Source organism: Vibrio sp. 10N.247.311.51, assembly GCF_041467855.1.
GTDB lineage: Bacteria > Pseudomonadota > Gammaproteobacteria > Enterobacterales > Vibrionaceae > Vibrio > Vibrio coralliirubri.
The window spans coordinates 57,672-173,014 of record NZ_JBFSVK010000010.1; the positions used below are offsets into that span (position 1 = coordinate 57,672).

At 45.1% G+C, this 115,343-nt stretch carries 90 protein-coding genes, 1 pseudogene and 1 other annotated feature (2 of these 92 cut by a window edge); of the genes and pseudogenes, 59 read left to right on the plus strand and 32 right to left on the minus strand.

All coding sequences use genetic code 11. The features are described 5' to 3' along the window. The 15 genes from mraY to AB6E85_RS11465 form a co-directional block, all read left to right on the plus strand. Nucleotides 1-958, plus strand: partial view of a phospho-N-acetylmuramoyl-pentapeptide-transferase gene (mraY, locus tag AB6E85_RS11395; RefSeq protein WP_019824581.1) — the 3' portion only. Its footprint begins 125 nt before the window's first position; 958 of the gene's 1,083 nt are visible here — the last part of the coding sequence; its start codon lies beyond the left edge, outside the window; its stop codon occupies nucleotides 956-958. Between the two features lie 57 nt (nucleotides 959-1,015). Beyond that, nucleotides 1,016-2,332: a UDP-N-acetylmuramoyl-L-alanine--D-glutamate ligase gene (gene murD / locus AB6E85_RS11400; RefSeq protein ID WP_372142719.1), complete on the plus strand. Its 1,317-nt coding sequence runs from the start codon at nucleotides 1,016-1,018 to the stop codon at nucleotides 2,330-2,332. Nucleotides 2,333-2,354: 22 nt separating this feature from the next. Further along, the gene (gene ftsW, locus AB6E85_RS11405) at nucleotides 2,355-3,551 is read left to right on the plus strand and encodes a cell division protein FtsW (protein WP_048609688.1); all 1,197 of its coding nucleotides are present in this window, start codon (nucleotides 2,355-2,357) and stop codon (nucleotides 3,549-3,551) included. 12 nt (nucleotides 3,552-3,563) lie between these two features. Continuing rightward, nucleotides 3,564-4,625 carry an undecaprenyldiphospho-muramoylpentapeptide beta-N-acetylglucosaminyltransferase gene (murG, locus tag AB6E85_RS11410; RefSeq protein WP_372142765.1) on the plus strand — a complete coding sequence of 354 codons (1,062 nt, stop codon included), beginning with the start codon at nucleotides 3,564-3,566 and terminating at the stop codon, nucleotides 4,623-4,625. A gap of 13 nt (nucleotides 4,626-4,638) precedes the next feature. After that, nucleotides 4,639-6,099 (plus strand): UDP-N-acetylmuramate--L-alanine ligase, encoded by a 1,461-nt coding sequence (murC, locus tag AB6E85_RS11415; protein WP_172380459.1) that lies wholly within the window; start codon nucleotides 4,639-4,641, stop codon nucleotides 6,097-6,099. 278 nt (nucleotides 6,100-6,377) lie between these two features. Further along, nucleotides 6,378-7,070: a cell division protein FtsQ/DivIB gene (locus AB6E85_RS11420; RefSeq protein WP_017059290.1), complete on the plus strand. Its 693-nt coding sequence runs from the start codon at nucleotides 6,378-6,380 to the stop codon at nucleotides 7,068-7,070. Beyond that, complete coding sequence (ftsA, locus tag AB6E85_RS11425) at nucleotides 7,063-8,331, plus strand: cell division protein FtsA (RefSeq protein WP_010434747.1); 1,269 nt, start codon at nucleotides 7,063-7,065, stop codon at nucleotides 8,329-8,331. Before AB6E85_RS11420 ends, ftsA begins: the two co-directional genes overlap by 8 nt. A gap of 31 nt (nucleotides 8,332-8,362) precedes the next feature. Beyond that, nucleotides 8,363-9,592, plus strand: a complete 1,230-nt coding sequence (gene ftsZ, locus AB6E85_RS11430) for a cell division protein FtsZ (protein ID WP_017059291.1) — start codon at nucleotides 8,363-8,365, stop codon at nucleotides 9,590-9,592. 96 nt (nucleotides 9,593-9,688) lie between these two features. Continuing rightward, nucleotides 9,689-10,606, plus strand: a complete 918-nt coding sequence (lpxC, locus tag AB6E85_RS11435; protein ID WP_010434751.1) for a UDP-3-O-acyl-N-acetylglucosamine deacetylase — start codon at nucleotides 9,689-9,691, stop codon at nucleotides 10,604-10,606. A gap of 390 nt (nucleotides 10,607-10,996) precedes the next feature. Further along, nucleotides 10,997-13,723, plus strand: a complete 2,727-nt coding sequence (secA, locus tag AB6E85_RS11440; protein WP_048614961.1) for a preprotein translocase subunit SecA — start codon at nucleotides 10,997-10,999, stop codon at nucleotides 13,721-13,723. 333 nt (nucleotides 13,724-14,056) lie between these two features. Further along, nucleotides 14,057-14,455, plus strand: a complete 399-nt coding sequence (gene mutT / locus AB6E85_RS11445; protein ID WP_048618233.1) for an 8-oxo-dGTP diphosphatase MutT — start codon at nucleotides 14,057-14,059, stop codon at nucleotides 14,453-14,455. A gap of 92 nt (nucleotides 14,456-14,547) precedes the next feature. Further along, nucleotides 14,548-15,372, plus strand: a complete 825-nt coding sequence (gene dapB, locus AB6E85_RS11450; RefSeq protein WP_020628676.1) for a 4-hydroxy-tetrahydrodipicolinate reductase — start codon at nucleotides 14,548-14,550, stop codon at nucleotides 15,370-15,372. A 503-nt stretch (nucleotides 15,373-15,875) separates the two neighbouring features. Then, nucleotides 15,876-17,015 carry a glutamine-hydrolyzing carbamoyl-phosphate synthase small subunit gene (gene carA, locus AB6E85_RS11455; RefSeq protein ID WP_048609692.1) on the plus strand — a complete coding sequence of 380 codons (1,140 nt, stop codon included), beginning with the start codon at nucleotides 15,876-15,878 and terminating at the stop codon, nucleotides 17,013-17,015. A 16-nt stretch (nucleotides 17,016-17,031) separates the two neighbouring features. Beyond that, the gene (carB, locus tag AB6E85_RS11460) at nucleotides 17,032-20,262 is read left to right on the plus strand and encodes a carbamoyl-phosphate synthase large subunit (RefSeq protein WP_017059294.1); all 3,231 of its coding nucleotides are present in this window, start codon (nucleotides 17,032-17,034) and stop codon (nucleotides 20,260-20,262) included. Nucleotides 20,263-20,457: 195 nt separating this feature from the next. Next, complete coding sequence (locus AB6E85_RS11465) at nucleotides 20,458-21,237, plus strand: TSUP family transporter (RefSeq protein WP_012603222.1); 780 nt, start codon at nucleotides 20,458-20,460, stop codon at nucleotides 21,235-21,237. Here the strand turns inward: AB6E85_RS11465 and AB6E85_RS11470 are convergent. The 11 genes from AB6E85_RS11470 to gltB (AB6E85_RS11520) all read right to left on the minus strand — a co-directional run bounded on the left by AB6E85_RS11470 (nucleotide 21,188) and on the right by gltB (AB6E85_RS11520) (nucleotide 39,279). Beyond that, on the minus strand, nucleotides 21,188-22,033 hold the full coding sequence (locus AB6E85_RS11470) for a LysR family transcriptional regulator (RefSeq protein WP_372142720.1): 846 nt from the start codon (nucleotides 22,031-22,033) through the stop codon (nucleotides 21,188-21,190). The two genes, AB6E85_RS11465 and AB6E85_RS11470, sit on opposite strands and share 50 nt — an antisense overlap. A gap of 127 nt (nucleotides 22,034-22,160) precedes the next feature. After that, entirely contained in the window at nucleotides 22,161-22,742 is a 582-nt protein-coding gene (locus AB6E85_RS11475) for a flavodoxin family protein (RefSeq protein WP_372075961.1), read from the minus strand. Between the two features lie 242 nt (nucleotides 22,743-22,984). Further along, entirely contained in the window at nucleotides 22,985-23,602 is a 618-nt protein-coding gene (locus tag AB6E85_RS11480; RefSeq protein ID WP_050649519.1) for a TRIC cation channel family protein, read from the minus strand. A gap of 74 nt (nucleotides 23,603-23,676) precedes the next feature. Further along, entirely contained in the window at nucleotides 23,677-24,546 is an 870-nt protein-coding gene (btuF, locus tag AB6E85_RS11485; protein ID WP_372142722.1) for a vitamin B12 ABC transporter substrate-binding protein BtuF, read from the minus strand. A 1-nt stretch (nucleotide 24,547) separates the two neighbouring features. Further along, complete coding sequence (locus tag AB6E85_RS11490) at nucleotides 24,548-25,501, minus strand: cobalamin biosynthesis family protein (RefSeq protein ID WP_372075957.1); 954 nt, start codon at nucleotides 25,499-25,501, stop codon at nucleotides 24,548-24,550. A gap of 10 nt (nucleotides 25,502-25,511) precedes the next feature. After that, entirely contained in the window at nucleotides 25,512-26,207 is a 696-nt protein-coding gene (mtnN, locus tag AB6E85_RS11495) for a 5'-methylthioadenosine/S-adenosylhomocysteine nucleosidase (protein ID WP_012603226.1), read from the minus strand. 126 nt (nucleotides 26,208-26,333) lie between these two features. Continuing rightward, nucleotides 26,334-26,762, minus strand: a complete 429-nt coding sequence (locus tag AB6E85_RS11500; protein ID WP_017070085.1) for a DUF1499 domain-containing protein — start codon at nucleotides 26,760-26,762, stop codon at nucleotides 26,334-26,336. Nucleotides 26,763-26,941: 179 nt separating this feature from the next. After that, entirely contained in the window at nucleotides 26,942-28,354 is a 1,413-nt protein-coding gene (locus AB6E85_RS11505; protein WP_050651923.1) for an FAD-dependent oxidoreductase, read from the minus strand. Nucleotides 28,355-28,370: 16 nt separating this feature from the next. Beyond that, nucleotides 28,371-32,834, minus strand: coding sequence for a glutamate synthase large subunit (gene gltB, locus AB6E85_RS11510; protein ID WP_372142725.1), 4,464 nt, complete (start codon nucleotides 32,832-32,834; stop codon nucleotides 28,371-28,373). A gap of 428 nt (nucleotides 32,835-33,262) precedes the next feature. Further along, nucleotides 33,263-34,732, minus strand: coding sequence for a glutamate synthase subunit beta (locus tag AB6E85_RS11515; RefSeq protein ID WP_372142726.1), 1,470 nt, complete (start codon nucleotides 34,730-34,732; stop codon nucleotides 33,263-33,265). Continuing rightward, nucleotides 34,732-39,279 carry a glutamate synthase large subunit gene (gltB, locus tag AB6E85_RS11520; RefSeq protein WP_372142728.1) on the minus strand — a complete coding sequence of 1,516 codons (4,548 nt, stop codon included), beginning with the start codon at nucleotides 39,277-39,279 and terminating at the stop codon, nucleotides 34,732-34,734. The genes AB6E85_RS11515 and gltB (AB6E85_RS11520) overlap by 1 nt, the downstream gene beginning before the upstream one ends. A 530-nt stretch (nucleotides 39,280-39,809) precedes the next feature. Here gltB (AB6E85_RS11520) and AB6E85_RS11525 point away from each other — a divergent pair. The 4 genes from AB6E85_RS11525 to AB6E85_RS11540 all read left to right on the plus strand — a co-directional run bounded on the left by AB6E85_RS11525 (nucleotide 39,810) and on the right by AB6E85_RS11540 (nucleotide 45,601). Further along, nucleotides 39,810-40,763 carry a TIGR01212 family radical SAM protein gene (locus AB6E85_RS11525; protein ID WP_333913602.1) on the plus strand — a complete coding sequence of 318 codons (954 nt, stop codon included), beginning with the start codon at nucleotides 39,810-39,812 and terminating at the stop codon, nucleotides 40,761-40,763. A 91-nt stretch (nucleotides 40,764-40,854) separates the two neighbouring features. Further along, nucleotides 40,855-42,606, plus strand: a complete 1,752-nt coding sequence (locus AB6E85_RS11530; RefSeq protein ID WP_050622308.1) for a diguanylate cyclase domain-containing protein — start codon at nucleotides 40,855-40,857, stop codon at nucleotides 42,604-42,606. 174 nt (nucleotides 42,607-42,780) lie between these two features. Then, on the plus strand, nucleotides 42,781-45,150 hold the full coding sequence (arcB, locus tag AB6E85_RS11535) for an aerobic respiration two-component sensor histidine kinase ArcB (protein WP_268671671.1): 2,370 nt from the start codon (nucleotides 42,781-42,783) through the stop codon (nucleotides 45,148-45,150). A 7-nt stretch (nucleotides 45,151-45,157) separates the two neighbouring features. Continuing rightward, nucleotides 45,158-45,601 (plus strand): hypothetical protein, encoded by a 444-nt coding sequence (locus tag AB6E85_RS11540; protein WP_017062884.1) that lies wholly within the window; start codon nucleotides 45,158-45,160, stop codon nucleotides 45,599-45,601. A gap of 136 nt (nucleotides 45,602-45,737) precedes the next feature. Here AB6E85_RS11540 and arcA read toward each other — a convergent pair whose 3' ends face one another. Continuing rightward, on the minus strand, nucleotides 45,738-46,454 hold the full coding sequence (gene arcA / locus AB6E85_RS11545) for a two-component system response regulator ArcA (protein WP_004741534.1): 717 nt from the start codon (nucleotides 46,452-46,454) through the stop codon (nucleotides 45,738-45,740). Nucleotides 46,455-46,883: 429 nt separating this feature from the next. After that, a pseudogene (locus AB6E85_RS11550) lies at nucleotides 46,884-46,985 on the minus strand (ribonuclease activity regulator protein RraA); the annotation flags it as partial. 47 nt (nucleotides 46,986-47,032) lie between these two features. On the opposite strand from AB6E85_RS11550, the gene AB6E85_RS11555 reads away from it, so the two are divergent. Continuing rightward, a complete protein-coding gene (locus tag AB6E85_RS11555) occupies nucleotides 47,033-47,518 on the plus strand; it encodes a putative 4-hydroxy-4-methyl-2-oxoglutarate aldolase (protein ID WP_017059310.1) in 486 nt (161 codons plus the stop codon). A 112-nt stretch (nucleotides 47,519-47,630) separates the two neighbouring features. Here AB6E85_RS11555 and AB6E85_RS11560 read toward each other — a convergent pair whose 3' ends face one another. Further along, on the minus strand, nucleotides 47,631-48,089 hold the full coding sequence (locus AB6E85_RS11560; RefSeq protein WP_017070076.1) for a hypothetical protein: 459 nt from the start codon (nucleotides 48,087-48,089) through the stop codon (nucleotides 47,631-47,633). A gap of 317 nt (nucleotides 48,090-48,406) precedes the next feature. Next, nucleotides 48,407-48,525, plus strand: a sequence feature (Thr leader region). 29 nt (nucleotides 48,526-48,554) lie between these two features. Here AB6E85_RS11560 and thrA point away from each other — a divergent pair. The 4 genes from thrA to AB6E85_RS11580 all read left to right on the plus strand — a co-directional run bounded on the left by thrA (nucleotide 48,555) and on the right by AB6E85_RS11580 (nucleotide 54,107). Further along, entirely contained in the window at nucleotides 48,555-51,014 is a 2,460-nt protein-coding gene (thrA, locus tag AB6E85_RS11565; RefSeq protein ID WP_048606761.1) for a bifunctional aspartate kinase/homoserine dehydrogenase I, read from the plus strand. Between the two features lie 17 nt (nucleotides 51,015-51,031). Further along, nucleotides 51,032-51,988 (plus strand): homoserine kinase, encoded by a 957-nt coding sequence (gene thrB / locus AB6E85_RS11570; protein WP_032545653.1) that lies wholly within the window; start codon nucleotides 51,032-51,034, stop codon nucleotides 51,986-51,988. After that, nucleotides 51,985-53,271 (plus strand): threonine synthase, encoded by a 1,287-nt coding sequence (thrC, locus tag AB6E85_RS11575; RefSeq protein WP_372142730.1) that lies wholly within the window; start codon nucleotides 51,985-51,987, stop codon nucleotides 53,269-53,271. The genes thrB and thrC overlap by 4 nt, the downstream gene beginning before the upstream one ends. A gap of 176 nt (nucleotides 53,272-53,447) precedes the next feature. Next, nucleotides 53,448-54,107: an NADPH-dependent FMN reductase gene (locus tag AB6E85_RS11580; protein ID WP_372142731.1), complete on the plus strand. Its 660-nt coding sequence runs from the start codon at nucleotides 53,448-53,450 to the stop codon at nucleotides 54,105-54,107. Between the two features lie 152 nt (nucleotides 54,108-54,259). Here the strand turns inward: AB6E85_RS11580 and grcA are convergent, their stop codons facing one another. Further along, on the minus strand, nucleotides 54,260-54,637 hold the full coding sequence (grcA, locus tag AB6E85_RS11585) for an autonomous glycyl radical cofactor GrcA (RefSeq protein WP_017059315.1): 378 nt from the start codon (nucleotides 54,635-54,637) through the stop codon (nucleotides 54,260-54,262). Nucleotides 54,638-54,963: 326 nt separating this feature from the next. On the opposite strand from grcA, the gene nfo reads away from it, so the two are divergent. The 3 genes from nfo (at nucleotide 54,964) to AB6E85_RS11600 (ending at nucleotide 57,588) form a co-directional block, all read left to right on the plus strand. Then, complete coding sequence (gene nfo, locus AB6E85_RS11590; RefSeq protein ID WP_372142733.1) at nucleotides 54,964-55,872, plus strand: deoxyribonuclease IV; 909 nt, start codon at nucleotides 54,964-54,966, stop codon at nucleotides 55,870-55,872. A 397-nt stretch (nucleotides 55,873-56,269) separates the two neighbouring features. Then, nucleotides 56,270-56,950, plus strand: a complete 681-nt coding sequence (gene ung, locus AB6E85_RS11595) for a uracil-DNA glycosylase (protein WP_372142734.1) — start codon at nucleotides 56,270-56,272, stop codon at nucleotides 56,948-56,950. 86 nt (nucleotides 56,951-57,036) lie between these two features. Continuing rightward, nucleotides 57,037-57,588: a hemerythrin domain-containing protein gene (locus AB6E85_RS11600; protein ID WP_372142735.1), complete on the plus strand. Its 552-nt coding sequence runs from the start codon at nucleotides 57,037-57,039 to the stop codon at nucleotides 57,586-57,588. A gap of 152 nt (nucleotides 57,589-57,740) precedes the next feature. Here the strand turns inward: AB6E85_RS11600 and AB6E85_RS11605 are convergent, their stop codons facing one another. After that, nucleotides 57,741-57,929 (minus strand): DUF3545 family protein, encoded by a 189-nt coding sequence (locus AB6E85_RS11605; RefSeq protein ID WP_017059319.1) that lies wholly within the window; start codon nucleotides 57,927-57,929, stop codon nucleotides 57,741-57,743. A gap of 709 nt (nucleotides 57,930-58,638) precedes the next feature. Between AB6E85_RS11605 and AB6E85_RS11610 the strand changes: the two genes are divergently transcribed. Next, nucleotides 58,639-60,066, plus strand: coding sequence for a sodium:alanine symporter family protein (locus AB6E85_RS11610; RefSeq protein ID WP_032545312.1), 1,428 nt, complete (start codon nucleotides 58,639-58,641; stop codon nucleotides 60,064-60,066). A gap of 208 nt (nucleotides 60,067-60,274) precedes the next feature. Beyond that, nucleotides 60,275-61,051: a peroxide stress protein YaaA gene (gene yaaA, locus AB6E85_RS11615; protein ID WP_048606773.1), complete on the plus strand. Its 777-nt coding sequence runs from the start codon at nucleotides 60,275-60,277 to the stop codon at nucleotides 61,049-61,051. A 115-nt stretch (nucleotides 61,052-61,166) separates the two neighbouring features. Here yaaA and srmB read toward each other — a convergent pair whose 3' ends face one another. Both srmB and AB6E85_RS11625 read right to left on the minus strand, forming a co-directional pair. Next, the gene (srmB, locus tag AB6E85_RS11620; protein WP_050622314.1) at nucleotides 61,167-62,432 is read right to left on the minus strand and encodes an ATP-dependent RNA helicase SrmB; all 1,266 of its coding nucleotides are present in this window, start codon (nucleotides 62,430-62,432) and stop codon (nucleotides 61,167-61,169) included. A gap of 107 nt (nucleotides 62,433-62,539) precedes the next feature. Then, nucleotides 62,540-63,268 carry a tRNA1(Val) (adenine(37)-N6)-methyltransferase gene (locus AB6E85_RS11625; RefSeq protein WP_372142736.1) on the minus strand — a complete coding sequence of 243 codons (729 nt, stop codon included), beginning with the start codon at nucleotides 63,266-63,268 and terminating at the stop codon, nucleotides 62,540-62,542. Between the two features lie 314 nt (nucleotides 63,269-63,582). Between AB6E85_RS11625 and brnQ the strand changes: the two genes are divergently transcribed. Beyond that, a complete protein-coding gene (brnQ, locus tag AB6E85_RS11630) occupies nucleotides 63,583-64,896 on the plus strand; it encodes a branched-chain amino acid transport system II carrier protein (protein WP_019820574.1) in 1,314 nt (437 codons plus the stop codon). A 146-nt stretch (nucleotides 64,897-65,042) separates the two neighbouring features. Here brnQ and fldB read toward each other — a convergent pair whose 3' ends face one another. Beyond that, on the minus strand, nucleotides 65,043-65,564 hold the full coding sequence (fldB, locus tag AB6E85_RS11635; protein WP_048606779.1) for a flavodoxin FldB: 522 nt from the start codon (nucleotides 65,562-65,564) through the stop codon (nucleotides 65,043-65,045). Between the two features lie 150 nt (nucleotides 65,565-65,714). Here fldB and xerD point away from each other — a divergent pair, with 150 nt between their 5' ends. From xerD to AB6E85_RS11675, 8 genes are all read left to right on the plus strand, one after another. Next, a complete protein-coding gene (xerD, locus tag AB6E85_RS11640; RefSeq protein WP_372142738.1) occupies nucleotides 65,715-66,629 on the plus strand; it encodes a site-specific tyrosine recombinase XerD in 915 nt (304 codons plus the stop codon). Between the two features lie 26 nt (nucleotides 66,630-66,655). Further along, nucleotides 66,656-67,435, plus strand: a complete 780-nt coding sequence (locus AB6E85_RS11645) for a thioredoxin fold domain-containing protein (protein WP_061019032.1) — start codon at nucleotides 66,656-66,658, stop codon at nucleotides 67,433-67,435. Between the two features lie 79 nt (nucleotides 67,436-67,514). Next, nucleotides 67,515-69,251: a single-stranded-DNA-specific exonuclease RecJ gene (recJ, locus tag AB6E85_RS11650; RefSeq protein ID WP_050635059.1), complete on the plus strand. Its 1,737-nt coding sequence runs from the start codon at nucleotides 67,515-67,517 to the stop codon at nucleotides 69,249-69,251. A gap of 235 nt (nucleotides 69,252-69,486) precedes the next feature. Next, nucleotides 69,487-70,585 (plus strand): peptide chain release factor 2 gene (gene prfB / locus AB6E85_RS11655; RefSeq protein WP_100208942.1). Its coding sequence is split into 2 segments (ribosomal slippage): nucleotides 69,487-69,561 and nucleotides 69,563-70,585, totalling 1,098 coding nucleotides; the frame shifts between segments, so codons are not numbered across the junction. 98 nt (nucleotides 70,586-70,683) lie between these two features. Further along, nucleotides 70,684-72,216 carry a lysine--tRNA ligase gene (gene lysS / locus AB6E85_RS11660; RefSeq protein WP_372142740.1) on the plus strand — a complete coding sequence of 511 codons (1,533 nt, stop codon included), beginning with the start codon at nucleotides 70,684-70,686 and terminating at the stop codon, nucleotides 72,214-72,216. A 271-nt stretch (nucleotides 72,217-72,487) separates the two neighbouring features. After that, nucleotides 72,488-73,822 (plus strand): cyclic-di-GMP-binding transcriptional regulator VpsR, encoded by a 1,335-nt coding sequence (gene vpsR, locus AB6E85_RS11665; RefSeq protein ID WP_050053118.1) that lies wholly within the window; start codon nucleotides 72,488-72,490, stop codon nucleotides 73,820-73,822. Between the two features lie 568 nt (nucleotides 73,823-74,390). Continuing rightward, entirely contained in the window at nucleotides 74,391-74,642 is a 252-nt protein-coding gene (locus AB6E85_RS11670) for a hypothetical protein (RefSeq protein ID WP_004735015.1), read from the plus strand. A 214-nt stretch (nucleotides 74,643-74,856) separates the two neighbouring features. Continuing rightward, nucleotides 74,857-75,168, plus strand: coding sequence for a DUF6482 family protein (locus AB6E85_RS11675; RefSeq protein ID WP_004735016.1), 312 nt, complete (start codon nucleotides 74,857-74,859; stop codon nucleotides 75,166-75,168). Nucleotides 75,169-75,256: 88 nt separating this feature from the next. On the opposite strand, the gene mutH is transcribed toward AB6E85_RS11675, so the two are convergent. Next, the gene (gene mutH / locus AB6E85_RS11680) at nucleotides 75,257-75,922 is read right to left on the minus strand and encodes a DNA mismatch repair endonuclease MutH (RefSeq protein WP_048606845.1); all 666 of its coding nucleotides are present in this window, start codon (nucleotides 75,920-75,922) and stop codon (nucleotides 75,257-75,259) included. Nucleotides 75,923-76,538: 616 nt separating this feature from the next. Between mutH and rppH the strand changes: the two genes are divergently transcribed. The 7 genes from rppH to AB6E85_RS11715 all read left to right on the plus strand — a co-directional run bounded on the left by rppH (nucleotide 76,539) and on the right by AB6E85_RS11715 (nucleotide 84,068). Further along, nucleotides 76,539-77,057: an RNA pyrophosphohydrolase gene (rppH, locus tag AB6E85_RS11685; RefSeq protein ID WP_017059335.1), complete on the plus strand. Its 519-nt coding sequence runs from the start codon at nucleotides 76,539-76,541 to the stop codon at nucleotides 77,055-77,057. 2 nt (nucleotides 77,058-77,059) lie between these two features. Beyond that, nucleotides 77,060-79,309 carry a phosphoenolpyruvate--protein phosphotransferase gene (ptsP, locus tag AB6E85_RS11690; protein WP_050644343.1) on the plus strand — a complete coding sequence of 750 codons (2,250 nt, stop codon included), beginning with the start codon at nucleotides 77,060-77,062 and terminating at the stop codon, nucleotides 79,307-79,309. A gap of 8 nt (nucleotides 79,310-79,317) precedes the next feature. Continuing rightward, complete coding sequence (locus AB6E85_RS11695; protein ID WP_017059337.1) at nucleotides 79,318-80,109, plus strand: sulfite exporter TauE/SafE family protein; 792 nt, start codon at nucleotides 79,318-79,320, stop codon at nucleotides 80,107-80,109. A 57-nt stretch (nucleotides 80,110-80,166) separates the two neighbouring features. Beyond that, on the plus strand, nucleotides 80,167-80,988 hold the full coding sequence (gene lgt, locus AB6E85_RS11700; protein WP_017059338.1) for a prolipoprotein diacylglyceryl transferase: 822 nt from the start codon (nucleotides 80,167-80,169) through the stop codon (nucleotides 80,986-80,988). A gap of 9 nt (nucleotides 80,989-80,997) precedes the next feature. Continuing rightward, nucleotides 80,998-81,849 carry a thymidylate synthase gene (locus tag AB6E85_RS11705; protein ID WP_017056122.1) on the plus strand — a complete coding sequence of 284 codons (852 nt, stop codon included), beginning with the start codon at nucleotides 80,998-81,000 and terminating at the stop codon, nucleotides 81,847-81,849. A 124-nt stretch (nucleotides 81,850-81,973) separates the two neighbouring features. Next, a complete protein-coding gene (locus AB6E85_RS11710) occupies nucleotides 81,974-83,374 on the plus strand; it encodes a transcriptional regulator (RefSeq protein WP_372142742.1) in 1,401 nt (466 codons plus the stop codon). A gap of 217 nt (nucleotides 83,375-83,591) precedes the next feature. Further along, a complete protein-coding gene (locus AB6E85_RS11715) occupies nucleotides 83,592-84,068 on the plus strand; it encodes a hypothetical protein (protein ID WP_048615052.1) in 477 nt (158 codons plus the stop codon). A 398-nt stretch (nucleotides 84,069-84,466) separates the two neighbouring features. Here AB6E85_RS11715 and AB6E85_RS11720 read toward each other — a convergent pair whose 3' ends face one another. Continuing rightward, the gene (locus AB6E85_RS11720) at nucleotides 84,467-85,612 is read right to left on the minus strand and encodes a Na/Pi symporter (protein ID WP_048606795.1); all 1,146 of its coding nucleotides are present in this window, start codon (nucleotides 85,610-85,612) and stop codon (nucleotides 84,467-84,469) included. Between the two features lie 389 nt (nucleotides 85,613-86,001). Here AB6E85_RS11720 and nhaR point away from each other — a divergent pair, with 389 nt between their 5' ends. Then, nucleotides 86,002-86,892, plus strand: coding sequence for a transcriptional activator NhaR (gene nhaR / locus AB6E85_RS11725; protein ID WP_048615016.1), 891 nt, complete (start codon nucleotides 86,002-86,004; stop codon nucleotides 86,890-86,892). 100 nt (nucleotides 86,893-86,992) lie between these two features. Beyond that, the gene (locus AB6E85_RS11730) at nucleotides 86,993-87,286 is read left to right on the plus strand and encodes a metalloregulator ArsR/SmtB family transcription factor (RefSeq protein WP_004735028.1); all 294 of its coding nucleotides are present in this window, start codon (nucleotides 86,993-86,995) and stop codon (nucleotides 87,284-87,286) included. Nucleotides 87,287-87,561: 275 nt separating this feature from the next. On the opposite strand, the gene rpsT is transcribed toward AB6E85_RS11730, so the two are convergent. Beyond that, entirely contained in the window at nucleotides 87,562-87,822 is a 261-nt protein-coding gene (gene rpsT, locus AB6E85_RS11735) for a 30S ribosomal protein S20 (protein ID WP_004739529.1), read from the minus strand. Nucleotides 87,823-88,073: 251 nt separating this feature from the next. Here rpsT and murJ point away from each other — a divergent pair, with 251 nt between their 5' ends. The 6 genes from murJ to ispH all read left to right on the plus strand — a co-directional run bounded on the left by murJ (nucleotide 88,074) and on the right by ispH (nucleotide 95,921). Next, nucleotides 88,074-89,636: a murein biosynthesis integral membrane protein MurJ gene (murJ, locus tag AB6E85_RS11740; RefSeq protein WP_032545655.1), complete on the plus strand. Its 1,563-nt coding sequence runs from the start codon at nucleotides 88,074-88,076 to the stop codon at nucleotides 89,634-89,636. 70 nt (nucleotides 89,637-89,706) lie between these two features. Then, the gene (gene ribF, locus AB6E85_RS11745) at nucleotides 89,707-90,642 is read left to right on the plus strand and encodes a bifunctional riboflavin kinase/FAD synthetase (protein ID WP_017062867.1); all 936 of its coding nucleotides are present in this window, start codon (nucleotides 89,707-89,709) and stop codon (nucleotides 90,640-90,642) included. A 63-nt stretch (nucleotides 90,643-90,705) separates the two neighbouring features. Then, a complete protein-coding gene (gene ileS / locus AB6E85_RS11750; RefSeq protein WP_048606798.1) occupies nucleotides 90,706-93,564 on the plus strand; it encodes an isoleucine--tRNA ligase in 2,859 nt (952 codons plus the stop codon). Nucleotides 93,565-93,724: 160 nt separating this feature from the next. Beyond that, a complete protein-coding gene (gene lspA / locus AB6E85_RS11755; protein WP_004735054.1) occupies nucleotides 93,725-94,225 on the plus strand; it encodes a signal peptidase II in 501 nt (166 codons plus the stop codon). Between the two features lie 149 nt (nucleotides 94,226-94,374). Next, complete coding sequence (gene fkpB, locus AB6E85_RS11760; protein ID WP_372142744.1) at nucleotides 94,375-94,806, plus strand: FKBP-type peptidyl-prolyl cis-trans isomerase; 432 nt, start codon at nucleotides 94,375-94,377, stop codon at nucleotides 94,804-94,806. Between the two features lie 158 nt (nucleotides 94,807-94,964). Then, nucleotides 94,965-95,921 carry a 4-hydroxy-3-methylbut-2-enyl diphosphate reductase gene (gene ispH, locus AB6E85_RS11765; protein WP_086971441.1) on the plus strand — a complete coding sequence of 319 codons (957 nt, stop codon included), beginning with the start codon at nucleotides 94,965-94,967 and terminating at the stop codon, nucleotides 95,919-95,921. Nucleotides 95,922-96,078: 157 nt separating this feature from the next. Here ispH and btsR read toward each other — a convergent pair whose 3' ends face one another. From btsR to AB6E85_RS11780, 3 genes are all read right to left on the minus strand, one after another. Beyond that, nucleotides 96,079-96,810: a two-component system response regulator BtsR gene (gene btsR, locus AB6E85_RS11770; RefSeq protein WP_372142746.1), complete on the minus strand. Its 732-nt coding sequence runs from the start codon at nucleotides 96,808-96,810 to the stop codon at nucleotides 96,079-96,081. Between the two features lie 106 nt (nucleotides 96,811-96,916). After that, nucleotides 96,917-98,587, minus strand: coding sequence for a sensor histidine kinase (locus AB6E85_RS11775; protein ID WP_017080271.1), 1,671 nt, complete (start codon nucleotides 98,585-98,587; stop codon nucleotides 96,917-96,919). A 254-nt stretch (nucleotides 98,588-98,841) separates the two neighbouring features. After that, nucleotides 98,842-100,335 (minus strand): carbon starvation protein A, encoded by a 1,494-nt coding sequence (locus tag AB6E85_RS11780; RefSeq protein WP_048615024.1) that lies wholly within the window; start codon nucleotides 100,333-100,335, stop codon nucleotides 98,842-98,844. A gap of 332 nt (nucleotides 100,336-100,667) precedes the next feature. On the opposite strand from AB6E85_RS11780, the gene AB6E85_RS11785 reads away from it, so the two are divergent. Further along, nucleotides 100,668-101,018 (plus strand): DUF2799 domain-containing protein, encoded by a 351-nt coding sequence (locus AB6E85_RS11785; RefSeq protein WP_017098352.1) that lies wholly within the window; start codon nucleotides 100,668-100,670, stop codon nucleotides 101,016-101,018. Nucleotides 101,019-101,109: 91 nt separating this feature from the next. Here AB6E85_RS11785 and murQ read toward each other — a convergent pair whose 3' ends face one another. Further along, entirely contained in the window at nucleotides 101,110-102,030 is a 921-nt protein-coding gene (murQ, locus tag AB6E85_RS11790) for an N-acetylmuramic acid 6-phosphate etherase (RefSeq protein WP_050651903.1), read from the minus strand. 45 nt (nucleotides 102,031-102,075) lie between these two features. Beyond that, nucleotides 102,076-103,191, minus strand: a complete 1,116-nt coding sequence (locus AB6E85_RS11795; protein ID WP_372142748.1) for an anhydro-N-acetylmuramic acid kinase — start codon at nucleotides 103,189-103,191, stop codon at nucleotides 102,076-102,078. Between the two features lie 121 nt (nucleotides 103,192-103,312). Between AB6E85_RS11795 and nagZ the strand changes: the two genes are divergently transcribed. From nagZ to tyrA, 3 genes are all read left to right on the plus strand, one after another. Further along, nucleotides 103,313-104,302, plus strand: a complete 990-nt coding sequence (nagZ, locus tag AB6E85_RS11800) for a beta-N-acetylhexosaminidase (protein WP_050644335.1) — start codon at nucleotides 103,313-103,315, stop codon at nucleotides 104,300-104,302. A 246-nt stretch (nucleotides 104,303-104,548) separates the two neighbouring features. Next, complete coding sequence (locus AB6E85_RS11805) at nucleotides 104,549-105,622, plus strand: 3-deoxy-7-phosphoheptulonate synthase (RefSeq protein WP_017059354.1); 1,074 nt, start codon at nucleotides 104,549-104,551, stop codon at nucleotides 105,620-105,622. 118 nt (nucleotides 105,623-105,740) lie between these two features. Next, on the plus strand, nucleotides 105,741-106,868 hold the full coding sequence (tyrA, locus tag AB6E85_RS11810; protein WP_372142750.1) for a bifunctional chorismate mutase/prephenate dehydrogenase: 1,128 nt from the start codon (nucleotides 105,741-105,743) through the stop codon (nucleotides 106,866-106,868). A gap of 143 nt (nucleotides 106,869-107,011) precedes the next feature. On the opposite strand, the gene AB6E85_RS11815 is transcribed toward tyrA, so the two are convergent. From AB6E85_RS11815 to ettA, 3 genes are all read right to left on the minus strand, one after another. Continuing rightward, nucleotides 107,012-108,022, minus strand: a complete 1,011-nt coding sequence (locus tag AB6E85_RS11815) for a M23 family metallopeptidase (protein WP_248338860.1) — start codon at nucleotides 108,020-108,022, stop codon at nucleotides 107,012-107,014. Between the two features lie 49 nt (nucleotides 108,023-108,071). Then, nucleotides 108,072-108,440, minus strand: a complete 369-nt coding sequence (locus tag AB6E85_RS11820; protein WP_372142752.1) for a PilZ domain-containing protein — start codon at nucleotides 108,438-108,440, stop codon at nucleotides 108,072-108,074. A gap of 90 nt (nucleotides 108,441-108,530) precedes the next feature. Beyond that, nucleotides 108,531-110,198, minus strand: a complete 1,668-nt coding sequence (gene ettA, locus AB6E85_RS11825; protein WP_017071393.1) for an energy-dependent translational throttle protein EttA — start codon at nucleotides 110,196-110,198, stop codon at nucleotides 108,531-108,533. Between the two features lie 263 nt (nucleotides 110,199-110,461). Here ettA and sltY point away from each other — a divergent pair, with 263 nt between their 5' ends. Then, entirely contained in the window at nucleotides 110,462-112,411 is a 1,950-nt protein-coding gene (sltY, locus tag AB6E85_RS11830; protein ID WP_372142754.1) for a murein transglycosylase, read from the plus strand. Nucleotides 112,412-112,583: 172 nt separating this feature from the next. Beyond that, complete coding sequence (trpR, locus tag AB6E85_RS11835) at nucleotides 112,584-112,877, plus strand: trp operon repressor (protein ID WP_048615039.1); 294 nt, start codon at nucleotides 112,584-112,586, stop codon at nucleotides 112,875-112,877. Nucleotides 112,878-112,996: 119 nt separating this feature from the next. On the opposite strand, the gene yjjX is transcribed toward trpR, so the two are convergent. Both yjjX and AB6E85_RS11845 read right to left on the minus strand, forming a co-directional pair. After that, nucleotides 112,997-113,518, minus strand: a complete 522-nt coding sequence (gene yjjX, locus AB6E85_RS11840) for an inosine/xanthosine triphosphatase (protein WP_372142756.1) — start codon at nucleotides 113,516-113,518, stop codon at nucleotides 112,997-112,999. Next, nucleotides 113,481-115,343: the 3' portion of a putative bifunctional diguanylate cyclase/phosphodiesterase gene (locus AB6E85_RS11845; protein WP_372142758.1), read on the minus strand. Its footprint extends 516 nt past the window's final position; only the last 1,863 of its 2,379 coding nucleotides appear in the window; its start codon lies beyond the right edge, outside the window; it ends in the stop codon at nucleotides 113,481-113,483. Before AB6E85_RS11845 ends, yjjX begins: the two co-directional genes overlap by 38 nt.

The following is a 115,343-nucleotide window of genomic DNA, read 5'->3' on the forward strand; positions in this document are numbered from 1 at the left end:
TCGTTTAATTGAGCGTCTGCAAATGCTACAAATTGGCCAAGTTGTTCGTAATGACGGCCCTGAATCTCACTTTAGCAAACGTGGTACACCAACCATGGGCGGTGTGATGATCCTAGCTGCCATTATTATTACGGTATTAATGTGGGCTGATCTTTCTAACCCTTACGTTTGGGCGGTATTGGTTGTCCTTGGCGGTTACGGTGCGGTTGGCTTTGTTGATGACTACCGTAAAGTGGTTCGTAAAAACACAGATGGCTTGATCGCTCGTTGGAAGTACTTCTGGCAATCGGCTATTGCATTGGTTGTGGCGTTTGCTCTGTATGCTCACGGGCACGATACTGCGGCAACCCAACTGGTGGTGCCTTTCTTTAAAGATGTGATGCCACAATTAGGTTTATTGTACATCGTACTGACTTATTTTGTTATTGTGGGTACCAGTAACGCGGTGAACCTAACAGACGGCCTAGATGGTTTGGCGATTATGCCAACAGTGATGGTTGCTGCTGGTTTTGCTGTGATTGCATGGGCGACAGGTAACGTTAACTTCGCAGCATATCTACATATTCCATACATCCCATACACTTCTGAGCTTGTGGTTGTATGTACTGCTATCGTCGGTGCAGGCCTAGGTTTCCTATGGTTCAACACCTACCCAGCACAAGTATTCATGGGCGATGTTGGCTCGCTAGCACTGGGCGGTGCATTGGGTGTGATTGCTGTGTTAGTTCGCCAAGAGTTGGTACTGGTTATCATGGGCGGTGTGTTTGTAATGGAGACTCTGTCAGTGATTCTGCAGGTGGGCTCTTACAAATTGCGTGGTCAGCGTATTTTCCGCATGGCACCAATCCATCACCACTATGAACTTAAAGGTTGGCCAGAGCCGCGTGTAATCGTGCGTTTTTGGATCATCTCTATGGTATTAGTACTGGTTGGTCTAGCGACACTGAAAGTTCGTTAATCCTGTGTGAGCCTCTGAATAGGGGCTCTTTAAAACTATTAAGAGCATCTTGTTTAAATGGAACGTTGGCAAAATATTCAAAATGTAGTGGTTGTGGGGCTCGGTATTACCGGGCTCTCTGTCGTTAAACATCTCGTAAAATATCAGCCTCATACGCATGTGAAGGTGATTGATACGCGAGAGCTACCACCAGGAAAGGAATCTTTACCTGAATCGGTAGAGCTGCATTCTGGAAGTTGGAATAGCCAATGGTTAGCGGAAGCTGATTTGGTGGTTGCTAACCCAGGTATCGCACTCGCGACCCCTGAAATACAAGATGTTATTCGAACGGGTACTCCGGTTGTTGGCGATATTGAACTGTTTGGCTGGGCGGTAGACAAACCCGTTGTGGCTATCACAGGTTCTAACGGCAAGAGCACGGTGACTGACCTTACTGGTGTGCTTGCTAAGGCTGCTGGTCTTAACGTTGGTGTCGGTGGCAACATCGGTATTCCTGCCTTAGATCTTCTAGAGCTTGATGCCGATTTATATGTTCTTGAGCTTTCAAGTTTTCAGTTAGAAACAACATCAAGCCTAAACTTAGCAGCAGCAGCATTTCTGAATCTGTCAGAAGACCATATGGATCGCTACCAAGGTATGGCCGATTACCGCGATGCCAAACTAAGAATCTTCAACAATGCTCAATATGCGATTGTAAACCGCGACGACAAAGAGACGTATCCAGACCACAGCATGTCATTAGTCACATTCGGACTCGATGACCAAGAGTTTGGTGTCGCGACAGTTGATGGCATCGAATGGCTAATGGATAACGGTAAACCTGTACTTGCTACCCAAGATTTAACATTGGTTGGACGTCACAATGTGGCAAATGCGTTAGTCTCGCTAGCACTACTTAAACAAGTCAGTATGGATTACAGCAAAAGCCTTGAAGCCTTGAAGGCCTACAATGGTTTGACGCATCGCTGCCAAGTGGTGGCTGACAAACGCGAAATCAAATGGGTTAACGACTCGAAAGCGACCAACGTAGCCAGTACATTAGCGGCTCTGTCGGGCTTAGAGTGCCAAGGTACTTTGTATCTTCTGGTTGGTGGGGTTGGTAAAGGTGCCGACTTCAGTGAGCTTAAGCCTGTGTTGTCACAACTAGAGCGCGTTCAACTGTGTTGTTTTGGTGAAGATGCCGCGCAATTTATGCCGTTGCACCCATCGTCTAAGACGTTTGAAACTATGGGTGACATTATCGAGAGTATCTCGAAGCAGTTAGTTGCCGGTGATATGGTGATGTTGTCCCCGGCGTGTGCCAGCTTCGATCAATTCAATAACTTCATGGCAAGGGGTGATGCGTTCACTGAACTTGCTCATGAGTATGCCTAACGTGTTGAAGGACTAACATTCAGTGCAAAGAGTGAAAGAGATTAATCAATCCATTTGGCAATGGCTTAACCGTGCCACACCAGAGGCGCTTTACGATCGTCAATTGGTATGGATTGCTCTTGGACTGATGCTGACGGGCTTAGTGATGGTAACGTCGGCTTCGTTTCCTATCAGTGCTCGTTTAACCGATCAGCCATTTCACTTTATGTTCCGTCATGCCATCTTCCTTGTGTTGGCGTTAGGTGTCTCCAGCGTCATATTGCAAATCCCGATGCAGCGCTGGTTTCAATACAGTATGTATCTACTGGGCTTATCCTTCTTCTTGCTGATTGTGGTACTAGCCGTCGGTAAGTCGGTTAACGGCGCATCGCGTTGGATCCCATTAGGGCTATTTAACTTACAACCAGCTGAAGTCGCCAAGTTATCGCTGTTTATCTTTATGGCGGGCTACTTGGTTCGGAAGCAAGATGAAGTGAGAAAAACCTTCTTCGGTGGTTTTGGTAAACCGATCATGGTATTCGGCGCTTTTGCCGTGCTGCTGCTGGGCCAGCCCGATTTAGGTACTGTGGTCGTAATGCTAGTGACCCTGTTCGGCATGCTATTCATTGCCGGTGCCAAGCTTTCACAGTTTATCGCCTTGATGGTAGCAGGTATTGCCGCGGTCGTCGGTTTGATTGTTATAGAACCTTATCGTGTTCGGCGTGTTACCTCATTCTGGGAACCTTGGAACGACCCGTTCGGCAGTGGTTACCAGTTAACTCAGTCATTGATGGCGTTTGGCCGTGGTGATTGGATGGGGCAAGGGCTCGGTAACTCAATTCAGAAACTAGAATACCTACCCGAAGCGCACACCGATTTTGTATTTGCTGTGTTGGCAGAAGAATTGGGTTTTGTTGGCGTGACCTTGGTGTTGATACTTATCTTTAGCTTGGTTTTTAAAGCCATTTTTATTGGCAAAAAGGCCTTTGAAAATGACCAAGTATTCAGTGGTTACCTGGCATTTGGCATCGGTATTTGGTTTGCATTTCAGACGCTTGTTAACGTGGGTGCAGCTTCAGGTATCGTCCCAACCAAAGGTCTAACCTTGCCACTGATCAGTTATGGTGGTTCAAGTCTTATCGTGATGTCGGTGGCGGTGTCTATGCTGCTGCGTATCGATCACGAATGCCGAATGCAACAAAAAGAACAAGCCGATAATCAAAACGAATTAGTAGAATAAGAATCTAACGTGATGAAACAAAACAAAAAACTTTTAGTGATGGCTGGTGGTACTGGCGGTCACGTTTTCCCAGGGTTAGCGGTAGCTAAAAAGCTTCAGCAACAAGGCTGGGAAATTCGCTGGTTAGGAACGGCAGACAGAATGGAAGCGGATTTGGTACCAAAGCATGGTATTGAGATCGACTTCATCAAGGTGAAAGGCCTGCGTGGTCAAGGCATTAGCAAGTTAATTAAAGCGCCGTTCCAGATTATTAATGCCATACTTCAAGCAAGACAACACATTAAAGCATGGCAACCTGATGTGGTGCTTGGCATGGGTGGTTACGTGAGTGGCCCGGGTGGTATCGCGGCATGGTTGTCTGGCATTCCAGTGGTTCTGCATGAACAAAATGCAGTGGCAGGTTTAACCAACCAATGGCTGTCTAAGATTGCTAAAAAGGTTTTCCAAGCTTTCCCTGGTGCTTTCCCTACCGCAGAAGTGGTGGGTAACCCAGTACGCGAAGATGTGGTTGCCTTAGCTGAACCCGAGCAACGCATGGCTGAGCGAGATGGTGATATCCGCATCTTGGTTATGGGCGGTAGTCAGGGCGCCAGAATCCTGAACGATACCTTGCCAGTAACAATGGCGCAGCTTGGTGAAGGCTTCACTGTGATGCACCAAGCGGGTAAGAACAATCAACAGCAAGTCATTGAGCAATACAAATCACATTCTGTAGATAATGTTCAAGTGACTGAATTTATTGATGATGTGGCGCAAGCTTATGAGTGGGCAGATCTATTAGTGTGTCGCTCAGGTGCATTAACCGTATCAGAAGTGTCTGCGGCAGGTGTCGGATCTATCTTCGTTCCGTTTATGCACAAAGACAGACAACAAGCGTTGAATGCCGACCATTTAGTTGAATGTGGCGCAGCGTTAATGATTGAACAGCCTCAACTAACGGCTGATAAGCTAGCGAACACTATCGTGCAGCTTGATAGAAATGAATTAAAAATGATGGCAACAAAAGCTCGTCAAGCCGCCAAGCTTGATGCTGATGTGACCGTCGCTGAAGCGATTAAAGCTTTAGCAAAATAATGAGATTGAATTGATGACGATTGAACATACCCAAGACTTAGCGCAAATCCGTGCAATGGTGCCAGAGATGCGCCGTGTTAAATCTATCCACTTCATTGGTATCGGTGGTGCCGGAATGAGCGGGATTGCTGAAGTCTTGCTAAATGAAGGCTACCAGATCACGGGTTCTGATATTGCTCAAAACCCAGTGACTGATCGTTTAGTTAGCAAGGGTGCGACCGTTTATATCGGTCACCAAGCAAGTAACGTTGCCGACGCAAGTGTGGTGGTGGTTTCAACCGCTATCAATGAAGAAAACCCAGAAATTATTGCAGCTCGTGAAGCGCGCACACCGATCGTTCGTCGTGCAGAAATGCTGGCTGAGTTGATGCGTTTTCGTCACGGCATTGCTGTGGCAGGTACGCACGGTAAAACAACCACGACTGCGCTAGTGACACAGATTTACTCGGAAGCAGGCCTAGATCCAACCTTCGTAAACGGTGGTTTGGTGAAAAGTGCCGGCACTAACGCACGTTTAGGTTCAAGCCGTATTCTTATCGCTGAAGCTGATGAAAGTGATGCGTCATTCTTACATCTGCAACCAATGGTTAGTATCGTAACTAACATTGAAGCCGATCATATGGATACCTACGGCGGCGATTTTGAAACGCTAAAGCAGACGTTTATTGATTTTTTACACAACCTACCATTCTACGGTCAGGCTGTGATGTGTGTTGATGATCCAGTAGTGCGTGAGCTTATCCCTCAGGTAAGTCGCCAAGTGATTACTTACGGTTTCTCAGAAGATGCTGATATCCGTATTGAGAACTACGTACAACAAGGTCAACAAGGTAAGTTCACGGTAGTACGCGAAGGTAAAGCTAACCTTGATATTACGTTAAACATTCCGGGCCGTCACAATGCATTGAATGCATCCGCGGCGATTGCTGTTGCAACAGAAGATGACATCAGCGATGAAGCGATTCTCAAAGCGATGGCAGGAACGGAAGGCACGGGTCGTCGTTTCGATCACCTAGGTGAGTATGAAACAGGTAAAGGCGTGGCAATGTTGGTCGATGATTACGGTCATCACCCAACCGAAGTTGATGTGACGATTCAAGCAGCACGAAGTGGCTGGACTGATAAACGTCTTGTAATGATCTTCCAACCGCACCGTTATAGCCGTACTCGCGATCTGTATGATGATTTTGCGAACGTTCTTGAGCAGGTTGATGTCCTAATTCTGTTAGATGTTTATTCTGCAGGTGAGAAACCTATTGCAGGGGCGGACGGGCGTTCATTAAGTCGAACTATTCGCGGGCGTGGTAAGATAGATCCAATCTTTGTTGCCGATATCAACGCACTGCCATCGGCTTTAGCCAACGTAATTCAAGGTGGTGACCTTGTTTTAACGCAGGGTGCAGGCGATGTTGGTCGAGTAGCGAAGCAGTTGGAATCGTTACAGTTAGACATTAATAAAATGCAGAACGCGTAACAGAATACTGTCTACAGACTGTGGTCAATCGCTCACTTCTTGCGATTGACCTAAAATTGACCAAAAATCTTATTATCAACGTTTGATAGTTTGATTTTGCTCAGTATAATTCATAGGTTAAAGTAAGTGCTTTTACCTCTATTACGAAGATAGGGAATAGAATTGCGAACCAACGACAGGGAATGCGGGCTTTGGTAGAAAGTACTTTTAGCGAAAACCGCCACCTATTCAGTTTACCGTCGCTCAAGAAACACGCCTTAGGCGGGTCTTTTTTTGTCATGGTATTGCTATTCATTGGGTTTCTTTTCTATACCACACTGACTTGGATGTGGGACGATCAGCGATTGCCTCTCTCCAAAATAGTACTTCAAGGCGACTTAACTTACGTGACCGCTGGTGATGTTCAACATGCCTTTAGCGAGCTAGAGCATATTGGAACGTTCATGTCGCAAGACATCGGTGTGTTGCAAGACAGTTTAGAAGCGTTACCTTGGGTTTCAGTGGTCTCCATTCGTAAGCAGTGGCCAGACACAATAAAAGTATTTTTGACTGAGTACCATGCAGCAGCAATCTGGAACGGTAACATGCTGCTGAATGACGATGGTCAGGTGTTTAATGGTGATATCGGCCTGTTGAAGGGCGATAGAGTTAAGCTTTACGGCCCAGACGGCACCAGCCAAGAAGTGATAGAAAAGTGGCGACAGATAACCCCTTTGATTAACAGTCTAGGGTTAACCGTTACCTCTCTCGTTCTCAATGAGCGTCGCGCTTGGCAAATAATCCTAGATAACGGTATCCGTTTAGAACTAGGTAAAGATTCTTTAGATGAGCGTGTTGAACGCTTCATTTCGCTTTACAACGAACTTGGTAGTAAAGCGAATCAAGTGAGCTACATCGACCTCAGGTATGATACGGGAGCCGCTGTAGGCTGGTTTCCAGAGCAAGAGTTAGAAGAGAGCACAGATGACTAAGACCGCAGATGACAACATAATCGTTGGTCTTGATATAGGCACTGCGACCATATCAGCTCTGGTTGGTGAAATATTGCCTGATGGTCAAATCAATATCATTGGATCTGGGCAAAGCCCATCCAGAGGTATGGATAAAGGTGGTGTAAACGACCTAGAGTCGGTAGTGAAGTCGGTTCAGCGAGCTATTGATCAAGCAGAGTTGATGGCGGAATGCCAAATCAGCAATGTATTTATCTCGCTATCGGGTAAACATATCGCAAGCCGAATTGAAAAAGGCATGGGCACTATCTCTGATGAAGAGGTGTCTCAAGACGATATGGATCGAGCGATCCATACCGCGAAATCAATTAAAATAGGTGATGAGCAGAGAATTCTGCACGTGATCCCACAAGAATTTACCATTGATTATCAAGAAGGGATTAAGAACCCGCTTGGCTTATCTGGTGTTCGAATGGAAGTCAGTGTTCACCTAATTTCTTGCCATAGCGACATGGCGAGAAACATTATTAAAGCTGTTGAACGATGTGGTCTCACTGTAGAACAAATCGTGTTTTCAGGACTTGCCTCAAGCAATGCGGTAATTACTGAAGACGAGAGAGAGCTTGGAGTGTGTGTGGTAGATATCGGTGCGGGTACAATGGATATTTCCATTTGGACTGGCGGCGCACTTCGACATACAGAAGTCTTTTCCTACGCAGGAAATGCAGTAACCAGTGATATTGCCTTCGCTTTCGGCACGCCAGTGAGCGATGCTGAAGAGATAAAAGTAAACCATGGTTGCGCTCTGAGTGAACTCGTAAGCAAGGATGATTCTGTTAACGTCCCAAGTGTTGGTGGTCGCCCATCGAGAAGTTTGCAACGACAAACTTTGTCGGAAGTGATTGAACCACGTTACACTGAACTTATGGGTCTCGTTAACCAAACTATTGATACGGTTCAATTACAGCTACGAGATGAAGGTATTAAACACCACCTTGCAGCTGGCGTCGTTCTCACTGGTGGAGCGGCACAAATTGACGGATTGGTAGAGTGTGCGGAACGCGTTTTCCGCAATCAAGTTCGAGTTGGTAAGCCGTTAGAAGTTAGTGGCTTAACTGACTATGTTAAAGAGCCGTATCATTCTACGGCGGTTGGTTTACTTCATTACGCAAGAGATTGTCAGATCAGTGATGAAGGTGATTACAGCGAACCTAAGCGTTCAGCACCTTCTATGTCTGGTTTATTTGGCAAATTGCGTAATTGGATACAAAAAGAGTTTTAACCTGAGTTGCAGGAAAAAACGGAGATAACACATGTTTGAACCGATGATGGAAATGTCTGACGATGCAGTAATTAAAGTCGTTGGAGTTGGTGGCGGTGGCGGTAACGCTGTTGAGCACATGGTACGTGAATCAATCGAAGGCGTAGAATTCATCAGTGTTAACACTGATGCGCAAGCACTTCGTAAAACAAGCGTGAGCAGCGTGATCCAAATTGGTGGTGATATCACTAAAGGTTTGGGCGCTGGTGCAAACCCACAAGTAGGCCGTGATGCAGCTCTCGAAGATCGAGAAAGAATTAAAGAAGTTCTAACTGGCGCCGATATGGTATTTATCGCAGCTGGTATGGGCGGTGGTACTGGTACAGGTGCTGCTCCAGTTATTGCTGAAGTTGCGAAAGAGTTGGGTGTGCTGACGGTTGCTGTTGTAACTAAGCCATTTAGCTTTGAAGGCAAAAAGCGTTTAGCGTTTGCTGAGCAAGGTATTGAAGAGCTTTCTAAACATGTGGATTCATTAATTACGATTCCAAATGAGAAGCTACTTAAAGTACTTGGCCGCGGCGTAACTCTGCTAGAAGCTTTCGCAAGTGCTAATGATGTACTTAAAAACGCTGTACAAGGTATCGCTGAGCTAATTACTCGCCCTGGTATGATTAACGTCGATTTCGCGGATGTTCGCACCGTAATGTCTGAGATGGGTCATGCAATGATGGGTAGCGGTATCGCAAAAGGTGAAGACCGTGCTGAAGAAGCTGCTGAAACGGCAATTTCTAGCCCACTACTAGAAGACATCGACCTAGCTGGCGCACGTGGCGTTCTTGTGAACATCACAGCAGGCCTAGATATGCGTCTAGATGAGTTCGAAACAGTAGGTAATACAGTTAAGGCATTCGCATCTGATAACGCAACAGTTGTGATTGGTACTTCTCTAGACCCTGATATGACGGATGAAATCCGTGTAACTGTTGTAGCAACAGGTATCGGCACAGAGAAAAAACCAGACATTACATTAGTTGCTGGTGGTAAAGCTAAGGTTGCACCAACTCCTCAACCACAGGTAGCGGCTCAAACTGCACCAAAAGTGGAAGAGAAAGTGGCACAACCATTGCAAGAAAAAACTGAGGTTAAACCTCAAGTTAAGCCGCAGCCAACAACGTCACCTGTTTCTTCAGGTACAGGCGCTAGCCAAAGTGCAGCACCTAAGGCTGAGAAAGAGAGTGGATACTTAGATATTCCAGCATTCTTACGACGTCAGGCTGATTAACAAATACCCAAAATTTGACTATCGTCGAATTAATGGTAAAATTCGCGGTCGGTAAATACTGACCGTGATTTGTAGCACTGATAACGAGGCAAGCAGATGATCAGACAACGTACTCTGAAAGAAATTGTGAAAACAACTGGTGTGGGTCTCCACTCTGGTCGTAAAGTCACACTTACTCTTCGCCCGGCAGCTGCAAATACAGGTATTGTTTATCGTCGTACAGATGTAAATCCACCTGTAGATTTCCCAGCTGATCCAGCGTCAGTTCGTGACACTATGCTATGTACAGCTCTTGTTAATGACGAAGGCGTACGTATCTCTACAGTGGAACACCTTAACGCAGCTTTAGCGGGTATGGGCATCGACAACATTATTGTTGAAGTAGATGCTCCTGAGATCCCAATTATGGATGGTAGCGCAAGCCCATTCGTATACTTGCTACAGCAAGCGGGTGTAGAAACACTGAATGCAGCGAAGCGTTTTATTCGTATCAAAAAGCCTATCCGTTTTGAAGATGGCGATAAGTGGGCAGAGTTTGTTCCATTTAACGGCTTCCGTATGGACTTTGAGATCGACTTTAACCACCCAGCAATTGAATCTGATGAGCAACGTTTGTTGTTTGATTTCTCTTCACAAGGTTTTGTGAAAGAAATTTCTCGCGCTCGTACTTTCGGCTTCATGCGCGACATTGAGTATCTACAATCTCAAAACCTAGTACTTGGTGGTAGCTTTGATAATGCTATCGTACTTGACGAGTACCGAATTCTTAATGAAGAAGGTCTACGTTTTGACAATGAGTTCGTAACTCATAAAGTACTAGATGCGATTGGTGACTTGTACATGTGTGGACACGCTATTATTGGCGAGTTCCGTGCATACAAATCAGGTCACGGCCTAAACAACCAACTACTACGTGCAGTACTTGCTGACGCAGAAGCTTGGGAATGGGCAACATTCGAAGAAGAAGTAGGCTCTCCTGTTGCATTTGCTGAGCCAGGAATGGTTCTAGCGTAATTGTTGTTTACAACAATATAAGATTTCGAAAACCAGGTCATTGACCTGGTTTTTTTGTATCTATTTTCCAGATACAGTGTCGTCAACATCCGAAAGTTGTCTCCCAATGAGTTGCAGTCTGGCTAATCCATCAGCAATTAGAAAGAAAAGTTCCAAGCACATCAAACAAATGGGGTTATAAATGGTTGTTGGTGTGAAAATTACTTACACTAAAGGGCATTAATTTTAACTCAAGCCTTGAAAACTCTACTCTCAAGTACAATATCAAAGATACTAGATTTATCTCAGTATCCTTGGTTAGTAACTGAAGACTAGTTCATAGCTAGTAGAGACACTGACGGCATTTAAAATAGATCGCGGACGATCTGAGAACGAAGAGATTCCAAGCACATGATTACTAAGCTGCTGACAAAGGTAATTGGCAGTCGCAATGACAGAACACTGCGCCGCCTTAGAAAAATTGTAAAAGAAATTAATAACTTCGAACCATCGTTTGAAGCACTTTCAGACGAAGAGCTAAAAGCAAAAACGGTTGAGTTTCGTGAGCGCTTAGATAAAGGTGAATCGCTAGACCAACTTCTACCTGAAGCATTTGCTACGGTACGTGAAGCGTCTAAGCGTGTTTACGGCATGCGTCACTTTGACGTGCAAATGATTGGTGGCATGGTTCTAAATGCTGGCCAAATTGCAGAAATGCGTACTGGTGAAGGTAAGACTCTTACAGCAACCCTACCTGCTTATCTTAATGCCCTACCTAGCAAAGGTGTTCACGTAGTAACGGTGAACGACTACCTAGCGAAGCGTGATGCGGAAACAAACCGCCCATTATTTGAATTCCTTGGTATGACTGTTGGCGTGAACGTGCCAAACATGGCTCCACCAGAGAAGAAAGAAGCGTACCAAGCGGATATCCTATACGGAACAAACAACGAGTTTGGCTTCGATTACCTACGTGACAACATGGCTTTCCGTGCTGAAGATCGTGTTCAACGTGAGCGCTTCTTTGCTGTTGTCGATGAGGTTGACTCAATCTTAATCGATGAAGCTCGTACTCCACTTATTATCTCTGGCCCAGCTGAAGATAGTTCAGATCTTTACACGCGTATTAACACGTTGATCCCTAACCTTGAGCGCCAAGATAAAGAAGATTCTGAAGAGTACCGTGGTGAAGGTCACTACACCATGGACGAGAAATCGAAACAGGTTCACCTGACTGAAAACGGTCAAGAATTTGTAGAAGAGCTAATGGTCAAAAACGGCCTGATGGAAGAGGGTGACACGCTTTACTCTCCGACAAACATCAGCCTGTTGCACCATGTTAATGCAGCGCTGCGTGCACACGTACTGTTTGAGAAAGACGTCGACTACATCGTTACTGAAGAAGGCGAAGTGGTTATCGTTGATGAACATACTGGTCGTACTATGCCAGGTCGTCGTTGGTCTGAAGGTTTACACCAAGCTGTTGAAGCTAAAGAAGGTGTGAAGATTCAGAATGAAAACCAGACGCTAGCATCGATTACATTCCAGAATTTCTTCCGTCTATACGAAAAACTGTCAGGTATGACAGGTACAGCCGATACAGAAGCTTTCGAATTCCAGTCTATCTACGGCCTAGAAACGGTAGTTATCCCAACCAACAAGCCTATGGTTCGTAACGATATGCCAGATGTGGTTTATCGTACTGAAGAAGACAAGTTCAATGCGATCATTGAAGACATCAAAGACCGTGTAGCAGCTGGTCAGCCATCATTGGTTGGTACGGTTTCTATCGAGAAGTCTGAACTACTGTCTAACGCACTGAAAAAAGCAAAAATTAAGCACAGCGTTCTAAATGCTAAATTCCACGAAATGGAAGCAGAGATCGTTGCACAAGCTGGTATGCCGAGTGCGGTAACGATCGCAACTAACATGGCTGGTCGTGGTACCGATATCGTGTTAGGTGGTAGCTGGCAGGCACAAGTTGAGAAGCTAGATAATCCAACCAAAGAGCAGATTGATAAGATCAAAGCTGACTGGAGAGTAATCCACGATAAAGTGCTTGAGTCAGGTGGCCTGCACATCATTGGTACTGAGCGTCATGAATCTCGCCGTATCGATAACCAGCTACGTGGTCGTTCTGGTCGTCAAGGTGATGCGGGTTCTTCTCGTTTCTACTTATCAATGGAAGACTCTCTGCTACGTATCTTTACATCGGATCGTATGGCAGGTCTTATCCAAAGTGGTATGGACGAAGGCGAAGCGATCGAATCTAAGATGCTTTCTCGCTCAATTGAAAAAGCACAACGTAAAGTGGAAGGTCGTAACTTCGATATTCGTAAGCAGCTTCTTGAGTACGATGATGTAGCCAATGACCAACGTAAAGTGGTTTATGAGCTTCGTGACGAACTGATGAGCTCAGATGACATCAGCGAAATGATCGAACACAACCGTGAAGATGTACTGGCATCAGTGATTGATGAATACATCGCACCTCAGTCTCTTGAAGATATGTGGGATATCGCGGGTCTGCAAGATCGTCTGAAGAATGACTTCGATCTAGACTTTGATATTCAAGGTTGGTTAGACGAAGACGACAAGCTTTATGAAGAAGCATTGCGTGAGCGTATTCTTGCTATGGCGGTTGATTCGTACAAACAGAAAGAAGAAGTGGTTGGTGCTCAAGTACTGCGTAACTTCGAGAAATCTGTGATGCTACAAACGCTAGACGGTCTTTGGAAAGAGCACTTGGCAGCGATGGATCACCTTCGTCAAGGTATCCACTTACGTGGTTATGCTCAGAAGAACCCGAAACAAGAGTACAAGCGCGAGTCGTTTGAACTGTTTGAAGGCCTACTAGATGTACTAAAAACAGATGTTGTTACCATCCTTTCTAAAGTTCGCGTTCAGCAACAAGAAGAAGTAGAAAAGATGGAAGCTCAACGTCAAGCTCAAGCTGAAGAAGCGGCGCGTCGTGCACAAGCACAACATGCAACAGCTGAAAACCAGCTAGCTGACGATGAAGCTGAAGCGGCATCTCCACAAACGGTAGTACGTGATGAGCGTAAAGTGGGTCGTAATGAGCCATGTCCATGTGGAAGCGGCAAGAAGTACAAACAGTGTCACGGTAAAATTGACTAATGCTTTGCTGTAGTGGCTGATAACTTCGTAGGCGATGCTCATTTACACTTGTAAACTCCGCGTCGCCTCCTCGTTCTCAACCAATACAGCTTTGCCTTAATATAATTTTGATAAAAAGAGTCGCTTAGGCGGCTCTTTTTGTATGTAAATTTCATGGCTTACTTTGTTACGCAAGGAAGTCGTCATTCCCTATAGCGAGAACGAGCGTAGTAGGGAATCTCGTTTAGTTAGGCTCACGTTGTTTTAGCTCCCCAGCTCAGTCGTTCCTCCTTCTTGAGGATGACGTATTCAGGGACTGTGTGAGTTAAGCGCTTTATTAAGGAACACCAACACATGAAAAGGATCCACATTGTAGCGGGCATTATCTTCAACCAAGACAAGTCACAGGTATTTATTACTAAACGTCCGGACGACAAACACAAAGGCGGTTTCTGGGAATTTCCTGGTGGCAAGGTTGAAGAGGGTGAAACCATTGAGCAAGCGATGACTCGTGAGCTTGATGAAGAGATTGGCATCAAGGTGACAGAACAGTCTCTGTTTGAGCACCTTGAATTTGATTACACCGATAAGTCGCTTAAGTTCGACTTCATCCTTGTGACCGACTTTGAAGAGCAGCCTTATGGCAAAGAAGGTCAACAAGGTGAATGGGTAAGCCTAGAATCATTGAATCAATACGCCTTCCCAGAGGCAAATGTGCCAATTTTAGAGCGAGTAATAAAAGAGTTTTCGTAATTGCTAGCCTGAGTTTGAGATTGTTGTTAGTTTAAAGAGATTAATCGATTGAACGTTGCTGCAAGAGATAAGTGGCAACGGTAACCAAAACAATGGAGATATTCGCAGTGGTAAGAATTGCAATTGCAGGAGCAGCGGGCCGCATGGGTCGCAACTTGGTGAAAGCCGCTCATCATAATTCAGAAGCAAGTGTTGGAGCTGGTTCAGAGCGTCCAGAGTCATCTTTGGTCGGCGTAGATGTCGGCGAGTTATGCGGTGAAGGTCGTTTTGATGTTGCTTTAGTCGATGATTTGTCGAAAGCCATTGAAGAGTTTGATGTGATTGTCGATTTTACTGCCCCTGTTAGCACATTAGCGAATATTGAACTTTGTAAACGTCACGGTAAAAAACTGATTATCGGTACGACGGGTTTCTCTGAAGAAGAGAAGCAGGTGATTGATGCTGCTTCAAAAGAGATGGCTATCGTAATGGCACCTAACTACAGCGTTGGTGTAAACCTGGTCTTTAAGCTGCTAGAGAAGGCAGCTAAAGTGATGGGCGATTATTGTGATGTCGAGATCGTTGAGGCTCATCACCGTCATAAAGTCGATGCACCGTCAGGCACTGCGATTGGTATGGGCGAAGCTATTGCGGGTGCGATGGGCAACGAGCTGAACGATGTCGCAGTATGGTCGCGCGAAGGTATTACTGGTGAGCGTACTAAAGATGAGATTGGTTTCGCGACGATTCGTGCCGGTGACATTATTGGTGAACACACCGCTATGTTTGCTGATATCGGTGAACGAGTGGAAATTACCCATAAAGCCACTGATCGAATGACCTTTGCTAATGGCGCAATCAAGGCCGCGGTTTGGTTAAATGATAAACCAGCAGGCTTTTATACCATGACGGATGTCCTTGGTTTGAACGACCTGTAAATACATATTTATGCGCTGGCAATTGCCGGCGCTTTCTTTATTTGGTGCCTTTTTCTTAGTAATCTCTCTTCTACTATCTTCCTTCTACTTTCTTATTATCGTCATTTTTCCTCTATTTCTATGTTGTTTATGTGGTCTTTGGTGTGTTTTTTGTTTTAGATCTTTAAATTGTCATGTTTTCTCTTGGTATTTATCGATTGCGTTTTGTTGCTGATATTTTTGTCACTCTATGGTTGGTTAAAATGAGGGGTGAAAATTAGAAAATCGTAATGTTCGAGCTAAATGCGTATGAAAGTTGAACTTTTGGGGCTTTGAGGGGGTAAATTGAATTAGTCCTTACAAATGTTTAATTTCTTTTGAGTTAAATGTTGACACGTATCACGCAGATCACTAAAATACCGCCAATTTGTCTAATTTCCATAAACACGCAGTTTTTGGTGTTGCAGGAAGGTAGATTTGCAAATTAAATCAATTTTAATGCATTTTTATTTCTGGAGGTTGTCTTGAAGAAGTCAGCACTACTTGTCCTAGAAGATGGGACAGTATTTCACGGTGAAGCCATTGGCGCTGTAGGTTCTGCAGTTGGTGAAGTCGTTTTTAATACCTCGATGACGGGGTACCAAGAAATCCTCACTGATCCTTCCTATTCTCAACAAATCGTTACCCTTACTTACCCTCACATTGGCAATACCGGAACCAATTCCGAAGACGAAGAATCTTCTTCAATCCACGCTCAAGGCCTTGTGATTCGCGATCTCCCTCTAATCGCTTCTAACTTCCGTAATGAACAATCCCTTTCTGATTACCTTAAGTCGCAAAACGTTGTTGGTATCGCTGATATCGATACTCGTAAGCTGACGCGTATTCTTCGTGAAAAAGGCGCACAGAACGGTTGTATCGTAGCGGGTAACAACCTAGACGAAGCTTTGGCTCTAGCTAAAGCAAAAGAATTCCCTGGCCTGAAAGGTATGGACCTTGCGAAAGAAGTTACAACAAAAGAAGCGTATCAATGGAAACAAGGTTCGTGGACGCTTACGGGTGGACTTCCTGAAGCGAAAGCAGACTCAGAATTGCCATACCACGTTGTTGCTTATGACTTCGGTGCAAAACGAAACATCCTACGAATGCTTGTTGACCGCGGCTGCCGCCTAACGGTTGTTCCTGCTGAGACTTCAGCTGAAGAAGTACTTGCTCTGAACCCAGACGGTGTTTTCCTTTCAAATGGCCCTGGTGACCCAGAACCATGTACTTACGCAATTGAAGCGACAAAAGTGTTCCTAGAAAAAGGCTTACCAATCTTCGGTATCTGTCTAGGTCACCAGATTCTTGCTCTTGCGTCAGGCGCTAAGACAGTGAAGATGAAGTTTGGTCACCACGGTGCAAACCACCCGGTTAAAGATTTAGATCGTGATGTTGTGATGATTACTTCGCAAAACCACGGCTTTGCTGCTGACGAAGAAACCCTTCCAGAGACACTACGTGCAACGCACAAATCACTATTTGATGGTTCTCTACAAGGTATTCACCGTACAGACAAACCAGCATTCAGCTTCCAAGGTCACCCTGAAGCGAGCCCAGGTCCAGAAGACGCAGCGCCGTTATTCGACCACTTTATTGAACTAATCAAACAGCACACAGCGTAATTCGGAGTAGTAGACAATGCCAAAACGTACTGACATTAAAAGTATTCTTATTCTAGGTGCTGGCCCGATCGTTATCGGCCAAGCATGTGAGTTCGATTACTCTGGTGCTCAAGCTTGTAAAGCGCTTCGCGAAGAAGGTTACCGAGTTATTCTTGTAAACTCGAACCCAGCGACAATCATGACTGACCCAGACATGGCAGATGCAACTTACATCGAACCTATCCAATGGGAAGTTGTGCGTAACATCATCGCTAAAGAGAAGCCTGATGCAGTTCTACCTACTATGGGTGGCCAAACTGCATTGAACTGTGCGCTAGACCTAGAAAAGCACGGCGTTCTTGAAGAGTTCGGTGTTGAAATGATTGGTGCAACGGCTGACGCTATCGATAAAGCAGAAGACCGTTCACGCTTCGATAAAGCAATGAAAGCAATTGGCCTTGAGTGTCCAACTGCTGATACAGCGAAAACGATGGAAGAAGCTTACAAAGTTTTAGACATGGTTGGCTTCCCTTGTATCATTCGTCCATCGTTCACGATGGGTGGTACTGGTGGCGGTATCGCTTACAACAAAGAAGAATTTGAAGAAATCTGTCGTCGTGGTTTGGACTTATCTCCAACAAACGAACTTCTTATCGATGAATCACTTATCGGTTGGAAAGAGTACGAGATGGAAGTGGTTCGTGACAAAAACGACAACTGCATCATCGTATGTGCGATTGAAAACTTCGACCCAATGGGTATTCACACGGGTGACTCAATCACCGTGGCTCCAGCTCAAACGCTGACAGACAAAGAATACCAACTAATGCGTAACGCATCTCTAGCAGTACTGCGCGAGATTGGTGTTGAAACAGGTGGTTCAAACGTACAGTTTGGTATCAACCCGAAAGATGGCCGTATGGTTATCATCGAGATGAACCCACGTGTATCTCGCTCTTCTGCACTAGCATCTAAAGCAACAGGTTTCCCAATCGCTAAGATTGCAGCGAAACTGGCTGTTGGTTTCACGCTAGACGAGCTAATGAATGACATCACTGGCGGCGCAACGCCAGCATCATTCGAACCAACAATCGACTACGTAGTAACTAAGATTCCTCGTTTTAACTTCGAGAAATTTGCAGGTGCTAACGACCGTCTAACGACGCAAATGAAGTCGGTTGGTGAAGTTATGGCTATCGGCCGTAACCAACAAGAATCTCTACAAAAAGCACTTCGCGGCCTAGAAGTTGGCGCGACTGGTTTTGACGAAATGGTAGACCTAGACGCACCAGATGCTCTAACGACTATCCGTCACGAACTTAAAGAAGCTGGCGCAGAGCGTATTTGGTACATCGCTGACGCATTCCGTGCTGGTATGTCGGTAGATGGTGTATTCAACCTAACGCAAATCGACCGTTGGTTCCTAGTTCAAATCGAAGACATCGTTAAGCTAGAGCAAGAACTTAAAGCGAAAGGCTTTGCTGGTCTAAATAAAGACGAGCTAAACAAGCTTAAGCGTAAAGGTTTTGCTGATGCGCGCCTATCTAAGATTCTAGGTGTAGCAGAAAGTGAAATCCGTCGTCTACGTGACCAATACGATATCCACCCGGTATACAAGCGTGTAGATACGTGTGCGGCTGAGTTCTCTTCAGATACGGCTTACATGTACTCATCTTACGATGACGAGTGTGAAGCAAACCCAACAGACAAAGAAAAAATCATGATTCTAGGTGGCGGTCCAAACCGTATCGGCCAAGGTATTGAATTTGACTACTGTTGTGTACACGCATCACTAGCGCTACGTGAAGATGGCTACGAAACTATCATGGTTAACTGTAACCCTGAGACAGTTTCTACAGACTACGATACGTCTGACCGTCTGTACTTCGAACCAGTAACTCTGGAAGACGTACTGGCAATCGCTCGCGTTGAGAAGCCAAAAGGCGTTATCGTTCAGTACGGTGGTCAAACGCCACTTAAACTGGCTCGTGCTCTTGAAGCAGCTGGCGTACCAATCATCGGTACTAGCCCTGACGCAATCGACCGTGCAGAAGACCGTGAGCGTTTCCAAGTTGCTGTAGACCGTCTAGGCCTACTTCAGCCAGAAAATGCGACAGTAACAACAATGGAGCAAGCGGTAGAGAAATCTCGTGAAATTGGCTTCCCACTGGTTGTACGTCCTTCTTACGTACTTGGTGGTCGTGCGATGGAAATCGTATACGACGAACAAGACCTACGTCGCTACTTCAACGAAGCAGTAAGCGTATCAAACGAATCTCCAGTACTACTTGATAGCTTCTTAGATGACGCTGTTGAAGTTGACGTAGATGCGATTTGTGACGGTGAGCGCGTTGTAATCGGCGGTATCATGGAGCACATCGAGCAAGCGGGTGTTCACTCAGGTGACTCAGCATGTTCTCTTCCTGCATACACGCTAAGCCAAGAAATCCAAGACGTAATGCGCGAGCAAGTTGAAAAGCTAGCGTTCGAGTTGGGTGTTCGTGGTCTGATGAACACGCAGTTTGCTGTTAAGAACAATGAAGTGTACCTAATCGAGGTTAACCCTCGTGCAGCACGTACGGTTCCATTTGTATCTAAAGCAACTGGCGCGCCAATCGCTAAGATTGCTGCTCGTGTAATGGCGGGTCAATCTCTAGAGTCTCAAGGCTTTACGAAAGAAATCATCCCTCCTTACTACTCAGTGAAAGAAGTTGTACTTCCATTCAACAAGTTCCCTGGTGTTGACCCACTGTTAGGCCCTGAAATGCGCTCTACTGGTGAAGTTATGGGTGTTGGTGCGACGTTTGCTGAAGCATACTCTAAAGCTGAATTGGGTTGTGGCAACATCTACCCAGAAGGCGGTCGTGCACTTCTTTCTGTTCGCGAAGGCGACAAAGAGCGTGTTGTTGACCTAGCATCTAAGCTATCTAAGCTTGGTTACCAGCTAGACGCAACGCACGGTACTGCGGTTATCCTTGGCGAAGCGGGCATCAACCCACGTCTAGTAAACAAGGTACATGAAGGTCGTCCTCACATTCTTGACCGTATCAAGAACAACGAGTACACGTACATCGTGAACACTGCAGCTGGCCGTCAAGCGATTGAAGATTCTAAAGTTCTTCGTCGTGGTGCACTTGCTGAGAAAGTTAACTACACGACTACGCTAAACGCTGCATTCGCGACTTGTATGGCGCACACTGCAGACGCGAAAACGTCAGTAACTTCAGTTCAAGAGCTACACGCTCAGGTTAAAGCTTCTCAAGCTTAATCGCCTAAAGTGTATCGCTGATAAGCGGATATAAATGCTCAAAGCCCACTCTTCGGAGTGGGCTTTTTTATGTCTGTTATTCCGCGGTAACTTAATGATGAATATTTGGAATAGGTTAGAATCTTGTGTTTCGTTATTGCTCGTCTGCCGTGAGTGGTAACTTGTCGCTACACAGGACATTAAGGCGTTGGGTATATGGAAATCACTCTAGAAATATTGGCTATCTTGTTTGTTGTTGCAACGGCAGCAGGCTTTATTGATGCAATGGCTGGCGGCGGTGGGTTACTGACTCTACCTGCATTGCTAGCGGCTGGAGTTCCACCGACGCAGGCATTGGCAACTAACAAACTCCAAAGCTCATTTGGCAGCTTCTCCGCAAGTTGGTATTTCGTGCGCAACGGTATCGTCAGCATCAAAGAGATGCGCCTTGCTATCTTTTGTACCTTTATTGGCTCTGCAATTGGCGCTGAGTTAGTCCAGCACATTGATGCGAGCCTACTGACCAGTGTTATCCCACTGCTGCTTATCGCTATCTCTCTCTATTTCCTGTTGGCACCCCAAACTAGAGCGTCTGAAGGAAAACAGAAGATCTCTGAGGCCATGTTTGCTCTGTGTATTGGTGGCGGCGTGGGTTTCTATGATGGCTTTTTTGGCCCAGGAACAGGTTCTATCTTCACCGTCTGCTTTGTTGCTATTGGTCACTTCTCGTTAGTCGATGCTACGGCGCGTACTAAAGTACTTAACTTTACCTCGAATATCGCTGCCTTAATTTTCTTTATTTTGGCTGGTTTGCCTATTTGGGAGTTGGGATTAGTGATGGCGGTCGGTGGATTTATGGGCGCTCAGCTTGGCGCTAAAGTAGTGGTGACAAAAGGGCAGAAATGGATTCGCCCCCTTGTGATCGTGATGTCGATGCTAATGGCGTCTAAACTGCTTTGGGAACAGCATCAACAATGGATTCTATCAGTGTTTTAACTCGTGGAGACTGGTAACTATTTGGTCTGACACAGATATGAATCGGCCGAATCAAGCCTGCTAATTCGGTGAAGCTATACAGATATTGAAGCTCAATATTGAGTGTTTTTACGATAGAGAGCGGTATTAACGCTGGCCCAGTCCCGCCCAATGCAAGTTGAGCCGCTGCGGTGTAGGCATCCATCTCCATCAAGGGTTTGATACCAAACTTCTCTAATACAGAAAGTTGATAAGAATTGGCAGGGTTGGTCATGTCGTTAGTGATGACCATTGGAGGAAGCTCCGTTAGCGGTGACTTACTCACTATGTAAAACGGCTCATCAAATAGATGGAAGGTCATCAACCCATGATGTGGTGGCAGTAAGCCAGCACACAACCCCAAGGTCGCCTTGCCAGATTGCACTCGCTCTATGATTCTCGGCGTGTGGTTGGTGGTAATGGTGATGTACTTATCTTGCTGGATAAATTGGCCCATCATCTCACCTAAATAACCGGCTATCAGAGATTTAGAGCTGTCTAGGGTGATGAGAGTGGTATCTTCCAACTCTTGCTGTTCATAAATAAGCCCGCGAAGTTCATTGAATGTAGGGCCAATACTCTCTATTAATGCTATCGCATCTGGCGTGAGTTTTATCTGTCGGCCACTCGGTTCAATGAGCTTTTTACCTAGCTTCTTTTCTAAATTCGCAATCCGTTTGCTGACCGCTGATTGGCTGATATAAAGCAAACTGCCTGTGCGGCTCATGGTCTTTGCTTTACTCAATACCAGTAGAGTTTCGATTCCTTCGAGTAGCATTGGGTTATATTCATGAAAGTTGGGAATGATTGTTTCAACTTACCTTAAACAACGTTCATTCTCTAGTCTTGGGCTCATAGATATCAAACAAGCTAGGAGTTTTGAAGCTAGCCCGTCAGTTAATTAGTTAGGTTCTTTTTACTAGACTTGCGATGCGCTGACCAAAATAGAAAGCAGTCTGAAGATCGTTACTGTTGATGTGACTACTGGTGTTATCTGCCGTCTCATCTTCACTGGCGACCAAACCTATGCTTGATCCTGTGCGATTCAAACCTAAGTCATCAATGTGCTTCGAGATATCAAGCCCTGCCCAAATCATGCCATGCTGACAAGCCAGAGTGAAAAAGCTCAACAAGGTTTGTTGCTGCTCGCCGTTAAGGCTGCCACCTGTGGTAAAACCCGCTGCGAGTTTATTTCGCCATGCTTTCTTACAGTAGCTATCACTGCTTGCATCCATAAAACTCTTAAACTGAGCGGCTGGTGAACCCATGTAAGTCGGAGAGCCAAAGATAATGGCGTCACAGTTATCTAATGACTTGAGCTTATCATCGTTGTCATACCTTCCTTCGACCACTTCAGAAGATAGCACTTCGACAAGGAGTACTGAGTTAGGTTGTTGAGTGTTAATGCCTTCAGCGATTGTTTCAGCGACTTGCTTAGTTGCTCCATTCTTAGAGAAGAAAACAATGCCAACTTTACCAATACTCATCTTGAACTCCCTTTGACAATGTTAGTAAATATATTCATTTATAAAGCTATTTGTTTATTAATATAGCCTGTGAATTAGATAAGTAAACAAAAAACATTACTAACCTAATGAGCTAATGGACTAACTAAATTGAGTGTTAGGAAAAGAAGGGATCTTTGAAGAGTGGAAATCGAGGGTATCAGTGATTTGAAACCGGATTAAAAAAGGCCCCTTTGCGGAGCCTTTCTCTTTGTAAAGATAGCTTATTTGATGGCGAAGGTCGGCAATGATAAATGCCAACGAATAGCGCCAAGTCTGATCAATAGTGTTGAGAACACGCCGGCCAGAAATGCAGTTTCTGAGTCGTGCCCCATGCTGATCGCCATGGTATGGAAAGCGCCTCCAATGATACAAGCGGTCGCGTAGACTTCACTTCTTAGAATCATTGGCACTTCACGGGCAAGTACGTCACGGATAATACCGCCACCGCAACCGGTGATGACACCCATGATGATGGCCACTAATGCTGAATCTTGATAGATAAGCGCCTTTTCTACACCAATGCCAACAAACACCGCTAAGCCAATCGCATCACATACCGGCAATATCCACCAAGCCAGACGTTTCGGGCGTCTTACAATAATCATGGTCAGCAAACAGGTGATGATGATGACCCAAAGGTAGGTGGTATCGGTTATCCAAAATACGGGAGTCGCGCCCAATGCCATGTCACGAATTGTACCGCCACCAATTGCGGTAACACTGCCTAGAACGGCGACGCCAAAGGGATCCATCTTAAGACGGCCAGCGACAAATACGCCTGAGACGGCAAAGATGGCAGTGCCAAATAAATCGATAATATAAAGCAGCATGGAGTCCATGATACTGGTGCTCTTATAGTTAAAATTGTAGGGACAGGTCGGTGGCGAATTGTACGAAAAAACGCAGCAAATAGTTAGTGATTTTGCCTAGCTCTATCGAAGAAATCGCACACTTGTTGGATCGCTTTCAAAGTTCTCGTTGTCGGGCGATTAATCCAGTCAGAATTGAGGGACCAAATCTGATTTTGAGCGACAGCTGGGATCTCATCTTCCCATGTTTGCCACATGGTTCCATTCTCAATCGCGTGCTGAGAAGTGAAGATCACTTGCGGTTTTCTTAATACAACTTGTTCAATACCAACTTGCGGATATGGGGAGGCGCTGTCTTCAAAAATATTGTGACCACCACAAAACTCAAACACCTCACTTGGCCAGTGTCCTTGAGCAACAGTGATGATCGGCTTTTCACTGAGTTGGTAGAAGTAGTTTACTGGCTCGGCATCTTTGTATTTTAGTCTCAACGCGTTGAGCTGCTCTCTGTATTGCTGAGCGTTATTTTCGCCAATACTTGGATCGCTAGCGTATTGGCTGAGTTGTTCAATATTGGTTGCGATACTGTCTAGGCTTTTGGTTTTGGAGTAGTAAATATTAAAACCAAATTGTTCTAGCTTCGCGAGCTCTCTGGGCGGGTTTCCGGCTGGCCACGCAAGAATCAAATCAGGCTGAAGTGCGATGATCTTCTCAACCTTGATGCCTTGATAGTTTGCCACTTTTTCAAGCTTGTCGGCTTGCGGTGGGTAATCACTTCGTTCACTTACGGCTACAAGGTTGTTACCTAAACCTGCGCTGTACGCGATCTCAGTGGCATGAGGAGCAAGGCTGACCACGCGTTGAGCCGGCTGAACTTTTTCTGGAGTCAGTGGTGCTTCTTCTGCAAATGATAAAGGCAGCCATAAGCTGGAAGACAAAATAGTAAGGCTTGTAACAAGTGTTGAAGATTTCACTCTAAATCCCTTGGTGAATAAATAGTAAGGCTAGGCTTTGTAAAAAAATCCAGATAGCGATGCGACCAAAGAGTAGTTTCTGAACCTGAGATAGATGCAGAGCTGACGGTGCGATTCTTCCGCCTAATTTTGCGCGAATGGCTTTGGTGTTGTCGTAAATCGCAGGGCCACCCAATGATAGTTCCAGCTTGTTGCCAACGGCCGTGATCAACCAGGCAGGGCCGGGCAGTGGCCAAGAGCGACTTTGGACTAACATCATCTTAAATGTGTGCGTTGCTTTATCACCACATACGATCATCAAAGCAAAAAAACGTATCGGTATAAATTCGAGAATAGCGACTATCTTGATCGCCGTTGAGCCGAATGGAGAAAATTGCTTGCGACTTGGCGACCAAGCTCGAGCTAACTCAACCAAAAGGCGATACATTAACGCGGCCATTCCACCACCAATCGCGTACCAGAACAACACACAAACTACGTTACGAGCGTAACCCATGATGATGGTTTCTGTGGCGGCTTTGCCTAGGCCAAGTGACGAAAGTGATTCGGTTTGACGATTGACAATCGGAGCCAGTAACTGACGAGCTGCCGCTTTATCTTCTCGGCCAAGTGCTTTGATCAGTTGGTTAGCCAGCTTTTCATTATTGCGCCAATCAATCGCGAGTAATAACAGTGCCAATTCAAACAGTTGAGATTGCCAAACCAATGGTTGCAGTGCCAAGATAATAACCAGAGTTGGCAGTACCATTAACCCCCAGGCTAATGTGCCTGAGATTAAACTTTGGGAATAGTTGTGGTTGTTATTAACCTTGCTTGCTAAAAGCTCAGCAAACTTATGCCATAAGGTCGTGGGGTGTGCGGCATGGGGGATAGGTAAAATTAAATGAAAAAGCAGTGCTCCCCACATCACAAGGAGCACGCCATTTGCAAATACCTGATCAAACAGTGTTTGCATGTCTAGTCGCTTACTTTAGTAGGGCAACCATCTTAATAACCATTTCAGAAGAGCTTTGTGCTGCTAGTGGCAGGAACTCTTCGAAGCTCATTGGTGATTCTTTGTCTGCAACATCAGAGATTGCACGAACAACCACGAATGGTACTTGGAATTGGTGACAAGCTTGAGCGATAGCCGATGCTTCCATCTCTACAGCAACAACAGATGGGAAGTGCTTGCGGATGAACTCTTGGCGTTCTGCCGTGCAAACAAATGCGTCGCCAGTACAGATAAGACCGCGAACGGCATGCTTGTCTTCCATTTGTGCTAGTGCTTGCTCAGCAACAGCCATCAGTTTGTCGTCAGCTTTGAACGCTGCCGGTTGACCTGCCATTTGGCCGATTTCGTAACCGAAAGCTGTAACGTCTGCATCGTGGTGTCGAACTTCAGTTGAGATAACCACATCGCCAAGGTTCAGTGTTGAATCAAAACCGCCAGCAGAGCCCGTGTTAAGAACGACATCTGGTTGGTATTCGCTTAGTAGGATTGAAGTACCAACAGCCGCTGCTACTTTACCAATGCCAGATTGAAGCAAAACAACGTCAACACCATTTAGCTGACCAGAGAAAAAGGTACAACCGCCTTTATTAACTTCAGTAATGTCTGAAATTGCTGCTTTTAGGATCGCAACTTCTTGCTCCATTGCGCCAATGATGCCGATTTTCATGTGTAGTCTCTTATAAAAAATATTTAAACAGTAGAGCGAAATTGTAGCATGGATAAGAAGTGTCGAGCGACTGCCCTGAGGCACTTCTCATCCGAATAGCAGCGATTTATCTGCGTATTCTTCTATCTATTTGATTAGGCCTTCGCTTTTCAAGCTAGCACGAAGTTGTTCAGCTCGTTTTCGGTTTACGCCAAAATCAGAATGGCCAGTACGAGACTCTGAACGCACGATCAGTTTGCCATCCGTGATCTTAAGCTCTAAGTCATCGACAAAGCGCATGATGCGAGAGGTACATTCAACACGCAGATAATCTTCTGTTTTACTTGCGGTTTTCGATCCCGGTAAGGTTAGTGCAACCTGCTCAATCGCATCTAAGTTCGCTGAATCTGACAACTCAAACGCAGCCAATGCATGTTGCTCACGGTCATCTTGAGTTGATACGCAGTTTGGTTTGTCTCCACAAGGTGATGAAGTTCTGTCTTTCATGTCCGTGATTCCTTGGCTGCAAGCGGTTAAAGTCAAAAGAGATAGAGAGAGGAGAGCGGCTTTTTTCATAGTGTTTCCTATGGCGTTGTTTTAATTTTAATTGTAGTTCTCGGTATTCGTTAATTTGCGATTGTTTTACGTATTCTTTGTTATGCCGTTGGTAAAACGTATCGAACTTAAAAAAGGATCCATATACGGATCCTCTTTTTATAGTAACGGCTTGATTAATAGCGGAAACTTTAGATTAGTCACACTTCTAGGTAATCCAAGATCCCTTCTGCGGCTTTACGGCCTTCATCGATAGCGGTCACCACTAAGTCAGATCCTCGAACCGCATCACCACCTGCAAAGATCTTGCTGTTGGTGGTTTGGTATTGAAACTCTTGTTTGCCAGGAGCCTTGATGCGACCCCACTGATCGAGCTCCACACCGAAAGGTTCTAGCCATTCCATCGCATGAGGTTGGAAACCAAATGCCATGATAACGGCATCTGCCTCAAGAACATGCTCACTGCCTTCGACAGGTTCCGGGCGACGGCGACCTGCTTCATCAGGCTCACCTAAAGCGGTTTTCACGAATTTAACGCCAACCACATGACCAGCGCTGTTAAGCTCTAAGCCAATAGGTTGTAGGTTGAACTTGAACTTCACGCCCTCTTCACGCGCATTCTTCACCTCACGACGAGAGCCCGGCATATTGGCTTCATCTCGGCGATAAGCACAAACAACATTAGCTGCATGCTGACGAATCGAAGTTCGGACACAGTCCATCGCGGTATCACCACCACCGAGCACAACCACTTTTTTGCCTTTCATGTCGATGAATGGTGTTGGGTTATCCAGTTCCATGACCTTGTAGGTATTGGAAACAAGGAATGGTAGGGCATCATAAACGCCCGGTGCATCTTCGTTGTCTAAACCTGCACGCATGTTTTTATAGGTACCGACACCTAAGAAGACAGCATCGTAGTCATCGACCAGTTGTTGTAGTTGAACGTCTTTACCGACTTCGGTATTCATCTTAAATTCGACACCCATACCACTAAAGATACGGCGACGGTTTTCCATGATGCCTTTCTCTAGTTTGAACGATGGGATACCAAACGTGAGCAGGCCACCGATCTCCGGATAGCGGTCAAATACTACGGCCTTCACACCGTTTCGAACTAAGATATCAGCAGCAGCAAGACCTGCGGGGCCTGCACCGATGATTGCGACCTTTTTATCGGTCCATTCGACATGCGACATGTCTGGCTTCCAACCCATCTCAAACGCTTTGTCATTGATGTATTTTTCAATGTTGCCGATGGTTACTGCGCCGAAATCGTCGTTGAGGGTACAAGAGCCTTCACACAAACGGTCTTGAGGACAAACTCGTCCGCAAACCTCAGGCAAGCTGTTGGTTTGATGGGACAGTTCAGCCGCTTCGATAATGCGCCCCTCATTGGCAAGCTTGAGCCATTGAGGGATGTAGTTGTGGACTGGGCACTTCCATTCACAGTAAGGGTTACCGCAATCTAAGCAGCGGTCAGCTTGCGCCTTAGCTTGTTGCTTCGTGAAAGGTTCGTAGATCTCTACAAACTCAATCTTACGTATTTTGATTGGTTTCTTCGCTGGATCTACGCGATTCACATCAATAAATTGGTATACATTCTGGCTCATTATTGGCTCCTTCCAATTATTGCGCTTGAACACGAAGTTCAGCAGAACTGCGGCTTTGGTGGCCGAGCAAGGTGTTAAGATCCGCCGTCTTTGGCTTCACTAGGTAGAACTTCGGAATCCATTCATCAAAGTTCGCCAGAATCGCTTCAGCGTGTACTGAACCTGTCTCTTCTAAGTGCTCTGCAATCAAACCACGCAGATGTTCTTGGTGGATGTATAGGTCAGACAGAGAAAGTGCCTCAACCGATTCGTTGTTCACACGGCCTTGGAAGTCTTCATTCTTATCCATCACATAAGCAAAACCACCCGTCATACCAGCGCCGAAGTTGACGCCGGTTGCGCCAAGAATGGCAACAATACCGCCCGTCATATACTCACAAGCGTTATCACCTGCGCCTTCAATCACAGCGACGGTACCTGAGTTACGTACGCCAAATCGCTCGCCGGCAGTTCCTGCTGCAAATAGCTTGCCTCCTGTCGCACCATACAAACAGGTGTTACCTATGATGGTCGCTTCGTTACAAACAAATGCAGTGCCTTGGTGAGGCTTGATAACCACTTTGCCGCCCGCCATGCCTTTGCCAACATAGTCATTGGCATCGCCCGTTAGGTACAACTCGACGCCACCGGCGTTCCAAACCGCAAAGGATTGGCCTGCGGTACCATCGAGATACAACTTAATTGGTGAGCCTGCCATGCCTTGGTTACCGTAACGTTTGGCAATTTCACCTGAGATACGAGCACCAATCGAGCGATCGGTGTTGATTACGTTGTAGTAAAGGCTGGTGGATTGACGTTTCTCAATCGCATCAATTGCGTCATCAAGGATCTGTTGGTTGAGTTGAGCCTTATCAAATGGTGCATTTGGCTCGGTCCAAAACAGCGGGTGACCTTCTGGAGATACCGGAGCTTCGAGTATTGAAGATAGATCGAGCTTGCTCTGTTTCGCCGTGAGGCCTTGAACGGCTTCAAGTAAATCCGTGCGACCTATCAGGTCTGTGAGCTTTTCTACGCCAAGTTCTGCAAGGTACTGGCGAACTTCGTCGGCTAGGCCGGTAAAGTAGTTCACTACCATGTCTGGCAGGCCTTTGAAGTATTCACGGCGTAGTGTTTCATCTTGAGTCGCAACGCCCGTTGCACAGTTGTTTAGGTGACAAATTCGTAAGAACTTACAACCCATCGCGACCATTGGCGCAGTACCAAAACCAAAGCTTTCAGCACCGAGAATCGCGCCCTTAATAACATCGAGTCCGGTTTTTAAACCACCATCGACTTGCAAGCGGATTTTATGGCGTAGGCCATTGGCCACCAGTGCTTGTTGAGTTTCCGCTAAGCCAAGCTCCCAAGGGCAACCTGCGTATTTTACCGAGGTCAATGGACTTGCCGCGGTACCACCATCGTAGCCAGAAATGGTGATAAGGTCGGCATAGGCTTTTGCTACACCTGTTGCAATCGTGCCTACACCCGGTTCCGATACTAACTTCACTGAAACTAAGGCTTTAGGGTTCACTTGCTTAAGGTCGAAAATAAGCTGCGCCAGATCCTCGATAGAATAAATATCGTGATGTGGAGGAGGGGAGATCAGCGTGACCCCTTGAACTGAGTATCTCAGTTTGGCGATTTCTGCCGTGACTTTATGACCTGGCAGCTGACCACCTTCACCGGGTTTCGCACCTTGCGCGACCTTGATTTGCAGAACATCTGCATTGGTTAAGTAATGCGGCGTTACGCCAAATCGACCAGACGCAATCTGTTTGATGCGCGAGTTGCGGTCAGTCCCAAAGCGTCGTGGGTCTTCACCACCTTCACCAGAGTTGGAGTAGCCTCCTAATCGGTTCATCGCCATAGCCAGTGCTTCATGAGCTTCTGGGCTCAAAGCTCCAATCGACATCGCAGCCGAGTCAAAGCGCTTAAACAGATCGCTACTTGGCTCTACTTGCTCAAGTGTTAGTGGTTTATCGGCTTTTCTGAGGCTCATTAAGTCACGTAACATTGCCGCAGGGCGAGCATTTACCTGTTTAGCAAAAGAGAGGTAATCCGAAGTTTCGCCAGTTTTAACTGCGGTTTGCAGTGTGCCAACTACATCTGGGTTGTAGGCGTGATATTCACCGCCATGGACGTATTTCAGTAAACCGCCGTGTTCGATCGGTTTGCGCTTAGTCCACGCTTTACGAGATAAGTTATAGATATCTTGTTGGAAATCGCTAAAGCTTGCGCCTTGGATTCGTGTGGTAACTCCGCGGAAACAGAGCTTAACAACATCGGAATGTAGGCCAACGGCTTCGAAAAGTTGCGAACAACGATATGAAGCAATCGTAGAAATACCCATCTTCGACATGATCTTATACAGACCTTTGTTGATGCCGTTTTGGTAGTTCTGCATCGCGGTACGATAGTCTTTATCTAAAGAACCATCATCCAACATTTTACCTAACGCTTCATAAGCAAGGTATGGATAAACCGCGGTCGCACCGAAGCCAAGTAGAACTGCGAACTGATGTGGGTCACGAGCAGTGGCTGTCTCAACCACGATGTTGGCATCACAACGCAGGTTAGTATCAGCAAGCCTTGTTTGAACCGCGCCAACCACCATGGCTGCAGGGATCGGTAGTTTGCCTTTTTCTAAACCTTTGTCCGATAGCACAACTAAAACCGCACCCTCACGGACTTCTTGTTCCGCGCTATCACATACCGCTTTGATCGCTTGTTCGAGATCTTGATGATTCGGGTCGTAGTGCATGCTGAGAATGACATGACGGTAATGTTTCTGACTTAACTGCAGAAGCTGTTGCATGTCTGAGTAAAGCAGTACTGGTGAATCAAACGTCACACGATAGGCGTGACCGTCTGTTTCACAGAACACGTTCATCTCTTTACCGATACTGGTCGCCAAAGACATCACGTGTTTTTCACGCAATGGATCAATCGGAGGATTGGTGACCTGTGCAAACTTCTGACGGAAGTAATCAGTAACCAGGCGCTCTTTTGAAGAGAGAACAGCCATCGGCGTATCATCGCCCATTGAGCCTACTGCTTCTTGCCCCATATCACCAAGTACACGCAGTACTTGGTCGGACTCCTCGTTGCTCATCGCAAACTGTTTTTGGTAGGTCTTGAGCGTGTCATCGTCAAAGCTACGCTTACCGACTTGGTCATCTTGCAACGCAGAAAATGGCGTTAATTTGTGAACATTCTTTTCCATCCACTCTTTATATGGGTGGCGGCTTTTGAGGTCATTATCGATTTCATTAGATTGCCACAGTTTGCCGCGGCGAGTATCTATCACCAGTAACTCACCTGGACCAACACGACCTTTTTCTGCAACTTCATCCGGTGCGTAATTCCAGATACCGACCTCAGATGCTAGCGTGATTAGGTTGTCTTTGGTGATGACATAACGTGCTGGACGCAGGCCATTTCTATCGAGGTTACACGCGGCGTAACGACCATCTGAAAGTACGATACCAGCTGGGCCATCCCACGGTTCCATGTGCTTGGAGTTGAAGTCGTAAAAGGCACGCAGATCGGGGTCCATATCTGGGTGATTTTGCCAAGCGGGCGGCACAAGCATGCGCATCGCTCGGAACACATCCATACCACCGGCAAGGAACAGGTCGAGCATGTTATCTAGGCTTGATGAATCTGAGCCTGTCTCATTCACAAAGGGTGCTGCGGTTTGTAAGTCTGGCAGCAACGGCGAAGAGAATTTATAGGCACGAGCCTTAGCCCACTGACGGTTACCTTCAATAGTATTGATCTCACCATTGTGCGCTAAATATCGGAATGGTTGAGCCAGTGGCCAGCGTGGCTGAGTATTGGTTGAAAAGCGCTGGTGGAACAGACATATCGCCGATTCCATACGTAAGTCAGCAAGATCGAGGTAAAATCGCGGAAGATCGGCCGGCATACACAGACCTTTGTAAACCATGACTTGTGTCGAAAGGCTACAAATATAGAAATCTTTGTCTTCGCTGATCTGCTTTTCAATTCTACGACGAGCGATATAAAGGCGTCGTTCAATATCGCGTTCACGCCAACCAGCAGGGGCTGAGATAAAGACTTGCTGAATATTGGGAACGGAATCTTTGGCAATCGGACCTAATACGTCGGTGTTGGTCGGCACGACACGCCAACCTGCAACCGTTAAGGTCTCTTGAGCGAGCTCTTTATTGACGATGTCTTGCGCGGTTTGCGCTTTGGTTGGATCTTGGCTGAAGAAAATCATGCCAACAGCGTATTGCTTGCCGAGCTTGAAGTTATTCTCTTCTGCAATAATTCTGAGATAAGAGTCTGGCTTCTGTAGCAATAAGCCACAGCCATCTCCTGTTTTACCATCCGCAGCAATACCGCCACGGTGTGTCATACGATCGAGGGCTGAAATAGCAGTTCGTACCAACTTATGACTCGGTTGGCCTTCCATTTGCGCTATTAAACCAAATCCACAGTTGTCTTTTTCAAGACTAGGATCATATAGAGCCATTGCAATTCTCCCTTTTGCTTCTCTGTCATCCAGACAGTAAATGACTAACTATTCATATACTTGTTGTTTTTTATAAACTGATAGTTCGCTTTAGCCAGTTAAAACGTTATTGGTTGTGTTAACAAAACCGATTGATTTTATTTTCATCAGCTTTACAACGTATAGCTAATTGTGTTTAAGGTCAAGTTCATGGTTAATTATCATGCATAAACGCGATTAGCCACTTAATAATCTAAAATAGTCGATGGATATCAATGAGATATACAAGGTGGATGTTAACGGGATTTAACATATACAACAGGGTGATTTTGAAAACGACAAATGCCAGATAGAAAAAAGGCTAGCATCGAGTGCTAGCCAAATATAAAAGTTAGGAAGGGTGTTGCTTTTCCTCTAGGCTAACGTCATCGACGCTAGCCTGAGAAATATTATGCGGAAAGCATGAGTGAATCAGCTTTCGCTTCTAAGTTTGAGTTACCCATTAAGAAGTCATCAATGGCAATTGCACATTCACGACCTTCATTAATACAACGTACAACTAGAGATTGACCAGTACGCATATCGCCAGCAGCGAAAACACCTTTCTGGTTCGTTGCAAAACCTTCAGAAGCAACATTACCGCGCTCGTCCAGTTTAATGTCTAGTTGAGCAAGCACACCGGTTGGCTCTGGGTGTAAGAAGCCCATTGCTAGGAATGCCATGTCACAAGGAATAACACGTTCAGAGTTCGCGACTTCATCAAAACCTGGACGCTCACCTGGTTTCGCATCTTGCCAAACGATGTCAGCAATACGTAGACCCGTCACTTGACCTTGCTCGTTGCCGATGAACTCTTTGGTTAAGATGTTCCAGTGACGTTCACAACCTTCTTCGTGAGAAGTGGTAGTTTTCATGATCATTGGGTATTGAGGCCAAGGCATATTTGCAGGGCGCTTCTCTGGTGGGATCGGCATGATCTCAACCTGAGTAATGCTTGCTGCCTTATGGCGGTTTGATGTGCCCACGCAGTCAGAACCAGTATCACCACCACCGATAACCACAATGTGTTTATCTTTAGCGTGAATCTCTTCTGTCTTAAGATCTAAGTCGTTGGCACGGCGGTTGTTTTGACCAAGGAATTCCATGGCAAAGTGAACGCCTTCCAGCTCACGACCTGGGATTGGTAAGTCGCGTGGAACCGTAGAACCACCCGTTAGCAATACCACATCAAACTCTTGGCGTAGCTGTTGAGCATTAACATCAACACCGATGTGTTGGTTAACTTTAAACACAACGCCAGCTTCAGCCATTAGGTTGATCTTACGATCTATCACGTCCATACCCAGTTTGAAATCTGGGATACCGAAGCGAAGTAGACCACCGACTTTCTCGTCACGTTCAAATACCGTTACCGAGTGACCAGCGCTGTTTAGCTGCTCAGCTGCGGCTAGGCCAGCAGGACCTGAACCGATAACTGCGACAGTTTTACCTGTGCGAGAGCGTGGTGTTTTAGGTTTTGCGTACCCTTCACGGTACGCAGTTTCTACAATCGTTTTCTCGATATTACAGATAGTGATTGGGTCTTGGTTGATACCAAGAACACAGGCACTTTCACAAGGAGCAGGACAAACACGACCTGTAAACTCAGGGAAGTTGTTGGTAGAGCTTAGAATGTTCCAAGCCTCTTCCCAGCTGTCACGGTAAACCGCATCATTGAATTCTGGGATGATGTTACCAATCGGACAGCCGTTGTGACAGAAAGGTACGCCACAGTCCATACAACGAGAGGCTTGAGTATTGATCTTTTCACCAAACTCTTCGTTGAGTACGAACTCTTTGTTGTCTTCAATTCGAACTGACGGGTCAAGCTTCTTTGGAAGCTCACGACCGTGTTCTAAAAATCCAGTAGGCTTACCCATTATACTGCCTCCACTTCTTCCGTTTGTGCCTGTTGTGCTTCAGCTTTACGCTTTTCAAGAACCGCTTTGTAGTCGCGTGGCATTACTTTAACTAGCGATGCAACACTTGCTTCAAAGTTGTCTAAGAAAGACTGAGCAACTTCACTTCCTGTGAATTCAACATGCTTAGTTAGCATATCTAGTAGAAGAACTTTATCTTCTTGTTCAATTGGATCTAGGTCTACAAGTTCAGAGTTAAGCTTGGTTTCGAAGTCACCCGCTTTATCCCAAACATAAGCCACACCGCCACTCATACCAGCAGCAAAGTTACGACCTGTTGAGCCAAGGATAATTGCGACACCGCCAGTCATGTATTCACAACCGTGGTCACCAACGCCTTCAACAACAACCTTCGCACCAGAGTTACGAACACAGAAACGTTCACCAGCCATACCGCGAATGAAAGATTCACCTGAAGTCGCACCGTAGAAACATACGTTACCAACCACGATGTTGTCTTCAGCAACGATAGTTGATTTCGCATCTGGGTACAGAACCAAAGTACCGCCAGACAGACCTTTACCCCAGTAATCGTTCGCGTCGCCTTCTACTTCGAACTTAACGCCTTTCGCAAGGAACGCACCGAAAGATTGGCCAGCACTACCGTGGAACTTAACGTTCATTGGTTGTGGTAAACCTTGGTCTTTGTAAACCTTCGAGATTTCGTTCGACAGCATGGTACCCGCTGAGCGGTCCGTGTTGATGATAGGGAAGGTCGCATTTACAGCTTCACCTTTCTCAAGTGCAGGAATTGCCGCTTGAATCAACTTGCGGTCTAGAACGTCTTCTAGGTTGTGGTTTTGTTGTGTCTGGTTGTAGATACCATCTTCTTCACGAGCCTGCTCAATGTGCAGTACAGGTGTTAGATCTAGGTTCTTGTACTTCCAGTGGCCGATGTCGTCACGAACTTTAAGTTTGTGCGATTGACCTACCATCTCATCGATAGAGCGGAAGCCAAGTTCAGCCATTACTTCACGTAGACCTTCAGCCATGTATTGGAAGAAAGTCACTACGTCTTCTACGCGGCCGTCGAAACGTTCACGCAGAGTCTTGTTCTGTGTAGCGATACCAACAGGACATGTATTCTTGTGACACTTACGCATCATGATACAGCCTTCAACCACTAGAGCTGCTGTTGCTACGCCCCATTCTTCAGCGCCAAGTAACGTTGCGACTGCAAGGTCACGTGGTGTTTTCATCTGACCATCAGACTGAACAACGATACGGTTACGTAGGCCGTTTTTCAGCAGTGTCTGGTGTGTTTCCGCTAGACCCAGCTCCCAAGGCAGACCTGTGTGACGGATAGAAGACATCGGAGATGCACCCGTACCACCATCAAAACCTGCGATAAGTACTACGTCAGCTTTCGCTTTCGCTACACCAGATGCAATCGTACCTACGCCAGCTTCCGATACTAGCTTCACGTTGACACGGCCGTTACGGTTCGCGTTTTTCAGATCGTAGATCAGCTGAGCCAAATCTTCGATTGAGTAGATATCGTGGTGTGGCGGTGGAGAGATAAGACCTACGCCCGGAGTCGAGTGACGCGTTGCACCGATCCAATCATCAACCTTATCACCAGGTAGTTGACCACCTTCGCCCGGTTTCGCACCTTGAGCCATCTTGATTTGTAGCTCATCAGCATTAGATAGGTAGTAAGACGTTACACCAAAGCGACCTGAAGCCACCTGTTTGATTGCTGAACGTTCCCAGTCGCCGTTTTCTTTACGTTCGAACCGTGCTGGATCTTCACCACCTTCACCTGAGTTTGATTTCGCACCAATGCGGTTCATCGCAACAGCCAGTGTTGAGTGAGCCTCATGCGAGATTGAACCAAAGCTCATTGCGCCGGTTGCGAAACGCTTAAGGATGTTCTCGATTGGTTCTACTTCTGCTAGAGGAATAGAGCCTGCAGGGTTCTTGATGAAGTCCAGTTGGCTACGTAGCGTTGCTGCGTTGTCACCTTGGTCATCAACTGCTTTTGCGTACTTCTTGAACTGACCGTAATCTTTGTTACGCGTCGATTCTTGAAGTAGAGAAATCGTTTCTGGGTTGAATAGGTGTTTCTCACCACGTTGTTTCCACTGGTAAACACCACCAACATCAAGGATCTGAGCTGGGATTTCACGAGCTGGATAACCAACACGGTGACGAACCAATACTTCTCGCGCGATATCGTCGATCGTTAGACCTTGAATACGAGAAACAGTACCTGTGAAGTATTTTTCAACCACTGATTTGCTAACACCAAGTGCTTCAAAGATTTGTGCACCGTGGTAAGACTGCAGCGTAGAGATACCCATCTTAGAGAAGATCTTAAGTAGACCGCCGTTAACACCTTTACGGTAGTTATCGAATAACTCACGTGGGTGTACGTTTGGATCTAGCTTCTTCGTACGTTGCAGTTCAACAATCGTTTCAATAACTAGGTATGGGTTAACTGCGTTCGCACCGTAACCGATAAGCGTTGCAAAGTGGTGTGTCTCACGAGCGTCGCCCGTTTCAACAACGATGTCACACTTAGCACGTAGACCTTTACGGATTAGGTGGTGGTGAACTGCGCCAACAGCCAGCATTGCTGGAATAGCGGCATGGTTAGAGTTAACCGCACGGTCTGTCAGTAGGATGATAGAGTAGCCATCAATCACAGCGTCTTCTGCGTATTGGCAGATACGCTTAAGTGCGCGCTCTAACTTACCTTGGTCGCCATTTGCTTGGAATACGATATCCAGCGTCTTCGCTTGAAGGTGCTCGTTATCGATTGCACGCAGTTTTTCTAACTCTGAGTTAGACAGTACTGGTGACTCAAGTTCTACTTTTTGACAGTGCTCAGGTGTTTCAGCAAGTAGGTTCTGATCCTTACCTAGGTAAGTGTTCAGAGACATAACCATACGCTCACGAATCGGGTCGATCGGCGGGTTAGTTACTTGTGCAAACAACTGTTTGAAGTAGTTTGAAAGGTGCTGCGATTGGTGAGAAAGAATCGCTAGCGGCCAGTCAGCACCCATTGCAGAAAGTGGCTCGTAGCCTGTTTTCGCAAGAGGTAGAATAATTTCGTTTACTTCTTCAGAGCTCACGCCAAACGATTGTTGTTTGTGTAGGAGTTTCTCTGGAGAAGGTTGGCTAAATTCGTTGCTCGCATCTGGTAGCTTTTTCAAGCTCAGAAGGTTCTCTTCAACCCACTTTTCGTAAGGTTGTGCTTTAGCAATGCTATCTTTCACTTCTTCATCAGAAATGATGCGGCCTTGCTCAAGGTCAGCAACAAAGATACGACCTGGTTGTAGACGACCACGGTACTCAACGTTTTCAGGTGCAATCTCAACTACGCCAGATTCAGACGCCATTACTAGGAAGTCGTCTTTAGTTACTGTGTAGCGAGAAGGACGCAGACCGTTACGGTCAAGTGTTGCACCTACTTGAACACCATCGGTGAAACATACTGATGCTGGGCCATCCCATGGTTCCATTACGTTCGCGTGGTACTGGTAGAACGCACGACGAGTTGGATCCATGTTTTTGTTTTCTTGCCATGCTTCCGGGATCATCATCATCAACGCGTGTGGCAGAGTACGACCTGAAAGAACAAGTAGCTCAAGCGCCATATCGAAGTTTGATGAATCCGAACTACCTTCCTGACAGATAGGAAGCAGCATGTCGATTTCAGCTTGTGTAAACAGATCCGATTCTAGGATTGCTTCACGTGCTTTCATCCAGTTCAGGTTGCCGCGGACCGTATTGATTTCGCCATTGTGTGCGATGTAACGGAAAGGCTGAGCTAGACGCCAGCGTGGGAATGTATTGGTAGAGAAGCGAGAGTGTACAAGTGCTAGAGCTGTCACCATGGTTGGGTTTTGCAGATCTAGGAAGTACTGAGGAACTTGTTCAGTTGTTAGCTGACCTTTGTACACCAATGTCTTGTAAGACATAGAGTTGATGTAGAAGTCATCACCGATATTTGAAACGCTTTCTAGGCATACACGAACCGTGTAGTTACGAAGAACATACAGTTTACGCTCAAGCTCTTCTGGTGTGATACCAGGGCCGCCAGAAATAAATACGTGTTCAAATTGAGGTTCAGTGCTTAGTGGGTCAGCACCAATCATTGAATTATCAGTTGGAAGTTCACGGTAACCGATAACTTCTAACTCAAGGCGTTGTGCATTGCGTTCTAGAATGTCACGACACTGTGCACGTTTGTGTTCATCTTTAGGGAAAAGTACAACACCAACACCATATTTTTCAAAAGATGGCAGCTTAATTCCAAGCTTTACGGCTTCTTCTAGTAAGAATTCGTGCGGCTTCTGTAGCAGGATACCTGCACCATCACCAGAACACGGATCGCAGCCTTGGCCGCCACGGTGTTCCATACGTGCAAGCATATCGAGTGCTTGAGTTACTACATCATGAGATTTGCGATTCTTTAGATGCGCAACAAAACCGATACCACAAGCGTCATGCTCCAATTCAGGAGTATACAGACCCTGTGAGTTCTGCTCTTGATCTACCATAGATACATCCTTCCAGTTAAATCTAGGCGCAACTTATTTGTATAAAGTCAGCCTTGTCCTTTTATATTTATGGGTCTAAACCTGCCTATGCTGGCGGTTTGAATCCTTTCCGTATCTCGCAGGAAAAGTATTGCGAGAAAAACAATCCTTAGTGATACCTGTTTGTTTTTAACCACAAACTAGTGGTTTATATAGGTGGGAGTTAGATATCACCGACTTATTAGCAAGTTTTCGTTGTAAGTAAATACTCAAAAATAGCCAATATGTGTAAGTATCCTACAATTTTGTCTAGGCGAATTGCAATGAAAGTTGACCCATGTAGACCATTTTTTTCGTTTTATTTTGAATTTAATGCCTAACAAATGTGCAACATTAGGCAAATAGAGCCGATTTTTTGCATGTTTATTGATATTTGTTAGGTTGCTTGCAAAAAGCCTTGAGTAAACTAATTGGTCGAATTTTGCAGGGATGTAATTTTTTTTCAAAAAAAGACTGATATTCATTCTTATTTACTTGAGTGCTTTGAAAATATGCAATTACACGAGTTGGTCAATACTATCGGCCAAGACCTTCAACGCCGTTATGGCGAGAAGGTTCACAAGCTGACGCTTCATGGTGGTTTCAGCTGCCCAAACCGAGACGGGACAATTGGCCGTGGAGGTTGCACGTTTTGTAACGTGGCTTCCTTTGCTGATGAACAAACTCAAATTCAAAGTATTGCTGATCAGCTAAAAGATCGTGCGGGTGAGATTGCTCGTGCCAAGAAGTATCTGGCTTACTTTCAGGCGTACACCAGCACTTATGCTGAGGTGCAAGTGCTCAAGAATATGTATGAAGAGGCGCTAAAAGCACCCGGTGCAGAGATCGTCGGCCTTTGTGTTGGCACGCGACCAGACTGTGTGCCTGATGCGGTGTTGGATCTGTTAGCGGACTACGTTAAACAAGGCTATGAGATTTGGCTCGAGCTTGGCCTGCAAACCGCCAATGATAAAACCCTCAAGCGAATTAACCGCGGCCACGATTTTGCAGTGTATGAAACGATCACCCAACGCGCACGCGCTTTAGGTATCAAGGTGTGTACTCATCTGATTGTTGGCCTACCAAAAGAAACCAAAGCGGATAACCTTGAAACCTTAGACAAGGTATTAGCCGTTGGCACCGATGGTATTAAGCTGCACGGCCTTCATATAGTAGAGGGCAGTACCATGGCTAAGGCGTGGAAGGCAGGAAAGCTAGAAGCACCAAGCCTTGAAGAGTACATTGATATCGCGAGTGAGATCATTCAACGCACGCCTGCGGACGTGGTTTATCACCGTGTTTCTTCAGCGGCGAGACGCCCAACATTACTCTCTCCTTTATGGTGTGAGAACCGCTGGTTAGCGATGACTGAAATAGGTCGTTCGCTCGATAAAACCGGTGCTCAAGGCATCAAAACTGACTCCGCATTCGAGTACACGTTGCCTGTTTTAAACGCAGCCAATTAATAGAAATGGGTGACTGTAGGTAACAGCAGATAAAACCAACAAATAGTGGTAACATTTCCCTCACAGATTTTATGGTATAGATTGAGAGTAAATGGAACTGGTAATGACTTGGTTGTGGGACAGGGCGTATGGCTACGGTATTTATATCGTTGTTGTATTGCTGATTGCTCTCATCTGCTGGCATCTCTATTCTCGTTATCAGTCGCATATCGAAACGCTTCTACTTGCTACCCCGTCGCCCCTCTACTTTGTTGATGTTCGAAGTGGCGAAATACTCTATGCCAATCGCCAAGCCATGCAGTTGCTTGGTATCCGCCAAATCGGTGTTAATTTTCGCTTTCCTACTGTGGAAAGTGAGAACAGCTTTCGTCACTACTTAACCAATCACATTAACTCTCGAGCCTTCGAGCAGGTCTCCCTGTGGGCGCTTTCTGAATTTGAGTCGTTCAAGATCAACCTAGTCGGTCGTAAGATCCATTTTAGAAATAAGCAGGCTTGGATGATTCACGCCTCACCTTATAAAAACACCAACGAAGAACTGTCCCAAGAAGTTCGAGAACTGAATGTTGCTCGTACCGCGTTGGATTCTTTGTCTGAGCTGATCTACGTGAAAGATCAAAAGGGTGAGTTGGTCGCGAGCAATCGTTCGTTTAAAAAGTTTTGGCACGGTCGCCCAGAAGAGGGCACCTTGAGTGTTTCTGGTGGCGCATTGAAAGGCCGTGTTAGTGAGCGTTCGTGGACAACCGATCAGGACGGCAAAGGGTGTTTGCTTGAAACCTATCAAAGTGTGCTGCTTTCCCAAGATGGAGAAACCATAGGCACGCTCTCTATTAGTCATGATGTGACCGATTGGCATGACATGCAGCAGAAACTGCGTGGCGAAATGGAGAAGCGTAAAGATACCGAAGTGGCACTTGCGCAACGTGACACTATCTTGCAAAACATCTTGGAAGCGAGCCCAGACTCGATTGGTATCTTTAACGAAAACATGGTTTATCAAGCGTGTAATAAGCCGTTTGTGGCGGCGCTTGGTATCTCTGAGGTCAGTGACCTAGTAGGTAAGCGCCTGCAAGATGTCGTGCCTAATAGTATGTATATGCGTATCTCAGACACTGATCATCAAGTGCTTCATCATGGTAAATCGTTACGCTATATCGATAAGGTCGTTTCCAGTGATGGCGAATACACTTGGTATGATGTTGTGAAATCACCGTTTAGAGATCCAGCATCCAGTACTAATGGTGTGTTGATCATGGCGCGTGATATCACCGAGCGTTACCTTGCAGAGCAGAAGCTTGAAGAAGCCAACCTTGAGCTTGAACGTCTCAGCTTTATGGACAGCCTGACCCAGGTTTCTAACCGACGTCGTTTCGACGAACAGCTCTCTACACTGTGGCATTATCATGTGCGTGAGAAGTTGCCACTGACGATCATGCTGTGTGATATCGACTTCTTTAAAGGCTACAACGACTTTTACGGACACCAACAAGGCGATGATGCTTTGATTCAGGTTTCACAGGCATTTAAGCAGGTGTTGAATCGTTCATCTGATTGTGTGGCTCGTTATGGTGGTGAAGAGTTCGGCTTTATTCTGCCAAATACGACAACCGAAGGTGCTCAGCTGGTGGCACAGCGTATCCATGATGAAGTCCTTAAATTAGAGTTGGATCATGAGAAGTCGACGGTCTCTGAATTCATCACGGTGAGTATTGGTATTATCTCTTACATTCCTACACCTGATGATGAAATGGAATCGGCTGTTGCCTTGGCTGATAGTGCGCTGTATCAAGCGAAATCAGACGGTCGCAACCGTTCAATGGTGCATCCATACTCAATTCGCTAACGCTATAAAATTGGCAATTTGATTATCCCCGGCTATTTTTGCTTGGTTAGTATTTGTATTGGTTAATTAACCTTCGAAATTACCGCTGAACACTTGCTGCGTGTGATGTAGCTAGCTTACCTCCTATCTTCAAACAGGGTAGAATGTTGCTAGTCTTATCGCATGGAGCGCTAAATGAAACCCATGAAAAATCTTGCCCAGTATTACGTGGATCTACTCGTAAAACTGGGGATTGTCCGCTTTTCTATCTTACTCGCCCTAGCGCTTGTTGCCCTCGCTGTTGTTGTGCAAGTCGGTATCACCCTCGCACTCAAAGGGAATGTTGATGACATCGACATTGTCCGTTCAGTTTTCTTTGGTTTAGTGATTACGCCTTGGGCGGTTTATTTTCTGTCAGTGGTCGTGGACCAGTTGGAAGAATCACGTCAAAGGTTAGCGAAATTGGTCTCTAAACTTGGCGACATGCGTGAGCGAGACCAAGAACTCAACAATAAAATGCAGCTCAATATCGAGAAGCTTAATCAAGAAATTGAAGAGCGTGAAAAAGCGGAAGAAGCGCGCGCAGAAGCAATGCAAGATCTCGAAAACGAGGTGTTCCAGCGCGAGCGTACTCAGCTTGAACTCGCAGAACGTACCGCACTGTTACGCTCGTTTATCGATGCCTCGCCTGACCTTATTTACTACCGTAATGAAGATGGTGTGTTCTCTGGTTGTAACCGTGCGGTTGAAGAGCTCACTGGCAAAACAGAAAAAGAGCTAGTTGGTTTAACGCCTTGGGATGTCTACAGCAAAGAGGTCGCTCAGCAAGTTGTTGAAACCGATAAGAAAGTATTTGCTGACAACCAAGCTCTAACTTATGACCAATGGCTTGAATACCCTGACGGACGTAAGAGTTACTTCGAACTGCGTAAAGTCCCTTTCTACAGCAAAGATGGCCGTCACTTGGGTTTGGTTGGTTTTGGCCGCGATATCACTGAGCGCAAAGAGCATCAAGAGTCACTAGAAAAAGCCAGCCGTGATAAGACCACCTTTATCTCTACCATTAGCCACGAGTTAAGAACGCCGCTCAACGGTATCATTGGCTTGAGCCGCATGCTGCTTGATAGCCAACTGACCACCGAGCAGCGTAAACAGATGCAAACCATCAAGGTGAGCGCGGTGACACTGGGTAATATCTTTAACGATATTATCGACATGGATAAGTTCGACCGTCGTAAGCTTGAGCTATTCCCAACGCCTATCAACTTTGAAGATTTCGTTGTCGAGATCGAAAGTATCTCAGCATTGATGGCCGAGCAGAAAGGGTTAAGGTTCGATCTAGAAAGATTGTCTGATCTTCCTGCTGCTGTTGAAGTGGATGGTACTCGTCTTAGACAGGTACTGTGGAACCTTGTCAGTAACGCGATGAAGTTCACCAAAGATGGTGGAGTGGTGATGACAGTCAGCGCTGACATTGATGGTGACTTTGCCAACATTACGATGGAAGTGGAAGATACCGGCATTGGTATCCCTGAAAGTGAAATCGAGAAGATCTTCGCGATGTACTATCAGGTGAAATCGGGCACGGACAACTTGCACGCTGTCGGCACCGGAATTGGTCTTGCTGTCTCTCAACAGCTGATCAATATGATGGATGGCCACATTGAAGTCACCAGTGAAGAGGGCTTTGGTAGTACCTTTACAGTTTCGATTCGAGTTCCAGTGAATCACGATACTCAGGCACTGATCAAAACGCCAAGAAAGCAGTCGAATCTTAAGATCTTTATGGTCGAAGACATTGAACTCAATATCACAGTAGCTCGCTCTCTACTTGAAAGCCTTGGCCATGAAGTGACAGTCGTGATGACGGGTAAAGAGGCGCAAATTGCTTTCAACCCTGAAGACTATGATTTAGTGCTACTGGATATCCAACTGCCAGACATGACGGGTTTCGATATTGCTCAATACTACCGCGAGAAATACAGCCAGCTACCGCCTTTGGTGGCATTAACTGCGAACGTGCTAAACAACAAGCAAGAGTACTTCCAGAAAGGCATGGACGAAGCGATCAGTAAACCTTTGTCGGTTCGAGCTATCCAAGATGTCATCAGTGAACTTATCGAAGATGCACCAGAGGTAATTGAGAAGGTAGCGGGCACGGATAAGGTTGAGAGCATTGATAAAGTCGATGCGAGTAAGTCTGTTCTTTCAGCAATTGATACCACTTTGCTTGATATTGATATGCTAGAGTCTTATGTTGATATTGTTGGACCGAAACCGGTTTTGGATAGCATCGCGATGTTCGAAGATATGATGCCGGAGTATATGGAAATATTGAACTCCAACATGGTCGCGAAAGATAAAGCCAGTATCGTTTCTGAAGCACATAAGATTAAAGGTGCAGCAGGTTCTATTGGCCTGAAACGCATCCAACAAGTTGCTCAGAAAGCTCAATCTCCAGATTTGCCTGCGTGGTGGGAGAACATTTCAGATTGGGTTGATGAGATAAATAACGAATACCAGAATGACATTGAAGTCTTAAAGAGTTGGTTAAACCAAAGGTAGAAGAATAATGAAAAAATTAGCATTCGCCGCATGTGTAGTGGCATTAGCAGGTTGTTCTGCGCCACAAGTAGAATGGCAGCAAGATAATCAAGTCGAAGTATCTGCAGCAACAGTCACAATGAAAAGTAACCTTTGGCACAACAAGATGCCAACGATTGGCGAGACTCAAGATAAGACCCTACATGGTGCTATCTACCTAGAGTCAGACTCACAACTGCCAGCAACGCTTGCGGTTGAAAGTGTTACGGTTAAACAGGGTGCAGACACCTTGTTGGTAACGGCTGACGATCTTGATTTAAGAACACACAGTGAAACTCAATGGGAAGTCGCGTTTGTATGGCAGCTAGAGATCGACAGCGACAAGCCTGTTGATGTAGCGGTTGAACTTAAAGATGGCGAAACCGTGAAGTGGCTAGTAGAGAAAGACGTTAAGGTGGATACGGTTTACTAAAACCTTATTTAATTAAGAACAATAAAAAAGGGAGAATGCGCTGGCATTCTCCCTTTTTAATAACTATTGATGACGCTTCTAATATTCAAAACACTTACTGGTGAGCAGTGCTAAATGGTCAGAAGCGCGAATCGAATTAGTCTTCTAGGTCACCACAAAAGCGGTAGCCTTCACCGTGAATCGTTGCGATGATTTCTGGCGTACCAGAAACAGATTCAAAGTGCTTACGAATACGACGGATTGTTACGTCTACAGTACGATCGTGTGGCTTAAGCTCACGGCCAGTCATCTTCTTAAGAAGGTCAGCACGTGTTTGGATCTTACCTGGGTTCTCACAGAAGTGAAGTAGAGCACGGAACTCTGAGCGAGGTAGCTTGTAGCCTTCGCCATCTGGGCTAACCAGAGAACGACTGTTGATATCTAGTACCCAACCGTTGAACTCGTACTTCTCAACGCTACGCTTTTCTTCTTGAACAGAGCTTGTGCTCATGGAACGGTTCAGAAGGTTGCGTGCACGGATAGTCAGTTCACGAGGGTTGAAAGGCTTAGTGATGTAGTCATCAGCGCCGATCTCTAGGCCAAGGATCTTATCAACTTCATTATCACGACCAGTTAAGAACATAAGCGCTACGTTTGCTTGCTCACGTAATTCACGCGCAAGTAGTAGGCCATTCTTACCTGGAAGGTTGATGTCCATAATTACAAGGTTAACTTGGTTGTCAGATAGCACTTGGTGCATCTCTTCACCGTCGCTAGCCTCAAAAACAGCATATCCCTCTGCTTCAAAAATACTCTTTAGAGTGTTACGAGTTACTTGCTCATCTTCAACGATAAGAATCTGCGGGGTTTGCATTTGGCGGTACCTAAATTTGTGACGAAACTGTGCTAATAGAATAAATTCTAGGCAAAAACATAACATACAGGTAATGTATTTTTGATGATAACTTAAAGTTTTCAAAAAAACACTTACTTCCAGCTATCTGCCTTCCTTGAAGTATTGCCCAATAACGTAGATCCAGTACGCCTTTCAATCATTCTTTTAGTGATTGGAGTGGATTCTATAATGTTAACAGCATGCTAACAACGCGAGAATGTTAATTCCATTCACTTTGTTGATTTACATCAATTGCCGTATCGCAACAAACTTTAATAGTATGGCTACAACTTAACCAATGTTATGGTGACTATTTAGCACCAAAACAAGAATGATTATTCGAGATGCTTCGCACATCTTGCCTGCTAAAGAGCGGATTATGAACCAAGGAAGCTGAAAGCTGTCTTAAGAGTCTAGTAGATAAATATGCTCAATCAACTTTTATTGAGTAATAAATTGAGCATAGAACAATGAAAACAAAGGATTAATTTTAATAACATATAAAAGCATAGAGGCTAGCCTGACATAACCGGTAACGCCTTACTCACGGAGGATATATGCACGATATAACACCCGACTTGTGTGATGAGTTTGAAAGCGAAGTCACCCTACTGAACATGCCATTGCAGAACTTCGGCCAACGTGGTGCGTTCTTTGGAAAAATTGTAACAGTTCGTTGTTATCACGATAATTCCAAGGTTCGTGAGGTTTTAGAGACCGACGGCTGTGGCAAAGTGCTTGTCGTTGACGGAAATGGCTCATGCCAGAAGGCGCTGCTTGGCGATCAACTCGCTATTCTCGCGATAGAAAACGGTTGGGAAGGCGTGATTGTAAACGGTGCGGTGCGTGATGTTGGCATGATGTCGCAAATGGACCTTGGCGTTCAGGCGTTAGGTGCATCGCCATTCAAAACAGAGAAACGCGGTGTCGGCCAAGTGAATGTGACACTCTCTATACATAATCAACTGATTCAGCCTGGTGACTATATTTATGCCGATTGGAATGGTGTGTTAATTTCATCTGAGTTGTTAATTGAATCGTAACTGACTCCAATTTAATGCCGTTGATAGATTAGAACGGGGAATGGTTTGTGATGTACTGAAAGCTTGGATCTCAATCCGCACTAATCAGTTAATAAAGAACAAGCTAAAGAGACTAAAAGCGAAACCCTAATCCCACTTCAACACCTTGCTGCCACTCTTCATAATCAAGGGTGGCATGCAAATCTAGGTTATCTGTTAGTTGCACTCGGCTTGAAACCTCTGCGGCTACCGATTTCTCATTGTCTTCGGTCTCGTCTTTATAGGTGTGCAGAGAACTGTTGAAAGAGACTCTTTCTGAAAACTGATAACTGACACCGCTTAAGAATCCACTTTCCTGTTTCAATGCCGCACTATTGATACGTGTACCGACGTAAAGATCCACATCTGAAAACAAGCTATAAGAGTAGCCACTGTCTATCTTCCAAGTATCGAAGCTTTCACTCGACGCGTTTTGTGTGGAGATAAAAAATTTATGAGAAGAACTATCGATCTGGCTGGGTAGTAGAGGCAAGCTATTCGCTGAACAAACAACAGGCATAGCAAAAGCCAAAAGAATAAGTAATCTCTTCATTTCCCACTCCTGATGTCATTATTATTGTTCTTCGAACGTTATCGTTCAATTAAAGCACAGAACTTGTACGTTCGCTGCACAATCGATATAGCATTTTGTTATGACTATATATGCAATTGATCACTCTTGCCTGTTCAATGAGTAAATCCAGTATCTTAAGTGAAGGTTTATACAGGGTGTTTTATCCCTTAAATGACGGTTTGCTCTGAAAAACGGTGCGAATGTAAAAAAAACGCAACTTTTCATTGACGTCCAGTGGTAAAAATTGATACACGTAGAGTAAAGCACAAGCAGAGAATTTGATATGCAGCACGTAAGCCACCTAGTAATGACCACAACCATTATTATTACCGACATTAACATTGTTGGGGCAGGCTGCTAAGTAACGGATTTTAAAAAAAAGGCCTGTATCCAACAAGATACAGGCCTTTTTTTGTACCATTTTTATGACTTATGGAGAAAGGGATGCGCGTTTTAAAGTTTGGAGGTTCATCATTAGCTGATGCAGATCGTTTTTTACGAGCGGCTGATATCATCGCTAATAATGCCCAGCAAGAAGAGCTAGCCGTTGTACTATCGGCTCCAGGAAAAACAACCAATAAGTTGGTCGCTGTAATTGAAGCTGCACTTAAAAATGGTGAAGCAGACGCACAGATTACAGAGATCGAATCCTCATTCGCTGCACTGTTTGCAGATATTCAAGCCGTTGTTCCTTCTATTGATGGTTCTGCGTTCCAAGAGCAGGTTGATACTTCTCTTGCTCAGCTAAAACAGTTCGTAAACGGCATTAACCTACTGGGTATGTGCCCGAATCATGTTAATGCTCGCATCATCAGTAAAGGTGAGCGAATCTCAATCCAGTTGATGAAAGCGGTACTTGAAGCGAAAGGCCAACCAGCAAGCCTGATTGACCCAGTTCAATACCTATACGCTAAAGGTGATCACCTTGAAGCTATGGTCGATGTGGACGTTTCAACTCAGAACTTCCGTCAATCGCCACTGCCTAAAGGTCACGTAAATATCATGCCGGGCTTTACAGCTGGTAACGATAAAGGCGAGTTAGTCACACTTGGTCGTAACGGCTCTGATTATTCAGCTGCAGTTCTAGCGGCGTGTCTACGTGCTGATTGCTGTGAGATCTGGACAGATGTAGACGGCGTTTACAACTGTGACCCGCGTTTAGTCGATGATGCTCGTCTTCTTAAGTCATTAAGCTACCAAGAAGCGATGGAGCTTTCTTACTTTGGCGCTTCGGTTCTACACCCGAAAACTATCGCGCCTATCGCACAATTCCATATTCCTTGTCTGATCAAAAACAGCTTTAACCCACAGGGTGCAGGTACTTTGATTGGCCAAGACACTGGCGAAGATAACCTAGCAATCAAAGGTATTACGACGCTAAGCGACCTAACCATGGTTAACGTATCAGGCCCAGGTATGAAGGGCATGGTAGGTATGGCGAGTCGTGTATTCGGCGCGATGTCTTCTGCTGGCGTTTCTATTGTCCTTATTACTCAATCTTCTTCTGAGTACAGCATCAGCTTCTGTATTGAATCGGCTGATAAGGTGAAAGCGAAACAAGTGTTGTCAGACGCGTTTGAACTTGAACTTAAAGATGGCTTATTAGAGCCGGTTGAGTTCATGGATGACGTTGCGATTGTAACGCTGGTGGGTGACGGTATGCGCACTTCACGTGGCGTGGCATCTCAGTTCTTCTCTTCTTTAGCTGAAGTGAACGTCAACATTGTTGCTATCGCGCAAGGTTCTTCAGAGCGCGCTATCTCAGCGGTTATCCCTGAAGATAAAATTTCTGAAGCCATCAAAGCGTGTCACGAGAACCTATTCAACTCTAAGCACTTCCTAGATGTATTCGTTGTTGGTGTCGGCGGTGTTGGTGGCGAGCTTGTTGACCAGATCCAACGTCAGCAAGGCAAACTGGCTGAAAAAGGCATCGTGATTCGCGTATGTGGTTTAGCAAACAGTAAAGGTTTGTTGCTAGACAGCGATGGTTTACCGCTAGAGCAGTGGCGTGACCGTATGTCGAGTGCGACTGAAGAGTTCAGCCTAGCTCGCTTAGCGGCTTTGGTTCAACGTAACCACATCATCAACCCAGTATTGGTTGACTGTACGTCTAGCGAAGGTATTGCGGCGCAGTACGCTGATTTCCTAGCGGCTGGTTTCCACGTGGTAACACCAAACAAGAAAGCAAACACAGCAAGCATGGCTTACTACCATCAGCTTCGTGAAGTTGCACGTAACTCACGTCGTAAGCTGATGTACGAAACAACCGTAGGTGCTGGCCTACCGGTAATCGAAAACCTACAGAACCTCATCTCTGCAGGTGATGAACTTGAGAAGTTCAACGGCATTCTTTCAGGTTCACTGTCTTACATCTTCGGCAAGCTTGATGAAGGTATGACACTAAGCCAAGCAACCAATATTGCAAAAGATAACGGTTTCACTGAACCGGATCCTCGTGATGATCTATCTGGTATGGATGTGGCGCGTAAGCTGCTTATTCTTGCTCGTGAAGCAGGTATGGCGCTTGAACTTGAAGATGTTGAAGTAGACCAAGCTCTGCCACCGGGTTTTGATGATTCAGGTACGGTTGAAGAGTTCATGGCTCGCCTACCAGAAGCAGATGCTTACTTCAAAGAGCAGTCAGCTATCGCAGCAGAAGAAGGCAAAGTACTTCGTTATGTGGGTGAAATTGCTGAAGGTAAGTGTAAGGTTCGTATCGCTGCTGTTGATGGCGACGACCCAATGTTCAAGATTAAAGATGGCGAGAACGCATTAGCATTCTACAGCCGTTACTACCAACCAATCCCTCTAGTACTGCGTGGCTACGGCGCGGGTACTGAAGTAACAGCAGCTGGCGTATTCTCTGATGTGATGCGTACTCTTGGTTGGAAATTAGGAGTTTAGGAATGAGTTCAAGTGATATGGATGTTGTCGTTTATGCTCCTGCATCAATCGGTAATGTCAGTGTAGGGTTTGATGTGCTGGGGGCCGCTGTGTCTCCAGTGGATGGCACACTGCTGGGTGACCGAGTTATGGTTAAAGCCGGTGATGAACCATTCTCACTTAAAACTGCAGGCAGCTTTGTTTCTAAGCTGCCAACTGAAGCAAAAGAAAACATCGTTTACGACTGTTGGGTGGTGTTCTCTAGAGAGCTTGATAAAAAAGGCGTTACGCTAAAGCCTTTGGAAATGACGCTAGAAAAGAACATGCCTATCGGTTCAGGTTTGGGCTCTAGTGCATGTTCAATCGTCGCGGCACTAGATGCGCTAAACCGTTTTCACGGTCAGCCGCTGAATGAAACTGAACTGCTTGCTCTGATGGGTGAAATGGAAGGCAAGATTTCAGGCGGTATCCACTACGATAACGTTGCGCCATGTTACCTTGGTGGTGTGCAGCTCATGCTTGAAGAGCTAGGCATCATTAGCCAAGAAGTGCCGTGTTTTGACGACTGGTACTGGGTGATGGCTTATCCGGGTATTAAGGTTTCAACGGCGGAAGCGAGAGAGATCCTACCATCTCAATATCGTCGTCAGGATATCATTGCTCATGGTCGTCACTTAGCGGGCTTTATCCACGCGTGTCATTCAGGTCAACCTGAACTGGCTGCGAAGATGATCAAAGACGTGATCGCTGAACCATATCGTGAGAAACTGCTTCCAGGGTTTGCTGATGCTCGTAAATACGCGCTGTCAGCTGGGGCACTGGCTACTGGTATTTCTGGTAGTGGTCCAACTCTATTTAGCATTTGCAAAGAACAAGATGTCGCCGAGCGTGTTGCACGCTGGTTAGAACAAAATTACGTACAAAATGAAGAAGGATTCGTTCACGTTTGTCGCCTAGATAAGCAGGGTTCGATCGTTACAGGAAGTGAGTTATGAAACTGTACAACATCAAAGAAAATGATGAACAAGTCTCTTTTGGCCAAGCCGTTCGTCAAGGCTTAGGCCGTAATCAAGGTCTATTTTTCCCATCTGAACTGCCAAAGTTTGATGATATCGATGCGCTGCTAGCAGAGGACTTTGTCCCTCGTAGCTCAAAGATTCTGTCAGCATTGATTGGTGATGAATTACCAAAAGAACAGATCGACCAAATGGTGGATGCAGCGTTCCAATTCCCTGCACCAATCAACCAAGTAAAAGACGGCGTTTACGCGCTTGAGCTTTTCCACGGTCCAACACTGGCATTTAAAGATTTCGGTGGCCGCTTTATGGCTCAATCTTTAGCTGCTGTTTCTGATGGTGGCCAAATCACTATCTTAACGGCAACATCAGGTGATACCGGTGCGGCGGTTGCGCATGCTTTCTACGGCATGGAAGACATCAATGTTGTGATTCTTTACCCGAAAGGCAAGATCAGCCCACTGCAAGAGAAGCTGTTCTGTACGCTTGGTAAGAACATCCACACTGTGGCGATTGATGGCGACTTTGACGCGTGTCAGGCTCTAGTTAAAGACTCATTTGATGACGCTGAACTGCGTAAAGAGATTGGCTTGAACTCAGCAAACTCTATCAACATCAGCCGTTTAATGGCTCAGATCTGTTACTACTTTGAGGCAGCTTCTCAGCTGACTAAAGAGCAACGTGAAAACCTCGTTATCTCTGTACCAAGTGGTAACTTTGGTAACCTAACGGCTGGTCTATTGGCTAAAGCGCTAGGTCTACCTGTTAAGCGTTTCATCGCAGCAACCAATGAAAATGACACGGTTCCTCGTTACCTAGAAACAGGCCAATGGGATCCAAAACCGACCGTTGCGACAACATCGAACGCGATGGACGTAAGCCAACCAAACAACTGGCCTCGTATCGAAGAGCTTTGCCAACTGAAAGGTTGGGGCTTAGATACACTAGGCAAAGGTAAAGTGTCTGACGAGCAGAGCGCTGAGTCAGTTCGCGACCTTAAAGAACAAGGTTACCTATGTGAACCACATGGTGCGATTGCTTACCGTCTACTAGAAGAGCAACTGCAAGAGAACGAAACTGGCTTGTTCCTGTGTACAGCACACCCAGCGAAATTCAAAGAAGTGGTTGATGACATCCTAGGTTCTGATATCGAACTGCCTGGCCCGCTGGCAAAACACGCGGCGATGGAGTTGTTGTCTGAAGATCTTGATAACGATTTTGAAGCGCTAAAAGCAGTGCTTCGTCGAGTTCAACCTGCGTAATTTTTCAAAACGTAAAGTGTAGAACTTAGAGCGATAAGAAAAGGTGAATGAGCAATCATTCACCTTTTTTATTGTCTGAGTGTTTTTAAAGTAAGCTTTATTTAAGGGTTTTCTTACGCTTAAATGGCTTTAAGTAAGTGTATTGCTTTAACCCGATCAAAACGGAAAGGGATAGTATGAATTTTTTGATTTTTCTTGGCTCTGTACGTGAGAGCACACCACCAAGACCTGCTCGATTAGGGATGAGAGTCAGCAAGGCTTGTGAAAAACTGCTTGCGAATCAGCACTCAGAGCATACGGTTGAGATTATCGACCCATTGAATTATGACTATGGCGATGTGTTTAAGCCTGAGTTTTCGTATCATCGTTCAAAAGTACCTGCACATTTAGCGGAGTTAGCCGACAAGATCGCTAAAGCTGATGGCTATGTGATGGTTAGCCCGGAATACAATCATTCGATGAGCCCAGCGCTAGCTAATATTCTCAATCACTTTGGTAGCTCGCTATTTTCATATAAACCGAGTGCGATTGTGACTTATTCTGCTGGTCAGTGGGGCGGGGCAAGAGCATCCGTTTCAATGAGAACCTTCTTGTCAGAGCTCGGTTGCTTGCCTGTTTCTGCGATGATTCACTTGCCGAGAGCGCAAGAAGTGTTTGATGAAGAGGGCGGCGTTGTTCAAGAGTCTGAGCAAGCACAATGGGATGAATACATGAATCGAACATTCCATCAGTTGATGTGGTGGGCACAAGGTGCTGCGTTGCAAAGAGACAATGTTGATCCTACGGCTCTGGCGAAAGCCTTTACTAAAGATCCTTCTCAACGAAACGCGCCATAACCAAATTTGATTGGTGACAGTGCTGTTTGGTTTTAAGGGAACGGGTTCGAGTTGGAACAATAAGCGATAAGAAGTTGGTAGGACAAAAACTAAAAAAGCTTGGCCATTTCTGACCAAGCTTTTTAAATCTTTAACACTCTAGTTTACTGAGATTATAGAGACTCAGTGAACGTACGTGCGATAACGTCACGTTGCTGTTCAGTTGTTAGAGAGTTGAAACGTACAGCGTAACCCGATACACGGATCGTTAGCTGTGGGTAGTTCTCTGGGTGAGCAACTGCGTCTTCTAGCGTTTCACGCTTAAGAACGTTAACGTTTAGGTGTTGGCCACCTTCGATGCGTGGTGCTGCTTCGATTGCAACTTCACGGCTTTCGTACTCGCCTAGGTCTGCAGCTGAGATAACTTGGTCAGCTTCGAAACCTGCAGTAGCAACAACACAACGAGCTTCATTCTTCTCGCTATCTAGTAGCCAGATTGAGTTTAGTAGGTCATCGTTTGCTGCTTTAGTAATTTGAATACCTTGGATCATAACTATCTCCTAGTCCACTGAATGTGGTTTGATTATGGTGTTAACTTTCGATTTTTATTGAGCTGGGTAATATATACCTAATATTAGTAAGGTTAACATTGATTTAAGTCAAAAAACAACCAAAAACCATATTTTTACAAAGGTGATTATATTGAGGTAAATCAATAAAACCTTTGAAAATAAAGTAATTACAAAATATTTTAAAGTATAAAAAATATTTAACAGTCATATTTGTTGTAAGTTTACTACATTTGTTGTGTTTTTATTGAACTACAACCGATACGACCCTTTATTTATTAAGCATTCTGAAAGTGTAAAGTGATTTAATGACAAACAATAATTCATCCTCAAAACCGGAAACAAATATTAAGTTTATTGGCGCTCATGTGTCGGCTGCTGGTGGTGTTGATCAGGCGCCTATGCGTGCACGTGAAATTGGCGCCAATGCGTTTGCACTGTTTACCAAGAACCAGAGACAGTGGGCGGCAAAACCGCTAGAAGCGAAAACCATTAGTGCCTTTAAAGCCAATTGCAAAATGTTGGGCTTCGGTGCTGAGCACATTCTTCCTCATGACTCCTACCTGATTAACCTAGGAGCACCAGAAGAAGAGAAGCTAGAGAAATCACGCGCGGCTTTTATTGATGAAATGGAGCGTTGTAATCAACTTGGATTAACGCTTTTGAATTTTCACCCTGGCAGTCATTTGAAGAAAATCTCAGAAAGCGAATGTTTGGCGAAGATCGCTGAATCGATCAACCTAGCTCATCAAGCGGTACCTGACGTAATCGCAGTGATCGAGAATACGTCTGGGCAGGGCACTAACCTTGGTTGGAAGTTTGAACATCTAGCAGAGATTATCGATCAGGTAGAAGATAAGTCACGTGTTGGTGTGTGCTTAGACACCTGCCATACGTTTACTGCTGGCTATGACTTACGTACAAAAGAGGCGTGTGAGTATACTTTTGCTGAGTTCGACCGCATCGTGGGTATGCACTATCTAAGAGCAATGCACATCAATGATTCAAAAGCTGAGTTCGCGAGCCGAGTCGATCGACACCATTCTTTAGGAAAAGGCGAAATTGGCTGGGATTGTTTTGAGTATATTGCCTCTGATTCTCGCTTTAATGGTATCCCTCTTATCTTGGAAACCATTGATTCGACCATCTGGAAAGAGGAAATTCAACAACTTAGAATGTTTCATCGCTCAGCAACGCTAGCGAACGAAGAAGCGTAATAATAGAGGGGAAAATTTATTTCCGTCTATTTCTAAAAATTGGCACCTTTCTTTCATAGTATTAAAGTGAATATGTAGTTCACGATGTCTTAGAGGAGGTGCCTTTATGTATTCAATCACCCAAACTTCAACTATTGCAGTCGCACGCCGTTTACCTACACCAAACCGTCACGTGCATAACCACGGCCACCATCGTACACAGCAGAAAAGTGGTTAATCGAGATAAACACAACTTGAACTGATTATTATGATTCATCAACAAGTGAACCCTACACATCATGTTTATTGATAGCTGTATGAGGTATAACTAGAGCCTTATTTAGGACAGTTAGCCGATACAGCTATTTTTTTGTCTGGCGAAAGCCGCTAGAAACCTTGATGATTGGGAAGTAAAACGATGAGCGTACCAAAGACTTGGGAATCCATTATTAATGATGAACGTGATAAAGAGTACTTTCAGAGTGTCCTCGCGTTTGTTGAACAGCAACGTGATAGTGGCAAAACCGTCTACCCGCCACAAGAGCAGGTGTTCAGTGCCTTTGATATGACGCCTTTCGAGTCCGTGCGAGTGGTTATCTTAGGGCAAGATCCTTATCACGGTGCTAACCAAGCTCACGGCTTAGCATTCTCAGTGCTTCCTGGTGTGAAAATCCCACCTTCTCTACGCAATATGTACAAAGAGCTTGCACAAGATATAGAGGGCTTTGAGATTCCTAGTCACGGTTATCTCGATTCTTGGGCATCGCAAGGGGTGTTGATGTTGAACACAGTCCTTACCGTAGAAGAGGCAAAAGCACACTCACATGCTAAGTGTGGCTGGGAAACCTTTACCGATGCCATTATTGCTGAGCTCAATCAGCGCTCTGAACCGATCATCTTTTTGTTGTGGGGCGCACACGCCCAGAAGAAAGGCCAAGCGATTGATGAAGGCAAGCATCATGTGTTGGTTGCACCTCACCCATCGCCATTATCGGCACGCCGTGGATTCTTCGGTTGTCAGCACTTCTCTACAACTAACAAGCTGCTTTCTTCTATGGATCAACAACCTATTGACTGGCGTTTACCAACAGAAGTGTAGGTTGGTGGTTTTCTGAGCAGGGTCAAATCATAAATCAGCATATTCGTATACACTTATAAATAGTAGGTGTAATGGAGTGCAATACTATGATGATTGAAAGGATAAGACGAGAGCATGGCTATATGGCTCGTTTACTCGCGATACTCAACAGTAAGTTAGAGTTTCTGAAACAGGAGCGAGAAATAAACTATAGCCTGATCGCAGAGGTGGTTCATTACTTGATGAACCATTCAGACAAAGTGCATCACCCTAAAGAAGACGTCATTTATCGCTACTATCTTAAGCAATATGGCAGCGAGCAAGCGATTGAAGACTTGGAACTAGAGCATCAATTACTTTCTGAGAAAACGGCAGACTTTTTAGGTTTGCTTGATATGATTCTCCAAGATGCGGTGGTTCCTCAACAAGTTTTTATTGAGCAACTTGAAGCGTTTGTTAAGGCTCAGCGAAAACACATGGAATATGAAGAAAAGCATGTGTTACCCATGATTGTTGAGGCGTTCACGATCAAAGATTGGCAAGAAGTGGAGTCTCAATGGCTTCAACCGGAAGATGACCCTGTCTTTGGAGAGACCATCGCCGATCAATATCGCCAACTCGCGGCTCGGGTTCGACAAAATGAACAAGAGTGCGTTTAGCCTGTTTTAATGTTGAAACGCACCTATTTTTAGGTGTCCTCTATATTAGAGGGTTGGTTTCCAAATGGCGCTTTGAGCGGATTAACTACCTCAAAAAATAAAAAAGGCACCTATATAGGTGCCTTTTGCTATCTGATTTCTTATCGTGCTGATTAAAGCTTTATATCGTCAAGGCTAAAATCAAGACCTAGGTTCATCTCTCTCAGCTCTTTCTCAAGCTGCCTACGATCGTTGATGGCTTCGATTTCACGCCACTTACGCTTGAGTGGTTTCGAGCGTGATTTTTGAGTTACACGAGGCATTTCTAGTTCTGATACTTCATCGAATTGAAAGCTATCCATAAGCCATATCTCCTTCCGTGGGACTAGTTCTTACGAACCAATAAATATCATATTTAGGTTCACAATAACTTTGATTTGTTTCTCATTTGTTTCAAATCCATGAAGCTTTTGTTCTATTTTCTTATGCATGCTCACACATTATGAGAATTTTTATGTACAAAAAACAGGCAAACAAACCTAAGTAAACGATTAAATTGGGGGTTATTGAATGTTAATTCATTGTGCGAATGGAATAGCGTTTTGACTACAATGCATTGAAGTGCACATGGTGCCGTGCGGTATAGCGATCTCATTGGCCTAGAAAAAAACGAAGATCTTCACTATACCTTGTAAAACCTAGGCTGACGTCATTTTTATAGGATGATGTTCTTGTTAGGGTTGTGCCGTGGCTGTTGTTGATATTATGTCCCGATAATGTGACTTTTATTGGGCTGCATTGTTGAAAGTTGTGTTAACAAAAGGTGTGTTATTAGTGAAATGTCATTTTAATATAAGTGCATTTGCATATTGATTTTTAGGCCGTCTCGCTGCATTATCCGCCCGTCAAAAAATACACTGATACGTAAAATGGATGCATGAAGCGACATTTACAGTCTCAATCGCCGCAAGAATATAACAAGAGTGCCGACACAACATTGACAGAGGCATAGGCGATTAAGAGGAAGGCTAGGAAGCATGATCGGTGCTTAAACTCAATTACGAGGTTCACGTGACAGACTTAATCAATTTGATGAACGATCTCCTTTGGGGATCTATCTTAGTTTACTTACTGGTTGGTGTGGGTATCTACTTCACTGTACGACTAGGCTTCATTCAATTCCGCCATTTCGGCCACATGTTCTCTGTTCTTAGAAACAGCCGTAAAGCAGACAGTGCTGGTATCTCTTCTTTCCAAGCTCTTTGTACTAGTCTCGCTGCTCGTGTTGGTACGGGTAACATGGCAGGTGTTGCAGTAGCACTAACCGCTGGTGGCCCTGGTGCTATCTTCTGGATGTGGCTAATCGCAATGCTAGGTATGGCAACATCGTTTGCAGAAAGCACACTGGCACAGCTATACAAAACGCGTGATAACGACGGTAACTACCGCGGCGGCCCTGCATACTACATGGAGAAAGGCCTAGGCATGCGTTGGATGGGGGTTCTATTCTCTATCTTCCTAATCATTGCATTTGGTCTTGTATTTAACGCGGTTCAAGCGAACGCGATTGCAAGCGCAATGAACACAGCATTCGACCTTGAGCGTAGCTACGTTGGTGTTGGTATCGTAATCATCTCTGCATTCGTTATCTTCGGTGGTATCCGTAAGATTGCACGTACAGCAGAAATCATCGTTCCAATCATGGCATTGGCTTACCTAGCGATCGCTATGTACGTGATGTTCGCGAACATCGAGAAAGTGCCTGAAGTACTGGCTCTTATCTTCAAGAGTGCATTCGGTCTGCAAGAAGCAGCAGCGGGTGGTCTAGGTTACGCAATCGCACAAGCGATGATTAACGGTATCAAACGTGGTTTGTTCTCGAACGAAGCGGGTATGGGTTCTGCGCCAAACGCAGCAGCTTCTGCTACGCCTTACCCACCGCACCCAGCATCACAAGGTTACGTGCAAATGCTAGGCGTGTTCATGGATACCATTGTTATCTGTTCAGCAACAGTAGCAATCATCCTGATGTCTGGTGAGTATGTACCACACGGTGAAGTAACGGGTATCGAACTAACGCAACGTGCACTAACAGCACAAGTGGGCGAATGGGGCGGCATCTTTGTAGCGGTAGCGATTTTCTTCTTCGCTTTCACTTCAATCATTGCAAACTACTCGTACGCTGAAACGAACCTTATCTTCCTTGAGCACAACAACAAGAAAGGCCTAGTGCTGTTCCGTATCGTTGTTCTGGGTATGGTTATGTTCGGTTCTCTAGCGACATTGCCAACGGTATGGGCACTGGCTGACGTATCGATGGGCCTAATGGCGATTGTTAACTTGGTGGCGATTATCCTGCTATCAGGCATCGTGATTAAGCTAGCGAAAGACTACAACCGCCAACTAGACGCGGGTAAAGTACCAACATTCGATTCGAATGACTTCCCAGAGCTTAAGTCTCAGCTGGAAGACGGTATTTGGGACAACAACAAGAAGTAATCTTGTTGGAGCGATAAACGGCTCATCCTAAAGTGATTAGAAAGGCTAAGGTTTCGACCTTAGCCTTTTTCTTTGCCTGTCATTTGTCTCATTCTGTCTATCGAAGCTCATTCTCCCTATCGAAGTAATAGGAAGAGTCATAAAGACAAGTTGATGTTTTTTCTATACTCTAGCAGCATCCAGTTAGATAACCGATTAGGGTAAAGTTATGTTAGTTGTCGTTTCTCCAGCCAAAACACTTGATTACGAATCACCATTAGCGACGGAACGCTTTAGTCAGCCTGAGTTTGTTGAACACTCCGCTGAGCTGATTGAAGAGTGCCGCAAGCTGACGCCAGTAGATATTTCTGCACTGATGAAAGTCAGCGATAAAATCGCAGGGTTGAACGTAGCGCGCTTTGAGCAGTGGAGCGAGACCTTTACCCAAGACAACGCACGCCAAGCAATCCTAGCCTTTAAGGGCGATGTATACACTGGCCTAGACGCTGAAACGCTATCGGATGAAGATTTTGATTACGCACAAAACCACCTGCGCATGCTTTCTGGGTTATATGGCTTGCTTAAGCCGTTAGATTTGATGCAGCCATACCGCCTAGAGATGGGTACACGCTTAGCCAATGCTCGTGGTACTAACTTGTACCAGTTCTGGGGCAACATCATCACAGACAAGCTGAATGAAGCGCTGAATGCTCAAGGCGACAATGTGTTGATTAACCTAGCATCAAACGAATACTTTAAAGCCGTGAAGCCGAAGAACTTGGATGGCCAAGTGATTACCCCTGTCTTCAAAGACTGCAAGAACGGTCAGTACAAGGTGATCAGTTTCTACGCGAAGAAAGCGCGTGGCATGATGGCTCGCTACATCATCGAGAACAAGATCGACTCGGTTGAGGCGCTGACCCAGTTTGATACGGCGGGCTACTACTTCGTTGAAGAAGAGTCGAACGCGAAAGAGCTTGTCTTTAAGCGCGAAGAGCAAAACTAGTAGTCCTTGGCTAACGAGGAGCTCTCGGTTTTAGCCTGATAACAGACCAGATAGAGAAAAGCCCCATGCAGCGAACTGCATGGGGCTTTTTTATTGAATCGTTAAAGCTGGTAGATTACTTCTTCTTTGCTGCTTTCTTTTTCTTGGCGATTTTTTTCTTCTTGGCGATTTTTTGTTTCTCTACCGCTTTCTTATCTTCTTTCTTCGGCTTCTTCTTCTTAGTCACGGCCGCTTTCTTATGCGTAGGGCGCATGCCTTCGATGAAGCGTTCTTTGATTGGTTCTTCAGTGTAACGAGCCACACGCTCAATCATCAGTTGATCGTGCGCTTCAATGATAGAAACCGCGTTACCTTTTTTGCCAGCACGAGCCGTACGGCCAATGCGGTGTAGGTATACGTCAGCCGTACGTGGCATGTCGTAGTTGATTACGTGGCTTACGTCTGGAAGGTCGATACCACGAGCAGCAACATCAGTCGCTAGCAGTACGTTTACAGAACCGTCACGGAAACGAGCAATCGCGTTGTTACGACGATCTTGAGGCATTTCACCTTGGATCCATGCACATGGGATTTGCGCGCTTTCAAGTTGAGCTCGTAGATCTCCTAGACGATCACGCGTCTTCAAGAACACGATGCTGCGCTCAGCTTGCTCTGTGATAACGTGCTTTAGGATGTTCAGCTTGTGCTCTGCTGTATCTGCACGGTGGTACCACTGAGTGATCTTCTTACGCTCACGAAGTGATGATTTCGCATCGATCTCCGCTGGGTTTTTCAGTAGATCTTCAGTGAAACCTTCAATACCTTTACCTTCTAGCGTTGCTGAGAACAGTAAAGTTTGTTTACGCCAGCGACACTCTGCAGACAGACGGTCAACAACAGGACCAAAACCCATGTCTAGCATGCGGTCGGCTTCATCTAGAACCAGCCATTCAATTGCACGACAGTCAAAACGCTCGCCTTCGATGTATTCCATCAAACGGCCAGGTGTTGCTACTACGATATCTTGAGTCGTACTTAAGATATCTGCGTGCTCTTGGTACATCACACCGCCCGTGATCGTGAAGATGTTTAGGCTGGTGTATTTAGCAAGCTCACGTGCTTGTTCGGTGATCTGCATTGCTAGCTCACGCGTTGGCGTCAGGATAAGCATACGTGCAGGGCCAGATTTCTTACGTGGGAAATCCAGTAGGTATTGCAGTGCTGGCAATACAAATGATGCTGTTTTACCAGTACCTGTTGGCGCAGAAGCCAAAACGTCTCTTCCATCTAACGCTTGTGGGATTGCTTCAGCTTGTATCTGTGTTGGACGTTCGTAGCCCATTTCGTCAATTGCTTTTAGCAGCTCTTGGTTTAGATCGAGTTCTGCAAAGGTTCTGATCACTGTTGTTTCTCCACAAGCAATAAATGTTTCTGCCTCAAAAAGCAGACGATAAAAAAGAGTAGTCGGACATTATAGAAGCATTAGTGATTAGGATCACATGGTATTTGCTACATCTTGAGATAAAAATCTTTAGTGAGCGCAATAAATGCTTCGCTATAACCACCTTGGTGGTGAATTGTAAGCGATTCGCGCTGCAAATCTTGCTCGCAAGCAGGATCTTTAGATAACTCGAATAAAATTCGGCTAGCTGGCTTTTTATCTGTTGTTTTCACATCAAGGCGTTTTGCTAGATACCAACCACATTGCTCGGCAAGCTTGATAAAACCTTCCCCCTCTGGCGTCGGTAGGATGAAGCTGGCCGTCGCGGCGTCGGTTGTTATCTCGAAACAACGCTGGGTAAGCGCTAAGTGATCCAAGCTGTCGGTGTGTCTGGCGGTGGCTCTTTGGCTTTGCTGCGCCTGTTCTCCAGAGTTGAAGTAGGGCGGGTTACAGATGATCGCATCAAACCTTTGTGGAAAGTCGGCTGTTAACACGCTGCCGTGATCAAGGGAGATACGATCTGGCCAAGGCGATTGCTCAATATTGACTGTGGCAGCATCAATGGCGTGTTGATCAATATCTATCGCAGAGATTGAAGCATCTTCAAAACGCTGCGCAGCCATCAAGGCCAGCAGACCTGTTCCTGTTCCAATATCGAGTACACATGATCTTTGTGGCAGGCTTACCCACGCGCCAAGTAATACGCCATCGGTACTGACTGGCATACCGCTTTTCCCGCCGTAAATTGAGAATTGCTTAAAATTGAAGCTTTTAGTTTGCACGGTTTTGTCTTTCATTAATGTTCTGAGTATCGAGATATTTTAAGTGATTAGCTCTAATGTTAACCGCTTGTATGGATCAATGTTCTGCTTGAGAAACTATTGTTGTGAATTATGGTTAGTTTATAATTGTGGCTATTTTTCTATATATAGTGGAATCCACTGCTTTTTGTTCTCATATGCAAATTTATATGGTGTTTTTGTGTGGTGGCTTGCAGCTAGCCAGTTGTTTCGTCATTATGCGCGACTATTTTATAGATTGATTGGCAGCTTTGAGCTGTAACATTCATGTAAGCACAACATAAATTCATAAATATAATTAAGGATTATCTGTGAAACAGAGTCTAAAACTAACAGATATAATGGCATTGGGCTTTATGCTTTTTGCGTTTTTCTTGGGTGCGGGTAACATCATCTTCCCACCTCTAGCTGGCCAATTAGCCGGTGATCACTTCCTTCCAGCGATGTCTGGTTTTCTGCTGACTGCCGTTGGTCTGCCGTTAATCACTATCGTCGCGGTTGCAGTGGCTGGCGGCTCTTGGGGTCACTTAACTAAAGATCTTCCTAAGAAAGCAGCAACCATCATGGCTGTACTGATCTTTATCATTATCGGTCCTGCATTTGCTGCACCGCGTACTGGCCTTGTTGCCTATGAGATGGCGGTGAAACCGTTCTTCATCGATGCCTCTCAAGCTCACCTAACTCTCTTTTCAATTGCATTTTTTGTCGTAGCGATGTTCTTCTCATGGTCGCAAGGTAAGCTTATTGACGTCATTGGTAAGGTACTAACACCTGCACTGTTCGTTGGTTTGGTTGTACTGGCGATTGCTGTATTCGTTAACCCTCAAGGCGATATTCTTGCGGCTCACGGTGAGTACATCACTCAACCACTGACCAAAGGTTTCCTTGAAGGCTACAACACCATGGATACTTTTGCTTCTTTGATGTTTGGTATGCTGATTGTTGATGCGATTCGTAGCAAGGGCATTACTGACCGTGCAGCGACGACTAAGTACCTAATTAGCGCGGGTTGTATTGCCGCAGCGGGTCTAGCGTTTGTTTACATCTCTCTATTCTTCCTAGGCGCAACAAGTGCAACAGTCGCAGCTGGTGCAGACAATGGCGGCGCTATCTTAAGCCTATACGTTCAATCGTTGTTTGGTCCTTCTGGTCAGCTAGTGCTTTCTGTGATCGTACTATTAGCGTGTCTAACAACGGCGATTGGCCTTGTGTCAGCGTGTTCTGATTACTTCAGCTCGCTAACGCCTCTGTCTTACAAGACTTGGGTAATCATCAACGGTGTAGCTTGTGCAACCGTTGCAAACGTTGGCCTTTCTCAACTGATTTCTCTGTCTGTTCCAGTACTGTTTGCACTGTACCCAGTCGCTATCGCGTTGGTTGCTCTGACATTCTTGCGTAGCCGTTTCCCTAATCCAAAAGCGGCTTACCGCGTAGTGGTATTAGTGTCACTGCTGTTTGCTCTTATTGATGGCGCTAAAGTAGCGGGTGTAGACGTGTCTGCACTTAAGATGCTGCCACTGTTTGAGATCGGTATGGGTTGGTTGCTTCCAACAACGGCTGCAATCATCTGTATGTTCTTTGTTGGTAAATCAACAGAACAAGAGATGGCTGAAGAGACTGTTTAATCTTCCGTTGAGATTAGATTGTCCTTCGAGATGAAATAGAAAAGGCCTCATTACTTCGCAGTAATGAGGCCTTTTTGTATTCTGTGGTCTTTTTATATCCAGCTAGTTACTTGGTTAGCTACTTAGCCGGGAGCACTTCTGTTTGGTTATAGCTTTTCGCTGTACTCAACCAGTACCTGCTCAACCCAACTTGCGATACGGTCGTCGCTAAGCTCGTATTGTGAATCTTCATCAAGCGCCAAACCAACGAATTGAGATTTGTCTTCCGTTAACGCTTTAGACGCTTCGAACTCGTAGCTGTCATCGTTTGGCCAGAAGCCAACAAACTCTGCACCCGCGGTTTTCAGTTCATCATGCAATAGACCCATCGCATCTAGGAACCATTCGCCGTAGCCTTCTTGGTCACCTAAACCAAACAGAGCCACAACCTTGCCTTTCATTGGCGTGGTTGCGATGTCTTCCCACAGTTCATTCCAATCTTCTTGGATTTCACCGAAGTCCCAAGTCGAGATGCCCAGCAATAAAAGGTCGTAGTCCGCCATCAATGAAAGAGGGGTTTCTTTCACGTTATGGATATCAACTAGGTCTTCACCAATAATGCCGCGAATTTTCTCTGCTGCCATTTCTGTGTAGCAGGTGGTTGAGCCGTAAAATAATCCAATTTTCATAGCAAACGTTCGATTTTAATTTCAGATGGCGAATTCTAACCATAAATCGACTTCGATTGCAGCGATTATCCGCTCAAGTCGTAATTTTTATGGCATTCATATTTGCTCTGGCATACTCTCAAAACAGTTTCCAATATTGTGAGTAACACTATGCAGTCGCCTCAAGGGCAGAGCGCAGACCACGGTCTCGTTGAGCAGTTTTTAGATGCTATGTGGATGGAGCGAGGATTATCGGAGAATACGCTTGTCTCGTACCGTACCGATTTGTCCAAGTTATTAGCGTGGATGGAAAATAACAATTACCGCCTCGACTTCATTAGCCTTTCAGGTTTACAGGATTATCAAGGCTGGTTAGCCGACGCCGATTTTAAGCAGACTTCTCGTGCCCGTATGTTGTCGGCGATTCGTCGCTTGTTCCAATACTTACACCGCGAAAAAATCAGAGGCGATGATCCAAGTGCCTTGTTGATCAGCCCTAAGCTGCCGCAACGCTTGCCGAAAGATTTGAGCGAAGAGCAGGTTGATGCTTTGCTTGATGCGCCAGATCCGAACGATCCGATTGAGCTTCGCGATAAGGCGATGCTTGAGTTACTCTATGCAACCGGTTTGCGTGTGACAGAGCTGGTTAGCTTGACGATGGAAAACATCAGCCTAAGACAAGGTGTGGTGCGTGTTATTGGTAAGGGTGGCAAAGAGCGCTTGGTCCCAATGGGCGAAAATGCGGTGGATTGGATAGAGACTTTTATTGAACAAGGTCGTCCACATCTACTTGGCGAAAACAGTTCTGATGTGGTTTTTCCGAGTAAACGCGCCAAGCAAATGACCCGTCAGACGTTCTGGTATCGTATCAAGCACTACTCGGTCGTCGCTGGAATCGACACAGAATTGTTGTCACCCCACGTATTGAGACACGCTTTTGCGACGCATTTACTGAACTATGGCGCAGATCTCAGGGTCGTACAGATGTTACTTGGGCATAGTGACTTATCGACAACCCAAATTTATACTCACGTGGCGACTGAAAGGCTGAAGCAAATTCACGCGCAGCATCACCCACGTGCTTAAATCCATTTATTTTTAAGGTGAACTTAATGAGCGTATTACGCCGTCTTCCTCTACTAGCGCTTCCTCTTATGATTACTGCATGTAATGCATCAGAAGCGAAAGTAGAAACAACATCAACAGCCGTAGAAGCTGGTCCAGCTCAAGCTATTGATACAGCTGCGTTAACTAAGCGTTTTGAAAAAATCGGTATTAAGGTTGATAAGATTGTCCCTTCGGATATAGATGGTCTGTTAGAAGTTCAAACCAACAGCGGCATTATCTTTTCTTCTCCAGAGGGCGATCACTTTCTAGCCGGCACTCTTTACTCTCTGGATGATAACGGCAAATTCAGTGACGTTTTGGCTGAGCGTCAAGCTCCGCTGAATGCTGAAAAAGTCGCAGCGATGTCGGATACGGTTATCGAATACAAAGCCGATAACGAAAAGTATGTTGTGACGGTATTTACTGACATTACGTGTGGCTACTGTGTTCGTCTGCACAGCCAAATGCAAGGCTACAACGATCTGGGTATCACCGTTCGTTACATGGCTTACCCACGCCAAGGTGCGACAGGGCAAGTTGCCGATCAAATGGCGGCAATCTGGGCTTCAGATGATCCAAAAACAGCGATGCATGACGCTAAAGTAAACCGTCAAATGCCAGCGTCTGGTAAAGACCTAGCAGAGCAAAAGCAGATCATTGCTAAACAGTACCAATTGGGTCGTGAGCTTGGCATCAATGGCACACCGGCTATCGTGCTAGCAAGTGGTGAGTTGGTGAGTGGTTACTTACCGCCAGCACAACTTCTTCAACGTTTAGAGCAATAATTTCGTTTCTGTATTGCCAATTTATCCCCCATGTTTTTGATTTAAGGAGTGGCCTGATTGATATCGGGCCCATTTTTATATGATAGAGATCCAACGCCGTCCTGAGGTCGACATTTCAGTCTTACCTGCTCACTTACCTGACTTGTTAAAGCGCATTTATGTGAGTCGCGGAATCGACAGTGCCGACCAACTAGAGACAGCAGCGAAAGGCTTGCACTCTTATCAAAAACTGGGCGGCATTGATGCTGCGGTTGAGCTGTTGTTCAAAGCGATTCAACAGCAAAAACGCATCATCATTGTTGGTGATTTTGATGCCGATGGTGCGACCAGTTCGGCGCTGTCTGTTTTAGCGTTACGTATGCTCGGCAGCTCTAACGTCGACTATCTGGTACCAAACCGTTTTGAAGATGGCTATGGCTTGAGCCCTGAGGTTGTCGAACAGGCAATCGAGCTTGGTGCTGAAGTGATCATGACGGTTGACAACGGTGTCTCTTCAATTGAAGGTGTTCGCTTTGCTAAAGAGAAGGGGCTAGAGGTTCTGGTTACCGATCATCACTTGCCGGGCAATGAACTGCCAATGGTCGATGCGATGGTTAACCCAAACCTTGAGAGTTGCGCTTTTCCTTCGAAAGCCTTAGCGGGTGTAGGTGTGGCTTTCTATCTGATGATGGCACTGTGTGTTCACATGCGTAAACTGAATTGGTTTGCAGAACGCGGCATGACAGAACCTAAGTTGATGGAACTGATTGACCTTGTGGCGCTGGGTACGGTTGCCGACGTGGTTCCACTCGATGAAAACAATCGAATCTTGGTCCATCAAGGTTTGCAACGTATTCGTGCGGGTAAAGCTCGTCCGGGTATTCAAGCCTTGATCGAAATTGCTAAGCGAGACGCTAAGCGTTTGGTGGCGTCTGACTTTGGCTTTGCTCTTGGCCCTCGTATCAATGCAGCCGGCCGACTGGACGACATGTCTTTTGGTGTTGAGCTGCTCATGAGCAACAATATCCATGCGGCTCGTCGAATGGCGAGTGAGTTAGATGGTTTGAACCAAACACGTAAAGAGATCGAAGAGGGCATGAAGCAAGAAGCGATGGCTTTTTGTGAGCGCCTTGAGTTTGGTAAAGACGATCTGCCTTCTGGTTTAGCCTTGTTCCAACGTGATTGGCACCAAGGTGTGATTGGTATCTTGGCTTCGCGTATTAAAGACAAATACCACCGCCCAGTGATTGCGTTTGCAGATGGCGGCGAAGGCAGTATCAAAGGATCTTGTCGTTCGATTCCGGGTCTGCACATGCGTGATGCTTTAGACCGTATCGACACTCAAAACCCAGGCTTGATTCTTAAGTTTGGTGGCCACGCAATGGCGGCTGGCTTAACCATCATGGAAAAGGACTTTGAACGCTTCAGCAAGTTGTTCAATGATGTTGTGAAGAATGAACTTGGAGAAACAGCACTGAAGGGCATTATCTTGTCTGATGGTGAGCTGTTACCAGAAGAGTTCTCTATGCACACCGCTGAAACGCTGCGTTCAGGTGGCCCGTGGGGACAAGCTTTCCCTGAGCCAATCTTCGATGGTGAGTTTAAAGTGCTGCACCAAAAGTTGGTGGGTGAAAAACACCTTAAGCTGATGCTCGAGCCGCTCTACAAAGGTCATCCTACCAATGTGATGATTGACGGTATTGCCTTTAACGTCGACCTACGTCGCTGGCCAGATGCCTCGGTGAAAACCGTTCATCTTGCATTTAAGCTCGATATCAACGAATTTCGCGGCAACCAATCGTTGCAGCTGATGATTGACCATATCGAAGCCAAATAGTTATTTTGGGCTCAAAAATGCTCATCATATAGCGCTAAATTCAACAAGCTCTGTTCAAAAACAGGGCTTGTTTTCCTTTCTGCCCTTACAAATTTTACGTGTTTTTTCTGCCTGTCAATTTTATATCCCATTAAGTTGTTGAATCTTGGTTCACCACTCTAAAAAATTCTGTATCTCCGTCACACTTTTGAGTACAATTCTTCGGTTAAATTCTACTCATAAATGATGAGCTAAAATGTTTGAAATCAATCCTATAAAAAACCGTCTGCAGGATGTGTCTGAGCGCACAAATATCCTGAGGGGGTATCTTTGACTATGACGCTAAGAAAGAGCGTCTAGAAGAAGTAAACGCAGAATTAGAACAACCGGATGTATGGAACGAACCTGAGCGTGCTCAAGCGCTAGGTAAAGAACGTTCTGCATTGGAAGCGGTAGTAGAAACGATCGACCAACTTGACCAAGGTGTTGAGGATGTTGATGGCCTATTAGAGCTTGCGGTTGAAGAAGAAGATCAAGAAACGTTCGATGAAATTGAACCAGAACTGGCCGAGCTTGAAGCTAAGCTAGAGAAGCTGGAATTCCGTCGTATGTTCTCTGGTGATCACGATGCATCAGATTGCTACATCGATTTACAGTCAGGTTCGGGCGGTACAGAAGCTCAAGACTGGACTTCAATGATGTTGCGTATGTACTTACGTTGGGCAGATTCGAAAGGCTTCAAGACTGAAGTTATCGAAGTGTCGGATGGCGATGTTGCTGGCCTTAAAGGCGCAACGGTACGTATTTCTGGTGAGTATGCTTATGGTTGGTTACGCACAGAGACTGGTGTTCACCGTCTAGTTCGTAAATCACCATTTGATTCAAGTGGTCGTCGTCATACTTCATTTGCATCTGCGTTTATCTATCCTGAGATTGATGACAACATTACGATCGACATTAATCCTTCTGACCTACGTATTGACGTATACCGTGCCTCTGGCGCTGGTGGTCAGCACGTAAACACCACGGAATCAGCAGTACGTATTACTCACGTTCCGACTAACACTGTGGTTCAGTGTCAGAATGACCGTTCGCAGCATAAGAACAAAGATCAAGCGATGAAGCAGCTACGTGCTAAGCTTTTTGAACTTGAGATTCAAAAACAAAATGCTGAAAAACAAGCGAGCGAAGAAACGAAATCAGACATCGGTTGGGGCAGTCAAATCCGCTCTTACGTACTGGATGATTCTCGTATCAAAGATTTACGCACCGGCATCGAAAACCGTAATACTCAAGCGGTTCTTGACGGTGACTTAGACAAGTTTATTGAAGCTAGCCTGAAATCAGGTCTGTAAGCTTTATCAACTATTAAGCTTTACCAATAATATTGGTAAAAATGCCTATATTTGCAAAAATATAGCGGTCCAAATTTTAAAAGCAGGGTACATCTCTAATGACTGATGCTGTTCAAAACGAAAACGCACAAGAAGCTTCTTCACCTGAAGAGAACAAACTAATCGCTGAGCGCCGCAGCAAGCTGGATCACATCCGCCAAAACTGCAAAGCTAACGGTCACCCAAATGACTTCCGTCGTGAGCATCTAGCTGGCGATCTTCAAGCGGAATTCGGTGAGAAGACTAAGGAAGAGCTAGAAGAGCTTAATCACATCGTTGCGATCGCTGGTCGTGTTATGGCGAAGCGTGGTCCATTCCTTGCGATTCAAGAAACTTCTGGTCGTATCCAAGCATACGCAGCGAAAGACGTACAAAAAGTACTGAAAGAGAAGTACCAAGGCCTAGATATCGGTGACATCATCGGTGTTAAAGGTGCGCTTCACAAATCGGGTAAAGGCGACCTTTACGTGAACATGGAAGAGTTTGAATTGCTGACTAAAGCACTTCGCCCTCTACCAGAGAAGTTCCACGGTCTAACTGACCAAGAGATGCGTTACCGTCAGCGTTACGTTGACCTAATCGTGAACGAAGATTCTCGCAATGCATTCATCGTGCGTTCTAAGCTTGTATCTTCAATCCGTAACTTCATGAGCGCGAAAGGCTACCTAGAAGTTGAAACGCCAATGATGCATGTGATCCCGGGTGGCGCAACTGCACGTCCATTCATCACTCATCACAATGCACTAGACATCGACATGTACCTACGTGTTGCACCTGAGCTTTACCTTAAGCGTCTAGTGGTTGGTGGTTTTGACCGTGTATTCGAGATCAACCGTAACTTCCGTAACGAAGGTCTATCTCCACGTCACAACCCAGAATTCACAATGATGGAATTCTACCAAGCGTACTCTGACTACAAAGACCTTATGGATCTGACAGAAGAGTTGCTAAGCACGGCAGCAATGGACGTTCTTGGTTCTACTTCTATGCCTTACGGTGACGAAACGGTTGAGTTCGGTGGCACTTACGCTCGCATGAGCATGTTCGATGCAATCAAACACTACAACCCTGAGCACGCTGAGATTCAAGCGCTAACAGAAGCAGATCTACAAGATCGTGAGAAGATGGTTGCTATCGCAAAATCTGTACACGTAGACGTAGAAACGTTCTGGACATGTGGTCAGCTTCTAGAAGAGATCTTTGGTGAAACGGCTGAGCCTCAGCTAATTCAACCAACGTTCATCACTGGCTACCCAGCGGACATCTCTCCTCTAGCACGTCGTAGCGATGACAACCCATTCTTCACAGACCGTTTTGAGTTCTTCATCGGTGGCCGTGAAGTAGCGAATGGTTTCTCTGAGCTTAACGATGCACAAGACCAAGACGAGCGTTTCAAAGCGCAAGTTAACGCGAAAGACGCGGGTGATGACGAAGCGATGTACTACGATGCAGACTACATCACTGCGCTTGAGCACGGCCTACCGCCAACAGCGGGTCAAGGTATCGGTATCGACCGTCTAGCAATGCTATTTACAAACACGCACACAATCCGTGACGTGATCTTGTTCCCGGCAATGCGTCCACAAGCGTAATTCTCGCTTTTAGGGCGTAACAGCCTATGTAATTAAAGAGCCACCTTCGGGTGGCTTTTTCTGTTTTTGGGCTTCAAAACCTAGTCTGTACCGCACTCTTGATTCGAAAAATCGTTATTTCTGACATAGTCTTACTATTGAGACATAAAATCTAAGATAGTCTCACTACTATACGTCTCTGCGCTGAATACGATCTCGCGGCATTTTGTCGAACGATGAAGCGGTGACTCGTATTAGTCTGATTTAAATAAAAATAGAATAAGGAAGAAGGATGGGAACTCAATTTAAGATGGATTCCTTACCAGGTTCTCTTATCGTCGTTGGTGGTGCGTACGAACCCTGGTTATCAGTGTTAGAACAAGTGGGTTGGCAGTGTACCCAGTGTGCAGATTTACGAAAAGCCGATGCCTTGATTGCTGATATTGGCCCATGTATTGGTATTGTCGATCTTAGTCATGATGAGTTCAGCCTCAACGGTATTGCTAACCTTGTGAGCAATAACAAGCAGGTGAGATGGCTCGCCTTTATCCGTGAATCTCAATTAAGCTCTGATACGATCTGCCAGTTTATCGTTAACTTCTGTATCGACTTTTTCACGGCGCCAATCCCAGACGCTCAGTTACTGAGTACCATTGGTCACCAATTGGGTATGCTTAAGCTTGAGCAGAAGGTATGGCCAAACTACGGCATCAATAACAACATGGGTCTTCTAGGCGATTCTGTGGCCGTGAAGCGCTTGAGAGACCAAGTGAAGCGTATTGGGCCGACGGATGTCAGTATCTTGATTTATGGCGAGAGTGGGGCTGGTAAAGAGACGATTGCACGCTCGATTCATCAAAATTCGTCGCGAGCACAGAAACCATTTTTAACGGTTAACTGTCGTGCCTTGTCTGAAATGAGAATAGAAGCCGAGGTGTTTGGCATATCAGCACAGCCAGCGACTGCGCCTTGTATGTTGGAAGAAGCCGATGGCGGAACCATCTTGCTTAATGATGTTTTAGCGATGCCACGCAATCAACAACTGAATCTGCTGCGCTTTCTGCAAGAAGGTAAGATTGAAACCGCGAATGGACCGAAATCCGTTGATGTGCGTATTCTGGCCGCGAACTCCTCTGATATCGAGAAGGCGTTGATCGAGGGCGATTTCAATGAAGAGCTTTATCATTATATCAATGTTCTACGTATTCATGTTCCGAGCTTAAAAGAACGTGTGAGCGATATTTCAGTACTGGCGAATCATTTTCTACGTGAGTACTCGAAAGAGTTTAATGCTCAAGCGAAGAGCTTCTCAGACGATGCTATCCGTTCGATGAATCGATACCATTGGCCTGGAAATGTGCGTGAGCTGATGAATCAGATTAAGCGTGTTGTGTTGATGTCTGATGCTGTGATCATTGAGGATCACCAACTGGATTTACCAAAACAGAATGATGAACGCCGAAGCTTGAAGAGTATTCGAGAGCGCTCAGAGCGCGATGCGTTGTTAATTGTTTTGGAATCTTACGGTGGTCAGGTTTCGTTGGCAGCTAAGGAGCTCGGTGTATCACGAGCGACGATGTACCGCTTGCTGAATAAACACAGCCTAATCTCTGAAGGGGTTGTTTAGACTCTTTTCTACATGACTTTATTCAGTCACCGTAAATTAAAGGCCACGTATCTACGTGGTTTTTTTGTTTCTGAAGGGTAGTCCGTTGTTTTCTAGCTCATCCCTAAGAGAGATATGCTGCGATTTTATATAATCATAGTGAATATGTTATATGTAAATGAATATGCAACTGATATTTCAGGCGAATGCATTGTTTTAAAAATGTTAACCAATTATCGGTTGAATAATATACTCACTTGGTTAGACTTTAACCGTGAAAGCAACGATTTAACAAAGACTTGTCTGCTTTTACTACCCCATTTCTTTTTGGATTTTTTAGTTAGCTTGGAGGCGCAAATGAAACATTTCGATTTTATACAGCATATTTGCGCGTCGTTTGATCCGTGTACTGACATGGTGACTGAAATGTCACATACATCAGCCATGGCCGATCGAAACACCCAAGATAAACCTAACTAATAGATCCGTACCCTTATTTGGCTGCGGAAAAATAGCAGCTAAGTGAGAAGCCCTCATACTATCTAACACGCTATTTTTCCTCAGTTGATTCAACAACTGGAGAGTTATTATGCGTCACTCAGTATATTTAAAATTAGCAACAGTCCTTATCCGTGCCGATCTTCGTCGTGAAGAGCGTGAATGGCAACGAAAAGTTCGTCGTAGTTCATATGATCTGCCATGGAACAATACTCACTTATTAAGAGATATTGGTCTTGAAGCTGACGGTCGACCGATTGGTTTTTCTGAACCAGAAGTCGTCACTATTGAACGTCGAGTACGTCACCTTCGTCGTGTCTTAAGTGCACGAATACCGACGTAATCTGCGGGGTTGATAGCACCTTTCAACCCCTAAGATAATTCACAGTGATAGTTATGGCGTCGAAAGGGCAAACTTTTGAACTAGAACTGACCAAAAAAGAGAAGCGCTTGCTTCTCTTTTTTGCTTTTTTAAGCCGTTATCTGTGCTTTTTTAAGTCGTTATCTAGTAAAGGAAAAGAGTTCTACTAAGCTTTATAGAGCAAGGGAGGCTGGCTATGCAAAAGCATCAATTAGACATGTGGTTACATGGAGAGCATAAAGACTCTTATCAAACACCCAAAGTGTACGTTATTGGTTGTTCTGATATTTCAGAATATCTATTGGCGGTGGAGTACAAACACAAGCTAGAACCGGTAAAGCAAGACGGAGAGCCGCTTCACTTTGGATCCTTGGATCAAGTGAAAGAGGAGTTACTCCGGCTCGGCTTTGAAAAGGCGTATCTTCGTTTACACAACGCCTATGATGAGTTTGGTAATGAGCCAAGCCAAAGCTACTGTGACATTGAACTGGCGCTCAAACCTCATTAAGAGGCGTTTGTAGCGCGAGATTGATTCTAATTACAGACTGTTTTGTAACGCACTGATAGTTCTGGCTATCGAGGTTCGATTAAACGCTCTATGCGTAATGTGTTGTCAGCAATTTGTGGGTGAATTGAGTTCGTAGATAGAAACCGCGTGGTTTGGTTTTGATAGGTTTTCCACTTGCACCGTAAGCTTCCGTTAACACACGACTGTTGGCAGCCTTTGGACGTAAATGCAGTGCTTCACCGTGTCTTGCTGTTATCTGTTCAACATTGCCTAACACGATCAACTCCATCAGTTCTTCCCAATCTCGTTTCAAGAGTTCGTCTTCCGCTTGGCTAGGTGTCCATAATAATGGGGATCCTACATGCCTCTCCGCTAGTGGGATCTCTCTTTCTCCCTCGACAGGGATCCACAAAACCTTAGACAGCTTGTTTCGAACGTGGCTGGTTTCCCAAGTTATGCCTTGCACGCCCATCAAAGGCGCAACACACACAAAGGTGGTTTCGAGTGGCTTGCCAGAGTAGCCAATCGGAATGCTTTTTAGCTCGATCCCAAGCTTGGCAAAATCTTGTTCTGGTTTACTGCCTGCAGGCGCTCCTAAGTGCCATTCCAATAGCTGCCCAACCCAGCCTTTATCACGCTTAAGGTCGTTTGGCATCACCATCTCGGCTTCGTCGGCGAGCTCTTTAAAGGTCATTCCGGCGATGGCATACGCGCGCTCTAACAGCTCTTGTTGTGTTTGTGGTTCTGGTTTCATAATAAAAGGCATGATCAAAAAAACGATTTTATCAGAAGTTATCACCAAATGACGACTGGTTAAGAAATGATCTCCTTGCGAGAAAAGGGATCAAACTCAGGGTTATCCACAGGACATAAAGGTAATTAATTGAAATATTAATTTAGTGGATAAATAAACAGGGGTTTATGGTGGATAAAATGCTTGCCAAATGGGGTTCAAAATGAATCTTTCACTTAGTAGTGTGGATAAACATCGGAGTGGTTGATCTTTAACCATGTCAGATTTCTGAAAGATCTTTTACATTTCTAATGTTTTTCAAAACCAAAATATTATTTTAATTAACTGATTTATATGAAAATAAAATGAATTTGATTGATTTGTCGTTTTTGGTGTTGATGAATCTATGGATTAAAAAAAACGATTGCGGGTAATTCTTCACATAGTTATTCACAGAAAAGGTGAATAAATGTGGTCTATGTCTCACTATTGTGTGGGTAACTAGAATTTGAGCAAAACTTATCCATATTCCTAGTTATTATTCATAAATATAGCGCTTATCACGTCACTAAGTTTGCTCCGATTGGGGATATGTGGAAAAATCAGAGTAATTAAAAATTTAGATAGAGGTTGGCCAGTGATAGATGGCGATGGTTACCGATTAAATGTTGGTATTGTAATCTGTAACAACCATGGTCAGGTCTTCTGGGCTAAACGATACGGGCAACATTCATGGCAATTCCCTCAAGGGGGAATAGATGAAGGTGAGACTCCGGAACAGGCAATGTACCGCGAGTTGTATGAAGAGGTTGGCCTTACTAAAAAGGATGTAAAGATCGTCGCGACAAGTCGTCATTGGTTACGCTACAAGCTACCCAAACGACTGGTTCGGTGGGATTCTAAACCTGTCTGTATTGGACAAAAACAGAAGTGGTTCCTTTTGCGCTTAGATTGCGATGAGTCGCATATCAATATGCAGCGTGGAAGTACACCTGAGTTTGATGGTTGGCGTTGGGTGAGTTACTGGTACCCAGTTCGACAAGTTGTTTCTTTCAAGCGAGATGTTTACCGTCGAGCGATGAAAGAGTTCGCATCTTTAGCAATGCCGTTTAAAGAGCGAAAAATAAAAGGAAAGCGCAAATTGCGTAGAGGTTAAGCATGCTCAGTCAACTAAGGGAAATAGTTGAACACGTATCAAGAGTTGAAGATGTGTCGACGGCTCTTGATATTTTGGTTAAAGAGACATGCAGTGCGATGCAGACGGAATGTTGCACCGTGTATTTGGCAAATAATGATATGCAGCGCCTTGAGTTGATGGCAACTCAAGGCCTGATCTTCAAAGGCAATAGCATTCACATTGGTTTTGACGAAGGTCTGGTTGGCCTTGTTAAAAGAAGTGCTGAACCTATCAACCTTGCACAAGCGTCTGCTCATCCTGCTTATAAGTTTTTTCCAGAGCTTGGAGAAAACGTCTATCACTCTTTTCTCGGTACTCCGATTATCCACCGCAAGCAAGTGCTCGGTGTATTGGTCATTCAACAGAAGACCCCGCGTTTATTTAGTGAGATGGAAGAATCCTTCCTTGTCACGCTCTCTGCACAACTTGCCGTTATTGTGGCGCACGCCCAAACTCAAGGCCATTGGCTGTTAGAGCAACAGAAGCTACCTGCGACTAAAGGTATTGCCGCTTCATCGGGCGTGGCGATTGGTGACTTATGGTGGGATAACACTCAGCCTGAACTCACCGATGTTTATCCTGCTTCGACGCTCAATGTAGAGAGAGAGCATGAGTTGTTGGCGGTAGCGGTTGAAAACGCCCTCAATGACTTTAAGCGCATGCGAAAGCGCTTAGATAGCGAAATCAATAAAGACGCGCTGGCGATCTTTGACCTGTTTACTCACTTACTCAACGATCCAATGTTGCGTAAGGATCTAAAAAGCCAAATTCAGAAAGGCGATAAAGCCGATTGGGCATTAAGACAGGTTGTTGAAAGCTATTCGAATCGCTTTGCTCGTATGTCCGATGTGTATCTTCGTGAGAGAGCACAAGACATCCGAGAGCTCGGACAAAGGCTGCTCTATTTCCTCCACAACTCTGAACATGAACTTCGCACGTTAGATAAGCCGATTATCTTAGTGGTTCGTGAGTTAACCGCTTCGGTATTAGCGTCTATTCCAAAAGAAAAGCTCTTGGCGGTTATTTCTTTGGAAGGGGCGGCGAACTCGCACGCAGCAATTTTATCTCGAGCGCTTGGCATACCTTCCGTCATGGGGGTAAATCTTAACTTAGCTCAAGCTAATGGTAAGCGAGCGATTGTTGATGGGTATAGCGGTGAGATCTTTATTGAGCCGACTAAAAGCCTGCTCAAAGAGTATCGTGGGCTGATTCTAGAAGAGAGTGAGCTCTCCTCTATGGTCAATCGCGAGCTGTACCTTCCGGCAAAAACCCAAGACGACAAGCAAGTCGAGATCCTGCTTAATGCGGGCTTGAGTGCAGACACTAACATTGCTATCAACCAAGGCGTTGATGGAGTAGGGCTGTATCGAACTGAAATCTCTTTCTTGTTGCAGCAAAGATTCCCGTCAGAGGATGAACAATTCAAGCAGTATCGTTCAGTGCTGGCAAGCTACCCAGAGAAACAAGTGGTGATGCGTACACTCGATATCGGTGGTGATAAGGCCTTACCGTATTTTCCTATCGAAGAGGACAATCCATTCCTTGGTTGGCGTGGCATTCGTTTTACGCTCGATCATCCAGACATCTTTATTATTCAGTTACGTGCCATGCTACGTGCGAGTTGTGAAAGCCATAACTTGAGTATTTTGCTGCCGATGATCTCTGGTGCTCAGGAATTGGATGACGCGCTACAGCTGATTGAACAAGCGTATGACGAAGTGCATGAGCTTGATAACCGAGTGCGTATGCCTCGCGTTGGTATCATGATTGAAGTGCCATCCATGCTGTACATACTGCCGCTGATTGCGGATAAGGTCGACTTCGTTTCAGTCGGTACCAACGACTTAACCCAATATTTATTAGCGGTTGATCGGAACAATTCACGAGTATCTGATGTCTACGAATCAATGCACCCTGCGGTGATCATGGCATTAAAACAAATTCATGATACTTGTAAGCAATATCAATTACCTGTGTGTATTTGTGGCGAGTTAGCCGGTGACCCGATGGGAGCGCTGCTATTGATTGGATTGGGGTATGAGACGTTGAGTATGAATACCTCGAATGTCGCAAGAACCAAATATTTGATTCGTCAATCGAACTTGGCTGAATTACAGGATTTGGCAAATAAGGCACTTTCAAAACCGTATGGTAGTGACATCTATAGTATGATGCTGAACTATTTCGAAGAGCGTGAATTTACAGGCTTCATTCGAGCAGGTAAAAAATAGGATTTAACGTGTCATATGAACTGATAGGCTTGTTAGCAGGCCTTGGTGCTATTGTTGGTGTTTTAGCTGGCTTGCTAGGCATTGGTGGTGGTTTGCTGGTGGTTCCTGCCTTACTGTTTTTGCTTCCTAAAGCGGGTATCCCCCAAGAGTTTGCGATGCAAATGGCATTGGCTACTTCGCTATCAACCATCATAGTTACGTCAGGATCGTCTGCGATTAACCATCTAAAGTTGGGTAACGTAGAGATGTTTGTCGTTAAGTGGTTGATGCCTGGTGTGGTGATAGGTGGCTTCCTCGGATCTTTCGTGGCCGATGTGATTCCAGCTCAATACCTACCAAAAGTCTTTGGTGTGATTGTGTTGGTATTGGCGTTGCAAATGCTGCTGTCGATTCGCTCTAAGAGCCAAAAATCGATGCCAGGTTCAGCTAAAACCGTGTTGTGTGGCGGCGGGATTGGTTTGGTATCAAGCTTAGCGGGCATTGGCGGTGGGTCTTTATCGGTACCTTTCCTTAACCATCACGGTGTGGAAATGCGTAAAGCCGTCGGCTCATCTTCGGTATGCGGTTGTGTTATCGCGATTTCGGGAATGCTAGGTTTCATTTGGCATGGATCTTCTGTCGATGATCTTCCTGCGTATAGCTTAGGTTATGTTTATCTGCCGGCTTTGATCGCGATATCTTGTACCTCAGTTTTGACCACTCGAGTGGGGGCGAAACTGGCCACTCAATTGCCAACCCCAGTGCTGAAGAAATTCTTTGCGGTGTTTTTAATGTTTATAGCAGCCACAATGCTGCTGTAGTGTCTTTTCTGTTAGTCATCGAGCTAACCGTTAATCAATTTAGATAGAGAGCCAAGTATGTCTCAGGGTTTTATCGAATTCCCAAATATCGATCCTGTTCTTATTGAACTAGGACCAATCTCAGTTCGTTGGTACGGCCTAATGTACCTTGTCGGTTTTATGTTTGCTCTTTGGTTAGCAAATCGCCGAGCTGATCAACCGGGCAGCGGTTGGACTCGAGAGCAAGTATCAGACTTACTGTTTGCTGGTTTTCTAGGTGTGGTGTTGGGTGGTCGTATTGGCTACGTACTTTTCTACAACTTTGACCTTTTCCTAGCAGACCCACTGTATCTATTTAAGGTATGGACTGGCGGTATGTCTTTCCACGGTGGCTTGCTTGGTGTTATTACTGCCATGTTTTGGTATGCCAAAAAGAACGGTCGAACCTTCTTTGGTGTGGCAGACATGATTGCACCATTGGTGCCATTTGGTTTAGGCATGGGGCGCTTAGGTAACTTCATGAACAGCGAGCTTTGGGGCCGTGTGACTGATGTGCCATGGGCGATTGTGTTCCCTAACGGTGGTCCACTTCCTCGTCACCCATCTCAACTTTACGAGATGGCGCTTGAAGGTATTGTACTGTTCTTCATCTTGAACTGGTTTATCAAAAAGCCGCGTCCTCTTGGTTCTGTATCAGGGTTATTCCTAGCTGGATATGGTACATTCCGCTTCTTAGTAGAATACGTACGTGAACCTGATGCTCACCTAGGTTTGTTCGGTGGATTTATCTCTATGGGACAAATTTTGTCACTGCCAATGGTTATCATCGGTGTGCTGATGATGGTGTGGGCATACAAGCGTGGTCACTACAAAGACGAATTACCACAACAAACGAAGTAAGGAATTGGTGTGAAACAGTATTTAGATCTCTGTCAGCGTATCGTTGATGACGGTACTTGGATTGAAAATGAACGCACGGGCAAGCGCTGCCTAACCGTGATCAATGCTGACCTTGAATATGATGTTGGTAATAACCAATTCCCACTGGTAACAACGCGTAAGAGCTTTTGGAAAGCCGCAGTTGCTGAATTGCTTGGCTATATCCGTGGTTACGACAATGCTGAAGATTTTCGTAAGCTAGGGACTAAAACTTGGGATGCGAATTCGAACCTGAACGAAGCATGGCTGAATAACCCTTACCGCAAGGGTGAAGATGACATGGGCCGTGTTTATGGCGTTCAAGGACGTGCATGGGCAAAACCTGACGGCGGTCATATCGACCAACTGAAGAAGATTGTTGATGATCTAACTAACGGTATTGATGACCGTGGCGAGATCTTAAACTTCTATAACCCAGGTGAGTTCCACATGGGATGTTTGCGTCCGTGTATGTACAGCCATCACTTCTCACTACTTGGTGATACTCTGTACCTAAACAGCACTCAGCGCTCTTGTGATGTTCCACTAGGCCTGAACTTCAACATGGTTCAAGTGTATGTCTTCTTAGCCATCATGGCGCAAATCACGGGCAAGAAAGCTGGCGTGGCTTACCATAAGCTTGTGAATGCTCATATTTACGAAGATCAACTCGCACCCATGCGTGATATCCAGTTAAAGCGTGAGCCGTTAGCTGGCCCAACATTCCATATCAATCCTGAGATTAAGTCTCTAGAAGATTTGGAAACATGGGTAACGATGGATGACTTCTGGGTTGAAGGTTACGAATGCCACGAAGCGATTAAGTACCCATTCTCGGTTTAATCTCATCCGCTTTGTTTGATTGAAAGGCTGCCTCTGTGCAGCCTTTTTTATTTGTTATGCTTGGCTTGCTTACTATTTGTAAAACCAATAATCTTGAGTGGTCTTTTCTAACTACAGAACTACTATGACTCGCTCGCATTGCTTTGTATTGCAACACGACTTTCCTATTACTTTCTACCCTGATAAAAATCAGTTAGTGGTGGATAGTGAAGCGATTCATTTAGAGCCATTGCAGGCAAAGTTGCTCAGCTATTTCATCGAAAATCGCGGGCAAGTGGTTAGCACTCAACAGATAGCCGCGGATGTGTGGCAAAGAACTCAAGTGTCTGACAACTTGGTCAGACAGGTCATCAGCTTACTGCGCAGTCAGCTTCAGGATAAGTCACGCCCGTATCGGATTATTCAGACCATTCCTAAGCAAGGTTACCTGTTCGATGTTGAGGTGTTTCAGCCGAGCGTAGAACCAACTCCCGTTGAGGACGTCTCTCTGCCTGAATCTGAACCTAAACCTTTTGTTGCTAAATCCAAAAAGAAAATCATCGCCCTGATTACAACCGTAGTATTCTCAGTTGGCTTAATAGCAACTTGGGCGTGGCAACCCGATGTCCCAACCAATGACACAGCTGTTATTTCTGCTAATCAAAGTGATGTGATTCCTGTTTATATCCATGACATAACACTCGATTCTGCGAACGATTATGAGATGTCAGAAAGCGTTTATAACTATCTTTTCTACGGGCTGAACTCGGCAAAAAACTTATCGGGTTACCACTTTTCTCAGCTATCGAAGCAGGGCAAGCAATCACTTGCCAATAATGGTGTTGAGCTCAAAGGTTGGCTCAAGCAAAAGGGTGGAGAGTATGTACTGAGCGTGCTTGTACAAAATAACCGCCAACCCAATCAAAGTCAGAAAGTGGAAAAGCGCTTTAGCCAAGATAATTTCTTCGATGCCATTGGGGATGTGATTCTCGAGATCAAAGCCATTATTGCTCCAATGAGCTCAGAATACGGTGTGGCAAGTCATCGAGTGACCTCTATTGATAACTACGATGATTGGAGTGTTATCTCTGAGGGGATATCGTTGTTCTACCAAGGAAAAGGTGGTCAGCCATTTGAGGAAATAGCACTTCAGTTGGATTCGATTCAACAACAAGGGCGAGATAATTATCTGGTCAATGCGTTACTGTCGTATTCGGAATCTTTGGCTTATTTGCAAAATCATGAGCAAGAAGATCGCGAACATGCACTGCAACTGGCAAAGCAAGCCTTCGAGATGAACCCACGTTGTGACATCGCTAATCTTACATTGGGTCTTGCATTGTTAATCAATCAACACGCCAATCAAGCTTTCCCTTACCTTTTTTATGCGGCCGAAAGTACACCGAGCCCAATCAGTTTTTATCTGCTCAGTGTGGCTGACAAGCTGTCGGACAACCCAAAAGGTTCGCAATACAACTATCAACGCTATACCGAAGTGAAAAAAGAGCATGACGGTCAACTGTTTGATCTTATTGAATCTTTATAAAAAGTAAACCTTTCCTAAACCACGAAATACGTTTTTAAGCGAAGGTGTTTCGTGAGCGCTGATGGCAACGGTACTTCCGCAAGGTGTCCTTGCGCCAACAGGCTTCTCAACATGTTTGATTATTGTTTGGACTCAGGCTCGATTGCCTTGCATCAAGCGTAAAAACATCGACTTCTACATACTGGTCACCAAATCATTCATTATTTGGGGTACACACATGTTGAAGAAGTTTGCTTTTCAGATCATTCCAATTCAGATCTTCTTATTCGTCTTTTGGTTCAAAAATGGCTTTATCGATAAAGTGATGGGCGTGCTACTTGGCTTCATTACGCCCGATACCGCTTATGCGGGAGACACTTGGGCTGGTTGGAAGGGCTACATTGTCGGCACTTGGGATAAGAGCCAAATCGGTCATGCTCTACTGAGCCCTACGTTCGACTTTATGTTCCCGATTCTGATTGCTTTGCAATGTGTGCCATTTTTATTAGTTCTTCGTTCAGTACTTGCAGGTGAGTTCATGGCGGGCAAAGAGCGTCCATGGTTACTCTACGCCGCCTTTGCTTCTCTGTTTGTGACTGCTTGTATGGCTTTCACTCAAACCATCACTGGCGCAAGCGACGGGCAGTATCTATGGCAATTTATCGGCTTTGGCATGGTTGCCATTATGTACCTGCGTAATGAGCAAGGTAAGTAGGGGAGCTAGATGCGAGTAAACGAGATGAGGGATACGAAGAGCGTTTTTAGATTTGAGTCAGTAAGATACGATATATCAAAACGCAGCTAATGAGAGGAAGTCGCTTTTCGTTACTCGTTTACACGAATCTCGTATCTGCTTTTCAGCTCGTCATTCCCTAGACTGACGAAGGAAGGAGTAGGGAATCTCTGGGTGTTTAGATACGAGTAAACGAGATGCGAGATACGAAGAGCGTTTTTAGATTTGAGTCAGTAAGATACGATATATCGAAACGCAGCTAATGAGAGGAAGTCGCTTTTCGTTACTCGTTTACCCGAATCCCGTATCTGCTCTTCAAAAGAAAAAGCCCGCAACCTAGGAGGTTGCGGGCTTTACTATAAGCGATGTTTATTTTGCTATTAAGCGGTAAGAGCTAACACGCTACCAGGCAGTACAAGGAATACCGCAACAAGGTAACCAGCCACTACAGCTTTGTTCTTCACAGCCATGTCTGAAATCAAGTCAGCGGCTTTAACAGGTAGTTCACGTAGGAACGGAATACCGAAGATGAATACCGTTGCCATGATGTTGAACACCAAGTGTACTAGAGCAATTTGTAGTGCGAATACTGCGAACTCACCAGACACTGCTGTAGCTGCAAGTAGAGCCGTAATACATGTACCGATGTTTGCACCCAGAGTGAATGGGTAAACGTCACGTACTTTAAGAACACCTGAACCTACTAGTGGAACCATCAAGCTTGTTGTCGTAGAAGAAGACTGAACAAGGATAGTCACGATAGAGCCAGAAGCGATACCGTGGATTGGACCACGACCGATTGCGTTCTTTAGAATCTCACGAGCACGACCAACCATTAGGCTCTTCATCAGCTTACCCATTACAGTGATAGCTACGAAGATAGTTGCGATACCTAGAGCGATAAGCATGATGCCGCCAACAGTGTCGCCAAATGTTGATAGAGGCTCTTTAATCGCACTTACTACTGGTTTAGTGATTGGCTTGATGAAGTTAAGACCACCCATGCTCATATCACCTGTTGCTAGCATCGGAGATACCAACCAGTGAGAAATCTTCTCTAGAATACCAAACGCCATCTCTAGTGGTAGGAAGATAGCAACGGCTAATAGGTTAAAGAAGTCGTGGATTGTCGCACTTGCGAATGCACGTTTGAACTCTTCTTTACAACGAACGTGACCAAGGCTAACTAGCGTATTGGTTACCGTAGTACCAATGTTAGCACCCATGATCATAGGAATTGCTAGCTCAACAGGTAAACCACCTGCCACAAGGCCAACGATAATTGAAGTAACTGTACTTGATGATTGAATAAGCGCTGTTGCTACTAAACCAATCATTAAGCCTGCAACTGGGTGTGAAGCAAATTCGAAAAGAACCTTTGCTTGCTCGCCTGTTGCCCATTTGAAGCCTGTACCAACCATTGAAACTGAAAGTAATAGTAGGTAAAGCATGAATGCCAAGTTAGCCCAGCGTAGCCAACGAGTAGTGCTCGAGATAGGCGCTGCTGCAGTAGTAGCTTGGTTCATAATGTTTTCTCCATTGGACCGTTTAAGTCTGTGTTTGGTCTGTTTGTTTAATCTGAGCGTGATGTTAGAGGGGAAATATTTCAGTAATATTACATTTTGGTTTAGGTCGGACTTTTTTGTGATGATTTACTCTTTAAATATTCCCAGAGCTAATGTGGTTATTTTAAGTAGTTGTTTTAAATTGATTTTTATTGGTTATTCTATAGGTGATATAGATCTTAAAAGTTAGAGAAAAATTGAAAATAATCGCTAAAATATTACATTATGAAATCAGACACTTCGAAAAAATAAGTGGTAAATCTATGTTTGTTTAGGTTTTTCCGAGTTTGTTGAGTGGCGGTGTCATATTTGATATAAAAGGGTATCTACTCTTTTATTACGGCACATCTATGTCGCATCTCAACTACAACCATCTTTATTACTTCTGGATGGTTTGCAAGCAAGGCTCTGTTACTAAAGCTGCAGAAGCCCTATTCCTAACACCACAAACGGTAACGGGGCAGATAAAAGCCTTAGAAGAGCGCATGGATGGCAAGTTGACCAAGCGTAATGGCCGCAGTGTTGAGCCTACAGAGCTTGGGCAACTGGTCTTTAAATATGCCGATCGTATGTTTGGCCTGAGTTACGAGATGCTGGATATCGTGAATTACAGCCAGCACTCCAATATTCTGTTTGATGTTGGCGTCGCGGATGCGCTCTCTAAAAGACTCGTCAGTAAGATACTGATGTCGACCATCCCTCCAGATAACAGCATTCACTTGCGCTGTTTTGAATCGACCCATGAAATGCTACTTGAGCAACTCTCTCAACATAAGCTCGATATGATCTTGTCTGACTGTCCGGTGGACTCTAGTCAAAGTCCGGGCTTGTTCAGTAAAAAGTTGGGTGAGAGTGGAATGAGCTTTTTTAGTTCAGGTCAGGTTGAAGGTGTTAATTTCCCTGCTGTATTGGAGCAAAGAAAGCTTTTGATCCCTGGTAGCCGAACCTCAATGGGGCGTAAAGTGCTGCAATGGTTTGATAGACAAGGGCTTAAGCCAGATATTTTAGGTGAGTTTGATGATGCCGCATTGATGAAGGCTTTTGCTCGTTATCATCATGACGCAATATTTTTAGCACCGACGCTTTATATGTCTGAAGTGGAAGAAGACACATCACTGCAACTATTAGGCGGTATTGAAGAGTTAAAAGAGGAGTACTACGTCATATTTGCTGAGAGGATGATCCAACATCCAGCAGTAAAAAACGTATGTGACGCAGATTTTAGCAAATTGTTCGAATGAGTTAGTTTGTTAATGAATTGATATCGATTATCATAGCTCCACCATATGCCGGAAATACTGATAGCCCGTAGTTGGCGTAAAGGTTGTAGGGAGCCAAACTATGAACTTAAAAGAGATGGAGAAGAACTCAGCACAAGCTGTGATTCTACTCAAAGCCATGGCTAACGAGCGTCGCTTACAGATTTTGTGCCTATTACATGGCACTGAACTGTCGGTTGGGGAGTTGTGTGGCAAGTTGGAACTGAGTCAGTCTGCTTTATCTCAACATCTTGCTTGGTTGAGAAGAGATGGTTTGGTCGAAACTCGCAAAGAAGCTCAAACTGTGTATTACACATTGAGTAGTGAAGAAGTAAAAGCGATGATTAACCTACTGCATGGTATTTACTGCAAGTAGCTTATTGCTGGTGGGAGGGGGATTTCTTATCAGCGATAGAATGACACAAGGAAGTGTTAGTATTCCACATTGAACGTTAATGTTTATCTACTTATCTACCTACTAATTTGCTTCTCTATTTATTTTTCTGATTGTTTGTTTTATCTATTGCTTAACAGTCTATCGGTAAGCAAAACGGCTGTTAGCACGTAAAATAAAAGCGTTACTCAAAATTTAGATATAAAAAAACCGGCCTAAGCCGGTTTTTTTCGTTTTGCGTTGTAATCAAATTTCTATTAAAGAGCTTTGATTGCAGCAGCGAAACGAGACTTATGACGTGCAGCTTTATTCTTATGAATAAGGCCTTTAGTCGCCATACGGTCAAGAAGTGGTGTAACTTCTACAAGAGCAGCAGTTGCAGCTTCTTTATCACCAGCTGCGATAGCTGCGATAGTCTTTTTCATGTAAGTGCGCATCATAGAACGACGGCTAGCATTGTGCTGGCGACGTTTCTCAGCTTGGATAGCGCGCTTCTTAGCAGATTTACTGTTTGCCAAGGGTCTAACTCCCAAAAACTTAGTTCGGTGACAATTTAAGGGCGAGGACTATCCCTCATTAGCGCTTAATTGTCAAATGATTTGTGCAAAAACCAATCGTAGCCAAACAAACTTTGGTATGGAAAGGTCATCGCGGTTAAGATGGCGGGGATTCTAACAGCATTTTTAGACCAATGCTAATAAATATGCTTCTTAGGACAGGATAGTATTTATCCTCGCTTGAAAGTAATCAACCAGTGTCAGAGGTTTCTGTGAGTAAACGACTATTAAAGTCAGGCCTGATTGTCAGCGCAATGACTTTTGTTTCCCGTGTATTGGGGCTAGTACGTGATGTAGTAGTAGCAAATTTGATGGGGGCAGGAGCGAGTGCCGACGTATTTTTCTTCGCAAATAAAATTCCTAATTTCTTACGTCGACTTTTTGCAGAAGGTGCGTTTTCTCAAGCGTTTGTTCCTGTATTAACGGAATATCACGCCGCAGGTGATAAAGATAAGACACGAGATTTAATTGCTAAGGTGTCGGGTACGCTCGGGGTTTTAGTTTCTATTGTCACCGTTATCGGGGTATTGGGCTCTGGCGTGATCACCGCGATGTTTGGTGCGGGTTGGTTTATCGACTGGCTAAATGATGGCCCATCAGCGCCAAAATTTGAGCTAGCGAGCTTTATGCTCAAGATTACCTTTCCTTATTTGTGGTTTATCACCTTTGTCGCTTTATCTGGGGCCATTCTTAATACATTAGGTAAGTTTGCGGTATCTTCTTTTACCCCTGTGTTCTTGAACGTTATGATCATAGGCGCTGCGTGGTTTATCTCACCTAATTTAGAACAACCAGAAATTGGTTTGGCTATTGGTGTGTTTCTTGGCGGCTTAGTCCAATTCCTTTTCCAAATGCCTTTCTTGATCAAAGCAGGTGTATTGGTTAAGCCGAAGTGGGGTTGGCGAGATCCGGGTGTGGTTAAGATCCGCACATTAATGATCCCTGCTCTGTTCGGTGTCTCGGTCAGTCAAATCAACTTATTGTTTGATACCTTTATTGCCAGCTTCCTCGCAACAGGCTCTATCAGTTGGTTGTACTACTCAGACCGACTGCTTGAATTTCCTCTCGGTTTATTCGGTATCGCGATTGCGACTGTGATTCTTCCTGCTTTATCTCGTAAACACGTAGATGCTCAAGGGGAAGGATTCGCGCATACCATGGACTGGGGCGTGCGCATGGTGTTGCTGCTTGGTATTCCTGCGATGTTAGGCCTTATCGTTTTAGCTAAACCCATGTTGATGGTGCTATTCATGCGCGGTGAGTTCTCTCCACACGATGTACAGCAGGCATCGATGTCATTAGTAGCTTACGCATCAGGCTTGCTTAACTTCATGTTGATTAAAGTTTTAGCCCCGGGCTATTACTCTCGCCAAGATACCAAAACACCGGTTAAGTACGGCATTATCGCTATGGTGACCAATATGGTGTTTAACGCGATCTTTGCTTATTTCTATGGCTATGTGGGTTTGGCGATTGCGACGGCACTGTCTGCCTTTGTGAATATGGCGTTGTTATATCGTGGATTGCACCTTGCGGGTGTGTATCAATTAACTAAGACAACCTTGTTGTTTAGTGCCAAATTGATTATCTCAGGTGTGGTGATGGTAGCGGCTATTTTATGGCAGCTGGATAATATGCAACATTGGCTTGAATGGAGCTTCAGCCAGAGAGCGCTGACATTAACAGGCTTGATTGGACTTGGTGGCTTTGTTTATATTGTTTCGGTACTGATTTTAGGTATCCGAGTAAAACATTTAAAAGCAGCGACAGATTAATACTGATTAGTATATAATCCGTCGGTTTCACACAATAAATGATGCAAATAACAGGTTTTAGCTGATCATAATGGAACTGATCCGAGGTATACACAATATTAAAGCGCAGCATCATGGCTGTGTATTAACCATAGGTAACTTCGATGGTGTTCATTTAGGACATCAAGAGGTTCTGAGTCAGGTTTCTAAACAAGCTGCAGCATTAGGGCTACCTTCTGTTGTCATGACGTTTGAACCGCAGCCTATGGAGCTGTTTGCCCGAGATAGAGCGCCAGCACGTTTAACTCGCTTACGAGATAAATATGTGCAACTGAGCAAGCTAGATATCAGTCGCTTATTGTGTGTTAATTTTAATCAGTATTTTGCAAGTTTATCCGCGGAAGCGTTCATTAAGGATCTTTTGGTTGATAAGCTTGGTGTGAAGTTCTTGGTGGTTGGTGACGATTTTTGCTTTGGTAAAGGTCGCACTGGCAATTTCGCTATGCTCAAAGAGGCGGGCGAGAAGTACGGTTTTGAGGTGGTCAGCACCCAAAGCTATTGCTTAAACCAATTACGAGTAAGCAGTACTGAGATACGAAATGCATTAGCGGTCGATGACTTGGCTGCAAGTGCTACCATGTTAGGGCGTGATTACAGTATTAGTGGTCGAGTGTCCCATGGTCGAAAACTAGGGAGAACTATCGGTTTCCCTACCGCTAATATTCCATTAAAGCGTTGTGTTTCTCCTGTATCAGGAGTGTATGTTGTTGAAGCTTTGGATATCGACGGTGTTCCTGTCGGTGGCGTTGCTAATATTGGACAACGACCAACAGTTAATGGGGTAAGGCAGCAATTAGAAGTGCATTTTTTTGACTTTAAAGCCAATTTATATGGTAAACAGTTAGAAGTACGACTTTTGCACAAACTGCGCGACGAGATAAAATTTGAATCGTTCGACGCACTAAAGAATCAAATAGAATTGGATGCTGAAGCCGCAAGGGTGTGGCTGCTTCAGCTAAAGAATTAATCGGATGATTCCACCGATTAACATAATGTCTAACTTCGCCCAATATAACGGAATTAAGAATCGATGAGTGATTATAAAGATACCCTGAACTTACCAGAAACAGGGTTCCCAATGCGTGGCAATCTGGCAAATCGTGAGCCAGAAATGCTGAAGCGTTGGTACAAAGAAGATCTTTACGGCGAAATCCGTAAGGCAAAGAAAGGTAAAAAATCTTTCGTACTGCATGATGGCCCTCCATACGCGAACGGCGACATTCACATTGGCCACGCGCTGAATAAGATTCTTAAAGACATTATTATCAAATCTAAGACCCTTTCTGGTTTTGATGCACCGTACATCCCTGGTTGGGACTGTCACGGTCTTCCAATCGAGCTAATGGTTGAGAAGAAGAAAGGTAAGCCTGGTCAGAAGATTTCGGCTGCTGAATTCCGCGAAGAGTGTCGTAAGTACGCTGCGGGTCAAGTTGAAGGTCAGAAAGAGAGCTTCAAACGTCTTGGCATCATGGGCGAGTGGGACAAACCTTACCGCACTATGGATTTCGGCACTGAAGCGAACATCATTCGTTCTCTTGGCAAAATCGCAGATAAAGGTCACCTTCTTAAAGGTTTCAAACCAGTTCACTGGTGTACTGACTGTGGTTCTGCTCTGGCTGAAGCTGAAGTTGAATACAAAGATAAAGTTTCTCCATCTATCGATGTGAAATTTACAGCAGCTGACGAAGCGGCACTTCTAGAGAAATTTACTCTAGCTGAAGGCCACGCGGGTCAGGGCGAAATTTCTATCGTTATCTGGACGACAACACCATGGACTCTGCCTGCTAACCGCGCAGTATGTCTACGTGATGATCTTGAATACGTGCTTATCCAAGTTGAAGCGAATGGCGACCAGCCTGCTCAACGTATCGTTGTTGCTTCTGATCTAGCAAAAGACGTAATGGACCGTGCAGGTATCGAGCATTTCCATAACCTTGGTTTTGCTACAGGTGCTGATCTTGAGCTTTCTCAGTTCAACCACCCGTTCTACGACTTTACTGTTCCTGCAGTTCTTGGCGACCACGTTACAACAGATTCAGGTACTGGTGTGGTTCACACTGCGCCTGGCCACGGTCAAGAGGATTTCGTGGTTGGTAAAAAGTACAACCTAGAAATCGCTAACCCAGTTGGTTCAAACGGCGTTTACCTGCCAGATACTGAGCTATTTGCTGGTCAGCACGTATTCAAAGCGAACGACTCTGTTTTAGAAGTTCTAAAAGAGAAAGGTGCACTTCTGCATCACCACGCTTACGAGCACAGCTACCCACACTGTTGGAGACACAAAACTCCAATCATCTTCCGCGCAACACCACAATGGTTCATCTCTATGGATCAAGCTGGCCTACGTGCTAAAGCGCTAGAGTCAATCAAGAGTGTTGAGTGGTTGCCTGAATGGGGTCAAAGCCGTATCGAAGGCATGGTTGAAGGTCGCCCTGAGTGGTGTATCTCTCGTCAACGTACTTGGGGTGTGCCAATTGCTCTGTTCGTTCATAAAGAAACAGCAGAACTTCACCCAGAAAGCCCTGCACTTATTGAAAAAGTAGCGAAGCTAGTTGAAGAGAAAGGAATTCAAGCTTGGTGGGATGTAGACGCTGCTGAACTTATGGGCGCAGAAGACGCTGATAAGTACGAAAAAGTAATGGATACGCTAGACGTATGGTTCGACTCAGGTGTGACGCACTTCTCTGTTGTTGATTCTCGCGAAGAGTACAACTTCCCGAACGAAGAGCGTACTCACAGTGCTGATCTTTACCTTGAAGGTTCAGACCAACACCGTGGCTGGTTCCAGTCTTCTCTAATTTCATCTATCGCGATGAAAGACGAAGCACCGTACAAGCAAGTACTAACACACGGTTTCGTGGTGGATGGTAACGGCCGTAAGATGTCTAAATCTATCGGTAACGTTGTTGCTCCTAAAGATGTAACCAACAAGCTAGGTGCAGATATCCTGCGTCTATGGGTTGCTTCTACAGACTACACGGGTGAAGTTGCGGTTTCTGATGAAATCCTGAAGCGTTCAGCGGATGCTTACCGTCGTATTCGTAACACGGCTCGTTTCTTCCTAGCGAACTTGAACGGTTTCAACCCTGAAACTGACCTAGTACCTGCTGAAGAGATGGTTGCACTTGATCGCTGGGCTGTTGGCCGTGCTCAAGCTGCACAAGAAGAGATTGTTAAAGCATACGGCGAGTACAACACTCACGGTGTGACTCAACGTCTAATGCAGTTCTGTTCTATCGAAATGGGTTCTTTCTACCTAGACGTAATTAAAGACCGTCAGTACACAGCGAAGCAGGGCAGCCATGCTCAACGTAGCTGTCAAACGGCGCTTTACTACATCGTAGAAGCTCTAGTTCGTTGGATGGCTCCTATCATGTCGTTCACTGCAGATGAAATCTGGAATGAAATGCCAGGTGAGCGCGACACGTTCGTATTCACAGGTGAGTGGTTCGAAGGTCTATTTGGTCTTGCAGAAGGAGAAGAGCTAAGCAACGAATTCTGGACTGAAATCCAGTCTGTTCGTGGCGCAGTGAATAAGCTTCTTGAAGATGCTCGTAAAGAGAAAACGATCGGTGGTGCACTGCAAGCTGAAGTTACTCTATACGCTGACGATGCACTAGCGGCTAAAATCAACAAGCTAGAAGATGAGCTACGTTTTGTACTTATCACTTCTGCCGCTGTTGTTAAGCCATTGAGCGAGAAGTCTGATGCAGCGCAAGCGACAGACGTTGCTGGTCTATTCGTTGAAGTTGCGGCTACTGAAGCTGAGAAGTGTGACCGCTGCTGGCACCACACTCCAGATGTAGGCACTATCGAAGGTCACGAGAAAGTTTGTGGTCGTTGTGTGTCGAACATCGACGGTGAAGGCGAAGTGCGTAAGTTCGCATAACGACTCAGAGAAAGACTGAACTTTTTGTAAAAATCATAGCCCCAGTATCAACTGGGGTTATTTTTAGTTATAGGAAATGTGTTTAACCAAGCTGATTCTTCATGGCGACTCAAACCGAGTGTGCGAATGAGGAATCGCTTCGTAAATACTAGGAATAGAAATGAGTGAAGTTTCGTTAAAACAATCTGGTGTACGTTGGTTATGGCTGGCTCTATTGGTCTTCTTGGCTGATATCGGCATTAAACTCTTTGTCATGGACAACATGGGTTACGGCTGGGCAAATCGCATTGAGGTGCTGCCATTCTTTAACTTTTTGTACGTGCATAACTACGGTGCAGCGTTTAGCTTCTTGAGTGATCAAAGTGGTTGGCAGCGTTGGTTATTTACGGGTATCGCATTTGCGGTAACAGGTATGCTGACGTACTGGATGAGCAAACTACCAGCAGCAGAGAAGTGGAATAACATTGCTTATGCGATCATCATTGGTGGCGCAGTAGGTAATGTGTTTGACCGAGTCGTACATGGCTTTGTTGTCGATTACTTAGACTTCTACTGGGGCACTTACCACTGGCCTGCATTTAACTTAGCGGATATGGGAATCTGTATCGGTGCTGCGATGATCATCTTAGATGGTTTCCGTAAGAAAGACGAAAGCAAATAGCTTGCCTCAAAGTCAGTCTATGACTCACAGAATAGAATAGCCCTAAGCGCTGTCGGTTGATTCCGACGGCGCTTTTTTTTATGCTGCAAGTAATATGAGAGCGAAGCAAATTGCGTTCTCAAATAATAAAGAAATCTAAGGAAAGTAACGTGGCAGCAATTAAAAATGATTCAGCAGTAACTCTACATTTTACGATTAAAATGAAGGATGGTTCAGTTGCCGATAGTACGGAAAATATGGGCAAGCCAGCGAAGTTCGTCATGGGCGATGGCAGCCTAAGTGAGAACTTTGAAGCGTGCTTACTTGGACTTGAAGCCGGCACTGAAAAGTCTATCGAACTGAGAGCGGAAGACGCGTTTGGTATGCCAAACCCAGATCATATTCACTATATGGATCGTGCTAAGTTTGTTGGCGACTCTGAAGTTGAAGTGGGCACTATCATGGCATTCTCAGGTCCTGACGGTATGGAAATTCCAGGTATTATTACTGAGATCGCAGGTGATTCAGTGACGGTTGATTTTAATCACCCACTCGCTGGCCAAGACGTTACCTTTGACGTCAATATCTTAGCTGTGGACTAATTATCTTAACGGTAGAATAGCTGTCTTCACGCTAGAACAAGATAGCCTTACAGCTGTGACACACAACCCAGAGCTTCACTGTCTAGGCGCTTCACTGTAGAATGCGAACCTCGCTGACGGCGAACTCTATAGAAACAACCTTAGTACCGCGGTAAATGATGAGCAATGAAATGAAAATAATGTTAGCTAACCCTCGTGGCTTTTGTGCCGGTGTCGATCGTGCGATCAGCATCGTAGAGCGCGCACTCGAAATGTATCAGCCACCGATCTATGTTCGCCATGAAGTGGTACACAACCGCTTTGTTGTTGAGGGGCTCAAGCAGCGTGGTGCTATTTTTGTCGAAGAACTGAGTGAAGTGCCAGACGACAACATCGTGATCTTCTCGGCTCACGGTGTTTCTCAAGCGGTTCGTAAAGAAGCGAAAGAGCGTGAGTTAACGGTATTTGATGCGACGTGTCCTTTGGTGACTAAAGTTCATATGGAGGTTGCTCGTGCGAGCCGCAAACATATGGAAGTAGTACTGATCGGTCACGCGGGTCACCCTGAGGTTGAAGGCACCATGGGTCAGTACGCGAGCCAAACGGGTGGAATGTACTTGGTTGAGAAGCCAGAGGATGTACAAAACCTAGTGGTGAATGATCCAAGTAACTTGCATTACGTTAGCCAAACCACGTTATCAGTAGATGAAACCGCTGATGTGATTGAAGAGCTACGTCGAGTATTCCCTGAGATCCAAGGCCCACGTAAAGACGACATCTGTTACGCGACACAAAACCGTCAAGACGCGATTCGTGAGATGGCTGGTGATGTTGATGTCGTGATTGTTGTTGGTTCTAAGAACTCATCTAACTCAACACGTTTGAAAGAGCTGGCTGAGAAACTAGGCACGCCAGGTTACCTAACAGATTGCCCTGAAGACATTCAAACTGAATGGGTTGAAGGGAAAAAGAAAATTGGTGTGACAGCGGGTGCTTCTGCTCCTGAAGAGTTGGTAAACCAAATCTTAGATCGTATCCGTGAGCTAGGTGCGACTGACGTTGAAGAGATTCAAGGTCGTGAAGAGAACATGTTCTTTGAAGTACCAAAAGAGCTACAGATTAAGCAAGTCGACTAATCTCTATTGATTGGTGACTAGATCGATTCGTGATACTAGCGATTCGTAAACACTATCGATTTGTAAACACTATCGATTTGTAAACAGTAGAAAGCCAACGTTGATACGTTGGCTTTTTTGATCGTGCTTTGGAACAAGGCGTCTAACTTCTAACGCGTTACTGGAGACCGAGTTGCTCTTTTAAAGTCTTTAAGTAACGACGACTGACAGGCACTTCAAAGCCGGTCAGGGTAATGATCTCCGCTAATCCATTCTCTAGCAGTTTGATCTCTTGGATCGATTTTATGTTGATCAAATATTGGCGATGACAGCGGATCAAATCGGTTTTATCTTCCAAGATCTTTAGCGTTAACTGTGAGGTCGCGGTTTGCGATGAGCTACGAACATGCACACCACTGATATCGGAATAGGCGCACTCGACCGTTTGGCTTGCCATGATCACAATGCGGTTATGACCGATACAGGGGATCTGCTCTAAGTGACAGGGAGCAATCGCTGAGATGTTCTGTTCTGGTGCTTTCTGATTTTGTTTGATAACCTTATTCAGGCGACAAACGCTCTTGTTTAATCGACAAGGCTCGACTGGCTTAAGTAGGTAATCAAAAGCGTTATCTTCAAAGGCTTGAATCGCATATTGGTCATAGGCGGTGACGAATACCACGTAAGGCATAGTATCTGGGTCAAGCATGCTTAACAGCTCAATCCCGGTAACCTGCGGCATTTGGATATCCAAATACACGACATCAGGCTTGAGTTGGTTGATCTGTTTCAGTCCTTCGATGGCGTTACTTGCTTGGCCAATGATTTCCACTTCTCCGGTTTCGGTCAGCAGCTCAATCAGCTCTTCGCGAGCAAAAAGCTCATCATCGACAACTAATGCCTTTAACATCCTACAATCTTCATCTTGGTTCTATCCCTGCTTGGTTCACGCTTATCTTTTAAATGTCTGCTTCTAAATGTTTCAACTCGGAGCAATCCGTCCCCCGAAAATACCATTATTTGAGTATAGGTATGATAAAGCTCATTCGAGTAAATTGCTGTGGTTGAGATTCTATTTTTAGTGCTGAATCTTGTCCAAAGAAATTAGTGAGTCGTTTATCAACAATTTCCATCCCTAATCCTACATGATCTTGAGATGGCTTCTGATAATTACCTGCATTGTCTTCAACGGTTAACTTGAATCCACCTTCGAAAGCCTCGCTAGAGATCTTCACTTTTCCGCCTTCCAACATATTGGATATCCCATGTTTGATGGCGTTTTCTACTAGCGGTTGCAGGGTAAAGCTAGGCAATTGTGACTCATAAAGTTGCGGGTCGATATCCCATTCCACTTCTAGTCGATCGGTAAAGCGTGCTTTCTCTATGGTCAGGTAAGCGTTGACGTGTGCCAGTTCGTCTTTGAGCTTCACGGTGTTGATGTTCTGCTTTAGGTTGCTTCTAAAGAAGTGAGACAGGTGTTGAATCAACTCTCGAGCTTTATCTGGGTCACGGCGTGTTACTGCGCTGATGGTGTTAAGCGCATTGAACAAGAAGTGCGGGTTCACTTGAGCGTGCAGTAGTTTGATTTCTGCTTGTGTCAGTAGCGTTTGCTGCTGCTGGTAGTTGCTAAATAGGATCTGGCTCGATAATAGCTGAGCGATACCTTCACCCATCGACATATTGATGGTTGAGAACAGCTTTAGTTTTGGCTCATACAGTTTGATGGTGCCGACCACTTCGTTACCCGCGCGGAGTGGAATAATTAGCGCAGAGCCCAATTTACAATCCTGCGATAGGGAGCATTGGTATGGGTTCTCTTTGCCATCAAGATAGATGATGTCGTTCTGTTCCATCGAAGTGAGCGTGCTTTGCGATGAAATCGGGGTATTTGGAATATGGTGTTCATCGCCAATGCCAACGAACGCGAGGATTTTTTCTCGGTCGGTAATCGCTACCGCACCTACGTTGGTCTCTTCATAAACGATACGTACGATTTTTTGTGCGTTATCGGAATTGAACCCGCCATGCAAAATACCCACCGAACGCTCGGCGATGGTTAATGCGCGGCGTGAGAAGGTAGCCGAGTACTTTTCGAAGATGGTTTTCCTGTCTTGGATGATGCTCATGAACAGCGCTGCCCCAACCGAGTTAGCAATGATCATTGGCGCCGCAATATCGGAAACCAGAGCATAGGATTGTTCGAAGGGTTTTGCGACCGCTAGCAGAATCAGCATCTGAATAATCTCTGCAAACAAGGTCACAGAGAAAACCACCAATGGATTAAACAGCTGGCTGGCTTTGTTCTTTCTCACGAGATAAACGTGTAACAGGCCGCCAATCAAGCCTTCTGCTGTGGTGGAAATAGCACAAGCTAAGTCTGTGAAGCCACCTAATGAGTAACGATGAATACCACCAGTAAAGCCGACGGCAAAGCCAACGACAGGGCCGCCAAACAGACCACCCATTACCGCACCCATCGCACGAGTGTTGGCTATCGCGTCATTAATCTGCAGTCCAAAATAGGTGCCCATAATACAGAATAGGGAAAACAGAACGTAGCAGCTGATTTTATGGCTTAAGCGCGAAGAAATGCTCAACAAAGGGAGAATCAATGGCGTTTTACTTAGCATGTAAGCAATCACTAAGTAGACACAGGTTTGTTGCAGCAGAGAGAGAATGAGTTCCATATTTTCACCTATTGAGACGCTTGTTAAGTGTAAAGCTCATTGCGTGGTAACGGTAGCTTTGCTTGTATTTTCGTTGGTTATATCGAGCGACGATTGCTTCTCAATGCTGAGATACAGTAAAGCCCATCACAGAGGACGGGCTTTAGTCTTAATTTCCACGAATCACTGGGTGATTACGTGAGCAAGCGAAGTGTGTTTGGCTGTTCTTTTGTCTCTCTATGAAGACGTGTCTCTTTTATCAGAGTCTGAAAGAACTAGGCAGTTTTGGTTACGCCTTTTGCTTCTTTCTCTTCTTTTTCATCAGCAAGGTCGATATCGCCTTTGCCTTTTGAAATCTTGATAACGTAAGCCGCAACACCTAGTGCACTCACCACACCAATGATGGTCGAGATTTGCATTGGTAGACCGAAGCCTAATTGACTGTTGTTCAGGATGAATGTGATACACACAGATGTCATGAACACAGCTGGAACCGTAGTTACCCAGTGCAGCTTGTTGTGACGAAGTAGGTAAGCCGAAGCCGTCCATAACATCATTACTGCTGTTGATTGGTTAGCAAAACCGAAGTAGCGCCAGATGATACCGAAATCAACTTGAGTCAAGATGCCACCGATAACGAACAGTGGTAGAGCCATCAGCAGGCGGTTACGAAGTGTTTTCTGTTCCATGTTGAAGTATTCAGCAAGGATAAGACGGCTTGAACGGAATGCTGTGTCACCAGAGGTGATTGGTAGGATAACCACGCCAAGGAAAGCAAGGATACCGCCGAATACACCCAGTAGACCAAATGAAGCGCTGTATACCACGTTACCAGGGCCGCCGTTTGCAATTGCGTCAGATAGAGACTCCACTGAACCGAAGAATGACAGAGCAAGTGCACACCAGATTAGAGCGATGATGCCTTCACCAATCATTGCACCGTAGAATACGAAGCGACCGTTTTTCTCGTTTTCCATACAACGCGCCATCAAAGGAGACTGAGTTGCGTGGAAGCCAGAAATAGCACCACAAGCGATAGTGATGAATAGAGCAGGCCAAAGTGGTAGGTCATTCGGGTTCATGTTGGTGAACATGTCCTTCATCTCGAAGCCACCCATGATTTGGTGCTCGTCAGATAGACCAATCGCAGTGATTAGGCCAACAGACATGAAGATAAGCAGTGCGCCGAACAGTGGATAGAAGCGACCAATGATTTTATCGACAGGGACAATCGTTGCGATGATGTAGTAAGCAAAGATGATAACAACCATGGTTGTTGCAGACATCGCGAAATCAGTTTGGTCGTTCACTAGGTTAGTGATCATGCCTGCAGGAGCAGATACGAATACAACACCAACGAGAAGCAGTAGAACAATGGCAAAGATGTTCATAAAGTGTTTTGCGCCATTGCCTAGGTAACGTCCAGTGATAGTTGGAACCGAAGCACCACCATTACGGATAGATAACATACCTGAGAAGTAGTCGTGTACTGCACCTGCGAAGATACAACCTAGCACGATCCAAAGCATCGCTGCTGGGCCGTAAAGGGCACCCATGATAGGGCCGAAGATTGGACCTACACCTGCAATGTTAAGCAGCTGAACGAGGTAAACCTTTGGCGTCGACATTGGAACGTAGTCCACGCCATCTTGTTTGGTGTGAGCAGGTGTTTGACGCTTTTCATTGATACCAAAAATCTTCTCGATAAAGGCACCGTAAATAAAGTAGCCACCAATGAGTGCTGCAACACAGGTAAGAAACCACATCATAATCTGTTATCCCTGAATGTATTAATTAAGTCAGGGTGTATATTAAAGAAGAGTATGAGAAGAAACTTCCGCTATGAGAGTGAGTGGTCGAATAGTCAATTAAGTGGTGTTATAACTGATTGAGTGGTTTGCTACGTTTGAAGAGCGGTTGGTTATTCGTGTTGAGAAGTGTCTTGCTTCTGGCAAGTGGCGGTTTATCAGCTTTAAGCGGTCACCAATAGATATCAGTGGCAGATAGCAGACATAAGTGGACATCAGCCAGTGTTCAGCGGAGAATCACCACAAAGGCAACGCTTCGTCAGGAAGTGGCTAGGTAAATATAAAGGACTGAAATGAAAAAAATAATCGCACTATTCGCCGTGGCATTTAGCCTTGCAGGATGCAGCGCCAATGTTCAAGATTTAGCAGCTGAAGGCAATTGGCAAGAGATTGGCTATCGTGATGGTATCAAAGGCCACACTCAGCGTTCGTATTCAGAGATGACTGAGCTTGGCGCAGTCGATCAAGCGAGTTACACAGAAGGTTATCACCTAGGTGTGACTGAATATTGTAATCCGAACCATGCTTATCAGATTGGTTTATCTGGTCAGGTGTATGAAGGCGTGTGTTCTGGTACGGAAGACGCTCAACGTTTCCGCATGGAATGGCAACGCGGCTGGGACGAGTTCTCAAACGACTATTAAGCCCAAGCTAGCGAAAACAAATTAAAACTAAAAAAGACCAGTACCGCGTGTGAACTGGTCTTTTTGTATGTCGCGAGAGTCACAATCTAGATTACTGATTATTCTCGACGGCTTTTCTCAAGAAGCCATTTTGCTTATCAAGCTGAGCCTTGGCCAGTTCTAAATCTAGCCCTGTTAGAATCATCAAAATCGATAGCTTCACATCGTAATCAGTCGCTTTAAGTGTCGACACCGCCAGTGCTTTGTCACACTCCGTTGCTTGGATAACGATACGAGCAGCGCGGGCAACCAACTTTTCATTGGTCGCTTTTACGTCGACCATCAGGTTTTGGTAGCTCTTACCAATGCGAATCATGCTGGCTGTGGTCAACATATTAAGCACCAGCTTTTGTGCTGTACCTGATTTGAGTCGTGTTGAACCAGTCAATGCTTCTGGGCCAACCACCGGGCTAATTGCGATTTGAGCGATTTCAGCAATCGGAGAATCAGGGTTACAAGACAATGCAACCGTTACTGCGCCAAGCTGATTGGCATAGTTGAGTGCACCAATCACGTAAGGCGTACGACCGCTCGCAGCAATACCCACCACGACATCATTTTCTGAAAACTGAATTGCTTTGAGGTCTTCAATACCGAGAGTCAGCGAGTCTTCTGCACCTTCTTTGGCTTTTAAAATCGCCTCTGGTCCGCCAGCAATTAGGCCGATAACCATCTTGTCTGAAACTCCGAAAGTCGGTGGGCATTCTGATGCGTCTAGCACACCTAATCGACCACTGGTGCCTGCGCCCATATAAATCAGTCGACCACCGTTTTGAAAGGCATGAGCAATTTTATCGACCGCTTTCGCGATCTGTGGCAGTTCCGCTTCAATTGCCAGTGGGACTTGCTTGTCTTGTTGGTTAATCTTTTCAACCACTTCGAGAGAGGTGAGCAGATCAATATCCATAGTGTCAGGGTTTCTCCCCTCCGAAACGAGGTGCGAGAGCGCTGATATGAGAGCGTCGTTACTCATAATGATCCTTAAATGGTGATTCTAAAATGATGGTTCTAAATTTGTTTAGTCAGCACGATAGAGAACGCCTAGAGAGGCAGCTCTGCTTGCGCCAGTCACTTCTGGTAAATTGCTTGGCAGTTGATGAACATGACGCTGAGCAAGCCACGCAAAGGCCATCGCTTCCATGTAATCGGCATCCACGCCTTTACTGGTGGTTGAGTCAACCTCCCAACTCGAAAGAAGTTCAGACAGTCTCTTCATCAACAATGGATTTCGTGTACCACCGCCACACACATACAAAGCGGGTTGGTCACCCAAGCGATAAGTCTCCACTTCATTGGCTATCGTCAATGCGGTGTATTCACAAAGCGTGCGCTGAACATCTTCTGCTGCAAGGTCTTTAAATTCTGTTAATTTTTGCTCTAGCCACGGTAGATTAAACAGCTCTCTGCCAGTACTTTTCGGTGGCATTTGAGATAGATAAGACTCATATAGCAACTGTTTGAGCAAGGCTTGATTTAGTTGGCCTTTAAGCGCAAATTGCGCATCACGGTCAAACTTATTACCCGTGTGTTTATCAACCCAAGCGTCCATCAACATATTGCCCGGGCCTGTATCATAACCAAGAGTCGGCTGATTCGGGCGCAGCACTGAAATATTCGAAATTCCACCAATGTTCAACACCACAACCGAGCTGTTTCGCGGGTGGAAAATTGTATGGTGGAAGGCGGGGACTAATGGTGCACCTTGCCCGCCAAGCGCCATGTCTTTGCGTCTGAAGTCGGCGATTGTTTGAATCTGTGTTTTAGCGGCAATGATATTGGCGTCACCCAACTGCATGGTAAATGGCGAATCACCGGTTGGCTGGTGGAATACTGTTTGGCCATGGTTACCAATCGCAGTCACGGATGATGCAGGTGTATCTGACTTGTCGAGAAGTTGAAGAACTGCATCAGCAAACAGATGACCAAGCTGGTGGTCGAGTTCTCCAATGGCAATTAAATCGGTTTTCTGACCAATACAAACTTCAAGCAGACGTGCTTTGAGGTCGTCAGGCATTGGGAACTCATCATGAGCTAGCAATGTGATGCGCGTATCTTCAATCGACACTAGGGCTGTATCTACGCCGTCCATGCTCGTCCCCGACATCACACCGATATACAGTTCTTTATGATCCATTCCTAAGCTCTTGCACTGCATTCTTAAAGTCTTCCACAGATTGGTTTAAAAACATTGTAAAGCAAATTTAAAGAGAATAATCTCGGGAAGTTTATGAAATTAGGTTTAATAAGGGATAAATATGGGACCGTTGTGGGTTGATGTTGCAGGCTACGAGCTGACAGCTGAAGACAGAGAAATTTTAGAGCACCCAACTGTTGGTGGTCTCATCTTATTTGCTCGAAACTACCACGATAGCAAACAGCTATCGGCGTTAAACAAAGAGATCCGCAAGGTAGCGAAACGTCCTATTTTGATTGGTGTTGACCAAGAAGGTGGCCGAGTTCAGCGCTTCCGCGATGGCTTTTCAATTATCCCAGCTGCTCAGGAATTTGCGACCAAGAATAATGGCGAACAGTTAGCAGAACAAGCGGGTTGGTTGATGGCGGCAGAATTGATTGCCCATGATATCGATCTGAGCTTTGCGCCAGTATTAGACAAAGGCTACGACTGTAAAGCGATTGGTAGCCGAGCGTTTGGTGAAGATATTGATACCATTGTTCGTCATAGCAGCGCTTTCATCAAAGGCATGAAGTCGGTTGGCATGGCGACGACAGGCAAGCACTTCCCTGGACACGGTGGCGTGATTGCTGACTCACACTTAGAGACGCCATATGACCCTAGAGACGATATCTTTGAAACCGACATGGCAATCTTTAAGGCGCAAATTGAAGCTGGAATATTGGATGCCATGATGCCAGCTCACGTGGTTTTCTCTCACTATGATGATCAACCAGCGAGCGGTTCACAGTATTGGCTACAAAAAGTATTGAAGCAGCAGCTTGGATTCAAAGGCTTGGTGTTCTCCGACGATTTAACGATGGAAGGCGCTGCCATAATGGGCGGACCAGCCGACAGAGCGAAAGCGGCTTTGAATGCAGGTTGTGACATGGTGTTGATGTGTAATAAACGAGATGCACAAATTGAAGCTCTGGATCACTTAGCGATTCAAGAGGTGCCTTTAGCCAACTCATTGCTTAAAAAACACAGCTTTGATTTGTCGACACTTCACTCGGATGCTAGGTGGAAAGAGACCTCAGAGACGATTAAGCGAATGCTAGGTAGTGAGTGATAAATAAACACATAATAATTTTAGATAAGGCGATATGATAAATATCGCCTTTTTTGTATGTGTGATCCGTGGTTTAAACCTATTTACCTCTTAGAGTGAGTTAAAGTTAATGTGTAAATATTAATTTACATCGAATGTTTTTTATTGTTTACACTTGCAATCGTTTTTTTAGCTGTTATTGTGTTTTTAAAGATTGTTAGCCCAAATGGAAATGTTGGGTGTAAAAATAAATATACAGGTTGAGTTATGCAGAAAAGTGAATTAAGCAATGTCAATATCATCGACGAACAGGTACTGATTACTCCTGAGGAGTTAAAAGCAAAACTGCCTTTGAGTGATAATGCTCGTCGTTTCATTCAAGAGTCTCGTCAAACTATCGCAAACATCATTCATAAGAAAGATCATCGCATGCTTGTTGTATGTGGCCCATGTTCTATCCATGACATTGAAGCTGCGAAAGAGTACGCGAAACGCCTTAAAGCCTTATCTGAGCAACTTAGCGATCAACTGTATATTGTTATGCGTGTTTACTTTGAGAAGCCTCGTACCACTGTCGGTTGGAAAGGTTTGATCAATGACCCTCATCTAGACGGCACTTTCGATATTGAGCATGGTCTGCATGTTGGCCGTGAGCTACTTGTTGAACTCGCTGAGATGGAAATCCCACTAGCGACTGAAGCATTAGATCCAATCAGCCCGCAATACCTAGCAGATACCTTCAGTTGGGCGGCAATTGGCGCTCGTACGACTGAATCTCAAACTCACCGTGAGATGGCAAGTGGTCTTTCAATGCCAATCGGTTTTAAAAACGGTACAGATGGCAACCTAGGCACTGCAATCAATGCAATGCAGGCGGCTTCTTCTAGCCACCGTTTCATGGGTATCAGCCGCGAAGGTCAAGTTGCACTACTAACAACGCAAGGTAACCCAAATGGTCACGTGATTTTACGTGGCGGTAAGCAGACGAACTACGATTCAGTATCGGTACACGAATGTGAGCAAGAGCTGGGTAAATCTGGTTTAGAGGCCGCGCTAATGGTCGACTGTAGCCACGCGAACTCTCGTAAAGATTTCCGTCGCCAACCTTTAGTTGCAGAAGATGTGATTCACCAAATTCGTGAAGGCAACAAGTCGATTATCGGCCTGATGATTGAAAGCCATATTAACGAAGGAAACCAATCTTCGGATATACCTCTCAATGAGATGAAATACGGCGTTTCTATTACCGACGCGTGTATCAATTGGGATTCAACTGAGGCACTATTGAAACATGCACATACGGAATTAGTCCCGTTCTTAGAGAACCGCTTGAAAGGTTAGTCAGAGTTTTAAATTTAAGTGCCTCATCTAATGGGGCATTTTAAGATCTGTTGCTAGCGAACCTGCGTGATTGTGGGCTTATAGATTGGCACGGGCTTATAGATTAGTAAGGAATAAAATGGCCGTTGAACTGAACGAATTACGCGACCAAATCGATGCTGTCGATAAACAAATGTTGGATTTACTGGCTCAACGCCTTGCTCTAGTAGAGAAAGTAGGCGAAGTAAAAAGTGAACATGGTTTACCTATTTATGTACCAGAACGTGAAGCTGCGATGCTGGCATCTCGTCGTCAAGAAGCCGAGAAAATAGGGGTTCCACCACAGTTAATCGAAGATATTTTGCGTCGTACTATGCGTGAGTCTTATGCCAGTGAGAAAGATTCTGGCTTTAAGTGTCTTAACCCAGAGTTACGTTCAGTGGTTATCGTTGGTGGTAATGGTCAACTTGGTGGCTTGTTTGGTCGTATGTTCAAACTGTCTGGCTACGAAGTGAAGATCCTCGGCAGCCAAGATTGGGATAAGGCCGACGAAATCTTAGATAATGCTGGGCTTGTGGTTGTTACGGTTCCAATTCACCTAACGGAAGGTGTGATTGCGAAACTAGGTAACCTACCAAGCGATTGTATTCTATGTGATTTGACGTCAATTAAATCTAAACCTCTGCAAGCAATGATGAACATGCACCGAGGCCCAGTGGTTGGATTGCACCCAATGTTTGGCCCTGATGTTCCAAGCCTTGCGAAACAAGTGATTGTTTACAGTGATGGCCGTGGTGCTGAAAGCTACCAATGGCTACTGAATCAATTTGGTATTTGGGGCGCGAGTCTTTGCCAGATGGATGCAGCTGAACACGATCACGGCATGACATTGATTCAAGCACTTCGTCACTTCACCTCTTTTGCTTACGGCTTACACCTGAGTAAAGAGAACCCGAACATTGATCAACTTCTGACGCTAAGCTCGCCAATCTACCGACTTGAGATTGCGATGGTTGGTCGTTTGTTTGCTCAAGACCCGAACTTGTACGGTGATATCATTCTTTCTTCAGATGAGAATATTGAGATGATTCGACGCTTCCATAGCTGTTTCGGAGAAGCGTTACAAATCCTAGATGGCAAAGATAAGGCTAAGTTTGTTGAGAGCTTCAACCAAGTGAGTGATTGGTTTGGTGACTACTCACAACAATTCTTGCAAGAGAGCCAAAGTCTTCTAAAACAAGCACATGACTCGATTCATCGTGGTTAATACTGATTTGAAATCATAAAAAAGAGCGACCATCTGGTCGCTCTTTTTGTTTGTGCTGAACGCTATGAAAGCATTTGGCCTACAGTAGACTAAAAGCAATTAGATCATCATAGGCCAAACCAACAGTTCTTATTCATTAACAACTAGTTAGTCGTGATAGGTTTTTTGCTCTCTTCACTCGATACCGTGTCGATGGTTGAGCTAATGTAAGGCACGTTAGTCAGGTTGATCTGTAAGCGAACCACATTATCAATCAGTTGAACCAGTGGGCCCCACTTAACCTTTTTCTCTTTCTCGAACACGTAGTTGAAGTTTTCCGGTGTCCAATCCATTAAGTATTGAGGGTTCAGTGAACGACCAAGGAAGCGTACTTCATAATGCAAGTGTGGGCCGGTTGAGTTACCTGAATTACCACAGCTCGCGATGACATCGCCTTTACTCACAAACTGACCGCTACGTACCTTGAATTTCTGTAGGTGTGCATAAGAACTCATGAAACCAAACGAGTGACGCATAGTAATAAAGTTGCCGAAGCCTTTTTTACTTGGGCGTACTGTTTCAATGACTCCATCTGCGGGCGCGACAATATCTTCACCACGCTTACACGTTAAATCGATACCAGTATGTACATGGCGTTTCCCTGAAATAGGGTTAGTGCGGCTACCATAAGAAGAAGAGATACGTTGATAAGCCATCGGACTGTCGTTTGGAATCAAACGGAACATCGTGGCTCTTACTGCTGAATCGACTGCAGCCGCATCAATGCGATCTTCTAAAGAAATATCATCGGTAAGCAGTTCTTCATCAGCAAGACCCAGTACTGATTCCACATCGAATACACGCTTACCAAGCAGCTGAATCGTGCCTTCTTTCTCGGTCAGTGTTTGCGATAGTGAATGGTTGGTTTCTACTTGCTCAGCATAAAGAAATTCTGTTTGTTCTTTTTCGACAATCAGCGTTTCAATCAACTGTTGGGCATCACCTGCTTGCATTGCGAGTTCTTGTTTACTCTCGAAGTGCATGTACGCCGCTCCGCCAATTAATAGCGGTACTGAAAAAATGGCAGTAGTGCAAATGAGCACGGCCTTACGGCCGAAGTAAAACGTCTGTTCCCCCTGACTAGAGGGAATAGTAATGGATAGTTTTTTAGACATGGTTCTGTATTAACTAAATGCTTCTAATAGAAAAAGGGTAATGGAGATGTCACTCACTACCTAAATCGGTAAGATGTTCAATCTCTCTATAAAGCAGTTCATCGTCGCCAACATTAAGCTCTACAAGACGCTTAAGGTGGCTGATACTATCAATATCTAAATGCTCTATGCGTAAACGCATTGAGGTATTGATGGTAGAGACTATCCTTGCTTCTAACTGAATATTGATATCACTGTTTTCGAGTTTAAGGCTCACTTGAACAGGGACATCATAGCTAAGTTGTTTTGATTCATTGCATTGAATGAGTAAACCATGGAGTGATAAGTCTTGCACTGAGCCTGATACATTTACGTGTCCTTGTGATATCTCAGTCGGGACTTGATAAATAACTCGTGAAAATTGACGTCTTTCAACCATAAGTAATCTCTCTATATCGATGCATTACACGTAAGCCAGATATATCAAAGGCCGCTATTATCGCGGCCTTTGTTCAAAATACAAGCTTATTTACTTAGCGATACGCTTGTACTTGATACGGTGAGGTTCTGCCGCTTGTGCGCCTAGAGTCTGCTTAAGCCACTCAGTGTACTCAGTATAGTTACCTTCGTAGAAGTTAACTTGACCTTCATCACGGTAGTCTAAGATATGGGTCGCAATACGGTCAAGGAACCAACGGTCATGCGAGATAACCATTGCACAGCCAGGGAATTCAAGCAGTGCTTCTTCAAGAGCACGTAGCGTTTCAACGTCAAGGTCGTTGGTAGGCTCATCGAGTAGCAGTACGTTACCGCCCGCTTTTAGCAGTTTCGCTAAGTGAACACGGTTACGCTCACCACCAGAAAGCTCACCGATGATCTTCTGTTGGTCGTTGCCTTTAAAGTTGAAACGAGAACAGTAAGCACGCGCAGGGATTTCGAAGTTGTTGATCTTAATGATATCAGCGCCTTCAGAGATCTCTTGGAATACTGTCTTAGTGTCGTCCATGCTGTCACGGAACTGATCAACAGAAGCAAGCTTAACGGTTTCACCTAGTACAACCGAACCTGAATCTGGCTGTTCTGCACCACTTAGCATCTTGAATAGTGTTGATTTACCTGCACCGTTGGCACCAACGATACCGACGATTGCACCCTTAGGCATGCTGAACGATAGGTCGTCGATAAGAACGCGATCACCAAACGATTTAGTTAGGTTGTTCACTTCAAGAACTTTATCACCTAGACGCTCACCTGGCGGGATGAACAGTTCGTTGGTTTCGTTACGCTTCTGGTATTGGCCTGTCGTCAGTTCTTCAAAACGAGCCATACGAGCTTTAGACTTAGCTTGACGGCCTTTAGGGTTTTGACGAACCCATTCAAGTTCTTTTTCGATTGTCTTTTGACGTGCGCTTTCGCCCGCTTTTTCTTGCTTAAGACGCTCGTCTTTTTGCTCTAGCCAAGACGTGTAGTTACCTTCCCATGGGATACCTTCACCACGGTCAAGTTCTAGAATCCAGCCAGCTGCGTTGTCTAGGAAGTAACGGTCGTGGGTAATCGCCACAACAGTACCGCTGTAATCAACAAGGAAGTGCTCAAGCCATGCTACTGATTCTGCATCCAAGTGGTTGGTTGGTTCATCAAGAAGCAGCATGTCTGGCTTTTCAAGAAGTAGACGACAGATAGCAACACGACGACGCTCACCACCTGATAGGAATTCAATTTTCGCATCCCACTCAGGAAGACGAAGTGCATCAGCAGCACGCTCTAGAGCAGTCTCTAAATTGTGACCGTCTTTTGCTTGAATCAGAGCTTCTAGTTCGCCTTGCTCTTTAGCAAGTGCATCGAAATCTGCATCTGGTTCTGCGTAAGCTGCGTAAACCGCATCAATACGCTTAAGTGCGTCAGCAACGTCAGAAACCGCTTCTTCTACGATTTCACGAACAGTTTTTGATTCGTCTAGCACAGGTTCTTGTGGTAGATAACCTACTTTAAGACCTTGTTGTGCACGTGCTTCACCATCAATATCAGTATCAATACCAGCCATGATACGTAGTAGGGTAGATTTACCTGAACCATTTAGACCCAAAACACCGATTTTAGCGCCAGGAAAAAAGCTAAGAGAAATGTCTTTAAGAATTTGACGCTTAGGTGGAACAGTTTTGCTCACCCGAGACATGGTATATACGTATTCAGCCATTGCCGATCGATCCTAATTATTGTTCAAAATTGTCTGCTATTTTATACCAATATCCTCAAAGATGTTACTCCTAGGACAGAAAAGCCACTCTTGAACCAATCCTTACCTATTATTGTCACATTGGTCATTAAAACTATATTTAATAGGCTTCTGAGGCGAAGTGTTAAATATTAATAATATTTACACTCAAATCCTTTACATTTGATGTGATGTCGGGCGTAAATAGACTTCACGTATTCATACACGCACTAAGGAAAGAGCGAATGTTTTTCCGCATTGGTAATACGAAAATTGCTGTGGCTGCATCGGCAATTTTGTCTTCGGTTTCACTGGCTCCGGTCGCTATGGCTAGCAATGCCTCCGAGCTTGAAATGCAGCGTGACGTTTATGATAGAGCGCAAGAGGTTTTAGATAACCGTGACCTAAAAGCTTACTCCGCGTTACGTAACAAAATTCAAACATACCCTTTAACACCTTATACCGATTATCGTGCCTTTTTATTAGGTTTAGGTGAACGTACGCCAGCAGAGGTCGATGCTTTCATTGAAGAGAACAAGGCATTGCCTTTCTCCAATCGAATGCGCGCACCTTATTTGGACTCATTGGCTTCTCAAAAACAGTGGAAGACGATCCTTGAGTTTCAAACCAAAGAGCCTGTCGGTGAAAAATACCAATGTATTTATTATCGAGCGCATTACGAACAAGGCAATCAAGAGCTTGCTTTTAAAGGGGCTAAACAACTTTGGTTGAGTGGCAGTGGTGTTGATGACGCTTGTGACCCTCTATTTAAAAGCTGGGATCAAGCTGGGCTAAGAACCGATGAGCTGATTCTGGATAGAATGTTGCTAGCGTTCGAGGGCCGTAACGGTAAGTTAATGAGCTATCTGATTAAGCAATTGGATCATGATGAGTCAATTGCTCAAGCAAAACAGATGAAGGAGCTGTACAACAAGCCTGAAAATGTACTCGCGTTTGCTAAAAAACACCCAGCGAATGAATTCTACCAAGCTCAAACCGAGTTTGCTTTCGAGAAGCTAGCAAGGAAATCATCAAGCAGTGCTCAAAAGGTGTTTGATGATGTCATCAAGGCTCAGAAGTTTTCGAAAGAGAAATCTCAAGAGCTCGCTGATTACCTAACGTTTCGTCTGATCAACACCGACTCTGAAGAGTTAATGGTGTGGCGCGACAAAATGCTCGCGAGTTCATCAAAGCAAGTTCTTCTCGAACGACGTGCTCGCTTAGCGATTCAACATGCCGATTGGACGGGTTTGAAAGAGTGGATAGCGCGCTTGGATGATAAACATCAGGCTTCGCTTCGTTGGCAATATTGGCAGGGCAGAGCTGAAATCGCGACCGGCGATACTGACAAAGGCAATAAGCGACTGGCAGATATCTTGGGTCAGCGTAATTTCTACAGTGTGGCTGCGGCTAAGCAGTTAGGTAAGCCAGTTCAATATCCAACATCGACACTTAAATACAATGCTGAAACAGTGAAGCCATTCGACACCTCTTTGGTGCGTATTGGTGAACTGATTGACCGAGACAAAATTGCGGCAGCGAAAAGTGAATGGCGCTGGTTATTAACTAATGCAGACAAAGACCAAAAAGCGATGCTTGCGGCTCATGCTGCGACGCAGCGTTGGAATCACTTTATGGTAACGGCGAGCATCTCGGCGAAGATGTGGGACAACATAGCTTTACGCTTCCCAGTCGCTCATAAGTGGTGGTTTAACTTCTACGCCGAGAAGCACGATCTGGATCCAATCACTTTGATGTCTTTGGCAAGGCAAGAGAGTGCGATGGATTCAGAGGCTCGCTCTCCAGTTGGCGCGCGTGGCATCATGCAAATTATGCCAAAGACGGCGCAATATACGGCGAATAAACATAAGATTAAGTATCAGGGCAGCGATGATCTTTATGATGTCGGCAAGAACATTGAGATTGGCAGTCACTACTTAGATGGTTTACTCGCTCAATATGATGACAACCGTATCTTTGCGTTTGCGGCTTATAATGCTGGGCCTAGCCGTGTCAAACAGTGGCGTTCACGCAGCGATGAAAAGCTCGATGCTTTTGCATTTATCGAGATGATTCCATTCAAAGAGACTCGCGGTTACGTTCAGAATATCTTGATGTTTGAGACCTACTATCGAGATATCTTGGGTGAGAAAGGGACGTTTTTAGCGCCCCATGAGGCAAAAACGAAATACTAAGCCTTCGGCATTTGGCCCGAAACTGAGTAAGAATAAAGGCAGTGAGTGCGAACCATTTCCACTTACTGCCTTTTTACATTGGATCGCATCAAGTGTTTCGGTATAAAGTGTTAAACGCTTTCAATCGTTAAGCGACTCTTTAAAGTCAGAATTTAAAAGTAAGTGTAGAGATATGGCATCACAACCTGAATATGATAATTGGCAACAACTGATGGACTTGGTAAAGACGGCTGTCGAAAAAGATCAGCACGAGCTGTTGTTGACCATGATGATGACACCAGACGAGCGAGATGCTCTGGTTGCTCGAATTAATATCTTCTGTGAGCTGATGAAAGGCGATATGTCTCAACGACAGGTGAGTCAAATGCTGGGCGTAGGCGTAGCGACGATAACTAGAGGCTCAAATGAGCTAAAGGCCAAATCTGAGCAAGAGAAAGCCGTGATCGCCGACCTATTGCTAAAGTAATAACGGAATTAAGCTATCACTGGATAGTGCGAATACGAATTCGATAAAAAACGCTAACTGAATGTTAGCGTTTTTTGTTTCTGAAGATTGTTCTCTGAGCTTCGAAATTTAGCGAAGTACTAAATAGGAAAGTGCTCAGGATTCACAAATGGGATCAGAGCTAAAATTAAAGCTTGATGATAGACCGAACTGCGTGACAGTTGGTTATGTGTCAGTAGGCCAATGGCACCACCTTTCTGTTTGATGTTATCGGTACCAAACACTTCATCCATCACATCCCCTAATTCGTTTGCATGCTCTAGTTTTTCTAGCACGGCTGGTGGCAGCATCAGGCTTGCTGAACGAGACTTGCCACGTTGACCATTCGCTTCGATCACCATCCAAGCAAAGGTAACGTTTGTTTCTATTCCCGCTTCTAGACCAACATAGAAGTCTGCATCAGGCTGAGCTTGAGTTGCGTTGTGAACTCGATTCACCGCACCTTGATAGGTTTCATCATTGCTCATCGGTTGATCGGCGACACCGCTAGGGACGCTGATGCCTTGGAAATCAAATTCAGTATCAGGAAAAGCAGATAAGAACGCACTTTTAACGGCCTTAATTTTAGCAGGGTTCAGCGATGCGATGATTACAGATTTCATGTGTCGGATTCTTTTTGTTGTCGATTAGATTGAGTTGATGTTCCCGGTACCATTCACTCAACTCTTCTAATGGCATAGGTTTACCAAAGTAATAGCCTTGCAGCATATCGCACTGTGCATCCTGTAACCACTGGTGCATGCCTTGAGTTTCAATCCCTTCGGCGGTGACCTTTTTCCCCTGAGCATGACACAACCCGATAACCGGTTTTACGATGTTCTGGTTATCGGTCTCAATTAAGGTATCCAAAAACGCTTTATCCAATTTAATTTTCTGAGTTGGATACTGCACCAGTTGAGTGATAGAGGTATAACCGGAACCAAAATCATCAATCGCCAGTCGATAGCCCATGCATGACAGTTCGTTCAGCAATGGAAAGCCTTCTGAATTTGAGTAAAAGGTTTCCGTGATTTCAAAATCGATCAGGCTTGGTGGGATTCGATTTAACTCCGCGTGTTCTTTAATGAAACCCGCAAGGTGAGTGGTTTCAATGCCAGCAGAAGATAGGTTGATCGACAATTGAATTGAGTGATCAAATTGAGCCTGAAGTCGATGGAATGAAGCAAACGCATTCTGTATTACCCAGCGGTCAACATGTTCAAACAGCCCGGTTTGTTCGGCTATTGGAATGAACTCATCTGGTGGAACCAAACCAAGTTGCTTTGAATTCCAACGCAATAACACCTCAACGCCAATAACATCAGTCCCGGTGGAATCCATGTAGGGCATGTAAACGAGCCTGAATTCATCATCAAAATTCTTACCTCTAAGCGCACGTTCAATGTCTGCTTGGCGCTGAATGGCTTTGTCTAAATCCCGTGAATAGTCAGCAAATTGGTTTTTACCGGCACGCTTGGCTTGGTACATCGCGGTATCCGCGTTGGACAGAAGCTTCTCGATTGAGTTGCCATCATTAGGGTAGGTCGCAATACCAATACTGACCGTGATCGGAAAGCTGCCTGATTCGGTGACAAAGCCTTTTTGCAGTGGAGTGAGCAAATCGTTCGAGAATCGATGCGCGACATTTCCTCGGTGACTAGGAGCGTTAATGTAGACAACGAACTCGTCTCCAGAAAGTCGGGCTGGCATGCAGTGAGCGTCGAACTCCTCTTTATAATGACGACAAATATCTGAAATACGCTGAGCAAAAGAGACCAGAATCGAGTCGCCGATTTGATGTCCGTATTTGTCGTTCACAAACTTGAAGTTGTCCAAGTCAAAATAGAGAACCCAGGTTTCGGTATTCGAACTCGGTTTTGGCAACGATTGCTGAACGAAGGTTTGAAACTGATGCCTATTGGCTATCTGGGTTAACTGATCATTTTCGGCCAAGAGTTTGGTTTGCTGGTAGGTGTTGTCTAGCTCTTGGTACATGTCATAAAAACGCTGTGATAAGCGGCCAAGTTCATCACGAGTACCTAAGCGTTCAATGTTTTTCCGTTGTTTTTTTTCGACTTGCTGTAGCTGTCGATCGAGCCGTGTTATTGGAGTAATCACGGTGCGAGACAGAAGCATGAGTAGCAGAGCGACTGTCACCAATGCAGACAATGCAAACGACAAACTCAGCTTGTTCCAAATCGAATCTAGCTTGTTTTCCAACAGGAATTGCGCCGGATCGACCGTGGCGTACAGTTCTGGTGCAAGCTTGACTGAGTGAGTAACATCATTTTCCAAAGAAACCGCTATGGATGTGAAGAACAAACTGGTTTGGTAGTCGAACTCTATTTGTTTTCTCAGCGCATTAAACTTGTCGAGAGAGACAGAGACAACAACAAAGAACACATCGTCGGGCTGATTGCTTGCGGTTGGGAAAATCGCTTTTCTATC

Coding starts and splice junctions, on each gene's coding strand:
- murD (WP_372142719.1), top strand. CDS start 1,016: ATGGAACGTTGGCAAAATATTCAAAATGTAGTGGTTGTGGGGCTCGGT.
- murG (WP_372142765.1), top strand. CDS start 3,564: ATGAAACAAAACAAAAAACTTTTAGTGATGGCTGGTGGTACTGGCGGT.
- murC (WP_172380459.1), top strand. CDS start 4,639: ATGACGATTGAACATACCCAAGACTTAGCGCAAATCCGTGCAATGGTG.
- AB6E85_RS11420 (WP_017059290.1), top strand. CDS start 6,378: ATGGTATTGCTATTCATTGGGTTTCTTTTCTATACCACACTGACTTGG.
- ftsA (WP_010434747.1), top strand. CDS start 7,063: ATGACTAAGACCGCAGATGACAACATAATCGTTGGTCTTGATATAGGC.
- ftsZ (WP_017059291.1), top strand. CDS start 8,363: ATGTTTGAACCGATGATGGAAATGTCTGACGATGCAGTAATTAAAGTC.
- lpxC (WP_010434751.1), top strand. CDS start 9,689: ATGATCAGACAACGTACTCTGAAAGAAATTGTGAAAACAACTGGTGTG.
- secA (WP_048614961.1), top strand. CDS start 10,997: ATGATTACTAAGCTGCTGACAAAGGTAATTGGCAGTCGCAATGACAGA.
- mutT (WP_048618233.1), top strand. CDS start 14,057: ATGAAAAGGATCCACATTGTAGCGGGCATTATCTTCAACCAAGACAAG.
- dapB (WP_020628676.1), top strand. CDS start 14,548: ATGGAGATATTCGCAGTGGTAAGAATTGCAATTGCAGGAGCAGCGGGC.
- carB (WP_017059294.1), top strand. CDS start 17,032: ATGCCAAAACGTACTGACATTAAAAGTATTCTTATTCTAGGTGCTGGC.
- AB6E85_RS11465 (WP_012603222.1), top strand. CDS start 20,458: ATGGAAATCACTCTAGAAATATTGGCTATCTTGTTTGTTGTTGCAACG.
- AB6E85_RS11470 (WP_372142720.1), bottom strand. CDS start 22,033: ATGCTACTCGAAGGAATCGAAACTCTACTGGTATTGAGTAAAGCAAAG.
- AB6E85_RS11475 (WP_372075961.1), bottom strand. CDS start 22,742: ATGAGTATTGGTAAAGTTGGCATTGTTTTCTTCTCTAAGAATGGAGCA.
- AB6E85_RS11480 (WP_050649519.1), bottom strand. CDS start 23,602: ATGGACTCCATGCTGCTTTATATTATCGATTTATTTGGCACTGCCATC.
- AB6E85_RS11490 (WP_372075957.1), bottom strand. CDS start 25,501: ATGCAAACACTGTTTGATCAGGTATTTGCAAATGGCGTGCTCCTTGTG.
- mtnN (WP_012603226.1), bottom strand. CDS start 26,207: ATGAAAATCGGCATCATTGGCGCAATGGAGCAAGAAGTTGCGATCCTA.
- AB6E85_RS11500 (WP_017070085.1), bottom strand. CDS start 26,762: ATGAAAAAAGCCGCTCTCCTCTCTCTATCTCTTTTGACTTTAACCGCT.
- AB6E85_RS11505 (WP_050651923.1), bottom strand. CDS start 28,354: ATGAGCCAGAATGTATACCAATTTATTGATGTGAATCGCGTAGATCCA.
- gltB (WP_372142725.1), bottom strand. CDS start 32,834: ATGGCTCTATATGATCCTAGTCTTGAAAAAGACAACTGTGGATTTGGT.
- AB6E85_RS11515 (WP_372142726.1), bottom strand. CDS start 34,732: ATGGGTAAGCCTACTGGATTTTTAGAACACGGTCGTGAGCTTCCAAAG.
- gltB (WP_372142728.1), bottom strand. CDS start 39,279: ATGGTAGATCAAGAGCAGAACTCACAGGGTCTGTATACTCCTGAATTG.
- AB6E85_RS11525 (WP_333913602.1), top strand. CDS start 39,810: ATGCAATTACACGAGTTGGTCAATACTATCGGCCAAGACCTTCAACGC.
- AB6E85_RS11530 (WP_050622308.1), top strand. CDS start 40,855: ATGGAACTGGTAATGACTTGGTTGTGGGACAGGGCGTATGGCTACGGT.
- arcB (WP_268671671.1), top strand. CDS start 42,781: ATGAAACCCATGAAAAATCTTGCCCAGTATTACGTGGATCTACTCGTA.
- AB6E85_RS11540 (WP_017062884.1), top strand. CDS start 45,158: ATGAAAAAATTAGCATTCGCCGCATGTGTAGTGGCATTAGCAGGTTGT.
- arcA (WP_004741534.1), bottom strand. CDS start 46,454: ATGCAAACCCCGCAGATTCTTATCGTTGAAGATGAGCAAGTAACTCGT.
- AB6E85_RS11555 (WP_017059310.1), top strand. CDS start 47,033: ATGCACGATATAACACCCGACTTGTGTGATGAGTTTGAAAGCGAAGTC.
- AB6E85_RS11560 (WP_017070076.1), bottom strand. CDS start 48,089: ATGAAGAGATTACTTATTCTTTTGGCTTTTGCTATGCCTGTTGTTTGT.
- thrA (WP_048606761.1), top strand. CDS start 48,555: ATGCGCGTTTTAAAGTTTGGAGGTTCATCATTAGCTGATGCAGATCGT.
- thrB (WP_032545653.1), top strand. CDS start 51,032: ATGGATGTTGTCGTTTATGCTCCTGCATCAATCGGTAATGTCAGTGTA.
- thrC (WP_372142730.1), top strand. CDS start 51,985: ATGAAACTGTACAACATCAAAGAAAATGATGAACAAGTCTCTTTTGGC.
- AB6E85_RS11580 (WP_372142731.1), top strand. CDS start 53,448: ATGAATTTTTTGATTTTTCTTGGCTCTGTACGTGAGAGCACACCACCA.
- grcA (WP_017059315.1), bottom strand. CDS start 54,637: ATGATCCAAGGTATTCAAATTACTAAAGCAGCAAACGATGACCTACTA.
- nfo (WP_372142733.1), top strand. CDS start 54,964: ATGACAAACAATAATTCATCCTCAAAACCGGAAACAAATATTAAGTTT.
- ung (WP_372142734.1), top strand. CDS start 56,270: ATGAGCGTACCAAAGACTTGGGAATCCATTATTAATGATGAACGTGAT.
- AB6E85_RS11600 (WP_372142735.1), top strand. CDS start 57,037: ATGATGATTGAAAGGATAAGACGAGAGCATGGCTATATGGCTCGTTTA.
- AB6E85_RS11605 (WP_017059319.1), bottom strand. CDS start 57,929: ATGGATAGCTTTCAATTCGATGAAGTATCAGAACTAGAAATGCCTCGT.
- yaaA (WP_048606773.1), top strand. CDS start 60,275: ATGTTAGTTGTCGTTTCTCCAGCCAAAACACTTGATTACGAATCACCA.
- AB6E85_RS11625 (WP_372142736.1), bottom strand. CDS start 63,268: ATGAAAGACAAAACCGTGCAAACTAAAAGCTTCAATTTTAAGCAATTC.
- fldB (WP_048606779.1), bottom strand. CDS start 65,564: ATGAAAATTGGATTATTTTACGGCTCAACCACCTGCTACACAGAAATG.
- xerD (WP_372142738.1), top strand. CDS start 65,715: ATGCAGTCGCCTCAAGGGCAGAGCGCAGACCACGGTCTCGTTGAGCAG.
- AB6E85_RS11645 (WP_061019032.1), top strand. CDS start 66,656: ATGAGCGTATTACGCCGTCTTCCTCTACTAGCGCTTCCTCTTATGATT.
- recJ (WP_050635059.1), top strand. CDS start 67,515: ATGATAGAGATCCAACGCCGTCCTGAGGTCGACATTTCAGTCTTACCT.
- lysS (WP_372142740.1), top strand. CDS start 70,684: ATGACTGATGCTGTTCAAAACGAAAACGCACAAGAAGCTTCTTCACCT.
- vpsR (WP_050053118.1), top strand. CDS start 72,488: ATGGGAACTCAATTTAAGATGGATTCCTTACCAGGTTCTCTTATCGTC.
- AB6E85_RS11670 (WP_004735015.1), top strand. CDS start 74,391: ATGCGTCACTCAGTATATTTAAAATTAGCAACAGTCCTTATCCGTGCC.
- AB6E85_RS11675 (WP_004735016.1), top strand. CDS start 74,857: ATGCAAAAGCATCAATTAGACATGTGGTTACATGGAGAGCATAAAGAC.
- mutH (WP_048606845.1), bottom strand. CDS start 75,922: ATGAAACCAGAACCACAAACACAACAAGAGCTGTTAGAGCGCGCGTAT.
- ptsP (WP_050644343.1), top strand. CDS start 77,060: ATGCTCAGTCAACTAAGGGAAATAGTTGAACACGTATCAAGAGTTGAA.
- lgt (WP_017059338.1), top strand. CDS start 80,167: ATGTCTCAGGGTTTTATCGAATTCCCAAATATCGATCCTGTTCTTATT.
- AB6E85_RS11710 (WP_372142742.1), top strand. CDS start 81,974: ATGACTCGCTCGCATTGCTTTGTATTGCAACACGACTTTCCTATTACT.
- AB6E85_RS11715 (WP_048615052.1), top strand. CDS start 83,592: ATGTTGAAGAAGTTTGCTTTTCAGATCATTCCAATTCAGATCTTCTTA.
- AB6E85_RS11720 (WP_048606795.1), bottom strand. CDS start 85,612: ATGAACCAAGCTACTACTGCAGCAGCGCCTATCTCGAGCACTACTCGT.
- nhaR (WP_048615016.1), top strand. CDS start 86,002: ATGTCGCATCTCAACTACAACCATCTTTATTACTTCTGGATGGTTTGC.
- AB6E85_RS11730 (WP_004735028.1), top strand. CDS start 86,993: ATGAACTTAAAAGAGATGGAGAAGAACTCAGCACAAGCTGTGATTCTA.
- ribF (WP_017062867.1), top strand. CDS start 89,707: ATGGAACTGATCCGAGGTATACACAATATTAAAGCGCAGCATCATGGC.
- ileS (WP_048606798.1), top strand. CDS start 90,706: ATGAGTGATTATAAAGATACCCTGAACTTACCAGAAACAGGGTTCCCA.
- lspA (WP_004735054.1), top strand. CDS start 93,725: ATGAGTGAAGTTTCGTTAAAACAATCTGGTGTACGTTGGTTATGGCTG.
- ispH (WP_086971441.1), top strand. CDS start 94,965: ATGAGCAATGAAATGAAAATAATGTTAGCTAACCCTCGTGGCTTTTGT.
- btsR (WP_372142746.1), bottom strand. CDS start 96,810: ATGTTAAAGGCATTAGTTGTCGATGATGAGCTTTTTGCTCGCGAAGAG.
- AB6E85_RS11775 (WP_017080271.1), bottom strand. CDS start 98,587: ATGGAACTCATTCTCTCTCTGCTGCAACAAACCTGTGTCTACTTAGTG.
- AB6E85_RS11780 (WP_048615024.1), bottom strand. CDS start 100,335: ATGATGTGGTTTCTTACCTGTGTTGCAGCACTCATTGGTGGCTACTTT.
- AB6E85_RS11785 (WP_017098352.1), top strand. CDS start 100,668: ATGAAAAAAATAATCGCACTATTCGCCGTGGCATTTAGCCTTGCAGGA.
- murQ (WP_050651903.1), bottom strand. CDS start 102,030: ATGAGTAACGACGCTCTCATATCAGCGCTCTCGCACCTCGTTTCGGAG.
- AB6E85_RS11795 (WP_372142748.1), bottom strand. CDS start 103,191: ATGGATCATAAAGAACTGTATATCGGTGTGATGTCGGGGACGAGCATG.
- nagZ (WP_050644335.1), top strand. CDS start 103,313: ATGGGACCGTTGTGGGTTGATGTTGCAGGCTACGAGCTGACAGCTGAA.
- AB6E85_RS11805 (WP_017059354.1), top strand. CDS start 104,549: ATGCAGAAAAGTGAATTAAGCAATGTCAATATCATCGACGAACAGGTA.
- tyrA (WP_372142750.1), top strand. CDS start 105,741: ATGGCCGTTGAACTGAACGAATTACGCGACCAAATCGATGCTGTCGAT.
- AB6E85_RS11815 (WP_248338860.1), bottom strand. CDS start 108,022: ATGTCTAAAAAACTATCCATTACTATTCCCTCTAGTCAGGGGGAACAG.
- AB6E85_RS11820 (WP_372142752.1), bottom strand. CDS start 108,440: ATGGTTGAAAGACGTCAATTTTCACGAGTTATTTATCAAGTCCCGACT.
- ettA (WP_017071393.1), bottom strand. CDS start 110,198: ATGGCTGAATACGTATATACCATGTCTCGGGTGAGCAAAACTGTTCCA.
- sltY (WP_372142754.1), top strand. CDS start 110,462: ATGTTTTTCCGCATTGGTAATACGAAAATTGCTGTGGCTGCATCGGCA.
- trpR (WP_048615039.1), top strand. CDS start 112,584: ATGGCATCACAACCTGAATATGATAATTGGCAACAACTGATGGACTTG.
- yjjX (WP_372142756.1), bottom strand. CDS start 113,518: ATGAAATCTGTAATCATCGCATCGCTGAACCCTGCTAAAATTAAGGCC.